Origin of the sequence: Archangium sp., assembly GCF_036277355.1 — a bacterium.
Lineage (GTDB): Bacteria > Myxococcota > Myxococcia > Myxococcales > Myxococcaceae > Archangium.
In genome coordinates, this window is sequence record NZ_DASUNC010000076.1 from 56,638 (window position 1) to 171,980 (window position 115,343).

Sequence of the window (115,343 nt, forward strand, 5' to 3'; positions counted from 1 at the left end):
GCCAGGTAGCTCAGCGCGTACAGGGACCAGCCCGTCACCACGAGCCGCGAGGCCCCCAGCCGGTCCGCGAGCCGGCCCGCCGGGAACGACACGGCCGACTTCACCGCCTGCAGCACCAGCCACGCCAGGGGCAGGAACTCGGGCTGTGCGCCCTCCTCGGTGAGCTTCAGCAGGAGGAAGGCATCGGTGGAGTTGGCCACGCCGAAGAGGGTGATGGGGACGAGGTAGTACGCGAGGCGCCGGGGCACCGGGGCGAGCGCGCGCCCTGCCCCCGAGGCGGAAGCAGGCTCCGGACGCGGGGGGTCGCGCACGAGCAGGAGGGCCAGCACCGCGAGCAGGCCGGGCACGGCGGCGACGAAGAACACCTGCTCCACGCGCAGGCCCACGGCCACCAACGCCATCGCGGCGAGCGAGCCCACGGCGGCGCCCGCATGGTCCATGCCCCGGTGGAAGCCGAAGGCCCGGCCGCGGGATTCCGGGGCGACGGAGTGGGCGATGAGCGCGTCACGCGGACTGGAGCGCAGCCCCTTGCCCACCCGGTCCAGCGCGCGGATGGCGACGGGGTGCCACGGCAGGGTGACGAAGGCCATCAGCGGACGCATCAGGCTGGACAGCCCGTAGCCCAGCAGCACCATCGGCTTGAGGCGGCGCGCCCGGTCCGCCCACACGCCGGACTGGTACTTGATGAGGGCGGAGACCAGGTCCGCCACGCCCTCCATGAGGCCCAGCAGCACGGGCGCCTGCGCCGGCAGCCTCGCGGCGAGGAAGACCGGCAGCAGCGGGAAGATCATGTCGCTGCTGATGTCCGTCAGCAGGCTCACCACGCCGAGCACCACCACGGTGCGCGGCAGGCGGCCCGTCCCCTCGCGGGGCGTGGCCACGTCCACGGTCCAGCCTCCTCGCGCGCGCTACATGGACTTGCTGAGGACGAGCGGAATCTCGACCTCGACGTCATCGCCCTCGAAGGCGGGGAACACCATGCGGCGGGCGCGGGCCTTGATGCAGTTGCCCATGGGCGAGCCGTTGATGTCGTCGCGGTCGAAGGACACCTTCTTCACCGTGCCGGAGCTGCCCACGGTGGCGGTGAGCAGCAGCTTGCCGTCGCGCAGCTTCGGGTTCTTGCGCAGCGCCTGGTCGATGCAGGACTTGAAGGCCGTCTGCGACTGCTTCACCACGCGGTCGAGCGCCTCCTGCGGCGGGCCGGACTGCGTGGCCGAGTCGGTGGGAGCCACCTCGGTGTTCTCGCGCACCTCGGGGCCCACGTCCTTCTTCTCGCCCTCGCCATAGAGGGCGGCCACGGCCTTCTGCTCCTCTCCCTGGGGCGGCTGGGCGGCCGGGTCCTGCGCCGTCTCCGCCGGCTTCGCGGCCTCGTCCGTGGGAGGCGGGGGCGGCTTCGCCTCGGCCTTCTTCTCGGCCTTGGGGGCGGGCTTGGGCGCGGGCGGCGGCGGCTTCGTGCGGCCGAGCATCAGGTCCCTCAGCTCGCCAATGCCCTCGGGCGAGAAGACGGACACGGGCTGCTGCACCACCTGGCCCTTGGCGTCCACGCGGGTGACGCGCAGCGGCACCACCTGCATCTCCGTGAGCGCGTACAGCACGACCACCGGCAGCCCCAGCAGCAGCACGACGAAGAGGGCGATCTTCCAGGCCGGGTTGCGCCGGTGCATCCCCGCCTTCTTCACGAAGTACTGGGTGTTCTCCGCCGGTGCGCGCTGCTTCTCCGGCTCCTTGCCCAGCGCGGCGAGGGGGTCCTCCTGCGAGGAGCCCGCCAGCATGTCCATGCCCAGCTCGCCCCCACCGCCCTGCTCGGACTGCGGGAGGTCCAGGTCGGAGAACAGCTCACCCAGAGGGGCGCCGTTGATGTCAGAGGGGGAGGAGCCCGTATCGGGGTCCGCGGCGACGGCGGCGTCCGGGTCCTGCTCCCAGGGGGTGGAGTCCTGCCGGGCGGAGGGCTGGCGGCGCGGCGCGGGCTCGGTCTGCCAGGTCGTCTGCGAGGGCGCGGGCGGGTCCGGCTGCCACGAGGTGGCGGACTGTTCCACCGACGGGGAGGTGTCGGGCTCGGGCGCCATGATGGGGGGCGGCGGCGCGACGCGCGCGGGGGGCGGAGGAGGGGCGGGGGGCGGCTCCGCGGGCGCGAAGAAGCCGGCCAGCTCGGGGATGTCCTGCCCCCGCTTCCAGTCCGGCATGCCCTGCTGCCAGAAGTAGCTGCGCGCCGTGACGGCGCCCGAGGCCACGAGCTCGCTCAGGGCGCCCTCGTCCAGGGGGCCCTCCTGCTTGCTCTTCACCATCACGAACCAGGGCGAGCGCGCATCGCGCAGCGGCATGGTGCGGGTGGGCTCGTCCTCCCAGGACATGCCCGCCGCCGCCGCGGGGGCCGGCTGGGCCACGGTCGCGGCCGACTCCTCCTCGGCGAGCGAACGGTCCTGCTCCCGCAGGCGCTCCACGTCCGCCAGGGACACGACGCGCGTGCTCTCCTCGGCCTCGGCGGGCGGGCCCTCCACGGAGATGACGTTCTGGCAGTTCTTACAGCGGACCTTGACGGTCTTGCCGCGGACCTTGTCGTCCGCGATGGAGTACCGCCGCTGACACTTGTTGCAGGAGAAGTTCAAGGGGGCTGTCCGGCGCGCGCACACAAGGGCGAGCATCTGCGATGCTAGCGCCTGTGCCGGGGAGTGCAAACCATCGGGTTGACTCTGCCTGCCGGCCCAACTAAGAGCCGCCTCCCCCTACCCTCTTGACACAGAAGGTGGCGCATGCCCGCGAAGGACCTCGGGAACAAGTACGTCTGCTTCAAATGCAGCACGAAGTTCTACGACATGAAGAAGCCGGACCCCCTGTGCCCGAAGTGTGGCGCGGATCAGCGGGAGAGTCCCGCCCTCAAGCCCGCCTCGGAGGGCCGTCGAGGCCGTCTGTCCTCCATCCCCAAGGTGATCGAGCCCATCGAGCCCGAGGAGCCGGCGGCGGAGAGCGAGGAGGAGGAACTGGCCGAGTTCGACGACGAGGACGCCGAGGCGGCTCCCGGCGAAGAGGAGGAGGACATCTGAGCCCGTACGAGGGGGGCTCCGCCACCCGGCGGTGCCCCCTTCGGCCTTCAGGGCTCAGCGCGACCGCGCCGGGCCGCTCGAAGGGGTGGACAGCTGGTGGAGCACCTGGCGCAGCTGCTCGTAGCGCACGGGTCCCAGCGCCTGCACGCCCACCGGCCGCCGGGGCGCCTGTCCCTGGTTCAACAGGGAGAGGGCTGCTCCTGGCTTCGAGCTCGGTCGCTTCTTCGGCTGCATGGGTCGTCCCCCGGATGGCATCCACCAGACATGTAGCAGCTTTCCACCGGAACGGAAACTTTTCGCCACATTCCCTCCAAGGGGGAGGAAGCGGGTCAGCCTGCCTGGCTGTTCGAGACGACGGGCGCGAGCAGGCCCCGGGTGAACAGCGTCTCCTGGACACGGCGGCCCAGCGCGAGGTGCTCCGGGTTGGAGCTGGTCAGTCGCTCGGGGGTAAGAATCACGAGGGAGCCCTGGTCCTCCACGGCGTCGGTGCGCACCGGAGCGGGTAGAGCGGGGATTTCGCCTCGGGCACGTGAGAAGTACGTCATCCAACCCAGGAACGTGCCGGCATGTCCTCTCTGGGACAAGCTGTCTCGAAGACCCGCCGAGGACACGACGCCCCACTCTGGCGCCCAGGCCAACACCATGGCGCGCATGATTCCGGTCAACACGGGCACGGTGAGCACGCGCTCGGTACCTGGCTCCTCACGAGGCAGTTGGAGGAAGCAGCTATTGGAGGCTCCCAGCGCATCGGAACCACAGAGAAGCCGGACCATACCGCCCCGTTCCTTCTCCGGATGTCCCGTCCAGGCACTGAAGATGAAACCGACCTTCCCCAGCCTGTGACTCCTCTTCTGGAAGAAGTGGGCAAAGGTTTCGGCCGTGGGCTCGAACTGCAGCTGCAATGCCCTCTTGAGGGAGTCCGCCTGCTCGAACCAGCGGCTGTAATCGGAGTCGCACCGGGAGAGGAGGTGGAAGAAGGTCTCCGCGCGACTCGCGCACGATTCCGCTGTCTCCACGCGGCAGCCCCAATAAACAGCGGCGTAATAGGCTTCCCTCACCTGTGTCATCCTCCAGCGGGCTACGGTGGCGTGTGGATCACCTCAATGCCCTGGACATCCGCATCCAGAAACAACTTCTTGAGGATGTCCACCATCCGGGGCTCCGCCACGTGCCAACGGATGGGGAGGCCATTGGCCACCCGGCGCTGCCGCTCCGCTTGCCTGAGGAGACGAGTGGCCCCCTCGAAATACTTCTTGGGCTCGAGGTCCGCGTCGAAGTGCTTGTCGTAGCCCAGGCCCTTGGTCTCCTTCAGGACTCGCTGGTCGAGGTCGAAGCCGTCGAAGTCGGCCTTCTCGCCGTTGTGCCACACGCGGTACACCCAGCCCGCGGGCGCTTTCGTCACCTTGTGCTGGAAGGCACGCGAGCGCGGCGACATCCGCTCGTTCTTGGGCACCCACTGCCCCGGTCCGCCCACCGGCGGAACCCAGCCGCCACCTCCCCCCGTGCCCACCTTGGCCAGGTGCAGGCCCCAGGCGACGCTCAGGCCCTGGCCCGCCACCGTCACGGTCCGCCCGGGCACCGCCACCAACCGCAGCACCAGCTCGCCTCGCTTCGTCAGCGTCAGCAGCGGCACCGACAGCCGGCCGAGCTTCTCGCCCCACGTCACCGCCTTCACCGCACCCGCTCCCGAGGTACCCACCGTCAGCAGCGCGTTCGCCAGCAGCCGCGACACCTCTCGCACCTGCTCGCCCCGTGGCCTCTGGCGGAAGGCCTCCCAATACTCGGGGGCATTCTGGAAGAGCACGCGCACCGCTCCCGGTAGCTGGGTCAGGCTCTCCAGGCTCTCGCCTGGGTGGAAGACGAGCCGGCTCACGCCCTCCAGGGTGTCCCCCAGCGCCAGCCCCGCTCCCTCCAGTGCTGGCAGCACCACGCCGTCATCCGGCACGTAGGGGCCCAGGGGCTTCGCGCCCCGGGGTATCTCCAGCCCCGTGTCCACCGGCCACAGCTGCTCCTGCTCCACCGCGTAGAAGGAGCCCACCTCATAGCGGCCCGCCCGCAGTGTGCCGTCCGGCGCCCACCGCACCTCGCCGGCCCGCTGCACCGCCTCGCCCGTCACCGCCCGCACCAGGTAGCCGTCCGGCCGCACCACCCGCAGCCGGTGGAAGCGGTCCATGCGCGCGTGCAATTCCTCGCGCGTCACCGGCCCCTCGCCCGTGGCCACCTCCAGCAGCAGGTGCGCCGCCATGCGCTGGCGGGGAAACTCCAAAAGCCCCGCCTCCGCCTCCAGCAGGTGGGCCAACAGCTGCACCGCCTGTTGGGGCGACAGGGTGCTCCCGTCTTCCGGTAGCACTTCAGGGGCCACGCCCACCTGCACCAGCAGGCCCTGGAAGTGGTCCACGCTGAAGGGTACCGGCCAGGGGCGCCCCTCCCCCACGCCATCCCTCCAGCCCACAGCGCCCTCCACTCCGTCCTCCAGCGGCGCGTCCTCCTCTCGCCCCGGGCGGCGTCCCCGCGAGCCGGGTTCGTCCCGGGGTGCATCCGCCGTCATGGCCGGGGCACCATGCCCCTCATCGACGTCGTCCTCCGGGTCATCCTCCTCGTCGAGCGCAGGGACGTCCCCGGGCGGCAGGGCCGTCCCCGCGGAGTCCACGGACCCGGGAGGGCGCGCCTGGGTGAAGAAGGCCGACATCAGGTGGTGGGGGCGGGGGCTGGCGAACAGCCCGGGCAGCGGCGCACCCGTGGCGCACCCGCCCAGCATCAGCAAAGCCAGTGTCAGCACCACGCAGTGGGCGAGCCTCTGCCCGTCAGGGGACGCGGGGGGTATAGGGGACGCGGGGGGTGAAGGCGGGCGCATGGAAGGCCTCCCGGCAAGAACCTCTTCCCAGGTGTACGCACCCAGGCTGACCTTCCCGGCGGAGACCCTGCCCGCACTGGTAGACGTCTACCACCGGGGCAATGGTAGACACCACCACCAAAACACACATCAACACACAAAAAACCACCTCACTGATAGACGTCTACCAGTCAAGCCCCCAACGGGGGACGGCGGGCATCGGTCGCTTCATTGGGGCGGGCATGACCTGTTACGTCCGGGCGATACTCCCCCTGCATGGTGGCCATCCGGGCCGGCGCCGGGCCCCCGGGAACGCGCGGCGGCTCCAACCCGGGCTGCTTGCTCGCAACACGAGGGATGACACTGGATCGATTTGTGCGTTGGACCGTGCAGATCCTTGTTGGTAGAAGAGCGCGGGCCCCGCGGTAGGGCCCCCCATGGAGGCAGCGATTTTGCGGGAGAAACTGAAGGCGCTGGCGGAGCTGCAGAAGGTGGACCTCGAGGTCGCCTCGCTCCGGAAGGCCGCGGACGTGCATCCCCGGCAGTTGGCGGAGCTGGAGCGCGAGCTGGGCGCCGCGCGCAGCGCCATCGAGGCGGAGCGCACCCGGGTGGCCGACATCGAGCGGCAGAAGACGACGCTCGAGCAGAACATCTCGGACGAGAAGGACAAGGTGAAGAAGTGGGAGGCGCGGCTCGCCGAGCAGCGCTCCACCCGCGAATACTCCGCCCTCGCCCGGGAGATCGACATCGCCAAGAAGGCGAACCAGACGATGTCCGAGGAGCTGGTGGAGATCACCAAGACCCTCGGCGCGGCGCGCGAGGCGGTGAAGGCCAAGGAGATCGAGTTCTCCGCCCGCCAGGAGCAGCTGTCCGCCCGGATGACCGACCTGCGCGGCAAGCAGAGCCAGGCCGAGGGCCAGGTGAAGACGCTCGAGGGCAAGCGCTCCACGGTGGCCGCGGGCGTGGACGCCACGCTGCTGCGCCGCTACGAGACCATCCGCAAGAAGAAGCTGCCGGCGATGGTGGGCGTGGTGGCCGGGACCTGCCAGGGCTGCAACATGAACGTGCCCCCGCAGCTCTACAACACCCTGCGCGTGACGCTCGGCACGGACATCTGCCCGTCCTGCAACCGCATCATCTACGCCGTCGAGGCGCTCGAGACGCCGGCGGCGAAGTAGCGCCCGCGCGATGGCCGCACCGGATCTCGCCGACATCCTCCGCCACATCGGGCGCGAGGAGCCGCTCTCGGGGACGGTGCGCGCCTTTCCGGGCCTCACCCGCGAGGACCTGGGCCGCCTCCTGGAAGCCGCTGCCAGCCAGCTCGCTCCCCGTGCGCCCGCACCTCCGGCCGCCGAGCCGCGACGCCCGGCCCGGACGCCCCCTCCCCTGCCCACCGAGTCGACGGGCCCGGCCGGGGTGCCCTCGAGCCTGAAGCTCTTCTCGGACGGGGCCGCCCGCGGCAATCCGGGTCCCGCCGGGGCCGGCGCGGTGCTCGTGGACGCCGAGGGACGGGTGGTGGCCCGGCTCGGCAGGTTCCTGGGCGTGCAGACGAACAACTACGCCGAGTACATGGGCCTGCTGCTCGGCCTGAAGCACGCCCGGAGCCTGGGCGTGAAGGAGCTGGAGGTGCTCGCCGACAGCGAGCTGCTCATCCGCCAGCTCCAGGGGCGCTACCAGGTGAAGAGCCCCACGCTCCGCCCCCTCTACGAGGAGGCCTCGGCCCTGCTCAAGGAGTTCTCCCGGGTGAAGCTCGCCCACGTGCCGCGCGAGAAGAACAAGGCGGCCGACGAGATGAGCAACCGGGCCATCGACGAGCGGATGTGAACGGCGGGTCCCCTGCCGGAGTGACCTCGGCCCCTCCTCTGTTGTATGAGGCGAGTGCCGGAGTGGTCCGGGTGAACGCTGGTCACCGCTGGAACGGGTGACGGGAGGAAAGTCCGAGCTCCAGAGGGCAGGGTGCTGGCTAACGGCCAGTCGAGGCGACTCGCAGGACAGTGCCACAGAAAACAAACCGCCGGTTCCGCGAGGGGCCGGTAAGGGTGAAACGGTGCGGTAAGAGCGCACCGCGCTCGGGGTGACTCGAGCGGCACGGAAAACCCCACCTGGAGCAAGAGCCAATAGGAGCGCGTCCTCGAAAGGGGACAGGGGTTGCCCGCCCCATGCGTTCGGGTTGCTCGCTGATGAGGCCCCTGGGCAACCAGGGCCCTAGATGAATGTTCACCGCCCATCCCGAAAGGGGTGGGGACAAGACTCGGCTTACAGGGCCACTCCGGTTTTTTTCCCTGTACCTACGGCTGCGCCACCGGCACCTGCGCGAGCAGGATGCGGCTGCGCCCGTCGTTGCGCACGGCCTCGGGATTCTTGAGCTGCAGGCGCGCGTCCGTCTTCGGGTCCCAGAAGCCCACCCAGATGTTGAGGGCGCGGGCGGCGGAGCCGGGCGGGAGCGAGATGTTGAACTCGTCCTTCACCGTCTCGCCGGGCTTCCACTGGGTGGTGGGGTAGAGGCCTCCGGCCGGCTTGTGGTCCACGTTGACGCGCTCCCCGCGGCCCTCGGCGTCCTCCACGTGGACGAAGACCATGTAGTCCTCCTCCAGGGGCTTGAGGACCTTGAAGTAGGCGGTGACGCGAGCCCCCTCGTTGGGAGCGATGCGGCCGGGCTGGATGGTGGCGGCCACCAGCTCCACCCGGTCCTCGAAGTTGGCGCCGTTGCGCACCGAGAGCGGCGGCACCTGGGACACCACGGCCTGGCGCCGCTCGTTGGGGCTGGCCCCTCCGGGGGCCTCGACGATGCAGGCGCTGAGAAGGGACGCGGAACCGAGGAGGACGAGGAGCGTGGGACGGCGCATGGCCCCCTGGTTCTAGCGGCTTCCCGGCACGGCATCCACCAGCCCGTGGACCGTCCATCGCCCGTCTGTCTCCCGTCCGTGGCCCCGAGGGGCCGGGGACGTGTTGGCCGTGTGGCGGGGGCTGAAGGATGGGTGGGACTCGCGGAGGCATCTTGAGGTATGCGGTGCGCGCCATGAAGACGCCCACTGCCCTCCCCTTCCTCCTCGCGCAGGCGCCGTCGCCGCAGCCCGCTCCGCTGCCCCAGGAGCCCCCTCGGACGCAGCCCGGGGTACCGGAGACGGGCACGCCCCCGCCGCCCCAGGGCGGCACCGGGGACACGGTGGTGGGCGTGGGCCTCACGGTGCTCGTCGTCGCCCTGATGGTGGCCGCGGCGCGCAAGCTCTTCTTCAAGAAGCGCCCCGAGGAGCCCGGCCGCAAGCCGGTGCCGCCGCCCGCGAAGGAGAAGCCCGAGCTGCCCGCGGAGACTCCGCAACTGCGCGTGGAGCTGCCGCCCAGTGAGGCGGAGCTCGCGAGGCTGCGCGAGGCGGAGGAGATCCACGCCCGCGCGGAGACGCTCGCCCGTCAGCGCGAGGAGGCCACGCGCGCCGCGAAGGCGGCCACGGACGCCACCGAGCGGGCCCGCCTGGAGGCCGAGGTCCGGGCCCTCAAGGAGCGCGAGGAGGAGGAGAAGCGCGCCGAGTACCGCGCGAAGAAGGCGGCGGAGGACGAGGCGAAGGAGCGCCGCAAGCGCGAGCGCGAGGAAGCCGAGCGCCTGGTGGCCGAGCAGAAGGCCCGGGAGGCGGCGGCGGCCGAGGAGGCGCGGCGCGCGGAGGAGGCGGCGGCGCGGGCGAAGATTGAGGCCGAGGCGGGCCGGACGCTGGCGCAGGGCCTGGACAAGACGCGCAGCCAGGGCTTCATGGCGCGGCTCAACGGGCTGTTCGGCTCCAACCGCAAGGTGGACGAGTCGGTGCTGGCGGAGATGGAGGAGATCCTCTTCACGGCGGACATCGGCGTGCGCACCGCGTCCACCCTGGTGGAGGTGGCGCGCGACAAGCTCAAGCGCAACGAGCTGAGCGACGCCAACCGCATCAAGGACCTCATCCGCGAGGAGGTGACGCGCATCGTGGACCTGCCGGTGCCGCGCACGCTGGAGGGAGGAGGCCCGCCGCACGTGGTGATGGTGGTGGGCGTCAACGGCGCGGGGAAGACGACGACGATCGGCAAGCTGGCGGCGAAGCTGACGGGCCAGGGCAAGAAGGTGATGCTGGCCGCGGGCGACACGTTCCGCGCGGCGGCCACCGAACAGCTGGACGTGTGGGCGGACCGGGCGAAGGCGGAGCTGGTGAAGGGAGCGGAGGGCGCGGACCCGAGCTCGGTCATCTTCGAGGCCATCAAGAAGGCGAAGGACTCGGGCGCCGACGTGGTCATCGCTGACACGGCGGGCCGGCTCCACACCAAGGTGAACCTGATGGACGAGCTGAAGAAGGTGAAGCGCGTCATCGACAAGGCGCTTCCCGGGGCTCCCCACGAGGTGCTGCTGGTGCTGGACTCGACCAACGGACAGAACGCCATCCAGCAGGCCAGGCAGTTCCACGAGGCGGTGGGCGTGACGGCCATCGCGCTGACGAAGCTGGACGGCACGGCCAAGGGCGGCGTCATCATCGGCATCGCCGACGAGCTGAAGCTGCCCGTGGTGTGGGTGGGCGTCGGCGAGAAGGTCGCCGACCTGCGCCGCTTCGAGCCCAAGGAGTTCGTGCAGGCGCTGTTCGACTAGCGCCTACTCCTGCCCCTTCATCAGGCCCGGAAGCAGCTCCTCCATGAGCTTGAGCGTCTCCGGGTCCAGGTCCTGCCCATTCATGCCGGCGCCGAGCATGGCGCCCATGTTGGGCTTGCCGAGGTCCTCGTCCCCGTGGGCCTCCTGCCACCAGCGCACGCGCAGCTGCTCGAGCTCCCGGGCCTTCGAGGGACTGGCCTTGGCCAGCTCGCGGGTGAAGCAGTCCCGGCACGTCCACTTGAAGCGGTACGCGTCCACGTAGGAGCGCAGGGCCTTGAAGAAGGCCTCGTCGCCCACGAGCTTGCGCGAGGCGTGGTGCAGCAGGGGCGCCTTGCCGTACACCAGCGCGCCGTACTGCATGGAGTCGTCGAACTCGGAGGTGGGCCGGTCCGCCGGGGCATCCTTGCCGCCCGAGAGCCGGTACAGGTGGAAGGAGCCCACGAGCGTCTCCTCGCGCATCCGGTCCGCCACCGCGCGCCCGTGCTTCCACTCCATGTAGAGCAGCGCCGCGTACTGGGCGAGCGTCTCGTCCACCACCGGCATGTGGATGGGGTCCGAGCCCACCAGCCCCGCGAAGTACTGGTGCGCCACCTCGTGGGCCACGGTGAACTCGAGCGTGCGCTCCAGCGACTGGCCCAGTTGCGCGAGCGGTGCCGCGTCCCCGCCCATGGACTCCAGGAGCTGCTGCATCTGCCCCATGCCCGGCACGCCCTGGAGCACGCTGTTCGGGTCCGCCGCCGCCCGGTAGAGCGACGTGCCCACGGTGACGAGGCCGGGGAACTCCATGCCGCCCGCGCCACCGGACAGCGGGGCCTCCACCACGCGGAAGTACTTGAACGGCAGGGGCCCGAGGCGGCGCTCGAACTCGGTGAGCACGTCGCTGGCGTACTTCAGCACGCGCTTGCCCACCGCGGTGTCCCTGGCGGCGAAGTGGCTCTCCACGGTGACGCCATTCACCGTGGTGGTGGCGCTCTGGTAGCCGCGCGAGGCGAACACGGGGAAGTCCCGCACCGCGCCCGCGGCGAAGGTGTAGCGGATGCGGCCGTCCTTCTGGGGCAGCTCGCCCATGGGGACGCCCGTGGCGAACACCTTCCAGCCCGGGGGAACGGTGACGTTGGCGAGCACGTTCGAGGGCTCGTACAGCGCCAGGTCGCCCACGCCCGAGGGGCCGGCCCAGGGGTTGCCGCTCGTGTCGAGGGGAGGCACCAGGGGCACCACGCCCACCAGGCTCATGAAGTCGTCCATGGCGGCGAAGGCACCGTAATCCCCTCCCCCACCCGACGCGCCGAGCGAGCCCAGCAGCGACGTGGAGCCGGGCTGCGCACGCGGCACCCGCGCCTCCAGGTCCAGGTCCACCACCACCGAGCCCCCTGGAGCCACGGGGCTGGCCAGCGGCAGACGGTAGAGGCCGTCCTCGGGACGCTCCGGCTTCACCGGCTTCCCGTCCACCTTCACCTCGGAGAGCTCCACCCGTGGGTCGAAGGCATTGGGAGTGACGCGCAGGTGGACGGCGTCCAGCGGACGGGTGCGCACGGACAGTTCCACGCGCAGATGGCCCTTCACCTTGCGCGTCTTCGGATCCACCTCGAGCTGGACCTGATAGCGGGGCAGATCCTCCAGGGGACCGAGCGCCTGCGCGGCACGGGCCTTCTCCTCGGACTTGAGGTGCTGGAGGGAGAACTGCACCTCGGGAGGGACGAAGTCCCCGGCGGGAGCAACCCCGGGCACGAGCAGCAGTGCCAGCAGCGGCCAGCGGCGCAGGTAGGCGAGCATGAAGCGGATGTTACACCGCCCCGGCCTGCCCCGGAGCCAACACCGGGGCAGGCCCACCGTCAGACCTGGACGCTCCCGCTCAGAACAAGCGGGGGAACAGCGCGGAGACGGACTGGCCGCCGGTGCCGGTCAGGCCCTCCAACTGCCCGGAGATCGGCCAATGGCTCTTCATGCCCAGGTAGTTGTACGTATGCTTGCCGGGGCCCACGTACAGGTAGCCGGGGCCCACCCCGAACATCTCGCCACCCAGGAAGCCCGCGGCGTCGTGCAGCACGCCGTGCGCCCTCACTCCCGGAATCCACCCGACGGCCACGTCCAGCACCTGCGTGGAGAGCCCTCCGCCCGGCCCCACGAGCCCACCGGTGGAGTTGAGCGCGATGGCCTCGCCCGCCGTCAGCGCGCCACCCGTGACGATCTCCATGGCCTCACCGTACTGCCGCTGCCACGGCTTCCACCTGGAGGGATCGTTCATCAGGGCCTTCTTGTCCGCCGACAGGCCGTTGATGGCGGCATCCTTCTTGGCGCGGATGGCGTCGGGATCGAACTTCTCCCGCAGCTTCTCCGCCCCCTTCTTGATGTTCTCGTCCAACTGCTTGAACTCGTAGAAGAGGCTCTGCGCGGTATAGGCCCAGCCGATGGCCTGCTTGAGATCGGAGTCCAGCGGGCTGACGGGTGAGGTGAGCGCCGAGACGGAGCCTCCCGCCCAGGCCGCCTGGGCCGTGAGCTTGTCTCCGAGGAAGCCCGCCCCGAAGGTGTACGCCGAGGCCGCGCCCAGCAGCACGCCGCCGATGCTCATCAGCATCGGGTCCTTGAGCACATAGCCCACCGTCATCGTCGCCGCGCCCACCACGGAGATGACGAAGGCCGTGCCGGCGAAGCCCGTGGCCACGCCCACGCTCACCGCCGTGGCGATGGCCGCCACCACCGGCACGTGGCCCGTGGGGTCCGTGTTGGAGATGGGGTTGTTGTAGACGTACGTATACCGGTTGAGCGCCTGCGGGTTGTCCGGGGACGGCACCACCGTGTCCGGGGAGATGAAGCGGCCCAGCTGCGGATCGTAGTAGCGGGCATTCATGTAGACGAGCCCGCTCTCGTCCGTCTCGTGCCCGCCGTAGCCGCGAGTGCTGGCCACGCTCCCGCTGGAGGCCACCTTCGCTCCGAAGGCCGAGTAGTCGAGGGTGGCCACCCGCTGTCCCGACGCGTTCGTCAGCGCGCGCACCGAGCCGAGGTGATCCTGGTGGTACCAGGTGGCGCCCGAGCCGTCGCGCCGGGCCACCAGCACCGGGCCCGCGTAGTAGGACTTCGTCAGGCCCGAGGGGCCCAGCTCCAGCAGCGCGCCGAAGTAGCGCGTGGTGCCCGAGGCGCTCGTCTTCATCACCCGCTGGCCGTTGGCGTCATAGGCGAAGGAGCTCGTGCCGCTGGCCGCCGTCACCCGTGCCAGCCGGTTGTCCGCGTCCCACTCCAGCGTCCTGCCGCCGCCCGAGACCAGGTTGCCATTCACGTCATAGCCGTACCCGGTGGCGCCGGCCCCGGTGACGGCGTGCCGGTGGGCTCCGTCCCCGTACTGGTAGGTGCCCACCTGCGAGTTCCACGTCATGTTGCCCAGCGCGTCGTAGACGAAGCCCTGCGACTGGTTGCCCGAGACGCCGGTGAGCCGGTTGAGCGAGTCATAGGAGTAGGACAGGTTGGCGAGGGAATGCGTGGACGAGGACATGCTCGTCACGCGGCCCCCCGCGTCGTAGGCGTAGCTGGCCTGGAACACCGCGCCGCCGGGTCCGCTCACGGAGGCCGCCGTCATCCACTGCCGGGTGTCGGCGTAGCTGTAGCTGGCCGTGGTCCCGTTGGCGTAGGCCGCCGACACGAGCTGGTCCCGGGCGTTGTAGCCCAGCGCGTTGACGTAGCCGCCCACGCTGCTCAGCCGCCCCGCCGCGTCATACCCGTACGGCACCACCTCGCCATCCGGGTACGTCAGCCGGGACAGCCGCCCCGCCGCGTCATACGCATACCCCAGCGTGTAGCAGGTGCCGCTCACGCACTTCGTCAGCGACGTCACCCGCCCCGCCACGTCGTAGACGCGCGACTCGCCGCCAATCGGCTCCACCACGCTCGTCAGCGTCCCCTTGCTCGCGCCCCGCCCCGCTTCGTCATACACCCACCGCGTCTGCTTCCCGTCCGCCAGCGTCTTCGTCAGCCGCCGGCCCAGGGCATCATACGAGTAGGACGTCACCTGCCCCTTGGCATCCCGGTGCGTCAACACCCGTCCCGCGGCGTCATACGTGAAGCTGCTGCACCCCGTGTCCGGATCGCACCCCGCCAGCTTGCGCCCCAGCGAGTCCCAGCTCACCGACGTGACGTTGCCCGCCGCGTCCGTCACCCGCGTCAGGTTGCCCAGCAAGTCATACACATACGCCGTGTACTGGTACGTGGAGCCATTCTTCTCCCGCACCTGCGACATCCGCCCGTAGGCGTCCGTCCACACCACCTTCTCCTGGCCCAGCTCGTCATAGCTGACGACGTACCCATTGCCATACACACGCTGGCCCACCGTGTTGTCCGGGTTCGTCACCGTGCGCAGCCGGCCCAGCCCGTCGAACGAGAACACCTGGTAGCGCGGCGTCTCACCCGGGGCGTACCACGCCGACTTCTTCCACACCCGCGACGAGCCATCGCTGTAGAGCGACTCCTGGGTGGCCCCGCCCTCCTTCACCGTCTTGTAGCGCCGGCCCAGCCCGTCCTCGTACACCTCGGACCACAGCCCGTCCGCCGTCCCGTCGGACACCGTCCGCCGCACCCGCTGCAACCAGGGGTTGCCCCAGTCCAGGTACGCGAAGCTCTCCGTGCTCCCGTCCGGCAGCAGCGTCTGCACGGGCCGCCCCAGCGCGTCGTGCACGTACGTGGTGACGTTGCCGTTGATGTCCGTCTCGGATTGGATCAAATCCAGCACGCCGTTCCACGTCTTGGTGGAGCACTGGCCCAGCGCGTTGCACCGCCGCGTCTCGTGCACGTGGTAGGTGGCGTCGTACTCCGAGCGGGACACCGCCCCCAGCTCGTTCGTCTCCGAGGTGCGGTTGCCCCAGGCGTCGTAGCCGAAGCCGCGGGTGACGTAGCCTCCTGTCTGGTTGTTCCACGCGAGCTGCCGCGTCACCAGGCCCCGGGCCGGCGCCGCCGCGTAGGTGCCGTTGCCGTCGTACTCGTGCAGCGTCTGCTTCAGCAGCGTGCCGCCCGTGCCAATGCCCGCGTAGATGTTCTCGTACGCGGGCATCCCGACGATGTACGCGCCCGTGTTCGGGTACAGGCCGCGCAGCGACGTCCGCTCGTCCCCGGCCACGTCATAGTCGCCGTACTCGTAGGTGAGGTTGCCGTTGCCGTACTGGTCATAGCCGATCTGCAACAGCGTCCGCCGGCACGAGGACGTCTGGTTGCACTCGTACTCCCAGCGCTGCGTCATCAGCGAGGTGTACGGGGCCACCGCGTTCTCCGAGTAACCGAACGTCGAGTACTTGAAGAGGTTGCCGCTCGCGTCCCGGTAGTACGTCACCTCCGGCTTGGAGATGCAGCCCACGTGTTGGTGGTAGTACGTCTCCGTGTAGTTGCCGGCCGCGTCCAGCACGGACGTCACCTTGCGGAAGCCGAGGAAGCGCCGCTCGCTGGAGGACCACAGGCCGCCCTGGTAGCTGTAGCGGGTGGTCGAGCAGCTGCCCCGTCCATCACACCCCTGCACCGAGGACACCGTCTGGAGGACGAACCCGACGGGCAGCGAGGTGTTGCTCCAGGCCGTGGACGGCGTGTAGCCGATGGCCGTGGTGCCCCCCAGCCCGTTGGACATGGAGGACATGAGCAGGTGGCCGGGGTTCGTCAGATAGACATAGGTGTCGTAGCTGTACTGCTGGAGCAGGTCCAGCTTGCCATCCCCGTTGTGGTCCCCGAAGCGCGTCCAGGCGGAGGTGGTGCCCTGGTAGGGATTGTAGCCCCAGTTGCTCACGGGCGCGAAGCCGCTGCCCGTGGAGAGGTACACGTAGTTGTAATACGAGTTCTGCTGGAGCATGTCGGTGCGGCCATCGCCGTTGAAGTCACCGAAGTGCGTCCACTCGGCCTCTCCCCGGTAGGGGTTGTTGGCCCAGTTCACCGGCGCCGCGAAGCCATTGCCCGTGGACAGGTACACGTAGTTGTCGTTGTAGTACTGCTGGAGCAGGTCCAGCTTGCCATCCCCGTTGAAGTCACCGAAGCGCGTCCAGACGGCGATCCCCGCCTGATAGGGATTGTAGCCCCAGTTGACCACCGGCGCGAAGCCGCTCCCCGTGGAGAGGTACACGTAGTTGTAATACGAGTTCTGCTGGAGCATGTCGGTGCGGCCATCGCCGTTGAAGTCACCGAAGTGCGTCCACTGCGCATCCCCCGCCCGGTAGGGGTTGTTGCCCCAGTTCACCGGCGCCGCGAAGCCATTGCCCGTGGACAGGAACACGTAGTTGTCGTTGCCATACTGCTGGAGCAGGTCCAGCTTGCCATCGCCGTTGAAGTCGCCGAAGCGCGTCCAGGCGGAGGTGGTGCCCTGGTAGGGATTGTAGCCCCAGTTGCTCACGGGCGCGAAGCCGCTCCCCGTGGAGAGGTACACGTAGTTGTAATACGAGTACTGCTGGAGCATGTCGGTGCGGCCATCGCCGTTGAAGTCACCGAAGTGCGTCCACTCGGCCTCTCCCCGGTAGGGGTTGTTGGCCCAGTTCACCGGCGCCGCGTAGCCGCTGCCCGTCGACAGGAACACGTAGTTGTCGTTGTAGTACTGCTGGAGCATGTCGGTGCGGCCATCCCCGTTGAAGTCGCCGAAGCGCGTCCACTCCGGGCTGCTCCGGTAGGGATTGTTGGCCCAGTTGGACACCGCGCCGAAGCGCTGCCCCTCCTGCGGCCAGGAGAGGCTGACGGCCGGCAGGGCCGTGCCCGCGGTGACGGTGCCGCTCCCATCCACCGTGGCGTCCCGGCCGAACTGCTGCACGGAGGCCAGCAACGAGCGCGTGGGGCTGGTGCTCGCCGTATAGGAGAGCCGGTAGGCGCGCACCCGGCTGCCGCTCGTCGTCACGTCCACCGTCTTGAGCCGGTAGCGCGACAACCCCAGCGTGCTCGAGCCGTTTCCATAGGAGACCGGATCCGGCCGCGGCTCGTAGTACAGCTTCACCAGCGTGCCGTTGTAGCTGGCATTGTCCGGGTAGCACTCCTGGGCCGGGCTCCCGTCACACCACCAGCCATAGCTGACGGTGTTGCCCGAGGTGTCCACCGCGCTGTTCAACCCCCAGCGGAAGGTGCCCACGAAGGTGCCGCCCCTGTAGGCCTGGAAGAGCGCGCCATAGGTCAGGCGGGTGCCGTCCTTGCGCCACACCGTCCAGGTGTTGGCCGCGGCGTCGTACTTGATGCGCTGATAGTTCTCGATGCGCGCCGAGTGGGTGCCTCCCGTCGTGCAGCTCGGGCTGGTGCTCCCTCCGGCGCAGGGGACCAGCTCCTGCCCATCCAACAGGAAGAGATCCGCTCCGTCATAGCGGGGAGACCCCTTGCCGGGGCTGGCCCGGCCCACGGCGGAGAAGCCCTCCAGGCCCCAGCCGATGCCCGCGGCTCCACCTCCACCCGCCGAGCTGTAGGCGAGCCGCAGCGTCGGCTCCAACCCCCGGAAGGAGGGCACCGCGATGGGCTCCTCGGCGGAGAAGGCTCCGTAATAGGTATCCACCGTGGATGCGGAGCCCGCGAAGGCCTGTGACACCGACAGGCCTCCCATGAGCCACACGCCCAGCGCGAATGCGCCCTGGCTCCATACTCTTGGAAAACGATTCTTCATGACTTCTCCCACTATGAGTGAAGAGAAGCCTAGAATACTTTTCCCGGAGTGAACCAGGGGGGAGGACCCTGGAGGTGAGCCCCCCTCCAGGCTCGAGTGCGCCACCGGGCGGAGCCGGTCTACCGCCTCAGTAGTGCTCGAACCACCGGGCCTGGAACCGCTCCACCGCTTCACCTTCCGTGGGAATGGGCACCTGCAGGCTCCACAAGAAGCGGGCGAGCAGGGCGCGGACGGGTAAGCCCTCCACCGTTCCCCACAACTCCCGCACCGCACCGGAGAGGCCCGCGAGCCGCATCCCCGCTCCCCTTGGTGGTGGAGCCTCGGCGGAGTGAGCGTCCAGGTGGTCGCGGAGGGCGAGGAGCGCTTCCGGCAGGGTGCTCCGGGCATCGAAGCGGCGCGCATGCTCCAGCCCCCGCCGGGCCTTGTCCTCGCGCGGGGCCTCGTCACCGAGCGCCTCAAGCACCGCACGGGTGAAGCCCTCGACGTCCGGTGCCTTCTGGTGCCCCTGGCGAAGTGTCGGGACGAGGAAGCCACACGCGGAGGTGACGGCCTCCCGGAAGCCGTCGTAATCGGCGACGACGGGGGGCGTGCCGCAAGCCATGGCCTCGATGGGAGAGCGGCCGAAGGTCTCGAAGGTGCTCACCGCGGCCGTCACGAAGAGATCCGCGGCGTTGTAGTAGCGGCAGAGGATGCCGGGCGGAGGGTTGTGCACGAGCCGCACGTTGCCCATCCGCCGTGCACGTTCCTCGCACCGCCGGGCATACGCGGAATCATCATTCGCATGGCAGAGGACGAGCTCGACACGCCGGACCTGGCTCACGGCCTCGACGACGTCCAGGAGCTCCCAGACGCTCTTGTCGCGCGCGAGCCGCCCCGTGAAGAGCAGCGTCGCCGCTTCCGCCTCCAACCCGAGGGACGCCTTGAGCCGGGCCCGCGTCCCCGGCAGCTTCCGGAAGAGGCGCAGGTCCACGCCCATGGGGTAGGTGGGGAGGCACGTGTCCCCGAACCAGGAGCAGGGCCCGGCCGCCACCTGGGAGCCCGCGAAGAGCAGGTCTCCCGGAAGGCGGAACTGGGAGGACAACAGCATCGCGAAGGACGTCCCCACCCGGAAGTGATTGAAGTGGGGAATGAGCGCGAAGGGCTCCTCCCGCCCGGCCAGGCGGAAGACGGCGCGCCAGAGGAATCCACCCGTGGACTGCGCCAGGACGACGTCGTGGCCCTTCGGAGCGGCCTCCGCCATCCGCAGACAGTCCTCCAGCACCACGCCCGGCGACTCCGCGAGCAACAGGTGCTTCGCATCGGGAATGGGAAGGACGTCGACCGAGGCGTGCAGCCGCAAGCGCTGGAGCTCGCTGGACGTCTCCGCCCCGAGTTGGTGCGGGAGGAGGAGGATGCGCAACCGCTCCGTGGCGCCCGCCCTCCGCTTCCGAGTGCCCGCGACTTCCCCGGTGGCCGGAGGCGCGGAGGGCGCATACCTCTCACGAAGGAGCCCGCGCTGGCCGGGGGGCAGCCGCTCCAGATGCTGACGAAGGTGCTGGAGCAGCGAGGGACATGTCCCGCCAGCGGCCAACGGCTCGTGCAGCGACTGCTCGAAGCGAGGACCCACGCCGTGCACCTCGACGAAGAGGACGGACGGCGAGGGCCACGGCTCGAGCCCCAGCACCTCCCGCATCGCCGCGAGCAGGGGGTGCACGGCCACGCTCTCCCGACCCTCCAGCCAGAGGTCCGCCAGCTCACGCAAGGCGGCGGCGGTCTCCTCCTCCGAGAGCGCATGCTCCGAGGACTGTCCCTCCCCTGCCCCGGCCGTGAGCGGCTCGAGGTGCCAGCCGAGCCCCGCGCGCTCGAAGAACCGGTACAGCTTGCGCAGGTGGGGCCGCGTCTGGCGCGTCAGCCCGGCCACGCACTCGAAGGCGATGCCCTCGCGCGACAGGCGATCCATGTTCGCCAGGGTGATCTTCTGGGACTGTGCGCCCGAGCCGTCCACGCCCGGCCCGCCGAAGAGCTCGACGGAGACCCGGACCTCATCGAAGCCATGACGCAGCACCTCCAGCCGGGGCTCGTCGAGGACGGTGAGCGGAGTCCGGAGGATGTTGTGGCGCTCGCCCGCGCCGCCCAGCAGCGTGTGCTGATCCTCCAGCGTCCTCCAGTAGAACTCCGGCTCCAGCAGGAGCGGCTCCGCGCCGTCCCAGACGAGCTCGAGCCGCACGGGCTCTGGGGAGCGGGCGCACCACCCGGCCAGGGCGGCATAGACGCGCCGCAGCTCCTCCCGGGACATCGTTCGGCACCGCAGGTGACAGCGCAGCGAGCGCGGGGCTGGGCTCATGGAGGTGGACGAGGACTCAGTAGACCTCGCTCTGCTGCCGGCCCTCGCGCATGCCCAACCGCCGGGCCTGTTCCGCGCCGACGGCCAGACGCCCGGACTCGTCGACCAGACCCGCCTCGCGGATGCGCCGCTCGATGTGCCCGAAGAGCGACTTCTCCAACACACACACGCGGATGCCCTCCGGGGACACCTCGCGGCAATTCGAGTGGTCCTCGGCGATGGGGTAGCCGTCGCAGCTCCCGAAATACTTGCAGCGTGTGCAGTTGTAGGCCAGGCGTGCTTCCAGGGCGCGAATGGACTTCTCCGCGTTCTCACTGGTGAGGATGTCCCCCAGCGGGGTGGTGAAGATGTTCCCGAGACACCACGCGGGCTGTCCGTACGGGTCCCCGTAGTTGTAGCAGTCCCCGTTGGTGTTCACGAGCAGGGTGGGGGTCCACTCCCGCTTGTTGAAATACCTGGGCGGCGTGTTCTGGGCGAGGTAACCGAGGACGACCTGGATGTGATCCGAGATGGGGTTGGCGCCGACGAAGCCGTCGCTCTGCATCCACAGGTCCACGGCCGTCTGATAGGCCTCCAGGATTTCCTGGGTGGAGACATCATAGGCCTCGTGCTGGTCATCGAAGGCGCCGTCGAAGAGGGGCAGCAGCCGGAAGCCGAGGCCGGACTTCTCGTAGAAGCGGAAGATCTCCTTCACGCGGGACAGGTTCTTCTTCGTCAGCACGGTGATGCAGGCGAAGCGGACCCCGGCCTGGCGCAGCACCTCCATGTTCTCGAGAACCTTGGGCTGTGATTCCCTGCCACCGATGTTGACGCGCAGCCCACCGAAGAGGTCCACGGACACGCCCACCTGGCTGAATCCCTCCTTCAACAGGCGGATCCGCTCCTCGTCGAGCACCGTGAGGTTGGTCTGGACGATGTTGGCCAGACCCAGGCGATCTCCGAAGAGCTCCCGCTGGTCCTGGAAGGTCTGCCAATAGAAGGCGGGCTCGAGGAGCAGGGGCTCGCCGCCGTGCCAGATGAAACGGATTTCCGTGCGCTGCCCCTGCTCGCGATCCTTCTCCACGTAATAGTCGTGGATGTGCTGATACATCCGCAGGAGCTGTTCCCGAGACATGGCCTCCCGTCTGCCCAGCTCCTCGAATTCGTAACAATATTTGCAGCGGAGGTTGCAGAACTTGGAAACCTTGACGACGAATTGCACGAAGCGCGTCACGGCTCGGGTCATGACCAATCCAGGGCGGGAGGTTCCAGGAGGAAGACCCCGGCTCCAGGCAAGGCCACGAGGAGCGGGGTCCGTTACCACAGAGGGTTCACGCGGGACGCTCAGTCCTCGCGCGCGACCTCGTCGAGGAGATCCGCGAAGGAGCCCTCGGCCTGCTGCGCCACGAAGGTGCCCTTGGGCGGGAGGATGATCTGCGTCCAGGTGCTCTCCGGCCAGGCCTGGTAGGCCCAGGCCACGCCCTGGATACCGCCCGAGGTGTCACGGGAAGCGACCATGTCCGCGGCCGAGACGAGCTTCTCGGAAGCGGCGGACGAGAGCGCCAGGGTGTCCTCCTGGGTGCTCGCCACGGCCGTCGCCGGCATCGCCAGCGGAGAGAGGGAAACCGACAGCGCGGTCAGGTACTGGAGATACTGCTTCGCATCCTTTTTCATGTCTGCCTCCGGTGTGCTGCAAATGAATTGAAACATTGACAGTGAATGATTGTCAACGCCCGGTATGGTTGTCTTCAAGGCATCACCGATGACTGTCTTTGTTGCTTCCGAGGCAACAGCCGCGCGCACATGCCGGGCCCTCACGGCTTCACGCGCTTCGACTTGCCCCGGCGCTTGCGGCGCTCCAGCCGGCTCGAACCTTCGCTCGAGCAGCGAATACGCCTCCCCGATGGAGAGGGGGATTCAGAACTGGAACAACCCGCCACCGGCGGGGCGGTTGATGACGCCATCGCAGGTGCCACCGCAGACCTTGTTGGGGTCCAGGGGCTGCTGCGAGGTGGCCATCACCGTACCGACGGCGGCGGCGGTGACCACGGCGCCCACGCCGGCCCAGAAGTACCAGCGGCTGGTGAGCGGGCTCGCCGAGGCCACGGCCGGGGCCGGCTGCGGCGTGAGCGGCGAGGGCTCGGTGAGGGACGGCGTGAGGTTCGGCGCCTTCGGCTTGTCGGTCTGCGCGAGGGCATCCGGACGCAGGTTCACGTCGACCGTGTACTCCTTGCCGGCGCGGACGGCGATGCGCTGCGACTCGGACCGGAAACCCTCGCGCTGGACGACGATCTCGTAGGAGCCGGCCGGGAGCATGAGGTTCTCCAGCGGGGCCATGCCCTTGTCATCGCCGTTGATGAGCACGCGCGCGCCCTCGACATCGGCCTTCACGGAGACGAAGCCCGAGGTGGGCTCGAGCAGCACGCTCAGCTCGGTGAGCTCGCCCTCCTTGGCGGTGATGCGGCGGGAGAAGTCGCGGTAGCCGGACTTGCGCACGGCGACGACGTGGTCACCGGGGGCCACCTCGATGGGGCCCTTGGGCATCGCGCCCATCTCCTGCTCGTCCAGATAGAAGCGTGCCCCGCGCGAGGAGGTGCCCCCCAGCTTCACGAGCAGCTCGGTCTTCTTGACGAGGGGCGCGAGGAGATCAGCGCCCTCGGCCTGCTCCGGCTCCTGCTCCTCGGGCTCCGCGGCCTTGGCGCCCTTGCCCTTCTTGCCCTTGGCCCCCTTGCCGGCCTTGGTGGCCTTCGTGGGCTTCTTCTTGGCCTCCTTGGGCGGGCGGCGCTGGGTCGTCTTCCCCTTGCCCTTCTTCCCGGAGGAGGGCGCCAGGGGCGCGAGCAGATCATCCATCCCCTGCGCGTAGGAGGACGGCGCGGCGAGGCACAGGAGCAACGCGATCAGGAAGGCGCAGCGCAGGAGCATGGCGGGGACAAAGGTTAGAGAGTCACGACAAAGGGGTCAAACAGGAGTCCACCCCGGGGGCGGGTTGGGGGAAGATCCGCCCCCATGTCCCGAAAGATTCAATGGATCGCAGCGGGTGGCCTCGCGGCCGCCCTCACGGCCTGCCCGGCCCGGACCCCCGCCCCGCCCCCGGCGGCGCCCCCCATCCAGGTGCCCCCCGGGTGCGAGAAGAACCAGGCAGGCGAGTACCACCACGCGGAGAACCCCGCGTTCCGCTACCTGGGCGAGGATGACGGGAGCAAGTTGACGCTGACACTGGCGCGCACCCGGCCGGGCGCGGAGACCCACACGGATGGGGGCACCACGGTGAGCATCGTGCTGAACCGCACGCCGGACGGCTTCGTGGGCGAGACGCGCTCCACCACGTTCACCACCGGGGGCGTGGCCTGCCCGGTGCGCTTCCCGACGCGAGCCGTGGTGTGTGACGAGAAGGGCCTGACGCTGCGCTCCATCGCGTCCACGGCCATCGACGAGGACTGCCGCCCGGCGCCCAGCGGTCCGCAGCCGGTGTGGAAGGAGCAGCGGCTGCTGAGGAGCACACCCGATGCGGGAGTCCCCGACGCGGGCGGGGTGGACGCGGGCGTCCCGGACGCGGGGACCACGGCCGGAGACGGAGGAACGTCCGGGCGCTGAAACTCCCTCTCCCCCTGGGAGAGGGTCGGGGTGAGGGTCTTCCCCACCCCGGTTCCCACTACGCGGCGCGGCGCGTCTGCTCCTCGGACACCGCGACGGGCGCGGGAGCGGACTCGGAGACCTTCAGGCGGCCCTCCAGGAGGCTGGAGAGGCCGACGTACAGGAAGCCGGCGAGGAACAGGAAGATGAAGGGCACCGAGCCCCAGATGCGCTTGTCGATGGCGAACCAGAGCGCACCCATGAAGTAGGTGGCGAAGCCGAGCTCGATGAGCGGCAGCAGGGTCTTGCTGCCGCGGTAGCTCTTCTTGATGGCGGTGACCTTCTTGCCCTCGGCGCCGGTCTTCGGGGTACGAGCGAAGGCGGACTGCTGGCCCAGGAGCGCCTCGATCACGGCCTTGGCGTTGCTGATGGCCATGCCGATGCCCAGGCTCATGATGAAGGGCAGGTACTTGAAGCGGTCCCAGCCCTTGGCGCCCTGCTCGCGCTGGGCGGCCACGTAGAAGACGCAGACGCTGGCGGTGGCGCTGATGAAGAAGGGCAGGTCCAGGAAGAGCGTGCCGTACAGGCCGTGCTGGAAGCGCACCACCATGGACAGCGGCATGAGCGCGCTGAGCAGCACCATCAACAGGTAGGCCATGTTGTTGGTGAGGTGGAAGAAGGCCTCGCGCTTCACGGCGAAGGGCAGGTCGCTCTTGAGGATCATCGGCAGCAGCTTGCGCGCCGTCTGGATGGAGCCCTTGGCCCAGCGGTGCTGCTGGCTCTTGAAGGCGTTCATGTCCACCGGCAGCTCGGCCGGGGAGATGACCTCGGGCAGGAAGACGAACTGCCAGCCCTTCACCTGGGCGCGGTAGCTCAGGTCCAGGTCCTCGGTGAGCGTGTCGTGCTGCCAGCCGCCCGCGTCGGAGATGGTCACGCGCCGCCAGATGCCGGCCGTGCCGTTGAAGTTGAAGAAGCAGCCGGCGCGGTTGCGCGCGGTGTGCTCGATGATGAAGTGGCCGTCCAGGAAGATGCTCTGGGCCTGCGTGAGGATGGAGAACTCACGGTTGAGGTGGCCCCAGCGCACCTGCACCATGCCCACCTTGGCGTCGGCGAAGAAGGGCACCGTGCGCAGCAGGAAGTCCGGGCTGGGCACGAAGTCCGCGTCGAACACCGCGATGTACTCGCCCGTGGCCGTCTTCAGGCCGTTCTCCAGCGCGCCCGCCTTGAAGCCCGAGCGGTTCTCGCGGTGGATGTAGACGATGTCGTGGCCCTTCTGCCGGTGGCGCTCCACGCACGCGCGGGCGATGCCGCACGTCTCGTCCGTGGAGTCGTCCAGCACCTGGATCTCCAGCAGCTCGCGCGGGTAGTCGATGCGGCACACCGACTCCACCAGGCGCTCCACCACGTACATCTCGTTGAAGATGGGCAGCTGGATGGTGACCCGCGGCATGGCCGGCAACACGCCCTTGGGCGTGGGCAGGCGGAACTTGTGGCGGTAGTACAGATACGCCATCCGGTAGCGGTGCGATCCGTAGACCGCCAGCACGCACAGGACGCTGAAGTACACGCCCAAGAAGATGATCTCGACGGTGGTCATCTGACCTGGCCCCTCCCGCGGGTGAAGTCGCCGCGGTCCTTACCCTGCTCGGCGGAGTTTGAAAGACCGACCCTCGCAGACCGCCGCACTCGGTCCCTCGGGGCCCCCCGCCACGTATGTGCCCGGAAAGACAAGGGTTTGTCTTTACCGGGTCATAACGAGCGCCGGACAATAGGGACGCGTCAGGTGACTGTCAAATGGTTGTCCGAAGCAGCCCCCGCGGAGAGGCCTCAACTGGCGGCGCGCTGGGCCACCGCGACGGGCGCCGCGGAGGGCGGTTCCGGGGCCAGCGGCGCCTCGGACACGTCCACCTCGTCGCGCGTGGCGAGCGACAGGATGTGCTCCACCAGCGCGGGGAAGTCGAGCCCCTTTTGGGCCGCAATCTTCGGCAGCAGGCTGACGGGCGTCATGCCGGGCAGCGTGTTCACCTCGAGGATGACGTCATTCTCATCCTCCGAGCAGATGAGATCCACCCGGCCGTAGCCGCGGCAGCCCAGGGCGCGGTAGGCGGCGAGCGCGAGCGCCTCCACGTTGGCCACGCGCGTGGGGGACAGGCGCGCGGGGAGGAAGTAGCGCGAGCCGCCCTTGTACTTGGCGTCGTAGTCGAAGCCCTCGCGCGGGGTGGCGATCTCACAAGTGCCGAGCACCTCCTCGCCGAGGATGCCCACCGTCACCTCGCGGCCGCGCGCCATGCGCTCCACGAGGGCCTCGCCGCCGAAGCGGCAGGCCTGGGCCACGGCGGCGGCGAGCGCCTCGGGCTCGCGCACCACGGAGAGGCCCACCGAGGAGCCACCACACGCGGGCTTCACCACGCAGGGGAAGCCGAGGTCGCCGTGAATCTCCAGGGCGCGCGAAATGTCGGCGCGGCCGAGGCGGTAGCCCATGGGCGTGGGGAGGTTGTGCAGGCGGAAGAGCTTCTTGGCCATGGGCTTGTTCATGGCGAGCGCGGAGGCCAGCACGCCCGAGCCCGTGTACGGCAGCCCCATCAGCTCCAGGAGGCCCTGCACCTTGCCGTCCTCGCCCATGCGGCCGTGGAGCGCGAGGAAGGCCACGTCGAGCTCGGCCGAGCGCAGCGCGCGGTCCAGCCCGGGGCCGGCGAAGATGCGGCTCACCGTGTGGCCGCGGGACTCGAGGGCCGCCACCACCGCCTCACCCGTCTTCAACGAAATCTCCCGCTCCTCGCCCCAACCCCCCATCAGAACACCGACGCGCTTGCCCATGACCTTGGATTCCTCCTTGTCCAGGGACTAGAGCACACGGGATGCCAGCGGCCCGTGCGTGCCCGCGTGCTCGCCCGGCTGCTCGAAAGTGCCGTCTTCCCGGGCACTTCGAGACACGGAGAGCGGGAACACACACGGAGCGAGCGTGTCCGGAAGACCACGCCGTGGCCCTCGGACCACGCTCCTCTCCGCTGTTCACCCGAACCAGCGTCCCGACGTGGGGGCGAAGACGCGCAGCTTGTCGCGCAGGCTCTCGGGAGCACGCGCCTGAATCACGGCGTGCACCTCGTCGGGGCTGTAGGCCTGGCTGAAGTGCATCAGCACCAGGGCCTCGTTCTTGAAATCCTCCGCCCGCGCGAGAATCTCATCCAGGTGGATGTGCAGCCGCTCCTGCGCGTCCTGCACCGTGCGCTTCGCGTCGATGAACGTGCACTCCAGGATGAGCACCCGGCAGTCGAGCAGCGAGGGCGCGGTCTCCAGCACGTGCGAGAGCGTGTCGGTGGCATAGGCCAGCTCGAGACGGTCCACCTCGTCGAAGAGGGGCTCACCCGCCTGGCGCCGCCGGCCGATCTCCGCCGGGGGCAGGCCCTGGTACTCGGGCTTGAGCTTCGAGACGCGGCGGTAGAACTGGTAGCAGAGCGAGGGCACCATGTGATGCGTGCGGAAGGCGCGCACCCACAGCCCGTGCCCCAGGTGATGCGTGTCCCCCGGGTGCATCGGCACGGTCTCGATGTCGGTCTCGGTCCGGTGCAGCCGGCCCTGCACCGCGAGCGCCTCGCGCACGGGCGCTTCGATCTCCGCGGGCAGGAACACCTGCGGCGGCCCCTTGCCGATGAGCGTGCGGATGCCGAGCAGCGAGCCGAGCGCGCTCGCATGGTCCGAGTGGCCGTGGCTCAGGAAGATGCGGTCCGTGCCCGCGAAGGAACGGATGGGCACTCCGGCGTCGAGCACCACGCCAAGCTCCGGCACCTGCAGCGACGTGTACACGCCGCCGACCGAAATGCCTCGAACCGTATAGGGCCCCGCGCTGACCTCGGTGAGCATCCCGCGAGGCTAACCGGTGGCCCGCGCGGGCTCCAGCAACATGGGCAGCCCGCCCTTGGGCCGGAGCGCCACCAGTGGCTCCAGCTCGACAATCCGCCCGGGCACCAGCCTCGGCCGGAAGCGCCGCAACACCCCCGCGAGCACCAGCACCATCTCCATCATCGCGAAGTGGCTGCCGATGCAGTGGCGCTGGCCCGCGCCGAATGGCAGGTACACGAGCTTCGGCCGCTCCGCCACGCGCTCGGGGGAGAAGCGCTCCGGATCGAACCGCTCCGGCTCCGGCCAGAACCGGGGCTGGCGGTGAATCACATACGGTGACACGGCCACCATGAGGCGCGGATCCGCCGGGATGCGGATGCCATCCAGCACGTCGTCCTCCCGCGCCTGCCGCACGATGACCCAGGCCGGTGGATACAGGCGCATGCTCTCCTCGAGCACCTGCGCGAGGTAGCGCAGCTTCGGAATGTCCTCGGGCTCCGCCTCGCGCTCTCCGAGCACCCGGGCCACCTCGTCGCGCGCCCGCTCCTCCACCTCGGGATGCTGGGACAGCAGGTACCACGTCCACGTCAGCGTGTTGGCCGTCGTCTCGTAGCCCGCGATGAAGAGCGTCATCAGCTCGTCGCGCAGCTGCGCGTCCGTCATCCGCTCGCCCGTCTCCGCGTCCTGCGCCTCCATCAGCATCGCCAGCAAGTCCTGCCCCTCCGTCTCCCCCCGGCGGCGCCGCGCGATGATGCCGAAGATGACCGAGTCGAGCGTCTGGCGCGCCCGGAGGAACGCCCGGTTGGCCGGCGTGGGCAGGGAGAGCGGCAGCGGCAGCAGCGAGAGCACCCGCGCGTTCACCACCTGCTGCCCCACCGTCAGCGAGGGCAGGACACGGTCCGCCTCGCCCAGCACCTGCGTGGAGAAGAGCGCCCGGCTCGCGATGGAGAGCGTCGTCCTCGCCATCTCGTCCGCCATCTCCACCGGCGCGGAGGTGTCGGGCCGCGCGGTCCACCGCTCCACCATGCGCTCCACCTCCTCCGCCATCATCCCCACCATCCGCATCAACCGCTCGCGGTGGAAGGCGGGCTGCGCGAGCCGCCGCTGCCTCATCCAGAAGGGGCCCTCGCTCGTCAGCAGGCCGTTGCCCAGCATGGTGCTCAGCCGCTGCCCCCCGAAGCCCTTCCAGTACCGGCCCACGTTCTCCACGAGCACGTGCTTCACGTGCTCCGGGTTCACCAGCGACACCACCCGGTTCACCGGCCCCATCCTCCACTGCACCACGTCGCCGTACTCGCGGTGCATCCGCACGAGGAACCCGAGGGACTCGCCGCGCCGCTCACGCAGACTCCCCCAGAACCAGTGCCCCTTCGGCCCCGGGGCCTCTCGCGTTCCCGTCATCACGTGCGTCTCCCTCCGCGCGTACGCGCCGCGCGGCTTAACACGCCGCGCCATTCAAAGTTGAAGGTGATGTCATGTTCATTTCCACGGGATTTACCCGATAAGCGGATGCTACAAGAAGCGGCATGAGCACCGAGCAGCAGCCCCTGGAAGTCGAAGGAATCGCCATCGTCGGCATGGCCTGCCGTTTCCCCGGCGCCCCCACGGTGGAGCAGTTCTGGCACAACCTCCAGGAAGGCATCGAATCCATCTCCTTCTTCTCCGACGCGGAGCTGGAGCGCGCCGCCATCGACCCGGCGGAGCTGGGCGATTCACGCTACGTGAAGGCGCGGGGCGTGCTGGAGGGCATCGAGCGCTTCGACGCGCGCTTCTTCGGCTTCTCCCCGCGCGAGGCCGAGCTCACCGACCCGCAGCAGCGCGTGTTCCTGGAGTGCGCCTGGGAAGCCTTCGAGCGCGCCGGGTATGACCCCGCGGCCTACGCGGGCCCCATCGGCGTCTTCGCTGGCGCCGGAGCCAACAGCTACCTGCTCCACCACCTCGCCCCCGCCGGACGGCTGGTGGGCACGGCGAACGCGTTCCAGGCCATCCTCCACAACAAGAACGACCACCTGGCCACGCGCACCGCGTACAAGCTCGACCTCAAGGGCCCGAGCATCTCCGTGCAGACCGCGTGCTCCACGTCGCTCGTCTCCGTGGTGCTCGCCTGCCAGTCGCTGCTCAGCCACCAGTGCGACATGGCGCTGGCCGGTGGCGTCTCGCTCCCCCTCCCCCAGCGCACCGGCTACCTCTACAACGAGCGAGGCATCGGCTCTCCGGACGGACACTGCCGCGCCTTCGATGCCAGGGCGCAAGGCACCGTCCCCAGCAGCGGCGCGGGCGTGGTGCTGCTCAAGCGGCTCGCGGACGCGCTCGCCGATGGCGACACCATCCACGCCGTCATCCGCGGCGGCGCCCTCAACAACGATGGCGCCTCCAAGGTCGGCTACACCGCCCCGAGCGTCGAGGGCCAGGCCGAGGTCATCTCCATGGCCCAGGCCCTCGCGGGCGTGTCTCCCGACTCCATCTCCTATGTCGAGGCCCATGGCACGGGCACGCCGATTGGCGATCCCATCGAGGTCCAGGCGCTCACCCAGGCCTTCCGCCACCACACCCAGCGCCAGGGCTTCTGCGCGCTCGGCTCGGTGAAGACCAACCTCGGCCACCTGGACACCGCCGCTGGTGTCGCCGGGCTCATCAAGACCACCCTCGCGCTCCAGCACCGGCGCCTCCCGCCCAGCCTCCACTTCGAGGCTCCCAACCCGGAGCTCGGCCTCGACTCCAGCCCCTTCTACGTCAACGCGCGCCTGCGTGACTGGGATGCGCCCTCCCCCCGGCGCGCCGGTGTGAGCGCCTTCGGCCTCGGCGGCACCAACGCACACGTGGTCCTCGAGGAGGCTCCGGCGCATGCGGCTCCCGCGCCCTCGCGTCCCTTCCAGCTCCTCCAGTTGTCGGCCCGCTCGGACGTGGCCCTGGAGGCCATGACCGCCCGGCTCGCCTGGCACCTGAAGCAGAACCCCGGCCTGTCGCTCGCGGACGTGGCGTACACGCTCGCCGTGGGCCGGCGGACCTTCGACCACCGCCGGTTCGTGGTGTGCCGTGACGCCTCGGATGCCATCGCGGCGCTCGAGAGCCTCCATCCTGGACAGGTCCTCTCCCGCGTGCAGGAGCCCGTCCGCCGCTCGCTGGTGTTCATGTTCCCCGGCCAGGGCTCCCAGCATCTGGGGATGGCCGCGGACCTCCACGTCTCCGAGCCCGTCTTCCGCGAGACGCTGGACCGCTGCCTCGACTCCCTGCGCCGGCGCCATGACCTGGACCTGCGCCCGGTGCTCTTCCCCGCGGACCGGAACGACGCCCACGCGGCGAAGCGGCTGGAGCAGACCGCCCTCGCCCAACCGGCCCTCTTCGCCGTCGAGTACGCGCTGGCGAAGCTGCTCGAGTCGTGGGGCCTGCGGCCGGACGCGATGATCGGGCACAGCGTGGGCGAGCTCGTCGCCGCGTGCCTCGCTGGTGTGTTCTCGCTGGAGGACGCGCTGGACCTCGTCGCGCTCCGGGGCCGCCTGCTGCAGGCGTGTCCTCCGGGCGCCATGCTCTCCGTCCAGCTCCCCGAGCACGAGCTGTTGCCGCTGCTCGGCGCCGGGTTGGAGATCGCCGCGGTGAATGGCCCGTCCTCGTGCGTCGCCGCGGGCGCCATTGAGGCCATCGACGCGCTGGAGCGGCGGCTCTCGGAGCGCGCGGTGACGTGCCGGCGGCTGCATACGTCCCATGCCTTCCACTGCGCCCGGGTGGACTCCGCCGTGGCCCCCTTCCGCGAGGCCGTGGCACGGGTGAAGCGGAATGCGCCCACGCTCCGCTTCCTGTCCGGCACCACGGGCACGTGGCTCTCCGCCGAGCAGGCCATGGACCCGGGCTACTGGGCCGAGCACCTGCGCCGTCCCGTGCGCTTCGCCGATGGACTGGATGAGCTGCTGAAGGAGGACAAGGCCCTCCTGCTCGAGGTGGGTCCGGGGCGTGCGCTGCGCACGCTCGCTCGGTGGCACCCGCGCAAGAAGCCGGACACGGCGGTGCTCAGCTGCCTGCCGGCTCCCGATGAGCAGCGCACCTCGGACGTGGAGCACCTGCTGCGCACCGTGGGCCAGCTCTGGCTGCACGGCGTGGCCGCTCCGGGTCTCTTCTCCGCGGAGAAGCGCCAGCGCGTGCCGCTGCCCACCTACCCCTTCGAGCGCCAGCGCCACTGGGTCGAGCTCCGCGCCTCTCACTCCGCTCCGGTGGGTTCGCTCGAGAAGCGCACGGACCTGTCGAGCTGGTTCTACCTCCCGGTCTGGAAGGAGTCGGTGCCCCCGGCCACTCCGAAGCCCACGGCGGGCGCGAAGCCCACGGCCTGGCTGCTGCTCAAGGATGGAGCCGGGCTCGGTGCGCGCATCGCCGAACACCTGCGGAAACAGGGCGCGGAGGTCGTCGAGGCCCAGCTGGGACGTGCCTTCCGGCGCACGGGCGCGGACACCTTCGAGCTGGCCCCCACTCGCGAGGCCCATGCCGCCCTGCTCTCGGAGCTGCGCACCGAGGGTCGCGCCCCCGAGCGCATCCTCCACCTCTTCGGCCTCACGCCCGAGGCCACCGGCGTCTCCTCCGAGGACGTGCTCTCCCGCTCCTTCCACGGCCTGTTGATGCTGGCCCAGGCGCTCGGGAGCCAGGGCCTGGAGCGCCCGGTGCACCTGATGACCGTGACCAACGGCATGCAGGAGGTCACCGGGGGAGATCTCGTGTGGCCCGAGCAGGCCACGGTGCTCGGCCCCGTCCGCGTCATCCCCCGCGAATACCCCAGCCTCCGCTGCCGGAGCGTGGACGTCTCGCTGCCTCCCGCGGACAGCCTCCACTTCGCTCGGCTCGCCGGGTTGCTGGCGGCGGAGGCCTCCTCCGATTCCGAGGCGCCGGTGGTCGCCTGGCGCAACAACCGCCGGTGGGTGCAGGACTTCGAGCCGCTCCGCATCGACGCGGGAACACCGCCCCTGCGCGAGCGTGGCGTCTACCTCATCACCGGTGGCTTCGGCGGCATGGGGCTCTCGCTCGCCGAGGCGCTCGCCTCCAAGGTGAAGGCCCGGCTCGTGCTCACCAGCCGCACCGGGCTCCCTCCGCGCGAGGAGTGGCCCCGGCTCCTGGACGCTCCCGGCCAGGAGGAGACGCGCCGGAGGATCCGCGCCGTCCAGCGGCTCGAGGAGCTGGGCGCGGAGGTGCTCGTGTGCCGCGCGGACGTCACCGCTCTGGAGGCGATGCGCGGCGCCGTCGCGGCGGCCCGGGAGCGTTTCGGTGCGCTCCATGGCGTCATCCACGCGGCGGGCGTTCCGGGCGGAGGCCTCATCCAGCTCAAGACGCCCGAGGCCGCCGCCGCCGTGCTGGCCCCCAAGGTGAAGGGCACGCAGGTGCTCGCGGCCGCCATCGAGGGCCTCCAGCCCGACTTCCTCGTGGCCTGCTCCTCGCTGTCCTCCGTCGTCGGCCGGCTCGGGCAGGTGGACTACACGGCGGCCAACACCTTCCTGGATGCCTTCCTGCGCTCCTGGCACGCGCGCACCGGCATCCACGCGGTGGCGGTGAACTGGGGCGCCTGGGACGAGGTGGGCATGGCCGCGCGCAAGGGCTCCCGCGAGGACGAGCCGGTCCGCGTGCTCGACCATCCCCTCCTCCACCGCTGCCTCGTGGACACGCCGGAGCGCCTCGTCTTCGCCAGCGACATCGGCAATGGCCCCTCGCGCTGGGTCGTGGACGAGCACCGCATCGTCGGCGTCCCCACCGTCCCCGGCGTCGCCTGGTTCGAGCTGGTCCGCGCCGCGCTCGCGGAGAGGGCCCAAGGCAGGACGCTCGAGCTGGTGGACACCTTCTTCCTCTTCCCGCTGCGCGTACCGGACGGCGAGACGCGCGAGGTCCGGCTCGTCATCGACAAGGAGGGCGAGGACTACCGCTGGGTCGCGCGCTCGCAGCCGAAGGACGGCTCCGGCAAGGCCACCGCGCATGCCACCGGTCACGCCCGGTTCATCCAGGCTCCGGAGCCGCGGGTGCTCGACGTGGACGCCATCCGCCGCCGGTGCGGCCACACGCCCGCCTCCTTCGAGGCCGAGTACGAGGAGGACCTCGGGCCCCGGTGGCGCAGCGTCCGCCAGCTCCACGTGGGCCAGGGCGAGCTGCTCGTCACCCTGGAGCTCCAGCCGGAGTTCTCCGCCGACTTCGAGCGGATGCACTTCCACCCCTCGCTCATGGACCGGACCTCCGGCATGGCGAAGAGCTTCCTCGCCGAGCACGGCTTCTACCTGCCGTTCGGCTACGGACGCCTGCGCTTCCTCGGGCCCATTCCGCGGCGCATCCACGCCCACGCGCGCTTCCTGGAGCAGGCGGGCTCCGATGGCGAGACGCTCGTCTTCGAGGCCGTGCTCATGGACGAGCAAGGCCACGTGGTCGCCGAGGTGGAGCGGCTGACGCAGAAGCGGGTGAACGACCCCGCCGCGGAACTGCGGGCACTGGCCACCTCGGAGCAGGAGCCCGTGTCCGGCACGGGGCGGCCCGAGGGCGAGCGGCAGGAAATCCTCCCGCACGAAGGCGTGGCCGCGCTCGAGCGGCTGCTGGCGGCGCGGGTGATGCCGCAGGTGGTGGTCTCGGTGAGGGATCTGCGGGCCACCCAGGAGCGCACCGACGAGGTCGTCCGCGAGCGCATCGCCGAGGCCGTGGGCGGTTCACGCACGGAGAGCAGCGGGCTCCAGCCCCGGCCGGGCCTCAAGACGGCTTACGAGGCGCCTCGCAACGAGCTGGAGCAGAAGCTCGCCGCGGCGTGGCAGGAGGTGCTGGGCATCGAGGGCATCGGCGTCCACGATGACTTCTTCGAGCTCGGCGGCGACTCCGTCATGGCCATCCAGATCATGGCCCGGGGCAGCCGGCAGGGGCTCCAGCTCAACCCGGAGCAGTTCTTCCAGAGCTCGACCATCGCGCAGCTCGCCCGGGTGCTGGAGGGAATGCTGACGCTCCAGGGTCCCGTGGTGGGCCCCGTGCCCCTCACTCCCGCGCAGCACCGCCTCCTCGGAGAGGACCCGCCGCCGCCCGCCGGAGCGAGCCGGGTGCTGGGGCTCGACCTTCCGGGGAGCATCGAGATTCCCCGCCTGGAGAAGGCGCTCGCGGAGGTGCTCACGCAGCACGATGCGCTCCGCCACCGCTTCGTCCGCGAGGACTCGGGCTGGAAGCAGGAGGGCATGCCCCCGGGCACGGCCGTGCCGCTCCTGATGGGGGGTGACGAGACGAACCTCCAGACGCGGCTCGACCCGAATCAGGGAACGCTGCTGGTGGCGTCGCTCGCCCACCGCCCGGGGCGAGAGGACCGCCTCCTGCTGGCGGGCCACGCGCTCGTGCTCGACACGGCCTCGTGGCGCATCCTGTCCGAGGACCTGAAGGAAGCCCTGCGGCGCAAGGACGGCGAGAGCCCACGCCCGAAGACGGCCTCCTTCAAGCGCTGGGCGGAGCGTCTGGCCGAGACCGCCGCTTCCCGGAGCACCGAGGCCCCGTCCCGGGACAACCTCACGCGCCTCCCCGTGGAGCGCACCGCGCGAGGACCCCTGCGCGAGCACACGGTGTCCCTGTCCGTGGAGGAGACGCGAGCGCTCCGGGAGAAGCTCACGAGCGCCTGGCGCGCCGACCTCGGCGAGGCCCTGCTCATGGGACTGGCCCGGGCGCTCCCCGCATGGACGAAGGGACGCACGCACCTCGTCGACTTCACCCGTGACGGGCGCGGCGCGTTCGAGGGCATCGACTGCTCGCGCACCGTGGGCTGCTTCGACGTGAGCTGGCCGCTGCGGCTCGAGACGCCCGAGGGCGCTGACGAGGTCTCGCTCCTCAAGGCCATCAAGGAGCAGGTCCGCCAGCTCCCCGCGGGCGGGGCTCGCCCCCAGGCCGACGTGGAGCTCCGGCTGTCGGACGAGGAGCTTCCGGAAGGGCTCTCCAGCCAGCGACCACCGGATGACCACGCGCTGGTGCTCGAGGGCTCGCTGTCCGGTGGCCGGCTCCACCTGCACTGCACCTACGCGCAAGGCGCCTGCCGGGACGCGGACGTGGAGCGGCTCGCCACGGACGTGCTCGGTGCGCTGCGCGCGCTGTGCGCCGAGGACCCGAACACCCGCGCCGCCCTCACCGCCTCCGACTTCCCCCTGGCCCGGTTGGACGAGGCCCAGATGGACACCCTCGCCCTGCTGCTCGAGCAGGCCGACCAGTCCGGCGAGTGACCGCACCGCATCCCCGAGGACGCCATGAAGAACGTCGATGATGTCTACCGGCTCTCGCCGATGCAGCAGGGCATGCTGTTCCACAGTCTCTACTCGCCCCGGGGAGGCACCTACGTGGAGCAGGTGTACTGGCTGTGGCGCGGGCCGCTCGATGCCGCGCTGTTGCGCCAGTCCCTGCAACGGATGGTGGAGCGCCATGCCGTGCTGCGCACCGCCTTCTTCTGGGAGGGCCTCGCCGAACCCATCCAGGCCGTGCGCCGCGAGGTGAAGGTGCCCTGGGAGCAACAGGACTGGCAGGACCTGCCGGAGCGCGAGCAGGAGGCGAAGTGGAACGCCCTGCTCGCCACCGATCGCCAGAAGGGCTTCACCCTCACCGCGGCGCCGCTCATGCGCTTCGCCGTGCTGCGGCTCGGGCCGGAGCTGTACCGGTGCCTGTGGAGCTACCACCACCTGCTGCTCGACGGGTGGTCGCTGCCGCTGTGCCTGCGCGAGCTCGCCCAGCACTACGACGCGCTCTCACAGGGCCGCGAGCCGGAGCTGGAGCCGGTGCGCCCCTTCCGGGACTTCATTGCCTGGCAATCCAAGCGCGACCGCGCCGAGTCCGAGCAGTACTGGCGGCAGGCGCTCCAGGGCTTCACCGCGCCCACGCCCTTCTGGGTGGACCGGGGCGCCGAGCTGCCGAGCCAGGCGGACGCGACGTATGCCGCCCGCACCATCCGCCTGCCCGTGACCACGATGGAGCGGGTCGCGGCGCTCGCCCGCCAGCATCAGCTCACGCCGGGCACGCTCGTGCAGGGGGCCTGGGCCCTGCTGCTCTCCCGCTACAGCGGCGAGCGCGACGTGGCCTTCGGCAACGTGACGTCCAGCCGCTCTCCGTCCCTCCCCGGCTCCGAGACGATGCTGGGGCTCGTCATCAACACGCTGGTGCTGCGCACGGCGGTGCCCCCCGAGGCCCGGCTCGTCCCGTGGCTCAAGCAGCTCCAGGCGGAGCAGCTCGCCGCGCGCCGGCATGATCAGCTCTCGCTGGTGGAGGTGCAGGGGCTCGGGCAGGTGCCGCGAGGACAGCCGCTGTTCCAGAGCGTCATCGCCATCCACAGCGGGCCGATGCCGAAGCTTCCCCCCTTCGCCGGAGGCAAGGTAACGCTGGATGGCATCGGCTACGCGGACCCCCGGACGGGCCATCCCCTCACGCTCATGGCGGACCTGGCCGAGACGCTGGAGTTGCAGCTCGTCCACGACACGGGCCGCTTCGACACCGCCACCGTCGACCGGATGCTCGGGCACCTGCGCGTGCTCCTGGAGGGCATGGTCGCCCATCCGGAGCGGCGGCTGTGCGAACTGCCCCTGGTGACGGAGGAGGAGCGGCGCCATCTACTGGTGGAGTGGAACGACACCACGCGGCCCTTCCCGCGCGACGCCTGCCTGCACGAGGTCTTCGAGGCCCAGGTGGCGCGGACGCCCGAGGCCGTGGCGGTGGAAGCCGAAGACGCACGCCTGACGTACCGGGAGCTGGACCGGCGCGCCAACCAGCTCGCGTGGCACCTGCGCTCGCTCGGCGTGGGGCGGGGCGCCATCGTCGGACTGTGCCTGGAGCGCTCGGCGGAGACGGTGGTGGGCGTGCTCGGCATCCTCAAGGCGGGCGGAGCCTGGCTGCCCCTGGACCCGGCCTACCCGCGCGAGCGACTGGCCTTCATGCTGGACCAGGCCCGCGTCTCCGTGCTCGTCACCCAGCGCTCCCTGGCGGAGCTGCTGCCCTCGGGGAGCGAGCGGCGGGTGCTCATGGACGAGGACCGCGAGACGCTCGCCGCACTGCACGCGGAGCCACCGCCGTCCGTGGGCACCGGCCCCATGGACCTCGCGTACGTCATGTACACCTCGGGCTCGACGGGACGGCCCAAGGGCGTGTGCGTGCCCCACCGGGGAGTGATGCGCATGGCCATGGACACCGGCTACTTCGAGACCGGGCCCCAGGAGACCTTCCTCCTGCTGTCGCCCATCTCCTTCGACACCTCGGCCTTCGAGCTCTTCGGCGGCCTGCTGCACGGCGCGAAGCTCGCGGTGTGCCCTCCGCACATGCACTCGCTCGAGGAGCTGGGCGGAGTGCTGAAGCGCTACGCGGTGACGACGCTGTGGCTGACGGCGCCCCTCTTCGACCAGATGGTGGCGTACCACCCCGAGGCCCTGGACTCCGTGCGACAGGTGCTCGCCGGGGGTGACGTGATTCCTCCGGGCCGGGTGAGGGAGCGGCTCTCGCGCGGGGGCCTGGTCATCAACGGCTACGGGCCCACGGAGAGCGCCACCTTCACCACCTGCTACGTGATGAAGGAGCCGGGACAGGTGGAGCGCACCGTCTCCATCGGCCGGCCCATCGCCAACACCCAGGTGTACCTGCTGGACGGGCAGCTCCAGCCCGTGCCCATGGGCGTGCCCGGTGAGCTGTACATCGGCGGAGACGGGCTCGCGGTGGGCTACCTCCACCGGCCGGAGCTCACCGCGGAGCGCTTCCTCCCCAATCCCTTCGGCCGCGAGCCGGGCGAGCGCATGTACCGCACGGGCGACATCGCCCGCTACCTGCCGGATGGCCGCATCGAGTTCCTCGGCCGCGCCGACCACCAGGTGAAGATCCGCGGCTTCCGCATCGAGACGGGGGAGATCGAATCCCATCTCCTGGAGCACCCCACCGTGAAGGAGGCGGTGGTGGTGGCGCGCGAGGACGTCCCGGGAGACCGGCGGCTGGTGGCCTACGTGGTGCCGGGCGCGGGCCACTCGCCGGAGCCCGAGGTGCTGCGCGGCTTCCTCTCGGAGCGGCTGCCCACGCACATGGTGCCCTCGGCGGTGGTGGTGCTGGATGTCCTGCCGCTGTCTCCCAATGGCAAGGTGGACCGCAAGGCCCTGCCCGCGCCCGCGGGTACCGGCGCTCCCGAGACGCCTCCCATGGCCCCGCGTGACGCCGTGGAGCTGCGGCTCGTCGAGCTCTGGGAGGAGCTGTTGAACGTGCGGCCGGTGGGCATCGACCAGAGCTTCTTCGCGCTGGGCGGGCACTCGATCCTCGCGATGAGCCTGCTGTCCCAGGTGTCCAAGCGGCTGGGCCGCACGCTGCCCCTCTCCGTGCTCTTCACGCACCCCACCGTCGAGCGGCTCGCCGAGCTGCTGCGCCAGGAGCCCTCGGCCAGCACGGACTGGACGCCGCTCGTGCCCATCCAGACGAAGGGCAAGCGGCGGCCCCTCTTCTGTGTGCACCCCATTGGCGGCAGCGCGCTCTGTTACGTGCCGCTCTCCCGGCGGCTGGGGACGGAGCAGCCCCTCTACGGGCTCGAGGCCCCGGGGCTCGATGGCCACCGCGAGCCCTTCACCTCGCTCCAGGCCATGGCATCGGCCTACCTCGAGGTCCTGCGCAAGGTGCAACCCGAGGGCCCCTACTCCCTCGCGGGCTGGTCCATGGGCGGCCTCGTCGTCTTCGAGATGGCGCGTGAGCTGCTACGTCAGGGGCAGCGCGTGGAGCAGGTGGTGCTCATCGACAGCTGGGTGCCCAGGCTCCAGCCCGGAGCCGGACCCGCGCGACTCGATGACACGACGCTGCTGCCAGGCTTCGCGATGGAGCTGGGCCGCATCGCGGGACACGAGCTCACGCTGTCCGCCGAGGAGCTCGCGCCGCTCGATGCCGAGGCACGGCTCGCCCTGCTGGGAGAGCGGGCCCGGAGCGTGGGTGCGCTGCCTCCCGGCGTGGGCCCGGAGGTGCTGCGTGCGCGCTTCGGCGTCTACCGGGCCCATGCCCGCGCCTTCCAGGAGTACGTGCCCACCAGGGGCCACCCCGCGCCCATTCTCCTCATCCGCCCGGAGGACGGCGCGCTCGCGGCGGCCTCGGGACCGATGGGAGGCTGGGACACCTTGACGCAACAGCCGCCCCAGCTCGTCCAGATGCCGGGGGACCACTACTCCATCATGACCGAGCCCCTCGTGGCCGAGCTCGCCCGCCACCTGCAGGCCGCCCTCCCATGAAGAACGTCCAGGATGTCTACCGGCTCTCGCCCGTGCAGCGGGAGCTCCTCTCCCGGGCCTCGGCGTCCGAGGCCCGTCCCGCCCAGCTTCACTGGAGCTTCCGCCACGGGCTGGACGAGACGGCCCTCGCGTCCGCCCTGCGCCAGTTGCTCGTCCGCCACACCGCCCTGCGCACCGCCTTCTTCGCCCAGGGCATGAACGAGCCCGTGCAGGTGGTGCGCGAGAAGGTCGAGCCCCGCCTGGAGCAGCGGACGGGCCCGCTCGCGGCGTTCCTCGAGGAGGACCGGCGGCGGGACATGAATCCCGCGAACGCTCCCCTGCTCCGCGTCACGGTGCTGCGGGACACGCCCGGCATGGGCACGGTCGTCCTCACGTACCACCCGCTCGTGCTCGATGAGGACTCGGCGCGGGTGTGCCTCCACGAGCTGTTCCTGCTCTACCGCGCCGCCCGTGAGGGGAGTGAGCCGGTGCTCGGCAAGAGCCGGCCCCACCGCGACTTCATGGCGTGGTTCGAGCAACAGGACGCACAGGCAGCGGAACGGCGGGCCCGGGAGCCGCTCCAGGGTGCTCGGTGCTCGCGGATTCCCGAGGCCTGGCGGGTGACACGGCGGGAAGACCCTCACCCCGGCCCTCTCCCAGAGGGAGAGGGGTTGATGCAGAGGTTCCTCCTGAGTCCCACGGCCACCGCCCACGTGCAGGCGTTCCTGCGGCAGCACACGTTGGAGCTCTCCACGCTCCTCCAGGCCGCCTGGGCGGTGCTCCTTCAGCAGCAGGGCCAGAGGGATGATCTGCTCTTCGGCACCTTCACACACGGGCTCCCGGCCGCACTGACCGGCGGCGGTCCACTGGTGGGGCGCTTCTCCACGCTCGTTCCTCGGCGGATTCAGGTGCCCTCACGCGGCACGCTGCTGCGCTGGCTCCGGGGCCTCCAGGCCGAGCACGCCGAGCGGCACGCCTCCGATTACTTCGCGCCCTCCCAGTTCCAGAGCTGGCTCGAGGTCCCCCCGGAGGACCTGCCGCTCTTCGACAGCATCCTCACCACCGGCACCGAGGACGAAGCCCTGGGGCCCCTCGCCCGGAGCCTCGGCTTCCACGGCCTCACCCGGGAGATGACGGCCCTCCCCGCTCCGCTCGTCGTCCACGCCGAGCAGGGACCCCGGCTGGAGCTGCGGTTCCACTACGACCCCGGACAGCTCGCCTCCACGGCGGTGGCGCATGCCGCCGCGCACCTCGGGACGCTCCTGGAAGAGCTGGCGCTCCGGGCCGAGCAGGAGCCTTCCGCGCTCTCTCCGCCCCCGAAGATGCCGGAGAACCGCGTGGCGGGCGCCATCACGGGGGGCACCCGCTTCGGAGCGGCCGAGGTCCAGGCCGTACTCGCGAGGCACCCGGCGGTGGCGAGGGTGTCCGTGGTTCCCGATGCGAGCACGCCCGGCTCTGGCGCACTGGTGGCCCGCGTGGAGCCCGTGCGTCCGGCCACCGGAGCCCGGAAGAAACCCGGCTTCGGCCTCTTCTTCTTCGCCAACGAGGGCGCTGGCACGAGCGACAAGTACCGCCTCTACCTCGACGGAGCGCGGTTCGCGGACCGCAACGGCTTCACGGCCATCTGGACGCCCGAGCGCCACTTCGACGAGCACGGCGGGCTCTACCCGAACCCCTCGGTGCTGAGCGCCGCGCTGAGCACCCTCACCGAGCGCATCGGCCTGCGCTCGGGCAGCGTCGTGCTGCCGCTGCACAGTCCCTTCCGGGTGGCGGAGGAGTGGTCGGTCATCGACAACCTGTCGAAGGGCCGGGTGGGTCTGGCGGTGACGTCCGGCTGGATGCCCAACGACTTCGCGCTGGCCCCGGACCACTTCGAGGGCAAGCGCGAAGTGCTGTTCCGCTCGCTGGAACAGGTGCGGGAGCTCTGGCGCGGAGGCGCCGTGGCCACGCGGGACGGAGCGGGCAACGAGGTCCAGCTGCGCACCTTCCCCCGGCCGGTCCAGCCCGAGCTGCCCATCTGGCTCACCTGCCCCGGCAACCCGGAGCTCTTCGAGAAGGCGGGCGAGCTGGGCGTGAACGTGCTGACGTCACTGGCCTCGCAGCCGGTGGACGAGGTTCGGGAGAAGATCGCCCTCTACCGGGCGGCGCGGGCGAAAGCGGGACATGACCCGGCGGCGGGCACGGTGTCGGTGATGCTGCACACGTTCGTGGGGCGGGAGTCCGGCGAGGTGCTCGACCGGGTCCGAGGGCCGCTCACGCACTACCTGCGCACGCACCTGCGGCTCCAGCAGATGCGCGTGCGGAGCCTGGACATCCAGATGGACATCGATGATCCGAAGTGGCTGGACTCGCTGGCCACGTTCGCCTTCGAGCAGCACTACCGGATGAGCGCGCTGATTGGCACGCCCACCTCGTGCCTGCCAATGGTGGACCGGCTGATGGAGGCGGGAGCGGACGAGCTGGCGTGCTTCATCGACTTCGGCGTCGCCGAGGCCCATGCCATCGAGGGCCTGACGTACCTGGCGGAGCTGAAGGAGCTCGCCAACGACGAAGCCCTGCGCACCCGCCGCGTCCTGGCCGAGCACCTGGACGAACGGCTCCCCGGGAAGCCCCCGGTCACTTTCGAGATCCACTGAGAGGTTGAACACCATGGAAGCAAAGAACGCCGTGACGGCGATGCAGCTCCCCCTGAGCATGCGGCTGCTCAACCAGCTCGGCAGCGGTGTGGGCCGGAGGGCCTTCGAGCTGAACGCGGACCAGCTCATGGCGGAGGCACGCAAGCAGACGGGGCTGAACGACTTCGGTGGCGAGGCGTTCATCGAGCCCCTGCGCAGGCTGACGCGCGCCCTGGAGGAAGAGGGGAACCTGTCGCTGGTGGGACGGCTCTCCATCCGGAGGGGACTGCTGCGGTTGCTGGTGCAGCGGCTGCACATCGCCGCGGATCTCGCGCGCCACCCGGAGATCCGCCAGGTGCCCATCGAGCGGCCCGTGTTCATCCTCGGCTTCATGCGGACGGGCACGACGCTGCTCTTCAACCTGCTCGCGAAGATGCCGGGGGCCCGGGCGCCGAAGATGTGGGAGCTGCTGTGGCCCTCGCCGCCGCCGGACCCGGCGACGGAGGCCACGGATCCGCGCATCGAGCGGGCCCGCCTCTTCGCCGAGCAGGCGCACAAGGCACTTCCGGCGATGAAGGCCATCCACCCCTTCGAGCCCACCGCGCCCGAGGAGTGCCTCTTCCTGCTCGGGCTGAGCTTCACCGACTTCGCCGCGGAGAGCCGCGCGCACCTGCCGAGCTACATGAACTGGCTGATGAGCACGGACATGGTGCCGGCCTACCGCTACTACCGCGAGGTGCTCCAGTTGCTCACGTGGAAGTCCCGGGCCCACCACCTGGTGCTCAAGAGCCCCATCCACCTCTACAACCTGGACGCGCTGCTGAGCGTCTTCCCGGATGCGCGCATCATCCAGACGCACCGCGACCCGCGCGAGGTGGTGGCCTCGGGGTGCAGCATGTACGAGGCCTCGCGCATCCTGTCGATCCGCGGCCATGACCCGGTGGCGCTGGGGCAGCAGTGGCTCGACACGTGGGGCCAGGCGATGGACCGGGCAATGGCGGTGCGCGCGAAGGCCGCCCCCGAGCAATTCCTCGACGTGCACTATGACGAGCTGATGGCGGACCCCGCGGGCCAGGTGCGGCGCATCCACCGCTGGGCCGGACTGGGCAACGAGGAGGCAGCGGCCGGAGTCGTGCAGTCGTGGCTCGCGGAGAACCCGCGCCACAAGCACGGCGTGCACCAGTACACGCTGGAGCACTACGGGCTCGATGCCCGGCGGGTGGCGGAGCGCTTCCGGGACTACACCGGGCACTTCAACGTCCGCATGGCATAGCCCCCTCAGCCCTCCCGTCCCGGTTTTCTGATCGGGTACTCACCTGACGTCTTACCGTACCAGGCAGTTCGGCTTTGCCAGGAGGACGTGGACGCGGCCCCAGTTGGGGTCGTACTTGTAGAACAGGGCAATGTCGTCACGGCCATCGCCGTCATAGTCACCACTGACCATCCGGTCCGTGAAGGCATCCGCACTGTAGCCACCGCCGCTGTCCCACCAGCCGGCGTCTCCCTGGTACTGGAACGAGGAACCCGTCGAGAGCAGGACGTGGACGCGGCCCCAGTTGGGGTCGTACTTGTAGAACAGGGCAATGTCGTCACGGCCGTCGCCGTCATAGTCACCGCTGACCATCCGGCCCGTGAAAGCATCCGCGCTGTAGCCACCGCCGCTGTCCCACCAGCCGAGGTCTCCCTGGTACTGGAACGAGGAACCCGTCGAGAGCAGGACGTGGAAGCGGCCCCAGTTGGAGGCGTACTTGTAGAACAAGGCGATGTCGTCACGGCCATCGCCGTCATAGTCACCGCTGACCATCCGGCCCGTGAAGGCATCCGCACTGTAACCGCCGCCGCTGTCCCACCAGCCGAGGTCTCCCTGGTACTGCAGCCGAGTGCCTGCCAGGCCCCAGGGTGCATTCGTCTGGAGGGCATCCAAATAGACCCAGCCTTCTTCCTCCATTGTCTCGGAGCGAACCTCGTTAGTGCTCACTGCCAGCGAACGCGCTCGACTGTCTTCGGACGAACCTCCATTACAAGCTGCGAGCGATAGAGCCGCTACGGTCCACAAGTGTATTGCGTTGCGCATGAAGTGACTCCCGCCGGAATGAGCCATCCTGATATTGAGGTTGGTCATTCTTCATGGAAGGTCACATGAAGCCAGAGTGAATCCGCGCGCCGGAGTTGCATGCGTTCACTCCGATGAATGGGTTGAAAGGCTGCTCGGATTCCAGGCATTTGGAATGCCTTATGGTTAGCCCACATGAGCGGCAGTGAGGTACCGGCCTGGCACTCCCGGCTGTCGTGCTGAGTACAGCGGGACAGGAAGGGGGCCGATTTGGTAGAGGAGGAGCCATGTCCAACGTCTACCCTCTGTCGCTGCGCTGGGAAGGCACCACCACCGATCACGCCGCGGGCGAGCACAGCCGCGCCGCGGTCGCCTCCGTACCGGGCAAGCCGGACATCGCGGTGAGCGCCGCGGGGCCCTACGGCGGAGACGACACGCGGTGGAACCCGGAGGACATGCTCGGCGCCTCGCTCGCGACCTGCCACATGCTCACCTTCCTGTCGCTCGCCAGGAAGGTGCGCCTGGACGTCCGTGGCTACGTGGACGACGTGCAGGTGGTGCTCGGCACCGAGGGCAAGGTGACGCGCATCACCGAAATCCGCCTCGCGCCCACCATCCGCGTGGCCCCCGGGACGGACGTGGCCAAGGTGCGCGAGATGTTCGAGAAGGCCCACAAGTACTGCTTCATTGGCCTGTCCCTCAACTCCACCGTGCGCATGGAGCCGCGCGTCGAGGAAGTGCTCCCATAGAGCGGGAGTGGACATCGAACCGGCTCTCACATGTGACTGGCGAGGCTCGCTGCCACCGGCCCGCGAGCCCTCTCCGGCCGTGCGAAGTGCAGCTCCTCTCCGTCTCCGGGAATGAGCACCTTCTCGAGCAGTCCCTCGGCCTTCATCCGTTCGCGCAGCCCTTCGCGCGTGGTCGGGCAGTGGTCGAGCGCTTCCAGGTGATTCAGCACCACCCGTCCGGGTGCCCGCCTGACGAGCGTCACGAGCTCATCGACGGAGAACAGGATGTCGCCGCCCACCCCGAAGTTCGCCGAGCCCGCCGGAGCGATGATGACATCGGGCTGGAGGCGCTCCACGGCCTCCAGGAGATCCTCGGTGAGCACCGCGTCCGACGTGATGTACACGCTCGGCTCGTCCGGGTGCGCCAGGTAGTAGCTCGAGACGCGGCCCAGCAGCCATGCGAGCAGCCCGCGGCCGTGCCGGACCGGGATGCGCTCCACCCCCATCCCGAGCGCACCGTCGGCGAGCTCCCGGACATCGAGTCCCCTCTTCTTGAGGCCCGGCGCGTCCAACCGGCTCGTCCATACGGGTAGCTGGCGCTTCTGGATCCATCGGACGCCCGCCGTATCCAGATGATCCGGGTGGGGGTGGGTGACGAGCACGCCCGTCGCCTCCTCCAGCCACGAGAACGTGTCGGGCGGCAGGGGGACCAGGGGATTGGGGCGGCGGCCGCCTCCAAAGAACTTGAAGCCCGGAATCGAGCCCGGTCTGGCGAGCATCGGATCAATCAGCAGACGGTGCTCTCCCAGCGTCAGCAGGGTGGTGGCATTGCGCAGGTGGTGGATCTTCATGCCCCACAAACTAGGGGCCGCACGAATGGATGGAAACCGCTAGATTCGGAAGCCAGGCATCCATTTTCGCATGGGGGTCCGGATGGAGTGGGAGCTGTTGCGCACGTTCGAGACGGTCGCGCGCCTCGGGAGTCTGACGGCCGCGTCGAAAGCCCTGGGCGTGAGCCAGTCGACCGTCAGCAGACACCTGGCGCGGCTGGAGGAGAGCGCCGGTTCCCCGTTGCTGCTGCGCGAGGCGCCGCTGCGGCTGACGGAGCGCGGGTCCTCGTTGCTGGCGGCGGTGCAGCCCATGGTGGTGGCCGCGCTGGCGGCGCGGTCCGCGCTGGAAGACACACTGGAGCTTCGCGGCGAGCTCACGCTGACCACCGTCGGCGAGATGGTGCGCTGGAAGCTGACGCCCCGCCTGCCCGAGTTCTACCGGGCCTTTCCCCACCTGCGCCTGCGCATCCTGGCGGACAACCGGATCAACAGCCTCGCCGCCGGAGAAGCCGACGTGGCGCTCCGGATGATACGCCCCGAGCGGGGCGAGCTCGTCGCGAAGAAGGTGGGCACGGCCTCCTATGCCTTCTTCGCGGCCTCCTCATTGGAGCTCCACGCCGAGCTCCCCTGGATGGGTCTGACGGGCTCGGTCGCCGGCATCCCCGAACAGCGCCACGCCGAGCGGGCCTTCGCCACCCGCCCCCCACGGCTGCTCGTCGAGGACCTGGAGTCCCTGGGGCTCGCGGTGGAAGCAGGGCTCGGCGTGGCCTTGCTGCCCCGGGTTCTCGCCGCGAGGCTCCACGGTGTCGTGGAGGTGGCGCCGCGGCGGATTGGAGCCCGGAGCAGCGAGCGGCTGCCCTCGCGCGACATCTGGATGGTCGTCCACCGCTCGAAGCAGCACGTGCCCAAGGTGCGGGCATTGATGGGATGGCTCGGAAGCGTCATGAGCGACGAGCGCCCATGAGTGACAACGTCTGAGCATCCAGGGGCCCGGCCCTTCATGTCCATTGTATCCGAGGCCGGCAAGGTCTCCGGCCCTGGTGGTGACGGACACGGCGCGGGGGTTGGACGGGCTGTCAGCGCCCGCGAGCCACCACTGACAGGTTGTCGCACCCGGGGTGTGCGGCACACGGGGAAGAGCCCCGCTCTTCCCTCTGGAGAGGCGCGTGGCGGGGCCGTTGGTCCCGGCCTTGCTCTGGGGGAGTGCATCCACGCTCCCGTCAGGAGGCCACCGATGTCCACGCTCATCCGCCCCGCGTTTCATGCACTCACCCTGCTCTGCATCACGTGCACATGCCTGGTGGCCGCGTACTCCGTGAACTCGGTGGTGGATGCCTCGCTCCAGCCCCTCCCCTCCCTCGAGGATCCACCCAGGAAGGCACGCGCCCAGGAGGAATTGGCGCTCCCCCTCGCCCTGGGACCGCTCGCCCGCCTCCTGGGCCTTCCGGACAAGGTGCGTGAGGAGGTCATCGCCGCACCGGGAGACGAAAGCGACGAGGCGGTGCCGAACACGCTGGGCCTGAAGCTGCTGGGCACGATGGTGGGGGCGAATCCCTCCAACACCTTCGCCTCCGTGTACGAGGGCACCACGCGCCGCACGCGCTCGGTGTGGATGGGAGGTGACATCCTGGGCGCACAGGTGGTGGCCATCGAGCGCACGCGGGTGCTGCTGATGAACTCGGGGCGGCTGGAGTACGTCAGCCCCACGGCGACGGACGCGCTTCCTCCGCCCGTGGAGCCGCGTGCCGCCGCGGCGCCAGCGGCGACGGAGGCGAAGTCTTCCGTCGATGTCCGGCAAGTGGGTCCGCAGAGCTACGAGGTCTCGCGCAAGGACCTGGACGTGGTGCTCGCCAATCCCAGCGAACTGCTGATGCAGGCGCGCGTCATCCCCGCCATGCGCAACGGGGAGTCACAGGGCTTCAAGCTGTTCTCCATCCGGTCCGGCTCGCTCTACAGCCGCATCGGTCTGCAGAACGGGGACATCCTGCAGCGCATCAACGGGCTCTCCATCGCCAGCGCGGATCGTGGGCTCGAGGCCTTCCAGAAGCTGCGCGAGTCCTCGCACATCGAGGTGGAGGTGGAGCGCAACGGCCAGCCGATGCGCCTGACGTACTCGATGCGCTGAGCCCGCCGAAGCAGTCCAGCAGGTCCGCGAAGCCATTCCCCCTCCGCGACCATTTCCCCTCTGCGACCATTTCCCCTCTCCCGGGGGGAGAGGGAGTCTCAGCGCTTCGCGGCGGTCTTGTTCCCGGGCCACACGGAGCGGAGCGTGCCCGCGAGCGCCCGGAGCGCATCGGCGCGGGGAAAACCCGGGCGCCACACCAGGGCGAGCGTACGGCTCGGCGACGGGTCCGCGAAGGGCCGCACCACGAGCTGGCCCAGCCGGTTCTCGATGGGCACCGAGAGCGCGGGCAGCAGCGTGACGCCCCCCGCGCCCGACATCACCATCTGCGCCAGTGTCGTCAGGCTCGTGGCCCGGAAGTCCACCTCGCGCGCCCCGATGCGCGTGCACAGCGCGAGCGCCTGTCCCCGGAAGCAGTGGCCGTCCTCCAACAGCAGCACGTTCTCCTCGTCCAGATCCCGGAACTGCACCTGCTTCTTCTTCTCCAGCGGGTGCCCCGGTGGCGCCGCGACGACGAACGGATCCTCCGAGATGATCGCGTGCTCCACGTCCCCCACCTCGGGCACGAGCGCCAGCAGGGCCGTGTCCAGGCGTCCCTCCTCCAGGTCGCGCACGAGCACCTCCGTCTTGTCCTCGCGCAGGCGAATCTGGAGCCGGGGGTACTGCTTCACCAGCGCGGGGATGACCTCGGGCAGCACGTAGGGCGCGATGGTGGGGATGACGCCCAGGTTCAGCGGCCCCGCGAACGGATCCGACAACCGTGACGCGGCGGACAGGATGTCCCCGGCCTCGGTGAGCACCTTGCGAGCCCGCGCCACCAGCTCCTCCCTGGCGGGGGTCAGCATCACCCGGCGCTTGTCCCGCTCGAAGAGCTTCACCCCCAACACGTCCTCGAGCTGCTGAATCTGCGCGCTCAAGGCGGGCTGGGAGACGTGGCACCGCTCGGCCGCTCGCCGGAAGCCGAGCAGGTCCGCGACGGCGACGAGATACTCCAACTGCCTCAGGGAGATGTCGTTCAGGGAGGGCATGGGCTCTGGAACAACTGATAGCCTCACCCTATCAATCCCATCGGAACGATGTCTTGGGCAACTCAGCGCGAACTCTCTACTTTCCTCCACGTCACGAACGCACTGACGCCACTCGCAGGAGAAATCGCGTGTCCCATCGTCCCCGCTTGACCACCGAGGCCGGAGCTCCGGTCGCCGACAACCAGCACTCCCAGACCGCCGGCGCCACGGGCCCGGTGCTCCTGCAGGACCACCACCTGCTGGAGAAGCTCGCCCGCTTCAACCGCGAGCGCATCCCCGAGCGCGTGGTGCACGCGGTGGGTTCGGGCGCCTACGGCTACTTCGAGGTCACCCACCCCAACATCTCCCATTACACCCTGATGAAGCTCTTCGACACGAAGGGCAAGCGCACCGAGGTCTTCCTGCGCTTCTCCACCGTGGCCGGCTCCAAGGGCGCCCCCGACACCGCTCGCGACCCGCGTGGCTTCGCGGTCCGCTTCTACACCGAGGACGGCAACTGGGACGTGGTGGGCAACAACACGCCCGTCTTCTTCCTGCGCGACGGCATCAAGTTCCCGGACTTCATCCACTCGCAGAAGTACGACCCCTTCACCAACTGCCAGGAGCCCGACAACCAGTGGGACTTCTTCTCCCACTCGCCCGAGGCCACGCACCAGTTCACCTGGCTCTTCGGTGACCGGGGCATCCCCGCCACGCTGCGGCACATGGACGGCTTTGGCTCGCACACCTTCCAGTGGGTGAACGCCAAGGGCGAGCGCTTCTGGGTGAAGTTCCACTTCAAGACCGACCAGGGCATCCGCACGCTCTCCAGCGAGGAGGCGGCGGCCATCGGCGGGAAGGATCCGCAGTACCACCAGCGCGACCTCTACGCGGCCCTGGAGCGCGGCGAGTTCCCCTCGTGGACGCTCAAGGTGCAGGTGATGCCCGAGGCGGACGCATCCACCTACCGCTTCAACCCGTTCGACCTCACCAAGGTGTGGCCGTACAAGGACTACCCGCTCATCGAGGTGGGCAAGCTGGTGCTCGACCGGGCGCCGGACAACTACTTCGCGGACGTGGAGCAGGCCGCGCTCGACCCGAGCAACTTCGTGCCCGGCATCGGCCCCTCGCCGGACCGCATGCTCCAGGCACGCCTCTTCGCGTACGGCGATGCGCACCGCTACCGGCTGGGCATCAACCACACCCGGCTGCCGGTGAACTCGCCCAAGGGCGTGCAGGGCGGCGCGCGCAACTACGGCCGTGACGGCGCCATGGCCTTCGACGGCAACGGCGGCCGGAGCAAGAACTACGAGCCGAACAGCTACGACGGCCCCGCGCAGACGGGCGAGGCCACCGGGCTCGGCGTCTCCGTCACCGGCCTCACGGGCACCTACGTCCCGGTGCGGCACGCCGAGGACAACGACTTCGTCCAGGCCGGCAACCTCTACCGGGTGATGACCGAGCCGGAGCGCCAGCGCCTCGTGGAGAACATCGCGGGCAGCCTGTCTCAGGTGAGCCGCGAGGACGTCATCACGCGCGCCATCTCCCACTTCCGCAACGCCGACGAGGAGTACGGCGCGCGCGTGGCCAAGGCCGTCCACGACAAGCGCCGCTCGCGCTGAGCCCTCCTCTTCCCCTTCCTCCTGCTCGAGGCACTCCCCATGAAGAACCAGACTCCTGATTCGCAGTCGACGGTGACGGACAACGACGTGATGGCCCTGGCGCGGACGGCGTTCCAGCACGCGAGGGCCGGGGAGACGGCCAACCTGGCGTGGCTCGTCGACTCGGGGCTGCCCGTCAACCTCAGCAACGAGAAGGGGGACACCCTGCTGATGCTCGCGAGCTACCTCGGCCAGGAGGGCGCTGCCCGGGCCCTCCTGGAGCGGGGCGCCGACCCCGAGCGCGCCAACGACCGTGGCCAGACGCCCCTGGCCGGGGTCGCCTTCAAGGGGAACACCGCCATGGCCCGGCTGCTGCTGGACCACGGCGCCAGGGTGGATGGCTCGGGACCGGACGGCAAGACGCCGCTCATGTTCGCGGCGATGTTCGACCAGGTGGAGGTGCTCGAGCTGTTGCTCGCGCGCGGCGCCTCGCCGGAGCACAAGGACGCCGAGGGCCGCACGGCGCTCGACTACGCCCGCGCCATGGGAGCCCGCCGCACGCCGGAGCGGCTCACGGAGTGGCTCGCGGCTCGCGTGTGACGCGCGAAGAGCACGGCGGCCGGACAGTCTCTGCTCTACCGGCTCATCGAGAGCCGCGTCCGGCAGCAGATGCAACGCGAGGGCTACAGCGAGGTGAGAACCCCCCAAATCCTCGCGCAACCCATCTGGGAGCGCAGCGGCCACTGGGGCAAACTTCCGCGAGAACATGTTCCAGTTCGCCGGCGAGGGCGAGCGGCACCTCGCGGTGAAGCCGGTGAACAGCCCCGGCCACATCCAGCTGGTGCACCGCATGGCGCCCAGCTACCGCGACCTGCCCAGAGGGAGAGGGAGCATGCGCAACCCGGGCGGATGTGCTTGGCTGCGCCGACTATGGCCGAGCACGTGAACAAGATCGCAATCATCGGAGCCGGCGCCGTGGGCGCCACCATCGCCTATGCCACCATGATCCGGGGAGTGGCCAAGCAGCTCGCCCTCTATGACATCAACCGGGCCAAGGTGGACGCGGAGGTGCTGGACCTCAACCACGGGTTGCAGTTCGTCCCCATGGCCACGCTGGTGGGCTCGGACGACATCGGCGTGTGCGCGGGCGCGGACGTGGTGGTCATCACCGCGGGCGCCAAGCAGAAGCAGGGGCAGACGCGCATGGAGCTGGCGGGCGCGAACGTGGAGATGTGCCGCTCGCTCGTGCCCCGGTTGCTGAAGGTGGCCCCGGACGCGCTGCTGCTGGTGGTGACCAACCCGGTGGACGTGCTCACGTACGTGGTGCAGAAGCTGAGCGGCCTGCCGTCGCGGCGGGTGTTCGGCAGCGGAACGGTGCTGGACTCCTCGCGCTTCCGCTTCCTCATCGCCCGCCACCTGAACGTCGCCGTGCAGAACGTGCATGCCTTCATCGCGGGCGAGCACGGGGACTCGGAGCTTCCCCTGTGGAGCTCGGCGACGGTGGGCGCCGTCCCGCTGAAGCAGTGGTCCGCGCCGGGACACTCGCGGCTGACGGACGAGGACCGCACCCGCATCTTCGACGACGTGCGCAACGCCGCCTATCAGATCATCCGCGGCAAGGGCGCCACCAACTACGCCATCGGCCTGGCCACGGCGCAGATCCTCGAGGCCGTGCTGTACGACGAGAACCGGGTGCTGCCCGTGAGCTCGCGGCTGGACGGCTACCTGGGCATCGGTGACGTGTGCATGAGCGTGCCGAGCATCGTCAACCGCTCGGGCGTGGAGACGGTGCTGGAAGTCCCCCTCGACGACACCGAGCGCGAGGGCCTGCGCCGCAGCGCGGATACGATCCGCCAGGCCATCCGCACGCTCGGCTTCTGAAGAAGCCCGTCCGCCTCCTCCCTCCAGGAGCCCTTCATCGTGACTTCCCGACGTTCCTCCCTCGCGTGGCTCTCCCCCCTCGTGCTGCTCACCGCGCTGGCCTGCCGCAATGAGCGCTCCCCCGCGCCCCCCCCCACGCCCACGGCGAGCACGCCCGTGTTCGGGTTCGATGTCGTCCAGAGCTGGCCGCATGACCCCAACGCCTTTACCCAGGGGCTCGTCTACCGCGACGGCAAGCTGTACGAGGGCACGGGCCTCAATGGTCTGTCGAGCCTGCGCGAGGTGGAGCTCGAGACGGGCGCCGTGCTGCGCCGGCGCGAGCTGGAGCGCCAGTACTTCGGCGAGGGCATCGCGCTCTTCAAGGGCCGCATCTACCAGCTCACCTGGCGCTCGCACGTGGGCTTCATCTACGACGCCGCCACGTTCCAGCAGGTGGGCCGCTTCGAGTACCCCACCGAGGGCTGGGGGCTCACCGACGATGGCACCTCGCTCATCATGAGTGATGGCTCCAGCACCGTGCGCTTCCTCGACCCCGCCACGCTCGCGGTGCAGCGCTCCATCCGGGTGACCGACAACGGCCGGGAGATCTCCCAGCTCAACGAGCTGGAGTTCATCAAGGGCGAGCTCTACGCGAACGTGTACCTGACGAACGACATCGTCCGCATCGACCCGGCCACGGGAAAGGTGACGGGGTGGCTCAACCTCACCGGGCTCCTCCCGCCCCAGGACCGGACCGGGACCGAGGACGTGCTCAACGGCATCGCCTACGACGCGGCCCGGGACCGGCTGCTCGTCACCGGCAAGCGCTGGCCCCGGCTCTTCCACATCCGCCTCGTGCCCAGGTAGTCCACTCCCTCACGATTTCCCACTTTTTCCTTCACAGTTTTATTGAAAAATTCTGCATTGACAGGAGAACTGATTTTATTGGAAAGTGAGGAAGTGCTCGACACAACCGTCGAGCCGGAGGAACCGTCATGCGCACTCGCCGTCTGGTTTCCATCCTCCCCCTCATGCTCCTCGGGAGCGCCTGCAGCGTCGACAGCACCGGGGTCGACACCCAGGCCACCCAGGGGACCCAGAGCAGCAACCTGTCCACCAAGGCCGAGGGCCGGGGTCTGGAGCAGCTGAAGGCGCAGCGTCCGGAGTTCTTCCAGGGCGCCGGTGACGTGTCCCTCAAGCGCAGCCTGCGTGACGAGAAGGGCCTGACCCACGAGCGCGTGTCCCAGAGCTTCCGGGGCGTGCCCGTCTTCGGCGCCGAGGCCATCCTCCACCTCGACGCGAACGGCTCCGTCGCCTCCATCACGGACCGTCTCAAGCGCGACCTCAAGGTGGACACTACCCCCGGCCTCCGCGCCGAGGAGGCCATCCAGATCGCCGTGGCCCAGGTGGGCGGCTCCCGCGCGCTGACGGCCGACCCCAAGGCGGACCTGCAGATCCTCACCGACGACATCGGCAACGGCGCCCGCCTCACCTACCGGGTGCAGCTGCAGAGCGTCACGGACAAGGGCGCGCCCGCGATGCCCAACCTCTTCATCGACGCGAAGACGGGTGAGCTCGTCATGCAGTTCGACAACCTGAAGACGAGCCGCAACCGCAACACCTACGACGCCGGCACCCGCACCACGCTCCCCGGCACGCTGGTGCGCAACGAGACCTCGGGCCCCTCGAGCGACGCGGTGCTCAACCAGGCGCACGACAACGCGGGCTTCACCTACGACTTCTACTTCACCAAGTTCGGCCGTGACAGCTACAACGGCACCGGTGGCACGCTCACCTCGTCCGTCCACTACAGCCGCAACTACGTGAACGCGTACTGGGACGGCACGCAGATGGTGTACGGCGATGGCGATGGCAGCCAGTCCGGCCCGCTGACCGTGCTGGACGTGGTGGGCCACGAGCTCACCCACGCCGTGACCGACACCTCCTCCGACCTCATCTACGCCAACGAGTCGGGCGCCCTCAACGAGGCCATGTCCGACGTCTTCGGCGCCTCCATCGAGGCCTACCGGGATGGTGCCGTCAGCGGCAACACCTGGAAGATCGGCGAGGAGTGCTGGACCCCGGCCACCGCGGGTGACGCGCTTCGCTACATGAATGACCCGGCCCTGGCGGGTGACTACGACTACTACCCCACGCGTTACACCGGCACCTCCGACAACGGCGGCGTGCACTGGAACTCGGGTATCGCCAACCTGGCCTTCAAGCTCATGGTCACCGGAGGAACCCACCCGCGCGGCAAGACGAGCAACGTGGTGCCGGCGCTCGACGCCAACGCGTACACCAGCATCCAGAAGGGCGCGGCCATCTTCTACCGCGCCAACACGGTGTACCTGACGCCGGGCAGCACCTTCTCCGAGGCGCGTGGCGCCACGGCGCAGGCCGCCACCGACCTGTACGGCGCGACCGCCGCCGCCGCGGTGAACGAGGCGTGGGCCGCGGTGGGCGTGGCCGCTCCCCCAGCCTGGACGGTCATCCAGACGGTGAGCAACCTGTCCGGCGCCCGCAACAGCAACACGAACTACACCTACGTCACGCCGGCCAGCGCGACGGCGATGAAGTTCGAGACGATCGGCGGCACCGGTGACGCGGACCTGTACGTGAAGTTCGGCAGCGCGCCCACCACCACCACCTACGACTGCCGCTCCGCGGGTTCGACCGCCGCCGAGTCCTGCACCATCAACGGCGCGAAGCAGGGCACGTACTACGTCCTCATCAAGGGCTACACGGCCTACTCCGGCGTCACCTACAAGGCGAGCTCCGGCCAGTAATCCCTGGCAGCACTGAAGTCCTCACGCCGGCGCGGCTCCTCCTCCTGGGGGCCGCGCCGGTTGTCTTTCGTGGGGCCGGTGCGCGCTACCGGGCGGCCTCGCAGCCGCAGCCGCACTCGTCGAAGAAAGGCTGGAAGCCCTCGATGCAGAGGAAGGTGATGGCGGCGCACGCGTCCGGGTCCCGCGAGACGTAGGAGCGATTCGGGTCGTTGTAGTCGCAGGCCTTCTGCTGTTTCTGGCAGCCGCAACCGCACTCGTTGAAGAACGGGGCGAAGCCCTCCTTGCAGGTGAAGCGGATGGCGGCGCACTGGGCGGGGTCTCGGGAGACGTATTTCATGCCCCGTTCATGGCCCGTGCAGGCAACGGGGTTCATCCTCCGGCAGATACCGCCACAATCCGCGCCGCCCCGGTCCGGGTCACAGTCGTCGCGGGGGTCGTCGACGCAGGCGTACCCCTCGGCGCAGGGGATGCCGGCGATGCCGCCGCAGAAGTCGCCCTGGACCTCCCCGGCCTGGAGCCCGGCCTCCTGCCCGGCATCGGCGGTGGAAGTGCAGGCCGCGCCACCGAGCGCCGCGCCGATGATGAGTACGCCGCACCACATCAAACGAATCGACATCCGGGACCCCCTCCGTTGGGTTGCAGGAGAGGAATGAGGTGGAGGGCGCCGGAAGCAGAGCAGGAAGCAGGCAAGGGCTCCCGCTCCCGGGTCTGACCGAGGGGCCGCCTCTGTGTTCACCCGGATGACGCAGGGCGCCAGCACGAGAGGCGCGACAGCCCACGCCCGCGGCTGGCACTCTCGCGCCCCCATGAGGAAGCCCGTCCATGTCGAGGAGTCCCCGGTGAGCAAGCCGCTCGAGCTGGTGACGATCCCCGCCCCTCCGTCCGAGTTCCACGTCCGCCGCGATGCACGCTTCGCCGCGCCCGGCGAGAAGCGCACGCGCTATCACCTGCCCGAGTCGCTCGACTCGTCCTCGCCCGTCGGCTACCGCACGCGCGTCTCGCTCTCGCGGGAGGAGGCCGGCACGCTGCTGTCGCTGCTCTCGCTGCCGAGGCCCTCGCGCTTCGTCCCGGGCCCCGCCCCCACCGAGCGCGAGCTCTTCGAGGAGTGCTCGCTCGGCGTGCTCTCCGCGAGGCAGTCCACCAACTTCCGCGGGCAGCGCGAGGTGTTGCTGGGCCCCCAGGACTCCGGGCAGGCTGCCGCGCTGTTGCGGCGCATGGGCCGCAAGGAGGCGCCCGTGCTGGATGGTGCCGCCTGCACCCATGTGGTGCTCGCGCGCCCGTACCGGACGCCCTTCACCTTCCTGCTCACCTTCGTGGGCCACAAGCCGGTGACCAGCCTGCTCACCGTGCCGCTGCGCGCCTGGGCCAAGCGCTTCCGCCACGCGGATGACATCCCCACCATCGGCTACCTGAAGGAGCTGCACCTCGGCGTCCTCGCGGATGCCATGGAGCGCGCGACGGTGATTGCCTCGGCGGGCACGCGGCGGGCCCAGGTGTTCCTGGAGCCCTTCGAGCAGCCCGCGGACGCGGCGGCCCTGCGCGAGCTGGAGGCACTGGTGGGCCTCACCCCGGCCGAGCGCGCGGCGGGCTGGCGCATCTCGCTGGTGGCCCAGGTGGGGTACGTGCCCGAGGAGGAGCGCATCCCCATGGAGCGCACCACGGCCCGGCGCCTGGGCGCGGCGCTGCTCGCCCTGCGCAGCGAGCGCATCCAGCCCGGCGTCAACGCCGAGCCGAGCGCCCCTCCGGCCTACCAGACGCGCCAGCCCATGGATGTGCCCGAGGAGCTGACGGTGCAGGCGGGCCGCGCGGCCTACAACGCCTTCGCCCGGTTCACCGGTGTGTCCCGCGAGCGCGCCAAGGAGCTGGTGCTGCTCGAGCGCATCGACGTGCTCACGCCCCATGGCAAGGAGCGGCTGCGCGCGGTCCGCGAGGAGCTGGAGCAGGTCACCGACAAGATCATCGCCCGGCTGCCGCTGTGGGCGGACCTGGCGCTCGGGCGGGCGCTCTCGCGCAACAGTGCACGGGGGCGCAAGGCCTTCGCGCTCGCGGGGCAGCGCATCTATGTGGGCGGATTGTCCCGCCGCGAGGTGGAGCAGTCCGGGTTGTCCTTCGCCCACGCGGTGCGGGCCTTCGGCGCGGCGGCGGCTCGCGGCGCGCTCGTCGCCGAGGTGGCGGGGACCACCGAGATTCCCGAGGGGTGTGACCTCCGCGGCGGCGTGTGCCTGATGGCCGGGCCGGTGAACCAGAACGACATCGGCAAGCAGTTCTTCGGCGGCAAGGACCTGCTCGAGCAGGCCTTCTCCGGGCGGGAGCCCACGAGCCTGCTGGTGTGGACGTTCAAGGCCAAGACGGTGGCCGATCCCATCGGCAACGAGCAGCAGTTGCTGGATGCCGCTCGCAAGGGCGCGCTCGTGGATTTGAGGCCAGGGCCGCACGAGGTCGTCGCCGTGCGGCAGGGCACGGCGATCGGGCCCATGCGTCTGAGTGGCGGCCGGGTGAATGCCGAGCGGGCCTTCGGCGACGTGGGGAACTTCGTCACGGACCCCGAGGGCAAGGAGATTCCGGGCAACCGGGGCACGGCGTGGCCCTCGGCTCAGGCGGATTCGCCCTTGTGGCCTGGGTGAAGCACCCGGGTGACGCACCCGGATGACCCACACATGGAGTGACAGTCCGGCCGGGCACGTTTAACCTGAAAGGCCTGCCCCCCAGTCCTCGGAGGACGGCCCATGTCCCGTGCCCCATCCGCACTCGTCACACTCATCCTCGTCAGCCTCGTCTCCGCCAGCCCACGCACCGCGGAGGCGGGCAACGTCGAACCTTTCTACGGCGCCTTCAGCACCCAGGTCCCCATCGAGCTCCCCGCGTTCCACGCCCTGGAGCCGAACCTGACGCTGACGTACAGCTCGGGCGGGCAGAATGGCTGGCTCGGCGTGGGCTGGTCGGTCTCGGGCGTCTCCTTCATCGAGCGCGCCTCGCGCGGCAAGGGCGCTCCCCGCTACGACGCCAGTGACATGTTCCTGCTCGACGGGCAGGAGCTGGTCGCGGACGCCTCGCTCGGGGGGACGCACTCGACGCGCATCCAGGGCTACATGCGCATCGTGCAGGACAGCGCCAACAACCGCTGGACCGTGTACCGCAAGGATGGAACCCGGCTCAGCTACGAGCCTGTCTTCGCGGTCTCCCGGGGCACGTTCCGGTGGGCGCTCAAGACGGCGCAGGACACGCACGGCAACACGGTGAGCTACGGCTACTGGTGCGACTCCGGCGCGGACTGCTACCTGGACGCGATCGCCTACAACGGGACGACGATCAAGTTCTACTCCGAGGCCCGTCCGGATCCCATCTCCTATGCGACGGGCGCGGGCCTGGCGCGCACGAACTACCGGCTCAAGAGCATCCTGGTCTCGGCCCCTGGTCCGGCCCCCATCCGGGCCTACAAGCTGGCCTATGCCTCGAGCGGCGGCTCCGGGCGCTCCCTGCTGGTGAGCGTCCAGCAGTATGGCCGGGACGTGCTCATCGACGCGGCCGGCACCATCACGGGCGGCACGGCGCTGCCCCCCATGACGCTGGGGTGGTCCGGTGCTTCCGCCAACAAGCAGCTCCAGTACTCCGGCAGCTCCTCCACCTCCACCGAGACGTACTGGACCAGCGTCGTGGACCACCCCAGCTATCACGGGAAGACCGTCTCCCTGGACATCAACGGGGATGGGCGGGACGACCTGGCGATGGTCTACCAGGACGTCAACAACCGCGTCACCCTGGCCCAGCACTGGATCTCCGATGGCGGCAAGCTCCAGTACGCGGGCAGCTCCTCCACCTCCACCGAGACGTACTGGACCAGCGTGGTGGACAGCTCCACCTATCGCGGCAAGGTCTTCCCCATGGACGTGAACGGGGATGGGCGGGGGGACCTGGTGATGATCTACCAGGACGTCAACAACCGCGTGACCCTGGCCCAGCACTGGATCTCCGACGGCAACAAGCTGCAGTACGCGGGCAGTTCCTCCACCTCCACCGAGACGTACTGGACCAGCGTCGTGGACAGCGGCACCTACCACGGCAAGGTCTTCCCCATGGACGTCAACGGGGATGGGCGCGGCGACCTGGTGATGATCTACCAGGACGTCAACAACCGCGTGACCCTCACCCAGCACTGGATCTCCGACGGCAGCAAGCTGCAGTACGCGGGCAGCTCCTCCACCTCCAATGAGACGTACTGGACCAGCGTGGTGGACAGCTCCACCTACCGCGGCAAGGTCCTCGCCATGGACGTGAACGGGGATGGGCGCGGAGACCTGGTGATGATCTACCAGGACGTCAACAACCGCGTCACCCTGGCCCAGCACTGGCTGTCCGACGGCAACAAGCTCCAGTACGAGGGCAGCTCGTCCACCTCCAACGAGACGTACTGGACCAGCGTCGTGGACAGCGGCACCTACCACGGCAAGGTCTTCACCTCGGACATCAACGGAGATGGGCGGAGCGACCTGGCGATGGTCTACCAGGACGTCAACAACCGCGTCACCCTGTCCCAGCATTGGATCTCCGACGGCGGCAGGCTCCAGTACGCGGGCAGCTCGTCCACCTCCAACGAGACGTACTGGACCAGCGTCGTGGACAGCGGCACCTACCGCGGGCGGGTCCTCCCCATGGACGTGAACGGAGATGGGCGGGGGGACCTGGTGATGATCTACCAGGACGTCAACAACCGCGTCACCCTGGCCCAGCACTGGCTGGCGGCGGGGACTTCACCGGATCTGCTGACCTCGGTGTCCAATGGCCTGGGCGGCACGACGACGGTGCAGTACACGCCCTCCTCCGCCTGGCAGAACACCTCGCTGCCCGCCGGCATGGTCTTCCAGACGGTCTCGTCGGTGACGACCACCGACGGGCGGGGCAGCAGCTCCACCACGAACTACTCCTACCAGGGCGGCCTCTGGTCCCACTCCGAGCGCCGCTTCCTCGGCTTCCGCAAGGTGACCGGTGTGCTGGATGCCGCCGGCAACTACACCGAGACCTACTACCACCAGCACGTCGGCTGCGTCTCCAAGCCCGAGGCCACCTACTTCCGCGATGCGGCCGGGAGGATCTACAGCTACTCGAAGTACACGTACCAGGAGAACAGCGCCCCGCCGTACACCTCGCTGCTCACGGAGCGCTGGGACTACGAATGCAACCAGGGCGCCACCTGCCAGCGGGTCGTCAACCAGCTCGGCTATGACGTCTACGGCAACGTGGTGCGCACCCTCGAGTACGGCAACTACGACGCCTCCGGCGACGAGCGCACCACGGTCCGCGGGTTCTACCCGAACACCACCCGGTACATCGTCGCCAAGGCGGCCTACGAGAACGTCTACGCGGGAATCGGCACGGCGGGGCGGCTGATGCGCCAGACGCTCCACGCCTACGACGGCGCCACCACGTACGCCTCGGCGCCCGTGTATGGCGACCTCACCTCGCGCAAGCGCTGGAACGACCAGAGCGGCGGCTATGTGACGGAGGCATTCACCTACGACGCCTCCGGAAACCTGGCCTCACGCACGGACGAGCGAGGCCATACCCGGACGACGGCCTACGACACCACCTTCCGCCTCTACCCGGTGCGGGAGTGCGATGCGCTCGGCCACTGCAAGGGCACCACGTATGACCTGACCCTCGGCAAGGTCACCTCCGAGACCGATGCCAACGGACTGACGCACACGCGCGGCTACGACGCCCTCGGGCGGCTGGTGCGCGAGACCCGGCCCGATGGCGGCTGGGTGGAGCGGCAATACCTCTCGTGGGGGAGCGCGAGCGGCCAGCGGGTGCGCCTCGTCCAATCGGATGGCACGGCGGACGGGCTCTGGGTGGACGAGTACTTCGATGGCATGCGGCGCGTCTACAAGCGCGTGCGCGAGAACGGTGCCACGCATCTCGTCCTGTACTCCGATGGCTCCGAGCGCGTGTGGAAGGAGTCGCTCTGGTACGACCCGGCCACGGAGACGCCCCGCTACCAGGTCTTCGCCTATGACGGCGCGGGGCGCGTGCGTACCGTCACCAGCCCGGACGGCAGCTTCGCGGAGAATGTCTATCAAATCTGCCACAACCCGTCCGACCCCGACTTCGCCGCGCCGCGCTCGTGCATCACGCACTACGACGAGCTCCGGCACGCCACGCGCAAGGCCGCCGACGGCCTGGGCAACGTGGTGGCCGTCTCGGAGTGGAGCGGCGGCGTGGAGAGCCGGACCCGCTACCAGCGGGACGTCCTGGGGCGGCTCGCGCGGGTGACGGACGCCGCGGGCAACGTGTCCACCAAGACGTGGGACTCGCTCGGCAACAAGCTCGCGGAGTGCGACCCGGATCTGGGCTGCTGGAGCTACGGGTACGATGCGGCGGGCAACCGCACCTCGGAGACCGATGCCAGGGGACAGACGACCCGGGTGACGTATGACGCCCTGGGGCGCCGGGTGTCCAAGGCGCTGCCCGGCGGCGGACTCGCGGCGTGGCGCTACGACGAGGCCGGACACGGGGCGGCGGTGGGGGACAGGCCCACGAGCCTCACCTGGGACGAGGGCTCCGAGAACCTCTCGTACGACTTCGCGGGACGGGTGACGAGCTCCACGCGGTGCATCCTCGGGGTGTGCGCCACGACGCGCTGGGCGTATGACCAGCTCGGACGGCTGGCGAGCGTGACGTACGGCGATGGGGAGTCCGTCAGCCACGCGTATGACAGCGCGGGGCGGCTGGCGAGCGTGGGCGGCTACGTCAACGCGCTCGCGTACAACGCCCGGGGGCAGATCACCCGGGTGTCGCTCGCCAACGGCGTCACCCAGTCCTACACCTACGACGCGGGCCGTCAGTGGCTCTCTTCCTCCCAGGTGCTGCGCGGCACGACGACGCTCTACTCGGCCAACTACGCGTATGACGCCGCCGCCCGCGTCACCTCCCAGTCCTCCTCCACGGATCCACTGCTCAACGTGAACTACGGCTACGACGAGCGCAACCGGCTCGTCTCCGTCTCCGGCGCCCAGTCCCAGTTCTTCACCTACGACGCGCTCGGCAACCTCACCTACAACTCCGCGGTCGGCGCCTACGGCTACGGCAGCGCCACCCCAAGGCACGCCTCGACGGTGGCCGGCGCGAGCAGCTACACCTACGACGCCAATGGCAACATGACCGGTGGCGCCGGGCGCGAGCTGCGCTGGGATGACGAGAACCGGCTCGCCTCGGTGACCCGGAGCGGCCAGACGACGACGTTCTTCCATGATCCGGACGGCGGGCGGATCTCCAAGACGACGGCGGGCAACACCACCCGCTACTTCGGCAAGCTCTTCGAGATCGGCCCCGGCGGCGCCTACCTCAAGCACGTGTACGCGGGGGCGCTGCTGGTGGCCAGCAAGGGCCCGGCGGGAACGAGCTTCATGCACCAGGACCACCTGGGCTCGGTGCAACTGATGACCAACGCCACGGGGGCGGTGGTCCACAGCTACGACTACGCCGCCTATGGCAAGACGCTCGCCGACTCCGGCGGCGTGGCCAATACCCGCGGCTTCGGCGGACACGAGACGGACGGGGAGACGGGCCTCGTCTACATGAACGCCCGCTACTTCGATCCGGAGCTCGGACGCTTCATCTCCCCGGACTCCATGGTGCCGGATCTGGAGAACCCCCAGGCGCTCAACCGCTACGCCTTCGGCTACAACAACCCCATCTCCAACGTCGATCCCACGGGCCATGCGCCGGTGGTGGCGGCCGTGGTGGCGGTGGTCTCGGTGGCCGCCTCGACTGCCCCGGTCTGGGTGACGGCCGTGGCGGCGGTGGGAGCGGCGGCCACGGTGGCCGGCTATGTGCTCAAGGATCCCTTCCTGATGACCCTCGGCGGCATCGCCCTGGGCTTCGCCACCGGGTACATGGGGCCGCTGCTGGGAGGCGGCCTCGCGGGAGGACTCATGGGCGCGTCGGTGGCGGCGCTCACCTCACCGCTGAGCCCACTGGAACCCGGGCTGAAACAGGCCATCGGCTGGGCGTACACCGCCGCGAGCTTCGTCGCCGGGCAGATGAAGTCCAGTGAGACGCTGGAGCAGCTCGAGCAGCAGGCGCAGCAGCAGGCGGCCCGGGAGGGAGTGGACATGGCCAGGGTGAGGGCGAACTTCGAGGATCCCCAGCGCGCCCTGAGCTCGGCGTACGTCGCCGCCCAGGAGACACACACCTCGCTGCAGCATGTGCTGGAGACCGCCATGCGCGCGGGGGAGAAAGGCTTCGGAATGGTGGGGCCCGGCAGCGGGATGACCACCACGGTGCTCGAGAAGCTCGTCGGGTGGATTCCCTCCGTCCGGCTCCACGGCGTCGTCCATGACGCCTACGGCTTCGCCTTCAACACCTGGCAGATCGGCCCCGGCTATACCTATGCGGGCCAGCTCCTGCTCTCGCAGGACATGCCGGTCGCCGGCCAGGTCACCGGGGTCTTCCGCAACAGCTTCCTCACCCCCTACGGCCTGAGCGACATCCAGAACTCCGCCATGCGGAGCGGGCGCCAGCTCGAGTTGATGGTCATCTCCTCGACCCGGGGATGAGCCGGTCTCACGGTGCGTTGCCCGGCGCGAGCCCGGTGACGCACCGTGGGCCCTCACGGTTCGACCCGAGGCCCTCGAGGGGAAGTGGGGTCAGGGGGCCTCCGTGCTCGCCTTCGGGGCCGGGCGAGGGGGGCCGTTGGCCACGCTGTTCAGGTAGTTCAGCGACATCTTCAGCTGGTAGTCCGTCAGCTTCGCCGGCACGTCCCAGTCCCGCACGCTCTCGGGCAGGTTCTTCGGCTTCGCCACCGCGTCGGACTCGCTCGACACCACCGGCTCCGCCTTGAAGTGCCGGTCCAGGTCCTTCTCCCGCGGCTGGTCCCTCGCGCCCTTCCCTCCCGGCGCCTCCGGCACCTGGTAGTCCGGCGTGATGCCCTTCTCCTGGATGCTCCGTCCCTTCGGCGTGTAGTAGCGGGCAATCGTCAGCTTCAGCCCCGAGCCATCCTCCAGCTCGATGACCGTCTGCACGCTGCCCTTGCCGAAGGTCTGCGTGCCCAGGATGGTCGCGCGTCCGTGGTCCTGCAGCGCTCCCGCGACGATCTCCGACGCCGAGGCGCTCCCCGCGTTCACCAGCACCACCAGCGGGTAGTCCGGCTCCGTGTCCCGGTCCTTGCTCAGCTCCTCGGTCACGCGGCCGCCCTTGCGCCCCCGCGTGCTCACGATGGGCAGGTTCCCCGGCAGCCACAGGTCGCTCACCGCCACCGCCTGGTCCAACAGCCCTCCCGGGTTGTTGCGCAGATCCAACACCACCCCGCGCAGCGGCTTGCCCCCGTTCTTCTCCCGCAGCCGGTCCAGCTCCTTGCGCAGGTACAGCGCCGTGCGGTCCTGGAAGTTCTTCACCTTCAGGTGCGCGATGCCCCCGTACAGCTCGCCCTCCACCGAGATGATGCGGATGTGGTCCCGGATGATGGCCAGCTCGCGCGGCGCGTTGAAGCCCTCGCGCATGATGGTCAGCAGCACCCGCTTGCCCGCGGGGCCCCGCATGCGCTGCAGCACCTCCGGCACGGGCATGCCCTGGATGGTCTCCCCGTCGATGGCGAGCAGCTCGTCACCGGCCCGGATGCCCGCTCGCGCCGCCGGGGTGTCGTCGATGGGCGCCACCACCACGATGCCCTCGCCCTTGCGCGCCACCTCGATGCCCAGCCCTCCGAACTCGCCGGAGGTGTCGATCTTCATCTCCTTGAAGACCTCGGGCGGCATGAAGATCGTGTGCGGATCCAACGTCTCCAGCATTCCCTGGATGGCGCCGTACATGAGCTTCTTGTCATCCACCGGCTCCACGTAGTTGTTCTCCACGTAGGAGAGCACCCGGGCGAACACCTCGAGCTGCTCGTACGTGGAGGTGTTGGGAGGGGGCGGGGGAGCCTGGAGCAACAGGCCCGCGGCGAGTGCCGCGCGCCAGGAGTGCAGGGAGCGCATGAGCCCCGAGTCTAGCACCCGGCCCGCGCCCCGGCCCTCCTACAGCCCCGCGGTGTCCGCGAACTGCACCAACTCCGACACCAGCTCGTTCGGCCGCTCTACCTGCGGGATATGGCCGAACTCCTCCACCACCCTCACCCGCGAGTGCGGCGGCAGGTGCGAGCGGAAGAAGTCCAGGCTCTGCCGGGGCAGCAATTTCTCACTCCCACCCCACACGCACAGCACCGGCATGGCGAGCGACTGGAGCAGCTCGGGCTTGAGGTACTCGCGCGTGGCCAGCGCATCCGCGCTCAGCTCCCTCACCGCGGGCGTCGAGTAGATGCCCCGCACCATGTCGGCCATCAGCATCATCAGCATGGGCGGACGGTGGAAGAGGCGCCGGGTGAGCGCGCGGGACTGCTCGGCCGTGCGCACGTCCATGGACTGGAGCACCTCCACGAAGAGCTCGTGCCCCACGTCCGCGCCCGCGGGCGCCACCAGCCCCAGGGCCTTCACCAGCTCGGGGTGCTCGGCCGCCAGCTGCACGGACAGGGCGCCACCCAGCGAGTTGCCCACCACGAAGGCCGGGCCCCCCACCACCTTCCGGTGGTACTCCACCAGCATGTTGTACTGGCCCCGCACGCACGTGGGCCCGAGGCAGTACTCCGGCGAGAAGCCGTGCCCCGGCAGGTCCACCGCCAGCACCCGCTCGAAGCGCCGGGCCAGCCCGAAGAAGATGCGCGCGAAGCCGTTGGCCGTCCCGCCCAGCCCGTGCACCAGCAGCACCGGCGGCCCCTTGCCCTTCCCCTTCAGCTCGTAGTGGTGCAGCCGCTGCCCGGCCACGTCCACCATGCTCGACCGCACCCCGCGCGCCACCAACATGCGCCGGGTGACTTCCTGGAGTCCTGAGATGAGATCCACGGCCGGAAGCTAATCCCCTCCATGCCGCACCGCATCATTTCCGTGCCGCATCCTTCCACGAGTGGACGCCCGGTGCCCGGCCCGGGGCGAGCGGTCAACGCGCCAGCCAGGGAGCGGGATCCACCGCCTGCCCGGCGCGGCGGATCTCGAAATACAGGTAGGCGCCCTTGAGCGAGCCGGTGTCACCGACCTCGCCCACGACGTCACCGGCGGCCACCTGGGCGCCCACCTCCTGGGCCACGGAGGCCAGGTGCGCCACCAGCGTGTGGTAGCCGCCCCCATGGTCGAGGATGAGCAGGTTGCCGTAGCCGCGCATCCATCCCGCGTAGGCCACGGTGCCCTCGGCCACGGCCTTCACCGGCGAGCCCGCGGGCGCGCGGATGTCCACGCCCTTCTGCACGGTGACGGTGTTGAAGCGCGGGTTCACCACCTTGCCGAAGCCCACCTCGATGAGGCCCGGCGCGGGGAAGGGCAGCTTGCCCTTGAGCGCGCCGAAGCCGGACGTGGCCGGGCCCTCGTTGAGGTCCTGGATGACGCGGGTGAGGTCCGCGTCCGCCTGCTCCAGCTCGCGCACCATGCGCCGCGCCAGCTCCGCCTCGCCCTTGATGGCGCCCACGATCTCCTCGAGCGCCGCCTGCTGGGCCCGAGCCAGCGCCGCCTGCTCGCGCAGGAAACCCAGGCGCACGTCCAGCGAACCCTGCAACCGGCGCAGCTCGGCGGCCGACTGGCGCCGCAACCGGGCCACGCGCTGCACCGTGCGCAGCAGCCGCAGGTCCTCCTCGAGCGTGGCCCGCAGCGCGCGCGAGCGCCACACCATGGCGGAGAAGTCCCTCGCGCTCAGCAGCACCTCGAGGGGCCGGCGGCGCATCAGCCGGTACATGCCCCAGAGCCGGGGGGAGAGCCGGCGCATCTGCCCGCGCAACATCTCCTGCGTCAGGGAGTCCTCCTGCTCGGCCACGGCGAGCCGCTTGCGGAAGACGGACAGGTCGCGCTCCAGCGCCTTCACGCGCTGCGAGCTGGTGGCCGCCCGCTGCTCCACCATCTCCAGCACCTCGAGCGCGGACACCTTGCGAGACTCGATGAGCGCGAGCGCCGCCCGCTGCGTGGCGAGCTTCTCGCGCACGGCCTCCCGCTCGGCCGCCTCGTCCAGCACGGGAGCGGACGCGGGGGGAGCCGCGTCCTCCTGGGCGAGGGCGGCACCACCCCACAGCAGCAGCGAGAGGAGGACGAGCCGGCTCATACCCTCAGGAAGCGCCCCACCGCGATGAAGCTGCCCCCGAGCCCCAGCCCGCAACCCGCCGCGAGCAGCTCGAGGGCGATGCCGGGCTCCAGCAGCGGCACCATGCCGCTGGGGCCCACGAGGAAGGAGAAGAGCGAGGCCAGGCCGGGCCCCGCGAGCCGCTCGAAGGCGAACAGTCCGGCCAGCGCCACGCCAGCGCCGAGCAGCCCTTGCAGGAAGCCCTCGATGAGGAAGGGCGCCTTGACGAAGCGGTCCGTCGCGCCGACCAGCTTCTGGATTTCGATCTCGCCGCGGCGCGCGTAGATGGCGAGCTGCAGCGTCGCGGACACGATGACGACGGTGGCGAGCAGCACCACGGCGAAGGCCACCCACCCGCCATAGCGCAGCGCCTTGGAGATGGCCGAGAGCCGCTCCACGGCCTCCTCGCCGTAGTCCACGCCGGTGACGCCGGGCAGGGCGCGCAGCTGCTGCGCGAGCGCCTTGAGCGCGCCCGGGGTACGCCGCTCCTGGGGGACCTCCAGTTCCAGCGAGGGCGGCAGGGGATTCTCCGGCAGCTGGGCGAGCGCCTCGCCGAGGTCACCCAGCTCGGTCGCGAGACGCTCGAGCGCGGCCCGAGGGGGAACCAGATAGGCGCGGCCCCCACTGAGGGCCACCATGCGATCTCGCAGGACGGTGGCGCCCTCTTCGTCGAGCTCGGGGGAGAGGTACACCGTCACCTGGACCTCGCCGCCGAGGGAGCCGATGAGGGCCTCGACCATGCGGCCGGTGGCCTGGGCGAGGCCGGCGGAGAAGATGGCGATGGCGATGGTGGTGACGGCGACGAAGTGGATGAAGGGCGCATGGCGGAGGCCCGAGGCCGCCGAGCGCCAGAAGTAGGCCGCCTTCGCGAGGACGCTCATCCCGCCGCCATCCGCCGGGCGGCCTTGACGCCGTCCTCGTCCGACACGATGAAGCCGTTCTCCAGACGCAGGGTGCGCTTCTGGTAGCGGGTGATGAGGCTGTGGTCGTGGGTGGCCACCATCACCGTGGTGCCCCGGGCGTTGACGTCCATCAGGAGGTCCATGATCTCCAGGGTGAGCGCGGGGTCGAGGTTGCCGGTGGGCTCGTCGGCCAGGAGGATGGTGGGGTCATTGACGAGCGCCCGGGCGATGACGACGCGCTGCTGCTCACCACCGGAGAGCTTGAGGGGCATGGAGCTGGCCTTGTGCTGCAGGCCCACGAGCTTGAGCATGCGCAGGACGCGCTCGCGAGCCACGGCGCGAGGGACGCCGAGGACATCGAGGGCGAAGGCGACGTTGTCCTCGACGGTGCGGTGGGGGAGGAGCTTGAAGTCCTGGAAGACGACGCCGATGTTGCGCCGCAGGTAGGGGACGGCCGACTCGCGGATGCGGGCGATGTTGCGGCCGCCCACGAGGATCTGCCCCTTGGTGGCCTTCTCGCCGCAGAAGATGAGCTTCATGAGGGTCGTCTTCCCGGCGCCCGAGGGCCCGGTGAGGAAGACGAACTCGCCCTTCTGCACGTGAAGGTTGATGTCCGAGAGGACGGGCGGATCGCCAGGATACGCCTTGTAGACGTGGAACATCTGGATCATCGGCGGGACCGATTATGGCCTCGTGGAGGCCACCTCGCCACGTTGCGGACGTGGCTTCCCGCTGGACCCGGAGTGCGACCCACATCCCGGCTCCAGGTGAGCCTCGGTTGCCTGCTCGCCAAGCGACCTGCTGCCCTGCTCATCATGCGCGCCATTGGCCCCCCTTCAGTGGAGTTCCAACACCGCCACCGCAGTGATGACGGCCCCTATCGGTATGGCCCTCATCGCCCAACGTGAGGCCAGTGAACGCCGACGGTTGGAGCACTTCGGAACCGCGCTCATGCTGGGCGTGGCCTACGCCGCCAACGTGGAGGCACCGACACGAAGCACATGTTTTCTTCGGAACAAACTCCTTGGATTGCTGACTTCCTCCCGTCCGCCGTCCGTATCATGGAGATTGTTGAGCGTGAGTGTCAGGAAGAACGGATGAGCAGGAGACGAACAAAGAGATGAGATTGATTCCGGCGCACTGATTCTGGCTCCTCTTGCCCTCTAACCTGGTGCACTCATGACCTATCATTCAAACTTCGATGTCGACGCCGTCATGAAGACGCTCGGAACGGTGGGCGCGAAGTACCCGGAGGGCACGCCGGAAGACGAGGCGCTCCGAATCGCCTCGGTAGCGTTGCTTTATCTCCGCGACACCCAGACGCTGGATGAATACCGCGATTATTTTCGGAGATTCTTCACCTATAAGCCGGTGACCCTTGCTCAAACGTTCGCGACGAAAGAGGAAGCGGACAAATGGCTCGCCAGTGGAAATGCCAAGGATGGCGATCTCGTCAAAATCGTTGAACAGGGTTTTGTCGTGTATGACATGCCGAAGGGATTGAAGTTCGTCCCGAGGCCCCTGCCGGATGAACTGGGACCTCCAGATTCGAAGTAGGCCCGCCAACAGGAACCAACCCCGGCCCATGGCCACATTCGTTCCACCTGTGGCAGGGTGGAAACGTGGCTTCCCGCTCGACCCGGAGTGCGACCTCCACCTCGCTGTCCCGTGTGCGCCTGATTGGCCTGCTCGCCGGGCCGCTCGCCGCCGGGGCCCTCCTGCTCATTCCTTCGGGCCTCCACGCTGTCCCCGGCATGGGCCACCGCCCGGCCGCCGCCGCCGCCGTGGCCGCCTGGATGGCCCTCTGGTGGTTCACCGAGGCCGTCCCCATGGCCTGGACCGCCCTCCTCCCCCTCGTCCTCTTCCCCGCGTTGGGCGTCTTCGGCACCAGCGGCCTCCCCGCCTCCCTGGGCCGCTCCGCCCTGCCCTACATGGACCCCTACATCTTCCTCTTCCTCGGGGGCATGGCCCTGGGCGCCGCGCTCGAGCAGTGGCACCTGCACCGGCGCATCGCCCTGCTCATCATGCGCGCCATCGGCACCGCTCCCCAGCGCCTGCTGCTCGGCATGCTCGTGGCCACCGCCTCCGTCTCCCTGTGGATCTCCAACACCGCCACCGCCGTGATGATGGTGCCCATCGGCATGGCCCTCATCGCCCAGCTCGAGGCCGGCGAGGGCCGCCGGCTGGAGCACTTCGGCGCCGCGCTCATGCTCGGCGTGGCCTACGCCGCCAACGTCGGCGGCATCGGCACCAAGATCGGCAGCCCCACCAACTCCGTCTTCGCGGGCGTGGCCTCGCGACGGCTCGGCACCGACGTGGGATTCCTCGAGTACATGGCCGCCGCCCTGCCCTTCGTCCTCCTCTTCGTGCCGCTCATCTGGTGGGTGCTGTGGCGCAAGGGCCGCCGGGACGCGCTCGGCCCCGGCAAGGGCGTGGACGTCATCCAGCGGGAGCTGTCCGCGCTCGGGCCCCCCTCCGCGGGCGAGAAGGTGGTGGGCACCGTCTTCCTCATCGCCGCGCTGCTGTGGATGGGCGGGGACTTCCTGCGGCCCATGCTCGCGCCCTGGGTGGCCTCGGCCTTCGGGGGCTTCAAGCTGCTCGGCAAGCACTACGAGGCGGGCGTGGCGCTGCTCTCCGCCGGGACGCTCGTGCTGCTGGGCCGGCTGTCTCTCCGGGCCCTCGCCCGCGTCCCCTGGGACACGCTGCTTCTCCTGGGAGGCGGCTTCGCGCTCGCCGCGGGCATCGAGGGCGGCGGGCTGTCCACGTACATGGCCGCGCGCCTGACCCACCTCGAGTCCCTGGGCCCCACCGCCCAGTACGGCGCCGTGGCCCTCACCACCGTGCTCCTGTCCGCCGTGGCCTCCAACACCGCCACCGTGAACGTGCTCCTCAACGTGCTCCCCGGCTCGCTGCCCCTGCTCGCGGTGAGCACCTTCGCCGCCTCGTGCGACTTCGCCCTGCCCGCGGGCACTCCGCCCAACGCCATCGTCTTCGGCAGCGGCTACGTCCGCCTGCCCACGATGATGAAGGTGGGGCTGCCGCTGGACCTGCTGTCCGCCGCGCTCCTCACCCTCTACGGGCTCGTCTGGGTGCGCTTCGTGCTCGGCTGAGCACGGCGCCGGGGGCCTACTGGTTGTTGTCCTCGCCCGCCAGGTAGCTGAGGATCACCTCGTCCAGGCTCTTCTCCGAGATGAGGTCCTCTCCGAAGAGCGTCTCCACCCCCACCTCGTTGATCTTCGGCGCCACCTTCAGGGCTCGCGCCGCGGCGATCTCCGGAGGCACGAACGCCGCCACGGGCACCGCCGGCTGCGGGGCCTTGGCCGCCGGGGCCACCTGCCGGGCCTGCGCGGCGTCCTCCGCCGTGCCCAGCTGCCCCGGCTGGTAGTGCCGCACGCCCGACGTGTCGAAGCCGTCGTACACCCCGTTGATGAGGTTGCGCAGCATCTCCTTGTGCTGCTCCTCCATCAACTCGCGGACCACCTCGCCCAGGTTCTCGGCGTTGAGGATGTCCGCGTACGACGTCTTCTTGGACGCGAGGATGTTACCGCCCACGAACAGGTGGGTGATGATGTGGGGGTTGTTGACGCCCGAGTCCTCGGTCTGGACGTGGTAGACCTTCCCCTTGTACTTGATGTTGTGGTTGAAGCCGGTGACGGCTTTTTCGAAGGTTTTCGCCATGCCCGAGGCCGCGGAACGTACCAGCGCCTACCAGGGGACACAAGGAACGCGTCGGCTCTTCCTCCTCGGATGCTCGCTGGCCTCCCGGCTGGAAGACCGGACGCCTGCATCGTTCACCCCATGACTTCGTCCAGGATCCGACTCCTTGTAGAGTCTCCCCTGGACGTGGTCGGCGGACCCCGCTCGACCCCCCTGAGCACCCCGGGACTCATGACGAAGAAGAACGAGCTCAAGAACCACCTGCGCCAGCAGGACGCCACGGCTCTGGCCCAGGGCTACTCGCCCGCCATCCGCGCCATGGAGATCGCCAGCATCGTCTCCTTCGTCGCCCTCGAGTCCGCCCTCGTCTGGCGCCTGGCCGGCAACCCCCACACCGGCCCCTGGCTCCTGCTCAGCGCCGTCCTGCTGGGCTACCTGGCCGCCGACTTCGTCTCCGGCTTCGTCCACTGGATGGGCGACACCTGGGGCTCCACCGACATGCCCGTGCTCGGCAAGGCCTTCATCCGCCCCTTCCGCGAGCACCACGTCGACGAGAAGGCCATCACCCGCCATGACTTCGTGGAGACCAACGGCAACAACTGCCTCGTCTCCCTCCCCGTCGCCCTCCTCGCCGTCCTCCTCCCCCACTCCAGCTCCGGCCAGGTCTTCGTCTCCGCCTTCCTCGGCGCGATGATCTTCTGGGTGATGGCCACCAACCAGTTCCACAAGTGGTCCCACATGGACCACCCCCCCGCGCTCATCGGCTTCCTCCAGCGCGTCCACCTCATCCTCCCCCCCGAACACCACCGCATCCACCACACCGCCCCCTTCAACAAGTACTACTGCATCACCGTCGGCTGGATGAACAAGCCGCTCCTGATGATCGGCTTCTTCCCCACCCTCGAGCGGCTCATCACCCGCGTCACCGGGCTGATTCCGCGCAAGGACGACATCGGCACCGAGGCCGCCCTCGAGCTCTTCGCGGTCACCTCCACCGCCACGCCTCCCGTCGTCCAGGCCGCCAAGGAGCTCCTCGAGGCCGCTCCGGAGGAGACTCCCTCCGTGTCCTCGGCCCGGCCTTCCTGATTCGCGGGTCCGTGCTGTGGTCTGGGGCTCTGGGGGGAACCCGGGGCCCGGATACCCTCACCCCGTCCCTCTCCCGGGGGGAGAGGGGAAATTGGACTCAGAAGGACAGGTCCACCTGCTCCGCGGACTGGATGGGCCTCCCGAGGAACCTCGCCCCCACCTCCACGAAACGCTCCGGTACGTCCGTCACGAAGTAGTGGTGCGCCGGCGTTCCTCCCCCGGTCGCCAGCAGTCGCTGCTCCTCCAGCAGCGACGCCACCACCTCCGCCGTCGCCTCCGCCGAGTCCACCAGTTCCACCCGCGGCCCCACCGCCTCGGCGATGACGTCCTTCAGCAGCGGATAGTGCGTGCACCCCAACACCAGCGTGTCCACCCCGCTCCGCGCGAAGTCCGCCAGGTACTCGCGGGCCACCAGCCGCGGTACGTCTCCTCCCAGCCACCCCTCCTCCGCCAACGGCACGAAGAGCGGGCACGCCCTCGCCTTCACCTTCACCCCCTCCGCCCCCGCCGCCGCCTCCAACTCCCGCTGGTACGCCCCTGAACGGATGGTCCCCGGTGTCCCGATGACGCCCACCCCTCCGCCCCGCGTCCTCCTCAGCGCCGCCCTCGCCCCAGGCGCAATCACCCCCACCACCGGCACCGGCAGCGCCGCCGACAGCGCCGGCAACGCCACCGCCGAGGCCGTGTTGCACGCCACCACCAGCAGCTTGATGCCCCGCTCCAGCAGGAACTCCGCGTTCTTCAGCGAATAGCGCGTCACCACCTCGCCCGACTTCGTGCCGTAGGGCACCCGCGCCGTGTCTCCCAGGTAGAGCGTGCTCTCGTGGGGAAGGTGGGACATCAGTGCCTTGAGGACCGTCAGTCCTCCGACACCCGAATCGAAAACCCCGATGGGACCGTGGCTGCCTTGCCGCATACCCGGCTTCCCTATCACGTTTGATGCCAACCCCAGGCGCCCGCCCGCGAAGCAAGGAGGGCCGAGGCGGTTGCCCCGGCCCTCCGGACTCCAGTCAGGCGGCCTGCTGGTTAGAACTCGCGGACCAGAGCCACCGTGTACGCCGTATCCGAGACCGTCTTCTGCTCGAAGGCCCTCACCGTCAGCACGTCCGGCAGGTCCTCGTTGCTGTAGGCGATGACCGAGCCCTTCATGCCGCGGATGTACACCTCGTACCGGCCCGGCTTCAGGTACTGGTAGAGGATGGGCGCGCCCGTGCAGGACTGGGGATCACCCGCCGAGCCGTAGACCATCTCCCCGGTCTCCAGGTTCTTCATGTTGATGAGCATCCCCGTCAGGCCCGCCTCGGCGCAGGTCCGGCGCGTGGTGCTGCTGTCCCACAGCTCCCAGCGCAGCGACATGCCACCCACCGCGAAGAACCGGAAGGACTCGGACCGGGGGCTGCCCGCGCTCGTCGTGAACGTGCCGGAGGTGTTGTACAGCGGCATCCCATCCCGGCCCGCCAGATCCCGTCCATAGGCCACCATCTGGATGGTGTGCACCCCGTCCGCCAGCCACGGCGTCTCCACGCCCCCGTTGCTCATGCCGTCCGCGCAGTTCAGGCTCACCCACTCGCCCCCGTCGATCTGCGCCTTGATGGAGGTCACGCCGGCCTGCGAGCAGGACGGGTTGTTGCTGTACGTGTTGGGCGGGAAGTACCAGGACACCAGCGCGTAGGACATCCCGTTGGGCGTCAGGTCGATGTTCACCCGCACATCCCCGTTCACGAGGAAGGTGCCCCGGCCCTCGAAGAGCGTGGCCCCGTCATAGCCGATGGCCCGGATGGTGTAGGGGTAGCTGCCGGGCGCGAAGTCGTGCAGGACGATTCCATCCACTCCCGCGGTGTTGCAGGCGTAGACGCCGCCGTTGTGCAGCGCCTCGCCGGGGATGGAGATCTGGATGTTCTTCACGTCCGGCACATCCGAGCACCGGCCATTGGGCGCGAACGTCCACAGGAAGGTGACGTCGCCCGCGCGGCCCTGCTGGGAGCCACCACCATCGCCGTCGATGATGATGCAGCCCGTGCTGGCGGCCGTGAGACAGAGGAATGCGGCGAGGATTCTGGCGTTCATGGGACGTCCTCGATTCTTGGATCGATGGAGGGGAGGGGGCGGGCATGCGGCCCGTCACACACCCCCTCGGACGCCCCCTCGGGGAATTTATTCAAAGCCCAGCAACTATCTCCCGCCAGCCCCTCCCCCCCGCCGGGTTTGTTTGACCACCCCGGACACGGATGTTACGGCCTGCCCCCCATGATGCTGCCCCATCTCCCCCCGGCGCTCGGCGCCATGAACTACCTGCAGATCCTCCGTGACGCCTCCCTCCTGGAGCTGGGCGTGCTGGGCCTGCTGATGGCCGTCTCGGTGGCCTCCTGGGCACTCATCGCACTCAAGCACACCCAGTTGTCGCGCGCCCGGAGCCAGTCCCTCAGCTTCCTGGACTCCTTCTGGAAGGCCTCCCGGCTGGAGACCATCTACCAGGACGCCCAGAAGCTGGACGGCTCGCCGCTGTCCAAGGTGTTCTGCGCTGGATACGAGGAGCTGAGCAAGCTGGCCCAGCACAAGGAGGGCGCGGAAGGTGCCATGGCCGAGCGGCTGGGCGGCATCGAGAACGTGGAGCGGGCACTCAACCGGGCCTCCACCAACCAGCTCACCGAGTTGGAGCACCGGGTGTCCTTCCTGGGCACGGTGGGCGCGGCCTCGCCCTTCGTGGGGCTGTTCGGCACGGTCATCGGCATCCTGAATGCCTTCAACTCGATCGCCGAGCAGGGCAACGCGACGCTGGCCACGGTGGCGGCGCCGGTGGGCAACGCGCTGTTCGCCACGGCGGCCGGCCTGTTCGCGGCCATCCCCGCGGTGGTGGCGTACAACTCGTTCGTCAGCCGCATCAAGGTGTTCGACACGGAGATGGCCAACTTCTCCGCGGACTTCCTCAACATCATCAAGCGGCACTTCTTCCGCTAGGAGACACGCGCCATGGGCATGGGCTCCAATCGCGGAAGCGGCGGCCGGGTCACCATGAGCGAGATCAACGTCACGCCCATGGTGGACGTGATGTTGGTGCTGCTCATCATCTTCATGGTGACGGCGCCCCTCATCCAGCAGGGCGTCAAGGTGAACCTCCCGGAGGCGAAGGCCGCCCCGGTGGAGGCCGCCGAGAAGAAGCTGGTGCTGTCCATCGACGCGCAGCGGCGCATCTACATCGGCGAGGCCGAGGTGGCGGTGGACGAGCTGGAGAAGAAGCTGGCCACCAACGCCAAGGCGCAGGCGGACAAGGAGCTGTACCTGCACGCGGACCGGGACGTGCCGTACGGCGTGGTGGTGGACGTCATGGCCGCCGCCCAGCGCGCCGGCATCACCAACGTGGGGATGATCACGGACCCCACGGCCGGGGGCCGGGCGTCCAACAAGGGCAAGAAGGAAGCGAAGGAAGCAAGGCGCTAGCCCATGCACCCGGCCGTCAACCACAGTCTGCTCGCCCCGAGGAGCTCCCGCCTGGGGCGCTTCCTCACGGTGTCCCTGGTGGGGCACGCGCTCATCCTGCTCGCCGTGGGGCTGTACAACGCCTTCGTCGAGAGCCCCCAGGTGAACCTGGACCAGAAGCCCATCCGCGCCACGCTGGTGCGCCTGGGCAAGCCCCGGGACGAGAAGCTGCTGCCGCGCAAGGAGCAGCCGCCCCCGCCTCCGCCCAAGAAGGTGGAGGCCCCGCCCACTCCCACGCCCCCCGCGCCCGAGCCGGCCAAGGTGGCCGTGCCCATCCCCGGCGTGAAGCCGGAGCCCGCCCCCGCCCCCACGCCCCAGAAGGGCGAGGCCAAGGGCGAGGACCGGCGCAACAAGCTCTTCGGCGCCTTCGACAAGCTGTCCAAGAACTCGAAGCCCGACGAGGAGCTGGACGGCGCCGAGGACGGCGACCCCAATGGCGACTCCGCCACCGCCGAGGGCGAGCGTTACTTCGGCCTGCTCTCCTCGCAGGTGCGCCGCCACTACAACGTCGCGGACACCATCCCCGACACCGAGCGGATGTACCTGAAGGCCCAGGTGGCCATGCGCCTCAACCGCACCGGTGAGGTCATCGAGGCGCGACTGGCCAAGGCCAGTGGCAATGGCCTCTTCGACTCGGCCGTGCTGGCCGCGGTGAAGAAGGCCTCTCCCTTCTCCCCTCCCCCCGACCATCTGCGGGACACGCTGCAGAAGAGCGGCATCGTCCTGGAGTTCAGCCCGTGAACGCGAAAGCCCTTCTCCTCTCGCTCCTCCTGTTGCCCGTGGCGGCGCTCGCCCAGGCGCCCGTCATTCAAATCTCCGGTGCCAACTTCCGGCCCCTGCCCCTGGCCGCCACCGCCCCCCTGCTCCAGGGCGAGGAGGCCAAGGCGTCCGCCCAGGAGGTGGACGAGGCCTTCATGTATGACCTGACCGCCTCCGGCATCTTCCAGGTGCTGGACCGGAAGAGCTTCCTGGCGGACCCCAAGGAGGGCATGGCCGCGGGCAGCATCAACTTCTCGCGCTGGGCGGACGTGGGCGCCGAGTCGCTGGTGAAGTACTCGCTGGCCCAGGAGGGCGGAGAGCTGAAGGCCGAGGCGCGCGTGTTCAACGTGGGCACCGGCCGCGAGGACTTCAAGACGACGCAGAGCGCCCCCGCCGCCGAGCCGCGCCAGGTGGCCCACAAGCTCGCCGACGCCATCTACCGCCACTTCACCCGCGAGCCGAGCCCCTTCCTCTCGCGCATCACCTACGTGCGCAAGACGGGCAACAACCGCGACGTGTGGACGGCGGACTGGGACGGCCGCAACGCGAAGCAGGTGACCCGCGGCGGCATCAACCTGCTGCCCTCGCTCGGGCCGGATGGCGCGGTGGGCTACACCTCGTACCAGCAGGGCGAGCCGGAGCTCTACGTCCGCAAGCCGGACGGCGGCACGGCGCGCCTCAAGACGGCCGAGGGGCAGATGGCCACCGGCATCGCCTTCTCGCCGGATGGCAAGCGCATCGCGTACTCGCTCGCCTCGGGCGAGAGCACGCAGATCTGGGTGGCCGAGGCGGATGGCGACAAGCCCAAGCAGCTCACGGATACGCGCTTCGGCATCAACACGAGCCCCTCGTGGTCGCCGGATGGCAAGCGCATCGCGTTCGTGTCCAACCGGGGCGGCTCGCCGCAGGTGTACGTGATGAACGCGGATGGCTCGGGCGTGCGCCGGCTCACCTTCCAGGGCAACTACAACCAGACGCCCGACTGGTCTCCCCGGGGAGACCTCATCGCCTTCACCGCTCGCGACGAGCGCAACGCGTTCGATCTCTTCACCATCAACGTGGACAACGGCAAGGTGACGCGCCTCACGCAGGACCAGGCGAACAACGAGGAGCCCTCCTTCTCGCCCAACGGCCGCCTGATTCTCTTCACCTCCACGCGCAACGGCGGGTCTCAGCTCTTCGTGATGACGGCGGATGGCAACAACCAGGTCGCGCTGCCGGGTCAGGAGAAGGCCACGCTGCTGACGCCCGACTGGGGCCGTTGAGCCCCTTCTGGAATGCCCGCGATAGGGTCCATGGGTTGAAGAACAGGGACAGATACCCTCACCCTGACCCTCTCCCGAGGGGAGAGGGGATATCCGCGGGCCCTCGGGACAGCGTCGCCAGACTCTGGTCCCTCTGCGACGTCCTCCGGGACGACGGCACCTCGTTCCACCACTACGTCACCGAGCTCACCCAGCTCCTCTTCCTCAAGATGGCCAAGGAGGCCGGCCAGGAAGACGCCCTCCCCAAGGGCCAACGCTGGGATGACCTCAAGGCCCGGAGCGGCGCCGCCCGGTATGACTTCTACCAGCAGCTGCTCCTCGAGCTCGGACGCGCTCCCCACCGGCGCGTGAGCGCCATCTACGCGAGCGCGCGCACCGCGCTGCGCCAGCCCCGGCACCTCGAGCAGCTCGTGGACGGCATCGACGCGCTCGACTGGTTCAGCGCGCGCGAGGACGGCCTGGGCAACCTCTACGAGGGTCTGCTCGAGAAGAACGCGACCGACATCAAGAGCGGCGCGGGCCAGTACTTCACGCCTCGCGCGCTCATCAACACCCTGGTGGCGCTCGTGCAGCCCCAGCCCGGAGAGCGCATCCAGGATCCGGCGGCTGGAACGGGCGGTTTCCTCGTCGCGGCGCACGAGCACATCAAGGCCAGGACGCGGAACCTCCAGGACCTCGGGGAGAAGGAGGCCACCTGGCAGGTGGAGCAGGCGTACACCGGCGTGGAGCTGGTGCCCGAGACGCAGCGGCTCGCGCTGATGAACTGCCTGCTGCACGGCATCGAGGGTCCACGCGGCGGTGAGGGCGCCATCCAGCTCGGGGACTCGCTGTCGGGCCTCGGCGCGAGCCTGCCCCGGGCCCACGTCATCCTCACCAATCCCCCGTTCGGAACGAAGAAGGGCGGCGGGCGGCCCACCCGGGAGGACCTGACGTACTCCACGAGCAACAAGCAGCTCGTCTTCCTGCAACACATCTACCGGGGCCTGGCGCCGGGGGGCCGCGCGGCGGTCGTGCTGCCCGACAACGTCCTCTTCGAGGATGGCGTGGGACAGAAGGTGCGCACCGAGCTGATGGACCTGTGCGAGCTGCACACGCTCCTGCGGCTGCCCACGGGCCTCTTCTATGCCCAGGGCGTGAAGACGAACGTCCTCTTCTTCACCCGGGGCCAGAAGGACACGGGCAACACGAAGGCGGTGTGGGTCTACGACCTGCGCGCGAACATGCCGAACTTCGGCAAGCGCACCCCCTTCACGTCCGACACGCTGAAACCCTTCGTGCACGCCTACGGCACGGACCCGCACGGCAGGAGCCCTCGCACGGACGAGGGGGAGACCGGACGGTTCCGCAAGTTCACGCGCGAGGAGCTCGCCAGGCGCCACGACAACCTCGACATCGCGTGGCTCAAGGACGACAGCCAGCATGCCCCCGAGGACCTGCCCGACCCGGAGCTGCTCTCCGCGGAGATCGAGGCCGAGCTCCAGAGCGCGCTGCGGGACATCCAGGCGCTCACGAAGCTCCTCACGGGTGCACCGGCGGAGGACGACGAGGAGGCGGCATGAGCCCGCTCCCGAAAGGATGGGCAACGGCCCGCCTCGGTGACGTCGTCGAGGTGGTTCGCGGGGCCTCGCCGCGCCCCAAGGGCGACCCCCGGTATTTCGGCGGTCCCATCCCGTGGATCTCCATCGGAGACCTCGGCCGCGAGCCGGCCCGGACCCTGTCGAAGACGGCGGAAGGAGTGACCACCGCAGGAGCCCAGAAGAGCCGCCTGCTCCCCGCGGGCACCCTCATCCTGTCCAACAGCGCCACGGTCGGCATCCCGAAGATCCTCTCCGTGGAGGGCTGCATCCATGACGGCTTCGTGGCCTTTCCGAACCTCGACCCGCGCCTGTTCGTGGCGGAGTTCCTCTACGAGTTCTTCCGCCACATCCGCACCCGGCTGCTCGACGCGAACCGCCGGGGCATGACGCAGGTCAATCTCAACACCGCAATCGTCCGGAACATCGAGGTCGTCATCCCCCCGCTCGCCGAGCAACGGCGCATCGTGGCCCGGCTCGACATGCTCCTCGCCCACAGCGGCGCGGCCAGAGCGTCGCTCGAGCGCGTGCACGAGATGCTCGGGCAGCTGAGACAGGCCACCCTGGCGTCGGCGTTCCGGGGAGACCTGACGGCGGACTGGCGCGCGAAGCGTGGGCAGGACTCCCTCTGGGATGCCGCTCAAGCCGCCGCGCTCGCGAGTCCGGGGAGCCGCTCACCCCAGCTCGAGAAGCCCGCGGAGGACGGCGTCGAGCAGGCCCGGTGGCCACACCGGCGGCTCCCGGATCGCTGGTGTTGGGTGCCCTTCGAGCTCGTGTTCTCGGACGAGACGAGCGGCGACAAGAAGCTCAAGCGGGAGGACTACCTGGAGCACGGCGAGTTCCCCGTGGTCGATCAGGGCGTCGCCGAGGTGGGCGGCTACTCGAACGATCCAACGCTCGTCTACGACGGAGAGCTGCCGGTCGTGCTCTTCGGCGACCACACCCGGTGCGTGAAGCTCCTCTCGCGCCCGTTCATCCAGGGCGCGGAGGGCGTGAAGGTGCTCCGGCCCTCACCCCTCGTCGAGCCGGGTTACGCCTTCTTCCTGCTGCGAGCCCTCTCCATCCCGGAACGGAGCTACGGCCGCCACTTCAAGTTCGTGAAACCCGCGTGGTTTCCCCTGGCCCCCAGAGCCGAGCAGCTCGAAATCGTGTCCCGGCTCCAAGCGGCCCGGGCCCACGAGGACACGCTCGTGGCCCGAGCAGGGAGACAGCGGGACAACCTCTCCCTGCTCGAACGAGCGCTCCTCGCGCGGGCCTTCCGCGGCGAGCTCGTTCCCCAGGACCCGAACGACCCGCCCGTCTCCGAGCTGCTGGAGCGCCTTCGCGCGGAGCGCTCCCCATGACCCGGAGATTTCCGCTGCCATCACCCGGGATGGAAGCCCGCCGCGCCGCGCGTTGACTTGGCCAGGGGGCCGGGCATTGTCCCCCTCCGCCATGGACGCGTCCCCCTTCCGCTCGAACTGGTCGCTCGATCCCGAGGTGACCTTCCTCAACCACGGCTCCTTCGGAGCCTGCCCCACGCGCGTGCTCGAGGAGCAGTCCCGGCTGCGCGCCCGCCTGGAGGCCGAGCCCGTCCGCTTCCTCCACCGCGAGCTCGAGCCCCTCGCCGATGCGGCCCGCGCCGCGCTCGGGGACTTCCTGGACGTCAACCCGGACGACCTCGCCTTCGTCAACAACGCCACCACCGGCGTCAACACCGTGCTGCGCTCGCTGCGCTTCTCCCCCGGTGACGAGCTGCTCACCACCGACCACGAGTACAACGCCTCCCGCAACGCGCTCGACTTCGTGGCCAGCCAGTGGGGCGTGAAGGTGGTGGTGGCCAAGCTGCCCTGGCCCGCGCCCTCGCCCCAGGCCATGGTGGACGCGGTGCTCTCCCACGTCACCCTCGACACCAAGCTGCTGCTCATCGACCACATCTCCAGCCAGACGGCGCTGGTGATGCCGGTGGCCAGCCTCATCCGCGCCCTGCGCGAGCGGGGGATCGAAACGCTCGTGGACGGCGCCCACGGGCCCGGGCAGGTGCCCCTGTCCCTGCACCGGCTCGGCGCCGGGTACTACACCGGCAACTGCCACAAGTGGCTGTGCGCCCCCAAGGGTGCCGCCTTCCTCTACGTGCGCAGGGACCTCCAGCCCGGCATCCGCCCCCTCGTCATCAGCCACGGGTACAACTCGCGGCGCACGGACCGCTCGCGCTTCCGCCTGGAGTTCGACTGGCTCGGGACGAACGACCCCACCCCCTTCCTCTGCATCCCCAAGGCGCTGGAGGTCATGGGCGGCATGCTCCCCGGCGGCTGGCCCGAGGTGATGGCCAGCAACCGCGCCAAGGCGCTGGCGGCGCGCACCTTCCTGTGCCAGCGGCTCAAGGTGGCCCCCCGCTGCCCCGAGGACATGGTGGGCTCCATGGCCACCGTGCCCCTCCCGGACGGCTTCCCGGCGGAGCCCTCGGTGCTGGGGTTGGACCCGCTCCAGGACCGGCTCCTCTCCGAGTACCGCATCGAGGTGCCCATCGTCCCCTGGCCCAAGGCCCCCCACCGCCACGTCCGCCTGTCCGCCCAGCTCTACAACACGCACGCGGAGTACCAGCGGCTCGCCGAGGCTTTGGAGGCGCTGGTGCGCTGAGTAAGCTCCGCGCCCATGCCTCGTTACGCCACCATCGATGTGGGGACCAACTCGGTCCTCCTGCTCGTCGCCGACCGCCTGCCGGATGGCCGCTTCCAGGCCGTGCAGGAGCGCGCGGAAATCACCCGCCTGGGCCGGGGCGTGGACAAGAGCCGCCGCCTCTCGCCCGAGGGCCTGGAGGCCACCCTCCAGGTGCTCTCCGACTTCGCCAGCGAGGCCCGCCGGCTGGGCGCCGAGGCCATCGCCGTGTCCGCCACCAGCGCCGCCCGCGACGCGGAGAACGGCGCCGAGTTCCTCGCCAAGGCCCGCGAGCGCGCCGGAGTGACGGTGGACATCATCTCCGGCGAGCTGGAGGCGCAGCTCTCCTTCACCTCGGCCCACGCGGACTTCGGGCGCGAGTCCCCGGCCCCTCTGGTGGTCATCGACATCGGCGGCGGCTCCACCGAGTTCATCTACGGCGACGCGCAGGGCCGCATGGCCTTCCGGCACAGCTTCGACGTGGGCTCGGTGCGCATGACGGAGCGCTACGTGCACTCGGACCCGATGTCCGCCGCGGACCGGGCCCGTGTGGAGTCGCACCTGCGCGAGACGTTCTCCCAGCTGCCCCCCTGCCCCCGGAACGCGGTGCTGGTAGGCATCGCCGGCACGGTGACGACGCTCTTCACCGTGCGGCACGCCATCGAGCCGTATGACGCCGCGCGCGTCCAGGGCGGCACCCTCACGCTCGCCGAGCTGGAGGCGCTGGCGGACCAGATGTGCCGGCTGCCGCTCGCCGAGCGCCAGAAGCTGCCGGGCCTGCAGCCCAAGCGCGCGGATGTGATTCCCGCCGGAGCCCTCATCCTGCTCGAGAGCCTGCGGGCGCTCGGGCTCGAGCGCTGCCGGGTGAGCGACCGGGGCCTGCGTTGGGGCCTGCTCGCGTACCGTTTCGGAGCCCCCCAGTCATGAGTACCACCACCGCCGTGGCCACCCCCACCGCTCCCGCCGTCTCCTCCACGCGCACCAGCTACTACGCGCTGCTCATCCTCTCCCTCATCAACCTGGTCAACTACCTCGACCGGTACATCGTCACGGTCGCCCTGCCCTACATCAAGCAGGACTTCCAGCTCACCAACACCCAGGCGGGCTACCTGGGCAGCTTCTTCATGCTGGTGTTCATGCTGGCCTCTCCCGTGAGTGGCTTCCTCGGGGACCGGCTGCCGCGGCGCTACCTGGTGGCCACGGGCGTGCTGCTGTGGAGCCTGGCGACGGGGGCCTCGGGGCTGGCGAAGACCTTCGCGGTGCTGATGGTGGCGCGGGCCTGCGTGGGCATCGGCGAGGCGGGGTATGGCGCGGTGGCCCCGTCCATCATCTCCGACCTCTTCCCGCGCGAGCAGCGCACGCGCGTGCTGTCCTTCTTCTACATCGCCATCCCCGTGGGAGCGGCGGCCGGCTACGGGCTGGGCGGGTGGCTGAGCGAAGCGTACTCGTGGCACATGGCCTTCTTCGTGGGCGGCGCCCCGGGCCTGGTGCTGGGCGTCATGGCCTTCTTCATGCCCGAGCCCCAGCGCGGAGCCATGGACGGGCCCGAGGCCCAGACGAAGCTGCCCTTCCTCGTGGGCCTCAAGGGACTGGCGAACAACCCGTCCTTCTGGTGGACCACGGCGGGCTACACGCTGATGACGTTCTCCATTGGAGGCCTCGGGTACTGGCTGCCCACCTTCCTCGTCAGCGAGCGCGGCATGTCGCCGGGGACCGCGGGCTTCAGTTCCGGCGCCGTCACCGCCGTCGCGGGTCTGGTGGGCACGCTGGCCGGAGGCCTGCTGGGCGACAAGATGGACCGGCGCATGGAGGGCGGTGGCCTGCGCATGTCCGGCGTGGGACTGCTGATCGCCGCCCCCCTCATGTTCCTCGCGATGAAGGTGGACTCGCACGCGCCGATGTTCGCCATCATCTTCCTGGCGCAGTTCTTCATCTTCCTCAACAGCGGCCCCATCAACGCGGCCATCGTCAACGGCGTGCCTCCGGCGTTCCGCGCCTTCGCCATGGGGTTGAACGTGCTGTTCATCCACATGCTGGGCGATGCCATCTCGCCCACCGCCATCGGCAAGGTGGCGGACCTGAGCAGCCTGAGCTTCGCCATCGAGCTCAATGCCCTGCCGGTGCTGCTGGGCGGACTCTCGCTGTTGATGGCGGGCAAGCTCTTCAGGCACGTCTCGGCCTGAGGTCCAGCATCCTGGAGGCTCCATGGGCAGTGTGTTGTTCACCCCGCTGACGCTGCGCGGGCTCACCCTCGAGAATCGCATCGTCGTCTCGCCCATGTGCCAGTACTCGAGCGAGGACGGCTTCGCGAACGACTGGCACCTCGTCCACCTGGGCTCCCGGGCCGTGGGGGGCGCGGGGTTGATCATCCTCGAGGCCACCGCCGTCGAGGCCATCGGGCGCATCTCGCCGCAGGACCTGGGCATCTGGAAGGACGAGCACGTCGCGCCCCTGGCGCGCATCACGCGCTTCCTCCACGAGCAGGGCTCGGTGGCGGGCATCCAGCTGGCGCACGCGGGGCGCAAGGCGTCCACGGCGCAGCCCTGGAAGGGCGGCGGCCCCATTCCTCTCAGCGACAAGCAGGGCTGGAAGCCCGTGGGGCCGAGCGCCGTGCCCTTCGACGCGGACCACACGGTGCCGGAGGCGCTCGATGAGGCGGGCATCCAACGCGTGGTGAGGGCCTTCGTCGAGGCCACCGAGCGCGCGAAGGCCGCGGGGTTCCAACTCGTGGAGCTCCACGCCGCGCACGGCTACCTGCTCCACGAGTTCCTCTCACCGCTGTCCAATCAGCGTACGGACCGGTATGGCGGCTCGTTCGAGAACCGCGTGCGGCTCACCCGCGAGGTGGTGCAGGCGGTGCGCAAGCGCTGGCCCGAGGAGCTGCCCCTCTTCGTGCGCATCTCCGCCTCGGACTGGACCGAGGGCGGATGGAACCTCGACGAGTCGGTGGCGCTCGCGAAGCTGCTGAAGCAGGACGGGGCGGACCTCATCGATTGCTCCTCCGGAGGCGCGGTGCCGGGGGTGAAGATTCCCGCCGGGCCCGGCTACCAGACGCACTTCGCCGAGCGCATCCGCAGGGAGGCAGGCATCGCCACGGGCGCGGTGGGCTTCATCCGCTCCGCCTTCCAGGCCGACCACATCGTGCGCACGGAGCAGGCGGACGTGGTCATCCTCGCCCGCGAGCTGCTGCGCAACCCCTACTGGCCCCTGCACGCGGCGCGCGAGCTCCACGCCACGGTGCCCTGGCCGCCCCAGTACGAGCGCGCCCAGGATTGAGCCACGCTCCGTTCCTCACGGAGCCCCGACGAGGGCTCCGCGAGGGATTCCGAAGTGCTCCAGCAGGGCCCGCTCGAGCTCCTCCGCCGTGGTGAGCGGCTGTTCCACGCGCCGGCCCTGCTCCGTGACGATGAGCCGGTTCCCACTGAGCGTCACCCGCCCCGTGGGCGTCTTGCGGGAGCAGAGCGTGTTCTTGAGGAAGAACGAGTCGGGCGAGGTCTGGTGATACCGGCACATCTCCGAGAACTCCTCCAGCCGCCTCGGCACGCGCGAGAACACATAGAGGAGCCGCCTCGCACCGCCCGGCATCTCCACGAAGAGCGACCAGTCCTCCCCGAGCCGCTCCAGGGGGAAGCGCTGCCCTCCCGATTCCCACGTTCCCGCGGCGAGCGGGAGCGGCTCGGAGAAGCTCTCCCCGAAGCCCACGTCCACGAGCCAGCAGGCGCCCTCCAGGGACACCTCCAGCACGAGGTGATCGAACTCGGGGCCGGAGGGATGAACGCCATCCGGTGACACCCGCCCGGACAGGTACGTCACCTGGAAGCCCAGGGCGCGCAGGAGCACGGCGAACAGGCCGTTCAGCTCGTAGCAGAACCCACCGCGGTTTCGCCGGACGACCTTGTCGAAGAAGGCCGCCTCGTCGAGGACGATGGGGCGCCGGCTGTGGATGTCGAGGTTCTCGAAGGGGATGGTCTCGAGGTGCCGCCGGTGCAACGCACGCAGGGTCTCCAGCGTGGGCTCCCGCGGCCCCTCGTATCCCAGCCTCCGCAAGTACTGACCGATGTCCATGGCTCCCCCGTCCGCGGCCCGAAAGCGCGCCTCGCGCACTATAGGTCAGCCGGAGGAGGGGGTGAGGCCCGCCAGGCCAGGGCGAGCCTCGGACCGGACATCAGTAGTAGGCCACGCAGGAGTAGGACTTGCTGCTGACGTTCGACCAGTTCCCGTTGCTGTCCTGCACCTTGAAGCTGAAGGTGACCGTCTGCAGGGGCCAGTACTTGTTTTCATAGGTTCGCGCCTCGCAGCCGAAGCTCTGGGTGAGCGTGCCCTGGAACCAGGGGTTCGCCTCGCCCAGCACGGAGTCCTGCCAGTAGGCGGTGTGCGTCCCGGTGCCCAGGCTGACGCTGCCCGTGCACCTGACCTCGTAGTTCGAGGGCCGCGTGCAGGAGAGGGAGGTGGTGGGGGCGCAGTACTGGCTGAAGGACGCGGTGACCGACCGGGGACTGTCGTAGCAGGTGGTGCGCGTGCCAGCGCTGTCCACGACCATGGGGAAGGCCTTCACCGTCAGGGTGTGCCCGCCGCACGTCGTCCCCCCGGCGCTGAAGTTCCAGCCACCGGAGGTGCCGAGGTACTCGGTGGCGCTCTTCAGCACGCCATCCACGTAGTACTCCGTCCGCACCCCGTTGGCGCCGCTGGATACCGCCCAGCTTCCAGCGCCGGCCGCCACCCCCTCGTACGAGCTGACGCCGTCGATGTTCAGCCCGGAGACCGTCAGGCCGACGCACAGCGCCGACTCCCGCGTGCCCAGCTGCTCCTCGGCCGGAGCCAGCGCGTCTTCCGCGGCCCCACCGCAAGCGGCCAACAGCAGCCCGGACATCAGCGAACAGGTGAGGGAACGAATCGTTTTTTGCGGTTTCAAGGGATTCCTCCGTTACGACGGAATACCATGAATTTCTAACATAACGGAATAATCCACTCAAGCTGATAGTTCCCTCCAGATGACAAGGCCCGGGACAGGTCGAGACGCCCCGGTGCCCCTCCGCCACCACTCGACCCGCACGAGCGGCGCATGTCCGCCAACGACGGGTGACTCCGGACTCCGCTCCGTCCCGGGTGGCTTCCGGGAGAACATGGCGCCCCGCCCTCTCTCCCGGGAGCCACCATGAACCCCGCAGATCCCCGCATCACCCTCGAAGTCCGTGGACCGCTCGCGCTGATCGGCATCAACCGCCCCGACAAGCGCAACGCCTTCGACGTCACGATGCTCCGGGCCTTCGGCGCGGCGATGACCGAGGCGGACCGGCATCCCGACGTGCGCTGCATGGTCGTCCTCGCGGAGGGAGATCACTTCTCGGCGGGGTTGGACCTGGCCAGCGTGGGGCCCGCCCTCGCCAGCGGGGAGCGGCTCTTTCCAGAGGGCATCATCGACCCGTGGGCCATCCAGGGAGAGGTGCGGACGAAGCCGCTCATCGTCGCGGTGCAGGGCCTGTGCTTCACGCTGGGCATCGAGCTCATCCTGGCGGCGGACATCGCCGTGGCCGCGGAGAGCACGCGCTTCGCGCAGATTGAAATCAAGCGCGGCATCTTCCCGTTCGGCGGAGCCACGCTGCGCTTCCCGCAGGTGGCCGGCTGGGGCAACGCCATGCGCTGGCTGCTCACGGGTGACGAGTTCGACGCGAAGGAGGCCCACCGCATCGGGCTCGTGCAGGAGGTGGTCGAGCACGGCCGGCAGCGCGAGCGTGCCCTGGCGCTCGCGGAGACGGTGGCGAAGCAGGCCCCGCTGGGCGTGAGGGCCACGCTCGCCTCGGCGCGGCAGACCCTGGCCGAGGGGCCCGACGCCGCCCGGCGCGCCCTGCTGCCGAAGCTGCTCGAGCTGTCCGCCAGCGAGGATGCACGCGAGGGCGTCCAATCCTTCATCGAGCGCCGCGAGGCCCGCTTCACGGGGCGCTGAGCTGTTTCATGCGCGGGCGGCTTCGGGGGCGGTGCGCTCCCGCCCGGGCAGCCCAGGGCCCGCCGACGTATTCACCCGCGCACATCTCGACAAGCCCCGAGGGTCCCTGGCGCGAGCCCGCCCCCATCCCCACTCCTCCAACGCCATGTGTCCGAAGCGGGCCAGCGGGTGGTGGGCGGGGGTGGCACTGCTCTCGGTGCTGGGGGCTTGTACCCGGGTACACGAGACTCCACCGGACGCCCGGAGGCCGGAGCACATCCAAGGTGCGGCCGCGCCATTTCCGCACCGTGAGCTTCCGCACGACTGGCACGCCTTCGACACCCGCTTCCTCCACTACGTCTCCATCCAGGTGGCTCCCGAGCACCTCGACGCCCTGGAGCACGACCACGAGCAGCGCATCCCCTGTGACATCACCCTCAACGGGGTTTCACTCCACAACGTGGGCATCCGCCAGAAGGGAAGCCTGGGCTCGGGCTCCACCCTGGCGGACAAGCCCGGCTGGAGCTTGAAGTTCGACGAGTTCGTCAAGGGCCAGCGCTACCAGGGGCTGGACAAGCTGCTGCTGAACAACGCCCACCAGGACCGCAGCCTGCTCAACGAACACCTCGCCTACGAGCTGTATCGCCGGGCGGGGCTCGCCGCGCCACGCACCGCGCATGCGCTGGTGGTGCTCAACGGCAGGATCTACGGCTTCTACGTGGTGCGCGAGGCCTACGACAAACGCGCCTTGCGCGGCATGTTCGGCAACGGCAACGGCAACCTCTACGAGGGTTCCTGCTGCGTGGACTTCGCCGCTCCGCTGGGGAGCCCCGCCCTGCTGGACCTCAAGGACGAGCAGGAGGAAGGACGCACGCGCGAGGACCTCCAGGTGCTGGCCGACATCGTCGAGACGGCTCCGGATGACACGCTGGAGCAGCAACTGGAAGCGGTGCTCGACGTGGACGCCTGGCTCACCAGCTACGCGCTGGAGGTGGCGCTCGCGCACTGGGATGGCTACGCGCTCAACCTCAACAACTATTACCTCTACCACCGGCCGGGCGATGGCCGTTTCGTCTTCCTGCCGCAGGGGATGGACCAGCTGGTGGATCAGCCGGAGCTCGACCCGTTCCAGGTGCCCCAGTCCCGTCTGGCCCAGCGGGTGCTGGAGCACCCCTCCTTGAAGGCACGATTCCTCGCGCGCCTGCACACGGTGGTCCGCGAGGTCTGGAGCGATGAAGCGATGCAGGCCCGCGCCGAGGCGGTGCACACCGTCATCGAGTCCGTGCCGTATGACGACGCACGGGTCCGTGAGGAGCTGGAGGACTTCCAGGCGCGCTTCCCCCTCCAGCTCGAGCTGTTCCGCGGCCGCCGCATCCTCCTCGAAGGGCTCCTGCCCCCCTCCGGGCCGTGACGTGACGCGAGCCCCTCACTGCCCGCGCTTGCGCACGGAGATCTCCACGATGAAGTCCGGGCTCCGCTCCGCGCCGGGCTCGGTCCGCGCCAGCACCGCGGGCCGGTCGTCGCCCGTCCACAGGCCCAGCAAGTCGTAGGTCATCCACTGCGCCAGCGAGCGCGCCACCCGCTGCGCTCCCTCGCGGGACACCGTCGAGAGCGAGCCCTGTGCATCCATCAGCCCTCGCACCAGCCGCGCCGGCACCATCCAGCACTCGGCGCGCAACGAGGGCGGCACCAGGAACAGGCAGAACGAAGCCTCCGTCTGTCCCAACAGCCCGTCCACCTGCTCGCGCCCGAGCCGCAGGTTCGGCGCCCACTCGCCCCGGTGCTCCAGCTTCCTCGCCAGCACCAGCACCGCCCGCTTCGTCGTCAGGAAGGAGTCCACCTCCACCTTCAGCACGAACGCCAGCTCCACTCCCGCCGGCCGCGCGTTCTCCGGCGCCGGCTCGCCCTCCACCGGCTCCCGCGTCCTGCGGTACTGGAGCTCCAACTCCAGCGGCACCGGCTGCCCCTGCGAGAGCAGAATCGAGAGGTCCGAGCGGATGCTCTCGAACTCGTGCCGCAGGTCCTCGAGCAGCCGCGTCACCAGCCGCGCCTCGTCCTCGCGGAAGTGCTCCGGGTAGCGCGCCGAGAAATCCCGCTCCACGCGGCTGAACGCGCCCAGCAGCAACTCCTCCAGGTCCCGGTCCTTCAGCCACGTCCTGCCCCCGCCGAGCGTCATCGCCCCAGAGGCCCTCAGGTGGCGCAGCGCCCCCGTCAACGTCGCGGGCGTCGCCGGCTCGGGCGCGGACTCGGCCCCGTGCGCCAGCCACGCGTTGATGGCCCGCACGCGGAAGCGCACGCGCGTGGACGGGTGCTCGCCCAGCTTGCGCAGCAGCCGCCGGTCCGTCCCCGTCTTCACCAGCGACAGCGTCACCAGCTCGGCCTCCGAGGCCGCCGCGTCCGGCGCGCACCACAGGAAGAACTCGATGGCCGCCTTGCGCAGCACCGGCTTCTTCACGAACCGCCGCGTCACCTCCTGCCTCCACGCCGCCAGCTCGTCCGCTCCGGGCCGCCGCTCCGACTCCACCCGCGGCCACAGGTCCGCGCACTCCTCCGCCAGCCAGTACAGCGCCTCCGCCACCGGCAGCTCGCGCACCCGCTCCCGCGCCTGGTTCCGCCGCTCGAAGGCGTCCTCCGCGCCCTGCCGCAGCGCCACCCGGAAGATGCGCTCCTCCAGCCACAGCAGCACCAGCGCCAGCCCCGGCTCGGCCTTGGGCTTCAGGTGCTCCCAGCACTTGTCCGCCACCACCCGGTGCCGCTCGAGCTCCTTGTCCTCGTGGATGCTGGCCACCAGCGCCTGCAGGGCGCCTCTCAGGCCCTCCACCGGCGCCTCGAAGTACACCAGCAACTCACTCAGGTTCTCGATGACCGCCAACGCGCCTCCCTCTTCGAGGTTCCTGGTCAGCAGCAGGCTCGCCCGGGTGCACCAGCGCGCCTCGCCCTTCCCGCTCGCGTAGCTCCCCAGGAAGCCGCGCAGCTCGCTCCGGCCCTCGGGCGACGCCACCATCTGGAAGAGCTTCTCCTCCAGCACGTCCCGGCACTCGCGCCACGGAATCCGCGCCGCCCGCTCCCGGATGAAGGCCACCAGCTTGTCCCGGCCCTCGCGCAGGTGCGGCAGCAGCGCCCGGAGCTGATCCAACCGCCCGATGACCCGCTTCTCCGAGCCCAGCAGGAACTTCAGGTCCAGTTCCACCGTGTCGTGGAAGCGCAGCACCCGGCCGTCGAAGGTGCAGCGCACGCCGCTCACCAACTCCGTCAGCGCCTCGGGGTGGCGCTTGAGGTAGCGCGTCAGCACCTTGGAGACCTCGGCCCCCACCTGCTCCATGAGCGGCCCCACGGCCTCGGCCTGGCCCTGCACGTTCAGCGCCAGCAGGAGCTGCTCCCGGCGGGAGATGAGCCGCTGCAGCAGCTCCCTCGGGGGCGCCGTGTAGGGCCACAGCAGCTCGCCGCCGTGGGCCAGCAGGAACAACAGCTCGCCCGGAGAGCGCTCGCCGGAGTCCAGCCGGGACCAGGCGGCCGTCTGCGCCATCTCGCGCTCGTCCAGGGTGGCGTTGCGCACCCACTCGGTGAGCTGCTCCGACCACTGAGGACGCGACGACAGCACGGCGTCGGGACTGGCCCCCGTCACCTGCTCATAGAGCGCCTGGATGGACTCAGGCCACTTGTCGTCACCCGGTTGCATGGTCGAGCACGGAAGCTCACCGCCCTGCTACCACAGCTAATGGCGCTCCGCCCGGGTCCAGTCGCGGCTGGTACTCCCCGGCCAGTTGCTCCACCTCGGCCGCCAGGCGCTCGCCCTCGGTGAGCAGCCGCGCCTTGAGCCGTCCCCGGCTGCCCAGCGTGAAGAACACGGCCACGTCATGGAGCAACACCTGCCAGCGCTCGGAGAAGTACAGCGTGAAGAGCGCCAGCGGCGGCACGCCCAGCAGCACCGGCAGCCCCAGCGGCGCCCCGCGCCACAGCCACGCCCCCACCGTCAGCGCCCCCCACCACGCCAGCGACACCACCAGCGCCACGAGGAACTTCACCGTCGCCTGGACGTCCAGCTCGGCCTTGCGGCTGGCCCACCTCGGCACCAGGTACGGCACGTAGAAGAGCCCCAGCCCCAGGGCGAACAGCGGCAGGCCGAACGCCAGCAGCAGCAGGTTCTTCACCACGAAGCGCGCCACCGGGCCCGTCCGGTACTCCAGCGCCAGGTCCGTGGGGTCCGCCCGCACCAGCTCCAGCCGGCGCAGGAAGGACACCATCTCTCCCCGCACCCGCTCGAAGCGCTCGGGCTGCTCGGAGCGGAAGAGCTGCAGGCCCCGCGCCCAGTTGCGCAGCCGCTCGGGATCCTGCGCCTCCTTCTTCCGGAAGGCGAAGAGCTGCTCGGAGAGCTGGATGAGCGGCAGCTCCTCCCACTGGTCCAGGTTGAGCGTGACGGCGCGGAGCCCCTCGGCGATGCGCTCGGTGAGCCGGCGCACGGACTCGCCCTCGGCCGCCGCGTCCGCCGGCAGGAAGTCCGTCACCTCGATGGGGGTGCCCATCTCGATGAGCACCTCGCTGTGGAACAGGTGCTTGTCCGCGTACGTGAGGCCCACCGGGACGATGCGCACCGGCGCGCCCTGCTTCGCCGCCCCGAGCGCGATGCGCGCCGCGCCCGTCTTCAGCTCCGCCAGCGAGGGCTCCGAGTGACTCTTGCCCTCGGGGAAGAGGGTGATGGCCCGGCCCGCCACCAGCGCCCCGCGCGCCGCGTCCAGCGTCCCCTCGTTCTTGCCCATCTGCGAGGGGTCATCCTGCTTGCGGTACACCGGCAATGCCCCGAGCCCCTTGAGCAGCCAGCCGATGATGGGAAGGCGGAAGAGCGGCTCCTTGGCCAGGAACGTCACGTGCCGGCGCGTGAGGATGAAGACGAGGGCCGGGTCGATGAGCCCATTGGGGTGGTTGCCCACGAACATGACCGGGCCCTCGGGCTCGGCCGGGGGCGCATTCACCTTCACCCGGTAGAAGAGCCGCAGCGCCAGGGCCACCACCGCACGCACGATGCCGTAGAACACGGCGCGCAGTGTACACCGGACGCTCGCGTCCCGGGCACGGCCCAGGACCCGCCCGGCCCGGCGCCTCCGCACGCTGCGTGCGTGGACACCAACACGCGCATGAACTGGAGCGCCCCCCTCCTCTATTGCCATTGGATGGATTGCTCGTCCACTGGGACGCAATCCCAGGGTACGTGGCTCATCGTCGGCGCGGCCTCAATCGAGGGTCTTGAATCGAATCTTCGAGATGAACTCGGAGAAGGTCAGCGCGATGAACCCAAGGTTGTGGAAGAACTCCTCCCCCAGTTTGCCGGCGTCGAACCAGTCGTGGGCCCAGAACCAGACGGAGCCAGGCCGTTTTCCGCTCACGTCGAGCAGAAACAGGTGGCCTCCGGGGTCGGACCCCATGGGAATGAACCCAGGTGCAATGCGTGGCTCCTCCTGGACGAACTCCCGATAGGCACCCGATAGCGTCAGGCTTTCACTCCTTTGATCTTCGTAGATGCCCGCCCAGTCCTCGGCGTTGAAGAGGTAGTCCACGATCACTTCATCCAGGACGCCCTTGGGCGGACGGCCCTGCCATTCCACCGTGACTACGGGGTACTCGTCCGGATGGGGTGCTTGAGGGTGAACGGGCCTGCCGCCATTCACGTCCAGGAGGAACTGGTGATGATCGGCCGGCAGGCGAATTCCGATGAGCTGCTCGAACTGCTGGATTCGCGATAGCTGACCGGGCCGTGTGGCCAGGGACTCGAACTTCATCTGCTCCCAGGGATTCATCAGAACTCCAGAACCTCCTCCAGTGCCAGAGCACGGGAGCGGAAGGGAAGCAAAGCCGCAGGAAGCGCACGCGCGGACTGAGCCCCGCTTCCACCCGGCTCCTCCAGTTCCGGGATGCTATACCCGGAGCGCTCATGGCCTCTCCCGCCCTCCGGCCGTTGAACCGCCTCGCCGCGCCTGGACTGCTGCTGCTCGCGTCTCTCGCCCTCTACGGTGGGGGGCTGCTGCCCGGCCGCGCGTTCTTCTACCGCGACGTGATGCACTACTACTGGCCCACCCAGGCCACGCGCTTCGCACTCGGCGGCCTGCCGCACTGGAATCCCTTCCACCAGGGTGGGCTCCCCTTCCTCGCGGACATCCACGCCGGCGTCTTCTACCCGCCCAACCTCCTCTTCGCCGTCTTCTCCTTCCCCACCGCCTACGCGCTCCTCCTGGTCCTCCACCACTTCCTGGGCCAGCTCGGGCTCTTCGTCTTCCTGCGGCGCCAGGCGTTCGAGGTGCTTCCCGCCCTCACCGGCACGCTCGCCCTCGGGCTCACCGGCTACATGGCCGGACTGGGCAACTTCGGACCGCTCGTCTCCGGCTGGACCTGGACGCCCTGGCTGCTCGTCGTCCTCCAATCCCAGCTCCTCCCCCTGCGCAGGCTGGCCGTCCTCTCGCTCCTCATCGCCGCGCAGCTCGTCTCGGGAGATCCCCAATCCGCGCTCTACTCGGCGCTGGTGGCCGCGACGTACGTGGCGTGGTTCCCCGGCCGCAAGGAGCGGCTGGTGGCGCTCGCGGGCGCCGGTGCGCTCGGGCTGCTGCTCGCCGGGGTGCAGGTGTTCCCCGCCCTCGAGCTGCTGGCGGAGTCCACCCGCGGCGGCTCCGGGGTCGGCTACCTCGCGAGCTGGAACCTGCACCCGGTGCGGATGCTGGAGTTCCTCTTCCCCTACCCCTTCGGCGAGTACCTCGGCGTGCCGCAGTTCTGGGCCTGGTTCATGGTGAAGGGACCGGGCGCGATTCCCTTCGCCCTCAGCATCTACCTGGGGGCCACGGTGCTCGTGCTCGCCGTGCTGGGCGCGAGGAAGGACCGGCTCACCGGCTTCGCGCTCAGCCTGTGCGCGCTGGGCCTCCTGCTGGCCCTGGGTGAACGCTCCCCGGTGTCCTTCCTGCTCGAGCAGCCCCCGTTCCGGTTCTTCCGCTACCCGGAGAAGTACGTCGTCCTGCTCGTGCTCGGGTGCGCGGTGCTGGCCGCGTCCGGCGCGAGGGCGCTCGTCACCGGCCCCTCGCGCGGGCGGTTGATTCCCCTGGGCGTGGCCGCGGGCCTCATGGGGGTGGCCCTCCTGTTCACCGGAGTCGCGACGGAGACGGCCCGCGAGCTCTTCGCCTCCCTCCTCCAGGCGGCCAGCACCCGGGCGGATCCGAGCGGCCCCCTGGAGAACGCGGCGCGCTCGGTGGGCACCGCGCTGTGCTTCACGGCGCTGATGCTGGGACTCGCGGCGCTGGCGCTCCGGAAGCCCGGCAGCCGCGCGGTGGCCGTGGGCGTGCTCGCGCTGGTGGCGGTGGATCTGCTGTGGACGGCGCGCAAGACGGTGTGGCTCGGGCCGGCCTCCCTCTACCAGGAGCCCGCGCTGGCGGCCCGGCTCCGGGAACTGGCGGGCTCACCGCCGACGCGCTTGTTCCGCATGGACAGGGCGCTCAAGGCCTCGGCGCCTCCGAGCAGGGACCTCGAGGGGCTCATCCGTCTGCGCGAGTGGGAGCACGAGACGCTCAAGAGCAACCTCTCCGGCGTCTTCGGGCTCGAGGAGGTCACCAGCTACAGCGCGGTGGACCTGCGGCGCTGGACGGGCCTGATGGGGGTGTTCGCACGGCGGCCGCAGGGGGTGGCGGAGCTCTACGCGGGCTGTCTGCTGTTGACGTCGGCCCAGGCGGCGCAGGCCGTGGGCCCGGGCGAGCAGGTGCTCCTGACCGAGCCCGCCCTGGGGCTCGCGGTGACGAAGCTCCCCGACTGCCCCCAGCGCCTGCGGACGGTGACGCGGACCACCGCGGTGGCCAGCCTGGAGGACGCCCTCGCGCGCCTGGGCTCCGGGAAGGTCGACCCGCGCCAGGAAGCGCTCGTGGAGGAAGGCACGACGAGGACCTACGGGCCCGCCGAGGTGACGGGCGTGGAGCTCGGTCCCCGGAGCGCCCGGGCGCGGGTGGTGGCGTCGGCGGGAGGCACCTTCCTCGTCTTCGCCACCAGCGCCTACCCGGGCTGGACGGCGGCCGTGGATGGCAACGAGGTGCCCGTGCGCATCGTCAACGGCGCGCTCATGGGCCTCGAGGTGCCGGAGGGCTCGCACCAGGTGGAGCTCTCCTTCACGGATCCGGGCTTCCACTCGGGACTCCAGGCGACGCTCGCGGGCGTGCTGGTGCTCGTGCTCCTGGCGCTCGTCTCGAGGCGCGGCCAGGACGCCCGCCCGGAGGCGCCCGCTCCGGCCTGACCGGGCACGTCACCGGTGCGGCGTCGCGGAGGCGGACAGCGGACCGCCGGGGGTCCCAGCCGCGCCGCTCCAGCTCGTCCACCCCTCCGAGATCATGCGTTCACGCTTCCGCTCGCATTGCTCGTGCCGCGTCCGGGCCACACCCCTGCGCTCCTTGAGATAGGCCCGCCGCTGGAAGACGGTGAGACAGTCCTGGTTGTCCTTCTCGAGCGCCTCCGCGAGCTGGGCGGTCGCGAGCCGGGTCGAAGGCAGGAACCAGACCCTCGCCGTCTTGTCCCAGGAGCCCGTGACGACGGACTGGCCATCCGGGCTGAACAGGGCGGACTGGACCGGTCCCTGGTGCCCCTTCAGCACGAGGAGCATCTTGCCGTCCGCCGCCCGCCACACCCGCGCCGTCCCATCCGCGGAGGCCGTGGCGATGAGCACTCCGTCAGGGCTGAACGTGGCGGATTGGACCGCGCCCAGGTGCTCCTTCAATACGAAGAGCTCCTTGCCATCCGCCACCCGCCACACCCGCGCCGTCCCATCCGCGGAGGCCGTGACGAGGTACCGGCCATTCCGGCTGAACGCGGCGGAGAGGACGGCGCTCTCGTGTCCCTTCAACTCGCGGACCAGCGTGCCGTCCCCGCTCCGCCACAGCCGTGCCGTCTTGTCTCTCGAGGCCGTGACGAGGAGCTGCCCATCCGGGCTGAACGCGACGGATTGAACCGCCCCCAGGTGTCCCTCGAGCAGGGCGATCCGCGCGCCATCCGCCACCCGCCACACCCGCGCCGTCTTGTCCCTCGAGGCCGTGGCGATGAGCTGGCCGTCCGGGCTGAACGCGATGGCGGTGACCGGCCGCTTGTGCTCCAGCTCCCTCACGAGGACCCCACCCGAGCCATCGGACCTTCCCACCCGGAGGAGGCCATCCCAGGAGGTCGTGGCGACGCGCTCACCATCCGCGCTCACCGCGACGGAGGAGGGCCGATCTCCGAGCCCCGTCAGCAGCAGGGGCTCCACCTGGCCGCTGGACCGCCACACGCGCACGGGCTCGTCCCGGGTGAACGTGACGAGGTGCTCATGGCTGAAGCCGGCGAGCTGCACCGGTCCCCCGTGTCCCCGCAGGACCAGGGGCTGCTTCGCATCGAGGCCCTGGGCCCTCCACACCCGCGCGGTTCCGTCCCAGGACGCCGTGACGATGAGCGTCCCATCCTGACTGAACCTGGCGGACTGGACCGGGCCCTCATGCCCCTTCAGCACGAGGAGCTCCTTGCCATCCTCGATGCGCCAGACCCGTGCCGTCCCATCCATGGAGGCCGTGACGAGGAGCGCTCCATCCGGGCTGAACGCGGCGGACTGGACGGGCCCCTCGTGCCCCTCCAGCAGCAGCACCTGGGTGCCATCCCCGGCCCGCCACAGGCGCACCGTCCCGTCCGAGGAGGCCGTGACGAGGAACCGGCCATCCCGGCTGAACCTGGCGGACTGGACCGTCCCCGTGTGCCCATGCAGGGTGAACAGGGGCATGCCGTCCCTGGCCCGCCACACCCGCGGGGTCTTGTCCCAGGCCGTGGTGACGAGGAGCTCCCCATCCGGGCTGAGCGCGGCGGACGACAACGTCTTGCCGTTTCCCCGGGGTACGCGGAGGGCGCCCGCGCCATCGGGGTACCTCACCGTCATGTCCCCATCGCGGGAGAGCTTCCACACGCGCAGCGGCGCACCGTCCGCGGCCCGCCACTCCCGGATCGTCCCATCCGAGGAGACCGTGAGGATGCGCTCCCCATCCGGGCTGAACGCGGCGCTCCGGACATCATCCTCGTGCGCAAGGGGCGCGAGGAGCTCCCGCCCATCCGAGACCCGCCACACCCGCGCCGTCCCATCCGCGGAGGCCGTGACGAGGCGCTCGCCCTCCGGGCTGAAGGCGGCCGTGCGGACCTCGTCCTTGTGTCCCTCCAACACGACGGGCTCGCCCAGGCCGGTGACCCGCCACAACCGCGCCTTCCCGTCCGAGGAGGCCGTGACGATGAGCGTCCCATCCGGGCTGAAGGCGGCCGCGTTGAGCGGCAACCCGCTGCCCGGGAGCGTCACCCTCAGGTGGTTGGCGTCCAGCGCCTCCAGGGCGAGTGGATCCCACTCCGGCACCTTCTCCGGCTCGCGCACCTCGAGCAGCAGCTTCCCGGCCATGGCGGGCTGGCCGCGCTCCAACAACTCCCGCGCTCCCGTCAGCAGGGATTGATTGAGGGCCTCGTGCCGGGCGTTCACGGCCAGGAACAGCAGGAGGAGCAGCACCGCCACCACCACGCCGGCCACCGACGCGGTGACGAGCAGCCTGCGCCGCATGGCCCTCACGCGCCGCGCCTCGTGGTGCGCCTCCTCGAGCCGCAGCCGCTCCTGCTTGAGCTCGAGCACCTTGCGCGCCAGCCAGTCGTGCCCCAGCTCGAAGTACCGGCTGCCCTGGTGCTGCTCCGCATGCAGCACCGCCGCCCCTTCCAGGCTGGCCAGCACCTTCCCCCCTTCCCCCGGTGGGAGCGCGGCCAGCGCCTGGTGCTCCATCAGCAGCGTCCGGCTCCCATCCGCCGCCACCAGGTGCTCCTCCAGCAGCGTCATGGCCGCGCCGTGCAGGGGCCCCAACGCGTCCAGCGTCGCGTCCAGGTACCGGTGAAGGATGGGCTCGGCCTCCACCTTCCCGGCCGGGCCGCTTCCCGCCACGCGCTCCTCCCAGAGCGCCCGGCAGACGATCTGCGCGAAGGCCGCCTGGACCTCGGCCTCGTCCGACTCGCTCTGCCCGGGCGTGCGCACCTGGAGCATCAGCGCGCGCATCTCCTCCTCGCGCCAGTGCTGGGCCGGCGTCCCCGTGGCGGCCACCCGGCAGGCCACCCGCGCCATCTCGCCCACCGTGAGCGGCCCCAGCCGGAAGCCCTGGTCCAGCACGAAGCGCAGCGCACGGGCCCGGTCCCGGAAACGGCCCAGGTAGTCCTCCCGCAGCGACAGCACCACCTGCAGCCCCCGGATGGGCATGGACGCGAGCGCCTCCAGGCCCTCGAGCAGTCCGCCCGTCTCCACCGGAGAACGCCCCGGGAGCAGGAGCTGCTCGAGCTGATCCAGGTAGATGAGGATCGGCCGCTCCGAGCGCTGCTCCGCCATCCGGAGCGCCTCCTCGAGGGCCTCGCGCGCGCCCAGTCCACCGGGCCGTTCGCCCAGGTCGAGCTCCGAGAACATCGCCTGTGCCAGCCGCTCCAGGGGCGGCTCCTCTCGCAGCCAGGCATCGACGCGGACGATGCGGAAGCCCTGCTCCTCCACCAGCACGGGGATGACGCCCGCCTGCATCAGCGAGGACTTGCCCGCGCCCGAGGGACCGAAGAGCGTGACGCACGGGTGGGCGAGGATGCGGTTCACCAGCTTGCGGATGTGCGGCTCCCGGCCGAGGAAGCGCTCCCGGTCCGCGCACCGGTAGGGCTGGGGACCGGGGAACGGATTGACATGCACGCCACCGCTCATCGGGCGCCCTCCTGGGCAGGCGGCTCCTGGAAGTAGGCCATCAGCTCGGCCGTGCTCATCTCGAGCACCTGGACGCCTTCCCTCCCCGGCAGGCTCTGCCCGCGCAGCCACATCGCGCGCTCGGCATCATCCGGCTCGAGCATCACCAGGCTGCCGAGGGGCAGCGGCCGCTTGCCGAAGAGCCGGTAGAGCAACATCCGGTGGTGCCAGGTCCAGATGGACAGGCCCAGCAGGAAGGCGGGCCGGGTGTTCAACACGCTCAGCAGCTCGTCGGCGAGATCCGGCGAGGAGAGGATGTCCTTCAGCCCGCCGATGCCCAGCAGGTAGTCGTCCTCGGTGAGCATGGGCTTGTTGAAGAGGTTGGGCGGCAGGTAGCCCCGGTAGAGCCGGAGCACGAAGATCTCCCGCTGCGCATCGAACGACTCGGGGACCTCCATGACCTGGGTCCACCGCTGCTCACCGGGCTCATGCCGCATCACGGTGGGCACGTCTCCGCCCCCCGGCCCCGAGGGCTGGATGACGTGGATGCGCCGCTGCGGCTGACTGTCGGCGAGGGCGATCTCCAACAGGGGGAAGCGCAGCAGCGTGATGTGGACGCCGGGGGGAACCTCGCGCGCCATGGCCCGGACGAAGGACAGCGATTCGGCGGCATGGCCGAACATCTTCTGGAACTCGAAGAAGAGGTTCTCCTCGCCGAAGCACAGCGCGTAACGCTGGGCGAGGGCGCTCATGGAGAGGCCGGGGGGCACGGCGCCCACGTTCTGCTCGAGCTTCTCGCGGAGCAGCGTGCGGAAGTCCTCCAGCAGGGAGCTCTGCTCGCGCAGGCGGTCGCCCAGCAACAGGGTGAAGGGCCGCTCCAGCAGACGGGACAGGGCGGGAGGCGCGGGCTCGTGCGGCCGGACGGGCGGGGGCGTGGTACGCGGAGGCACCACCCTGCGGCGCTGGAAGTCGAACAAGGTGGTGTCCTGGCCTCGCAGGTAGAGCACCGGGGAGAAGGCCTCGGCGCTGCCATGGAAGGCGCCGAGCACCGTGTGCCGCGCGTGCTGGAGGCTGCTGGCCACATCGCCTCGCGAGGAGGAGGCGCTCGTGAGGGCCCGGTAGAAGGACCTCGAGCACAGCCGGGCGAGGTCCGCCTTGACCGGCCACAGGTGGGCGACGACGGCGTCGGCACCCGAGTGCGCGAAACACTCCGCCGCGCTGGCCAGGGCCCCGGGTCTGGCCCCCCTCACAGGCGTCGAGCACGATCAACCGCAGGTCCCTGCGGAAGTCCGTCCGCAGCTGCTGGGCCAGCCATTCCACCTCCACCCCGCGCTCCTGGCCCTCGTCATCCTCGAACAGGAGGCGGGGGACGCCCTTCTCGTCGACACTCCCGTGCCCGATGAAGTGGAGGATGTGGGGCGTGCGCCCGCGCTTCAGCCAGTCGGAGAGGTAGGGCAGCCGGGCCCGGGCGCCCACGAGCGGATCCAACCATTCGATCTCCCCGGACTCGATGCTGTCGTGGAGCGCGGCCCGGAGCCCCGTGAGGGCCGACTCGTCCGAGGGGGCGATCGCCAGGACCCGCACCGCGCCCTCCACCTCGCGGGGTTGCCAGGGATCCGTCGAGCTCACGCCGCGGGCCAGGAGCAGCTCCGGCGAGTTGCCCAGGAAGGACAGGGTCGTCTCCGGCTCGCAGAGCGCCTCCCAGGGGAAGGCCTGGAGCGCGGCATCGTGAATCATCAACCGCACGAGGACCTGCTCGTCGCCCGAGGCCTCACGCAATCGCACCAGCACCTCCTCGAGGCCCTTCTGGAAGAGGGCCTGGTAGAAGGTCTGCGCCTGCTTCAGGTTCTCCCCCAGGGGCTCGGCGCGAGCGGCGGCCTTCTCGGTGTTCCGGGCGAAAAGGCTCAATTGCTCCAGGGTGACGGCCGGGAGCGTATGGGGAACGGGGTGCTCACCCCGGCAGCCCATCGCGGCGGCGCGGATGCCCCCCTCGACACGCTCGAGATCGATCTCCAGCCATTTCCTGGACAACACCGCCCACCCTCCCGAGTCAGGATGCTCCCCGGAGTAGAGTGTCCACCGGCGCCCTGTGAGCCATGGGACCCTCCGGGAGGAGCCAGGGAGGCGGCCCCCGACGCCCCTGCCAGGCCCTGTGGCCTGAAGAGCTCAGAAGCAGGCTCAGAAGGTGCCGATGCTGAAGTGGAACTGCATGAGCGGCTCGTTGAGCGTCTCGTCGGGGTCCAGGTTGACGCCCACGTCGAAGGACAGCGGGCCCACCGGCGTCTGGTAGCGGGCGCCGATGCCCGTCGAGTAGCGCAACGCGGCGAACTGGTACTGCTCCAGGTCTTCCCAGAGGTTGCCCGCCTCGAGGAACAGGCCCACGTCGAAGGAGGAGCCCACGGGAATGCGCAGCTCGCCCTTGGCGAGGGTGAACAGCTGCCCGCCTTCGCTGGTGGGCGGCTGGCCGGCGAGGATGGTCAGCAGTTCCGTGGAGCATCCCGCCGGGTGCACCAGGGAGCGGCAGTCGGCCAGCTGCCGCCGCAGCGACGTACGCCGGTCCTCGCCAAGGATGCCGTCCTCGCGGAAGCCTCGCAGGCTGGAGGAGCCGCCCAGGTAGAAGCGTTTGGAGCCGATGACCCAGGAGTCCTGCTCCAGGGGCACGATGGTGCCGCCGCGCACGGACAGGGCCAGCACCGTACGGGACGGCAGGGGCACGTAGCCGCTCACGTTCCCCATCAGCTTCACGCCGTTGATGGGCTGGGCCTCCGTGGGCTCGCCGCTGGCGTTCGTCGGCAGCGAGCGGATGTCGCGCATCAGCTCGGCGCTGGTGGACACCACCAGGCCCCTGCGCGGGTTGGCCGGGTCATCCCGCAGGTCCACCGCGCCCGAGGCGCGCAGCGAGTTCAGGATGAAGAAGCCGGTGGGGAAGCGCAGACGCTCCTGGTCCGCGCGGCTCGGCGCGGTGAGCTGGCGCTCTCCCCGCTCCAGCAGGTTGCCTTCCAACTCGTACTGCAACCCGAAGCTCAGCCAACGCGTCGCGGACCAGTCCAGGCCCGCCACCGCGGCGGCTCGGGTGGACAGGTACGAGGGCCGGTGCACGCGCTCGCCGATGAGATCGAAGCGGGCGCCCACTTCCAGGGGCAGCAGGCCGTAGAGCCGCGGCTGGGCGGCGGACAGCACGACGCGGCCACCGAAGTCACTCACCCAGGCATACGGCTCGGGCGCCTTGCACTCCTCGGGCACCGCGGTGCAGCGGGCGCGGGCGATGGCGGCCTTCTCCCAGCCCTGCGCGCTCCAGCCGATGTAGTTGAGCTTCAACCGGCCGGACAGGTTGAGCCCGCGCCCATCCACGTTGGAGCGAGACACGTCCAGGCCCAGACGGGGACCTTCCGCCAGGAAGTAGCCACCGGCGACCTCGCCCTCCCAGCGCGGACGCTCGCGCACCTCCACCACCACGTCCTTGCTGGCCTCGGGCACGTCCGGCTTCTCCAGCCGCACCGTGGCCTGCCGGAAGATGTTGAGGAGCGTGAGCCGGCGCTGGCTCTCGAAGAGCTTGTCCGGGCTGAGCACCTCGTCCTCCTTGAGGCGCACCGTGGCGCGGACCACCTCCTCGTTGGTGCGCGAGGTGCCGCGCACGAGGATGCGGCCCACCGTCACCTGGGGACCCGGCTCCAGGCGGTAGAGGACGCTCACGCCGCCGGCCGCGAGGTTCGGCGCCGCATCCGCGCGGGCGAAGAGGTAGCCCTTGCGCGCCAGCTCGGTGACGAGCGCCTGCTGCCCGCGCTCCACCGCGTCGTTGCTCATGGGCTCGCCCACCTCGAGGGGCACCAGCTTGCGTCCGTCGAAGCCCGGGGGCCCGCCCTCGATGCGCATCTCGGACACGCGCATCTGCGGCCCCTCGACCACGTCGAACCAGCCCACCGCCGAGCGCCGGCCCACCGCCAGCTCCATCTTGGTGAAGCGCACCCGGGCCTGGAGGAAGCCGCGCTCGCGGTAGGCCTCCGTCATCACCTCCGCCGCGTCCCGCCACGCCTCCTCGACGAAGACGGTGGCCGGGTTGTGCACCCACTCGGGAGGCCCCAGGTGGCGCTTGCCGGGCCCCATCTCCACCGCGTCCGACAGCAGCGGCCCCGAGGCCGGCTGGGGCTCGTTGGAGCGCACGTGCTCGGTGAGCATCTCGCGCAGGGTCTCGTTGGAGAGGACCTTGTTGCCGCGGAAGATGACGCGCCGCACGCGCAGCGGGTGGCCCTCCTCGATGTCGAAGGCGAGCACCGCCGCCTCGCCATCCGGGCGGTGCACCTCGCGCGTCTCCACGTGCACGTCGTTGAAGCCGCGGTAGCGGTAGAAGGACTCCAACCGCCGCGCCAGCCGCGCCACCGTCTGCGAGTCCAGCGGCTCCGAGCCGTCGTAGGAGAGCATCCGCGCCAGCACGGTGTCCGGGAAGCGGTGGTTGCCGTGGAAGTGGAAGGTGAAGCGGGGCCCGGCGGAGATGGGCACCACCACCGTCGCCGCGTCGCCCGCGCCCTGCTGTTTGGGCTGGCCCACCGTGGCGCGCCAGTAGCCGCGCGAGCGCAGCAGCGTCCGCAGCCGCTCCAGTCCGGACTCCAGGCCACCGCGGTCCAGCACGCCGCCCACGCGCAGGCCCAGCGTGGCGAGCAGCTCGGACAAGGGAAGGCCGGGGCTGCCCGTCACCGAGACGGCCGCCACCCGCGTGGGGCTGCCCTCGAAGACGGTGAAGACGAGCGCCACGCCTCCGGCCACGGTCTCGCGCGTGAGCTGGACGCGCGCGTCGTTGTAGCCCTGGCGCTCGTACGCGCGGGACAGGCCCTTCAAGGCCGTCCTCAGCACGTCCTCGTCGAGCAGCTTGTCCTGCTCGATGCCGTCCACCTTCAGCGCCGCCCGGAGCGCCGCGTCGGAGAGGACGACGTTGCCCTCCACGTCGATGCGGCGGATGCGCGCCATGGAGGTGAGCTCGAAGACGACGCGCACGCCCTCGGGCACGTCCACGGTGCGCACGACGACGTCGGAGAAGCGCCCGCTGGACCACAGCCGCTCCACCGAGCGGCGCACCGCGCGGGCCGACAGCGCCTGTCCCTTGCGCACCGCCACCAGCTCCGCCAGCCCCGCCGAGTCCTCCTCCGCGGGCAGGTGCAGCTCCACCGCCACCACCGTGGGACCGGCCGGCAGCACCGGCTCCGGGCGCACGGGGAGCGGCGCCGTCTCCGAGGCCTGTGCCCCGGCGGCCTTCGCTGGCTCCACCTCCTTCGCCGGCTGCGCCATCGCGGCGCTGGCCAGCAGCAGGCAGAGCACGAGCGTTACTGGGACTCCCAGCTCAACTTGAGCTCGATCCCAGGGTTGCCGAAGGCAGTCTCGCTGTTCTCGTTGTCCCACTGGCCCCGGAGGGAGAAGCGATTGTCGAAAAGGTACTCGGCGCGAGCGCGAGTTCCACGCCCACTGACGGGCTGCGTCAAGCCAATCTTAAGCTGCTCCGTGAGGAACTTCGACTCCAAGCGGGCGGTTGGCTCGGCCTGCTGGGTGGCGTCGTTGTAGGTGGTGGAGATCTGCAGGGACAGGCCGCGCAGGACGGGGTTGGAGGGCAGGAAGCGCTGCACCTGCCGGTCCAGGCCGGAGATGTTGAAGAAGGCCTCGGCGGCGAGGCCCGCGCTGGCCGAGGCGGCCGTCTCCTTGTCGGTGCTGGTGAGACCCAGGGTGAGGAGCGACAGCACATCGCCCTCGGTGAGGCTCGGCTCCGAGGTGAGGAGCAGCTGGGGAGCGGCCGGGCGGCCGAAGGCATGGAGTTTCACCTGGTACTCGCGCACCTGGGCCTGGGCGCGCAGGTCGAACATGGGGTCGATGCTGTAGCGGTCCTGGAACTCGATCTGCCCGCGGTCGATGGTGAACTGGTTGTTGCGGAAGAAGGCCTGGCTGCCCTCGGCGGTCTCCACCACGCCGAGGACACCCGGGCGCACGTTGGTGCCGGTGAGCTTGAGCGAGCCGAGCAGCCGTGCGCGGGCGAGGTTGTTGTCCACCCACACGTCGGTGAGGAGCAGGCCCACGTCGAAGGTGAGGTACTCGCGGGGCTTCTCCGCGGGGGAGGCCAGCACGCTGCGCCGGGAGAAGCGCTTGAGGATGTCATCCAGCTCCAGGCCGCGGCGGTAGCGCAGGTTGCGGATGTCCATGACGCCGCCCAGGCGCATGGCGTCCAGGGTGCCGGTGAGCCACAACCGGCCGCTGGTGGTGAAGGGCAGGTCCTCGTGGAAGCGCGTGGCCACGTCGGTGAGGGCCACGTTCATCATCAGCTCCGAGGGGCGGAAGTCGGCCAGGGAGACCTCGCCGCTGCCCTGCATGCGGCCCTCGTTGAGGAAGCCCTCGAGGGACTCCAGGAGGATGCGCTGGCCGGTGAAGGCGACGCGGCCCTTCACGTCGCGCACGGACAGCGGCTGGTCGCGCAGGGACAGCTTGGCGTCGGAGATGAGGGCCGAGCCCGCCACCTTGGGCGTGCGCGGGCTGCCCGTGGCCACGGCGCTGAGCTCCACACGGCCGCCGGTGCGCACCAGCATGGGTGAGACGGACTCGAGCAGGCCCAGGTTCATGCCGCCGCGCAGGTAGAAGTCCATTTGCTCGGAGCTGATCCACCCGGCCGCGGACAGCTCGGTGTCTGGCCCGCGGAAGGAGAAGGAGGGCACGTCCAGGCGCCCGTTGGCGAAGCGCAGGGAGATGGGGCCCTCGTTGGCGCCGGAGAACGCGCCGCGGGCCAGGGTGAGCCGCTCCACGGTGGCGTCCATCTGGATGGCCTGGGCGTTCTTCAACGCGCCCTGCGCCCGCACCACCGCCTTGACGGAGCCGGACAGGCCGTGGGTGAAGTCGTTGACGGGCAACAGCGGCCGGATTTCGGGCAGCTCCAGCGTCACCGCGGCCTCGAAGGGATAGGGCTCCTTCACGCGCATCCACAGGATGCCGGAGGTGTCGCGGGAGGGACGGCCGGCGAGCTGCAGCTCCCGCCCTTCCATGCGGGCCTCGAAGCCCATGTTGCCGAGGTTGCGGCCGCCGAAGATGACCTGCGGGCCGGACACGTGGGCCGTGGTCACCGGCACGTCCGTGTTGCCGGAGACGGTGCCTTCCAGGGCCAGCGTGGCGCTCAGGCCCATGCGCTCGGCGGTCTCCTGGCCGGCGAGCTCCGCGAGGGACAGGTTGTCGCCGCCGAAGCGGTAGTCCAGCACGCCCTTCTGGGGCCCGGAGAAGAAGAAGCTCCCATCCACCCAGGTGCGGCCCAGCCGGCCCTCCAGCACCGTGCGCTCGAGCACCATGGCCTCGCCATTGTCGAAGCGCAGCCGGGCCGAGCCTTTGCCCATGTGCCGCCCGTAGTAGGTGGTGTCCTTGAAGTCCAGGGCCACCAGACCGGAGAACTGGTCCATCGGGCTGTCGATCTCCACCCGGCCCGAGACCTCGCCCTGCATGGGCCCCTGCATGACGGAGATGGTGGAGTGCAGCGGGGCGATGATGTCGATCAGATCCTCGGTGCGGCCGCGCGGCACCTGCACCTCGGCGCGCGTGTGCAGCGAGCGCCCGAAGGTGAGCTCCGCCTTGCCGAAGTACTGGGTGCGCCCCTTCTGGCCGGAGAGGGTCGGGAAGCCCAGCACCTTGTCCGCGTAGGTGATCTTCCCCTGCACCACGCCCAGGTCGAAGTCCCAGAACATGAAGTCGCGCAGGGACAGGGTGGCGCCGATCTTCACCTGCGAGTACGGGCCCTCGACGGTGGTGCTCACCGCGCCATGTCCGGCCCACGGCAGCTGGGCGATGTGGCCGAAGTCGGAGAGGTCCGCGTCGCCGTGCGCGTTGACGAGGAGGCCCTTCTGCGAGTCGTAGAAGAGCGTCACGTCGCCGCCGATGCGCGAGCGGCCCGAGTCGATCTCGATACCGGAGAAGGTGACGCGGTCGGGCAGGAGCGACACCTGCGTGCGCACGTGGCCGCCCGCGTAGGTGAGGAGGGTGCGCCCGGAGTCCACGGGCGCATCGAAGGCGCGCGAGGCGAGGATGAAGCGGCCGTGGCGCAGATCCAGGTCGCCCGACAGGTTGGGCCTGGGCAGCAGCGTGCCGGACAGGTGGGCCCTGGCGTTGGCCGGGAAGTCCACCCAGGAGCCCGTCAGGCCGGCCTTCTCGAGGATGCGGCCGAACTGCGCCTCATGCGTCTCCAGGTCCACCTCGACGGGCAGCCCCGGACGGAGCGCGAGCGTGCCGGTGATGCGCGCGTTGCCGCCCGAGCCGATGGGGACGAGCAGCTCCTCCACCGTCACCAGCTCACCGGCGTACGCCAGCCGCGCGGTGAAGGAGCCCGGGGAGTACTGCGCATAGGAGATGCCGCTGCCCGACACCTCCACGGACACGCTGGGCGCCGTGGGGCGGCCGTTGGCCGTGAGCCGCGTCCAGAGGTGGCCCTCCGCGGGCTTCTTCAGCACTCCCAAGCGCGACAGCGTGCGCAGCGGGAGGAACACCTGGGCATCCAGCGCGAGCATGGGCTCGCACAGCTGCTCCACGCGGCCGGAGATGTTCACCGTCAGCTCGTCCAGCGACGCCTCGGCGCGGTCCAGCTCCAGCAGCTCCTCGTCCACGTCCAGCGCGCCCGAGAGCGCGAGCCGTCCGAGGGTGAGCTCCTGTCCCGGAGCCAGGTGGACCAGGCCGCGCCGGGCCTCCACCTCGAACTCCTCCTCGCCCCAGCGCTCGCGCAGGCTGACGTCCAGCTCGGACAGCTCCACGTGCCGATCGCCGGGCAGCGCCAGCCGCACCTCCGCGCCGGTGATGGCCACGCGCGCCAGCCGCAAGCGCCGCAGTGGCTTGAGCAGACACTCGCCGGGCTCACCCGCGGGAGCCCTGGGACGGGTCAGGTCCAGCGACACGCGCGGCCGGTGCACCTTCACCAGGTCGATGGCGAGCTGACCGGAGAACGGGTTGGGCAGGCCGAGCTGCACCTCGGCCGAGTCCGCGGCGAACAGGGGCGTGTCCGCGCCCTTCTCGAAGACGGACAGGCCGCGGAGGATGAGGCGCTGGCCGAGTGGATCCACCTCGCACTCGCCGACGCCCACTTCCATCCCCAGCAACGTGGGCAGCTGGCGCCGGGCCTGCGTGCACAGTTGGTCCCAGGCGGTGCGCGTACGAAGGACCAGCACCGTCCCCAGCACGAGCGTGAGGACGATGAGCCACAGCGGCGGCCTGCGCGCGCCCTGCTGCCTGTTCCGGGGAGCCAAAACGGCTACAGCTTACCCAACCCCTCAAGGTAACGGTCGATCTCCGCGAGATCGATCTTCGAGTTGCCGCTTGCCCGACTGCTCGGGCCAGCGGCGGGGGCGGACTTCTGTTGCCCTTCCGGCAGAGCCGAACCCTGGAGTCCCAGGTTGTCGGCGATGCGGTGGATGAGCTTGTCGGTGATGGTCTGCTCGCGGGCGAGGAAGGCCTCGAAGAGGGCGTTGTCGCAGATGCTGTTGATGACGCGCGGGGTGCCGCCCGAGCGCTGGTGCACGGCGACCAGGGCCTCGTTGGTGAACGGCATGCGCGGGCAGCTGGCCAACCGGAGGCGGTGCTTGATGTAGGCCTCGGTGGACTCGGCGGTGAAGGGCTCCAGCTTGTAGCGGAGCGACACGCGCTGGGCGAGCGGCGGGTCCAGCTTGAGGTTCTTCTCGATCTCCGGCAGCCCGAAGAAGACGAAGGAGATGAGCTTGCGCTCGGGGACCTCCAGGTTGAGCAGCCCCCGGAACTCCTCCATGAGCTCGCGCGTCTCCAGCATCTGGGCCTCGTCGATGAGGACGACGGCCTTCTTGCCGGACTCGTAGATTTGCAGCAGGCGCTGGTAGAGCTGGGACAGGAGGGCCAGCTTCTCCTGGGCGGGGTTCTCCACGCCCAGCTGCAGGGCGATGCGGCGCAGCAGCCAGTTGGCGGTGATGCCCGAGTGGATGATGACGAGCAGCGCGGCCTCGTACTCGGACTCGGGGAGCGAGTCGAGCATGCGGCGCGCGAGCGTCGTCTTGCCGGCCCCGATGTCGCCGATGAGGATCGACAGACCCTTCATGTAGCTGACCGAGTGCATGAGCCGGGTCAGCGCCTGGGAGTGCTGGGCCGAGTTGTAATAGAAGCGGCTCACCGGAGCGTTGGAGAAGGGCTCCTGGGTGAGCTCGAAATAGTCGAGGTAGGTGGACATGGGCTCGGCGAACCTCGGACTGCGCTAGACGTAGCCTACCTTACGCGGCCGGGCGGCTCCGGCGGCCGCGGGCATGGCACCGGGGGGAGGAGCGGTGGGCGCCTTCGGTGGCAGGGGATCCGGCACCGGAGACGTGGTGGCGGCCAGCCGCTGCACGTGGCCGGAGACCTCCCGGAAATTCGGGTCGAGCGCCGCCACGCGCTGGTAGTGGTAGAGGGCCTTGCCCTCCTCGCCGATGGCCTGGTAGGCCAGACCCAGCTCGAAGCCGATGGCCTTGGCGACCTCGCCGGTGGCGTGCTCGCTGGCGAGCGCCTGCTTGAAGGTGCCCACGGACGCGCCGGCATCGCCCTTCTGGGCCTGCAGCAGGCCGATCATCGTGAGGCAATCCACCTCACGCTTCTTGCCCATGCAGCCCTCGCGGGCCACGGCGAACTCGTTGAGGGCGTCGTCGATGAGGCCCATCTCGCGGTAGGCGATGCCCAGGTCGTAGTGGGTGTCCACGTCCTCGGGCTTGACGACCTTGGCGAGGCCCTTCTTGAACTCGGCGAAGACCTCCTCCACCGAGTACTGGAAGTCCTCCTCGACGGCGGACGCCGCGGGCTGCTCTCCGCCCAGGTCGCCGAACTCGCCGGCCAGCTCCGCCGCCAGGTCGAACGCATCGCGCTCGGCGGGGGACTCGCCCAGGGCGGGCACGGCGGGCACCGAGAGGGCCTCGGCCGTCTCCTCGGGCTCCTCGGCGGCCGGAGCGCCACCGGACTCAAGCGCCTCGAGCCGGGCCATGAGCTCTTCCGCGCGCGCGTGGCCCGGGAAGGCGATCTGCACCGTCTCGAGGATCTCCCGAGCCTCCTCGTAGAGGCCCTGGTCCAGGAAGAAGCTGGCCTCGTCGCACTCCTCGCCAGCGGGCTCCTCGGCGGGCTCCTCGACCTGGGCGACGACGGGCTGCGGCTTGGGCGCGGGCTGGGCCTTGGCGGGCGGAGCGGCGGCCACGGCGGGCTTCGCGGCGGGCGCGGGCTGGGCCTTGGCGGGCGGAGCGGCGGCCGCGGCAGGCTTCGCGGCGGGCGCGGGCTGGGCCTTGGCGGGCGGAGCGGCGGCCGCGGCCGGAGCCTTGGGCGCGGGAACCGGGGCCCTGGGCGCGGGAGGCTTGGGCGCGGCCACCACGGGGGCGGGCTCGGGCTCGAGCTCGGGCTCCTCGAGCTCGTAGGAGCCGACGAGGGCCGGCGTGTCCACCGGAGTGCCCTCGTCCTCGAAGGTCAGCGCGGGAGCGCCAGAAGAGGTCGGCTCGTCCAGCTCCGCCGGGCGCATGGCCACGCGCGTGGGCTCCGCCTCGGAGAAGCCGTCGTCCTCGAAGGAGTTCTGGAGCAGATCGGCCGAGGGCGCGGCCACCTGCGTGGGCTGCGGCTCGTCGTCGCCGAGCGCCAGGGGCTCCCCATCCGCCACCAGCGGCTCGTCCTCGAAGGGGGCGGCCAGGGCGTCGTCCTCACCGGCCGGCTCCATGAAGACGGTCGTCGCCTCCTCGGGCTCGTCACCGGCGCCGAAGAGGGGCTCGTCGCCCGACACCTCCGCGCCGGGCTCGTCCGCGAGCACCACGCCCTCCTCGGCGTCCACGGGGATGCCGAACTCGCCGGAGAGGATCTGCCCTTCCTCCTCCTCGGAGCTGCTCGCGGAGACCAGGGCCAGCTCATCGCCCGGCGGATGCTCCAGGGCATCCGGGGGCGCGTCGGCGACGACGATCTCCTCGTCGCTGGAGTCCACGAGGATGGCGTCCTCGCCCACGGACTCCACGTGCGCGGCCTCGACGGGCGCCGTCTCATCCGACTGCAGCACGGACAGGAAGGCGGGCACCTCGGGGTGGCCGGGGTTCTGCTCGAGGATGATGGCCAGGTACGGCTGGGCGCGCTGCACGTCCGCGCGGCGCGTGCACAGGCGCAGCACGTTGAGCAGCTGCTCCCCGGCCTGGGCCGTGTTGCCGGAGGCGACGTAGATGTGGAAGGCCTTCTCGTGCGCGTCGAGGTTCTCCGGATCCACCGCGAAGATCTTCCGCAGGTGCTCGAGCGCTTTGTCGTGCAGGCCGTATTTGACGTAGACGTCCGTCTCCGTCAGCAGCTTGGAGAACTGCTCCTTGCCGGGCTGGGCCGGAGCGGCGGGCGTGGGCGCCGGAGCAGTGGCCTGGGCGGGCGCGGGCGCCGGAGTTGGCTGGGGCGCGGGCGCCGGAGTCGGCTGGGGCGCGGGCGCCGGAGCCGCCTGGGCCTTGGCGGGAGCAGGCTGCGGAACCGGAGCGGGTGCGGGGGCGGGCGCGGGGGCCGGAGCCGAACTGGCGCTCTCGGCCTTGTACGCCTCGTAGTCGGGATCAGCCGGATCCAGCTCGGCGACCTGGTTCCAGATGTTCTTGGCGTCCTGGTGGCGGCCGCGCTCCTGGTAGACCTTGGCGAGCTCCTTGTAGACGGAGATCGTCTTGGCCGTCTGGCCGAGCCCGTGGAAGGCCTGGGCCAGCATGTTGAGCGTCTCGACGTCGCGCCCGTCCGCCTTGAAGCACACCTGGAGCCGGGCCAGCGCGCGCTTCTGATCTCCGCGCGACAGGTACTGCTGGGCCAGATCCTTGGCCAGCGCCACGTTGTCCGGATCCAGGGTGGACAGGCGCTCCGCGACGCGGAACCAGTCATCCATCCGGTTGTTGCGCTTGAGGTACTCGGCGGCCTTCTTGAACTCCTGGGTGGCCTCGCGCGGCATGTTCTCGCGCGCGTACAGCTCGGCCAGCTTGATCTTCGACGCCACGTTCTCGGGGTCGAGATCCACCATCTTCTTGAGCGTATCCAGGGAGTTCTTGACGTCGCCGGCCTTGTCGTAGTGGTTGGCGACGATCTGGAAATACGCCATGGCCTCGGACATCAGTCCGAGCTGCTGGTGGAGCTCCGCCAGCTTGAGATTGACGTCCAGCAGGTTGGGGTTGAGCTTGAGGACCTGCTTGTAGAGCGCAACGGCCTTGAGGAAGAAGCCGTCGGTCGAGTAGCCCTCGGCGACCTTGGTGAAGTAGTGGGCCGCCTGAACGTTGTCGTTCTTCTTCTGGTACAGCTCCCCCATCTTCTGGAGGACGCGGCCGTCCTTGGGGTCTACTTCCAGGACCTTCTGGTACTCCTTGATGGCCTTGTCGTAGGCGCCCTTCGCGACGAGCTTGGCGGCGGCTTCGATGATCTTGTTCTTGTCCATCGAGCGTGGGCTTCCGGCCGAGCGAAACCCGAGGAAAATCCGGGGTTTCTGCTTCCTTCAAGGAGACAGCGAGGGAGGCCCGAGGCTAACGGAATCCTCCCTCGCGGGTCAAGGAATCCACCCACCCCAACCCCCAGGAGGATCAGGGGGTTGCGCGATGAGCAGGCGAGCAGGCGAGCAGGCCCGGCCTAGGGGGTCTCCTCGATGGCCTTGCGCAGCCGGTGGGTGCCCGTCTCGGACGCCAGCAGCCGCTCCACGAAGCGCGTGTCGTAGTTGCCCTCGACGAAGGCGTCCTCCGCCATGGCCGCCCGGTGGAACGGGATGTTGGTGCGGATGCCCTGCACCACGTACTCGCCCAGCGCCCGCTGCATGCGCCGGATCGCCGTGGGCCGGTCCTCCGCGTACACGATCAGCTTGGCCAGCAGGCTGTCGTAGTACGGCAGCACCGTGTAGTTCTCGTACGCACTGGAGTCCACACGCACGCCATAGCCGCCGGGCGCGCTGTAGGCGGTGATCTTCCCCGGCCAGGGGACGAAGGTGACGGGGTCCTCGGCGTTGACGCGGCATTCGATCGCGTGGCCGCGCATCTGGATGTCCTCCTGCTTGCGCTGGAGGGGCTCGCCGGAGGAGAGCTTGATCTGCTCGCGCACCAGGTCGATGCCGGTGACGAGCTCGGTCACCGGGTGCTCCACCTGGATACGGGTGTTCATCTCCATGAAGTAGAAGCGCCCGTTCTCGTCGAGCAGGTACTCGATGGTGCCCACGTTGTTGTAGCCGAGCTTCTCCATGGCGCGGATGGAGACCTCGCCCATCTGCTGGCGCAGCTCGGGGGTGAGGGCCGGGGACGGGCTCTCTTCGATCAACTTCTGGTGGCGGCGCTGCACGGAGCACTCGCGCTCACCCAGGTGGATGATGCGGCCGTGCTCGTCGGCCACGACTTGGATTTCGATGTGGCGGGGCTTCTCCACGTACCGCTCGATGTAGAGGTCGCCGTTGCCGAAGGAGGCCACGGCCTCGGCCGCCGCCGTGGCGAAGGCCTGGGCCAGCGCGTGCGGCTCGCGGACGATCTTCATGCCCTTGCCGCCACCGCCGGCCGCCGCCTTGAGGATGACCGGGAAGCCGATCTCCCGGGCGAAGGCCTCGGCCTCCTTGGGATCCTTCACCGTGCCGATGCTGCCGGGCAGCAGGGGCAGGCCGGCCTCGCGCGCGGCGTTGCGGGCGCGGACCTTGTTGCCCATCAGCGAGATCATCTCCGGCCGGGGGCCGATGAAGTGGATCTTGC

The 115,343-nt window shown here is 69.9% G+C and carries 76 protein-coding genes, 1 other RNA gene and 1 pseudogene (2 of these 78 only partly in view); 37 read left to right on the forward strand and 41 right to left on the reverse strand.

Going from position 1 to position 115,343, the window contains the following annotated elements; genetic code table 11:
* Positions 1-887, reverse strand: the 5' portion of a protein-coding gene (locus VFZ09_RS20400) for an MFS transporter (RefSeq protein WP_329729291.1). 313 nt of this gene lie to the left of the window's left edge; only the first 887 of its 1,200 coding nucleotides appear in the window; it begins with the start codon at positions 885-887; the stop codon falls past the left edge of the window.
* Positions 888-908: 21 nt separating this feature from the next.
* Positions 909-2,606 carry an AgmX/PglI C-terminal domain-containing protein gene (locus VFZ09_RS20405; protein WP_329729292.1) on the reverse strand — a complete coding sequence of 566 codons (1,698 nt, stop codon included), beginning with the start codon at positions 2,604-2,606 and terminating at the stop codon, positions 909-911.
* A gap of 144 nt (positions 2,607-2,750) precedes the next feature.
* Between VFZ09_RS20405 and VFZ09_RS20410 the strand changes: the two genes are divergently transcribed.
* Positions 2,751-3,041: an FYDLN acid domain-containing protein gene (locus tag VFZ09_RS20410; protein ID WP_329729293.1), complete on the forward strand. Its 291-nt coding sequence runs from the start codon at positions 2,751-2,753 to the stop codon at positions 3,039-3,041.
* Between the two features lie 54 nt (positions 3,042-3,095).
* Here VFZ09_RS20410 and VFZ09_RS20415 read toward each other — a convergent pair whose 3' ends face one another.
* The 3 genes from VFZ09_RS20415 to VFZ09_RS20425 all read right to left on the reverse strand — a co-directional run bounded on the left by VFZ09_RS20415 (position 3,096) and on the right by VFZ09_RS20425 (position 5,823).
* Positions 3,096-3,275, reverse strand: a complete 180-nt coding sequence (locus tag VFZ09_RS20415) for a hypothetical protein (RefSeq protein WP_329729294.1) — start codon at positions 3,273-3,275, stop codon at positions 3,096-3,098.
* A 95-nt stretch (positions 3,276-3,370) separates the two neighbouring features.
* On the reverse strand, positions 3,371-4,099 hold the full coding sequence (locus VFZ09_RS20420; protein ID WP_329729295.1) for an immunity 52 family protein: 729 nt from the start codon (positions 4,097-4,099) through the stop codon (positions 3,371-3,373).
* 20 nt (positions 4,100-4,119) lie between these two features.
* Positions 4,120-5,823 (reverse strand): Tox-REase-5 domain-containing protein, encoded by a 1,704-nt coding sequence (locus VFZ09_RS20425; protein WP_329729296.1) that lies wholly within the window; start codon positions 5,821-5,823, stop codon positions 4,120-4,122.
* 503 nt (positions 5,824-6,326) lie between these two features.
* On the opposite strand from VFZ09_RS20425, the gene VFZ09_RS20430 reads away from it, so the two are divergent.
* The 3 genes from VFZ09_RS20430 (at position 6,327) to rnpB (ending at position 8,149) form a co-directional block, all read left to right on the forward strand.
* Positions 6,327-7,052, forward strand: a complete 726-nt coding sequence (locus VFZ09_RS20430; RefSeq protein ID WP_329729297.1) for a zinc ribbon domain-containing protein — start codon at positions 6,327-6,329, stop codon at positions 7,050-7,052.
* Positions 7,053-7,062: 10 nt separating this feature from the next.
* Positions 7,063-7,698, forward strand: a complete 636-nt coding sequence (locus VFZ09_RS20435; protein WP_329729298.1) for a ribonuclease HI family protein — start codon at positions 7,063-7,065, stop codon at positions 7,696-7,698.
* 59 nt (positions 7,699-7,757) lie between these two features.
* An RNA gene (gene rnpB / locus VFZ09_RS20440) (RNase P RNA component class A) lies at positions 7,758-8,149 on the forward strand.
* A gap of 13 nt (positions 8,150-8,162) precedes the next feature.
* Here rnpB and VFZ09_RS20445 read toward each other — a convergent pair.
* Positions 8,163-8,720 carry a hypothetical protein gene (locus tag VFZ09_RS20445; protein WP_329729299.1) on the reverse strand — a complete coding sequence of 186 codons (558 nt, stop codon included), beginning with the start codon at positions 8,718-8,720 and terminating at the stop codon, positions 8,163-8,165.
* A 173-nt stretch (positions 8,721-8,893) separates the two neighbouring features.
* Between VFZ09_RS20445 and ftsY the strand changes: the two genes are divergently transcribed.
* Positions 8,894-10,474 (forward strand): signal recognition particle-docking protein FtsY, encoded by a 1,581-nt coding sequence (gene ftsY / locus VFZ09_RS20450; RefSeq protein ID WP_329729300.1) that lies wholly within the window; start codon positions 8,894-8,896, stop codon positions 10,472-10,474.
* Between the two features lie 3 nt (positions 10,475-10,477).
* Here ftsY and VFZ09_RS20455 read toward each other — a convergent pair whose 3' ends face one another.
* From VFZ09_RS20455 to VFZ09_RS20480, 6 genes are all read right to left on the reverse strand, one after another.
* Entirely contained in the window at positions 10,478-12,247 is a 1,770-nt protein-coding gene (locus VFZ09_RS20455) for a M1 family aminopeptidase (protein ID WP_329729301.1), read from the reverse strand.
* A 79-nt stretch (positions 12,248-12,326) separates the two neighbouring features.
* Positions 12,327-18,065 (reverse strand): FG-GAP-like repeat-containing protein, encoded by a 5,739-nt coding sequence (locus VFZ09_RS20460; protein WP_329729302.1) that lies wholly within the window; start codon positions 18,063-18,065, stop codon positions 12,327-12,329.
* A gap of 127 nt (positions 18,066-18,192) precedes the next feature.
* Positions 18,193-20,340, reverse strand: a complete 2,148-nt coding sequence (locus VFZ09_RS20465; RefSeq protein WP_329729303.1) for a glycosyltransferase — start codon at positions 20,338-20,340, stop codon at positions 18,193-18,195.
* Positions 20,341-20,404: 64 nt separating this feature from the next.
* Positions 20,405-21,613, reverse strand: a complete 1,209-nt coding sequence (locus tag VFZ09_RS20470) for a radical SAM protein (protein WP_329729304.1) — start codon at positions 21,611-21,613, stop codon at positions 20,405-20,407.
* 98 nt (positions 21,614-21,711) lie between these two features.
* Positions 21,712-22,041 carry a hypothetical protein gene (locus VFZ09_RS20475; protein ID WP_329729305.1) on the reverse strand — a complete coding sequence of 110 codons (330 nt, stop codon included), beginning with the start codon at positions 22,039-22,041 and terminating at the stop codon, positions 21,712-21,714.
* A 243-nt stretch (positions 22,042-22,284) separates the two neighbouring features.
* Positions 22,285-23,289: a PEGA domain-containing protein gene (locus tag VFZ09_RS20480; RefSeq protein ID WP_329729306.1), complete on the reverse strand. Its 1,005-nt coding sequence runs from the start codon at positions 23,287-23,289 to the stop codon at positions 22,285-22,287.
* 84 nt (positions 23,290-23,373) lie between these two features.
* Between VFZ09_RS20480 and VFZ09_RS20485 the strand changes: the two genes are divergently transcribed.
* Positions 23,374-23,961, forward strand: a complete 588-nt coding sequence (locus tag VFZ09_RS20485) for a hypothetical protein (protein ID WP_329729307.1) — start codon at positions 23,374-23,376, stop codon at positions 23,959-23,961.
* Positions 23,962-24,019: 58 nt separating this feature from the next.
* On the opposite strand, the gene VFZ09_RS20490 is transcribed toward VFZ09_RS20485, so the two are convergent.
* The 4 genes from VFZ09_RS20490 to VFZ09_RS20505 form a co-directional block, all read right to left on the reverse strand.
* Entirely contained in the window at positions 24,020-25,537 is a 1,518-nt protein-coding gene (locus VFZ09_RS20490) for a cellulose synthase family protein (protein WP_329729308.1), read from the reverse strand.
* Between the two features lie 230 nt (positions 25,538-25,767).
* Positions 25,768-26,757 carry a D-alanine--D-alanine ligase gene (locus VFZ09_RS20495; protein WP_329729309.1) on the reverse strand — a complete coding sequence of 330 codons (990 nt, stop codon included), beginning with the start codon at positions 26,755-26,757 and terminating at the stop codon, positions 25,768-25,770.
* A 195-nt stretch (positions 26,758-26,952) separates the two neighbouring features.
* On the reverse strand, positions 26,953-27,801 hold the full coding sequence (locus VFZ09_RS20500) for an MBL fold metallo-hydrolase (protein ID WP_329729310.1): 849 nt from the start codon (positions 27,799-27,801) through the stop codon (positions 26,953-26,955).
* A 9-nt stretch (positions 27,802-27,810) separates the two neighbouring features.
* Positions 27,811-29,181, reverse strand: a complete 1,371-nt coding sequence (locus tag VFZ09_RS20505; RefSeq protein ID WP_329729311.1) for a cytochrome P450 — start codon at positions 29,179-29,181, stop codon at positions 27,811-27,813.
* Positions 29,182-29,306: 125 nt separating this feature from the next.
* Here VFZ09_RS20505 and VFZ09_RS20510 point away from each other — a divergent pair, with 125 nt between their 5' ends.
* Genes VFZ09_RS20510 through VFZ09_RS20525 form a run of 4 tightly spaced genes read left to right on the forward strand, consistent with a single transcriptional unit; the run spans position 29,307 to position 43,838 of the window.
* Positions 29,307-35,972, forward strand: coding sequence for a type I polyketide synthase (locus VFZ09_RS20510; RefSeq protein ID WP_329729312.1), 6,666 nt, complete (start codon positions 29,307-29,309; stop codon positions 35,970-35,972).
* 24 nt (positions 35,973-35,996) lie between these two features.
* On the forward strand, positions 35,997-39,971 hold the full coding sequence (locus VFZ09_RS20515) for an amino acid adenylation domain-containing protein (RefSeq protein ID WP_329729313.1): 3,975 nt from the start codon (positions 35,997-35,999) through the stop codon (positions 39,969-39,971).
* The gene (locus tag VFZ09_RS20520) at positions 39,968-42,586 is read left to right on the forward strand and encodes a MupA/Atu3671 family FMN-dependent luciferase-like monooxygenase (RefSeq protein ID WP_329729314.1); all 2,619 of its coding nucleotides are present in this window, start codon (positions 39,968-39,970) and stop codon (positions 42,584-42,586) included. Before VFZ09_RS20515 ends, VFZ09_RS20520 begins: the two co-directional genes overlap by 4 nt.
* A 13-nt stretch (positions 42,587-42,599) precedes the next feature.
* Complete coding sequence (locus VFZ09_RS20525) at positions 42,600-43,838, forward strand: sulfotransferase (protein WP_329729315.1); 1,239 nt, start codon at positions 42,600-42,602, stop codon at positions 43,836-43,838.
* A 51-nt stretch (positions 43,839-43,889) separates the two neighbouring features.
* Here the strand turns inward: VFZ09_RS20525 and VFZ09_RS20530 are convergent, their stop codons facing one another.
* Positions 43,890-44,513: a hypothetical protein gene (locus tag VFZ09_RS20530; protein ID WP_329729316.1), complete on the reverse strand. Its 624-nt coding sequence runs from the start codon at positions 44,511-44,513 to the stop codon at positions 43,890-43,892.
* A 392-nt stretch (positions 44,514-44,905) separates the two neighbouring features.
* On the opposite strand from VFZ09_RS20530, the gene VFZ09_RS20535 reads away from it, so the two are divergent.
* Positions 44,906-45,367, forward strand: a complete 462-nt coding sequence (locus VFZ09_RS20535) for an OsmC family protein (RefSeq protein ID WP_329729317.1) — start codon at positions 44,906-44,908, stop codon at positions 45,365-45,367.
* 26 nt (positions 45,368-45,393) lie between these two features.
* Here the strand turns inward: VFZ09_RS20535 and VFZ09_RS20540 are convergent, their stop codons facing one another.
* Positions 45,394-46,197 carry an MBL fold metallo-hydrolase gene (locus VFZ09_RS20540; RefSeq protein WP_329729318.1) on the reverse strand — a complete coding sequence of 268 codons (804 nt, stop codon included), beginning with the start codon at positions 46,195-46,197 and terminating at the stop codon, positions 45,394-45,396.
* Between the two features lie 97 nt (positions 46,198-46,294).
* Here VFZ09_RS20540 and VFZ09_RS20545 point away from each other — a divergent pair, with 97 nt between their 5' ends.
* Complete coding sequence (locus tag VFZ09_RS20545) at positions 46,295-47,140, forward strand: LysR family transcriptional regulator (protein WP_329729319.1); 846 nt, start codon at positions 46,295-46,297, stop codon at positions 47,138-47,140.
* A gap of 270 nt (positions 47,141-47,410) precedes the next feature.
* Positions 47,411-48,301, forward strand: coding sequence for a type II secretion system protein GspC (gene gspC / locus VFZ09_RS20550; protein ID WP_329729320.1), 891 nt, complete (start codon positions 47,411-47,413; stop codon positions 48,299-48,301).
* A 98-nt stretch (positions 48,302-48,399) separates the two neighbouring features.
* Here gspC and VFZ09_RS20555 read toward each other — a convergent pair whose 3' ends face one another.
* On the reverse strand, positions 48,400-49,326 hold the full coding sequence (locus VFZ09_RS20555) for a LysR substrate-binding domain-containing protein (RefSeq protein ID WP_329729321.1): 927 nt from the start codon (positions 49,324-49,326) through the stop codon (positions 48,400-48,402).
* A 128-nt stretch (positions 49,327-49,454) separates the two neighbouring features.
* On the opposite strand from VFZ09_RS20555, the gene VFZ09_RS20560 reads away from it, so the two are divergent.
* From VFZ09_RS20560 to VFZ09_RS20585, 6 genes are all read left to right on the forward strand, one after another.
* On the forward strand, positions 49,455-50,927 hold the full coding sequence (locus tag VFZ09_RS20560; protein WP_329729322.1) for a catalase: 1,473 nt from the start codon (positions 49,455-49,457) through the stop codon (positions 50,925-50,927).
* A 39-nt stretch (positions 50,928-50,966) separates the two neighbouring features.
* Positions 50,967-51,506 carry an ankyrin repeat domain-containing protein gene (locus VFZ09_RS20565; RefSeq protein WP_329729323.1) on the forward strand — a complete coding sequence of 180 codons (540 nt, stop codon included), beginning with the start codon at positions 50,967-50,969 and terminating at the stop codon, positions 51,504-51,506.
* Positions 51,507-51,672: 166 nt separating this feature from the next.
* On the forward strand, positions 51,673-51,852 hold the full coding sequence (locus VFZ09_RS20570; RefSeq protein ID WP_329729324.1) for a hypothetical protein: 180 nt from the start codon (positions 51,673-51,675) through the stop codon (positions 51,850-51,852).
* On the forward strand, positions 51,849-52,787 hold the full coding sequence (locus VFZ09_RS20575) for an L-lactate dehydrogenase (RefSeq protein WP_329729325.1): 939 nt from the start codon (positions 51,849-51,851) through the stop codon (positions 52,785-52,787). The genes VFZ09_RS20570 and VFZ09_RS20575 overlap by 4 nt, the downstream gene beginning before the upstream one ends.
* Before the next feature lie 39 nt (positions 52,788-52,826).
* A complete protein-coding gene (locus VFZ09_RS20580) occupies positions 52,827-53,633 on the forward strand; it encodes a glutaminyl-peptide cyclotransferase (protein WP_329729326.1) in 807 nt (268 codons plus the stop codon).
* 128 nt (positions 53,634-53,761) lie between these two features.
* Positions 53,762-55,555, forward strand: coding sequence for a M4 family metallopeptidase (locus VFZ09_RS20585; protein WP_329729327.1), 1,794 nt, complete (start codon positions 53,762-53,764; stop codon positions 55,553-55,555).
* Positions 55,556-55,640: 85 nt separating this feature from the next.
* Here VFZ09_RS20585 and VFZ09_RS20590 read toward each other — a convergent pair whose 3' ends face one another.
* Entirely contained in the window at positions 55,641-56,171 is a 531-nt protein-coding gene (locus VFZ09_RS20590) for a hypothetical protein (protein WP_329729328.1), read from the reverse strand.
* A gap of 223 nt (positions 56,172-56,394) precedes the next feature.
* On the opposite strand from VFZ09_RS20590, the gene VFZ09_RS20595 reads away from it, so the two are divergent.
* A complete protein-coding gene (locus tag VFZ09_RS20595; protein WP_329729329.1) occupies positions 56,395-58,179 on the forward strand; it encodes a hypothetical protein in 1,785 nt (594 codons plus the stop codon).
* 102 nt (positions 58,180-58,281) lie between these two features.
* The gene (locus VFZ09_RS20600; protein ID WP_329729330.1) at positions 58,282-64,107 is read left to right on the forward strand and encodes an RHS repeat-associated core domain-containing protein; all 5,826 of its coding nucleotides are present in this window, start codon (positions 58,282-58,284) and stop codon (positions 64,105-64,107) included.
* A 90-nt stretch (positions 64,108-64,197) separates the two neighbouring features.
* Here the strand turns inward: VFZ09_RS20600 and VFZ09_RS20605 are convergent, their stop codons facing one another.
* The 5 genes from VFZ09_RS20605 to ftsE all read right to left on the reverse strand — a co-directional run bounded on the left by VFZ09_RS20605 (position 64,198) and on the right by ftsE (position 69,254).
* A complete protein-coding gene (locus tag VFZ09_RS20605) occupies positions 64,198-65,523 on the reverse strand; it encodes a S41 family peptidase (protein WP_329729331.1) in 1,326 nt (441 codons plus the stop codon).
* 39 nt (positions 65,524-65,562) lie between these two features.
* A complete protein-coding gene (locus VFZ09_RS20610; RefSeq protein WP_329729332.1) occupies positions 65,563-66,423 on the reverse strand; it encodes an alpha/beta fold hydrolase in 861 nt (286 codons plus the stop codon).
* 94 nt (positions 66,424-66,517) lie between these two features.
* Entirely contained in the window at positions 66,518-67,663 is a 1,146-nt protein-coding gene (locus VFZ09_RS20615; RefSeq protein ID WP_329729333.1) for a murein hydrolase activator EnvC family protein, read from the reverse strand.
* Positions 67,660-68,562, reverse strand: coding sequence for an ABC transporter permease (locus tag VFZ09_RS20620; RefSeq protein ID WP_329729334.1), 903 nt, complete (start codon positions 68,560-68,562; stop codon positions 67,660-67,662). Before VFZ09_RS20620 ends, VFZ09_RS20615 begins: the two co-directional genes overlap by 4 nt.
* Positions 68,559-69,254, reverse strand: a complete 696-nt coding sequence (gene ftsE / locus VFZ09_RS20625; protein ID WP_329729335.1) for a cell division ATP-binding protein FtsE — start codon at positions 69,252-69,254, stop codon at positions 68,559-68,561. Before ftsE ends, VFZ09_RS20620 begins: the two co-directional genes overlap by 4 nt.
* Positions 69,255-69,762: 508 nt before the next feature.
* Between ftsE and VFZ09_RS20630 the strand changes: the two genes are divergently transcribed.
* Together VFZ09_RS20630 and VFZ09_RS20635 are read left to right on the forward strand one after the other, a co-directional pair.
* Complete coding sequence (locus VFZ09_RS20630; protein ID WP_329729336.1) at positions 69,763-70,140, forward strand: hypothetical protein; 378 nt, start codon at positions 69,763-69,765, stop codon at positions 70,138-70,140.
* 65 nt (positions 70,141-70,205) lie between these two features.
* Positions 70,206-71,693 (forward strand): DASS family sodium-coupled anion symporter, encoded by a 1,488-nt coding sequence (locus tag VFZ09_RS20635; protein WP_329729337.1) that lies wholly within the window; start codon positions 70,206-70,208, stop codon positions 71,691-71,693.
* 16 nt (positions 71,694-71,709) lie between these two features.
* Here the strand turns inward: VFZ09_RS20635 and VFZ09_RS20640 are convergent, their stop codons facing one another.
* On the reverse strand, positions 71,710-72,261 hold the full coding sequence (locus VFZ09_RS20640) for a hypothetical protein (RefSeq protein ID WP_329729338.1): 552 nt from the start codon (positions 72,259-72,261) through the stop codon (positions 71,710-71,712).
* Between the two features lie 210 nt (positions 72,262-72,471).
* Here VFZ09_RS20640 and carF point away from each other — a divergent pair, with 210 nt between their 5' ends.
* Positions 72,472-73,326, forward strand: a complete 855-nt coding sequence (carF, locus tag VFZ09_RS20645; RefSeq protein ID WP_329729339.1) for a plasmanylethanolamine desaturase — start codon at positions 72,472-72,474, stop codon at positions 73,324-73,326.
* A 97-nt stretch (positions 73,327-73,423) separates the two neighbouring features.
* On the opposite strand, the gene murI is transcribed toward carF, so the two are convergent.
* Together murI and VFZ09_RS20655 are read right to left on the reverse strand one after the other, a co-directional pair.
* Positions 73,424-74,242, reverse strand: coding sequence for a glutamate racemase (gene murI / locus VFZ09_RS20650; RefSeq protein ID WP_329729340.1), 819 nt, complete (start codon positions 74,240-74,242; stop codon positions 73,424-73,426).
* A gap of 110 nt (positions 74,243-74,352) precedes the next feature.
* Entirely contained in the window at positions 74,353-75,393 is a 1,041-nt protein-coding gene (locus VFZ09_RS20655; RefSeq protein ID WP_329729341.1) for a hypothetical protein, read from the reverse strand.
* 183 nt (positions 75,394-75,576) lie between these two features.
* Here VFZ09_RS20655 and VFZ09_RS20660 point away from each other — a divergent pair, with 183 nt between their 5' ends.
* The 10 genes from VFZ09_RS20660 (at position 75,577) to VFZ09_RS20705 (ending at position 86,314) form a co-directional block, all read left to right on the forward strand.
* Entirely contained in the window at positions 75,577-76,284 is a 708-nt protein-coding gene (locus VFZ09_RS20660) for a MotA/TolQ/ExbB proton channel family protein (RefSeq protein WP_329729403.1), read from the forward strand.
* Between the two features lie 12 nt (positions 76,285-76,296).
* Entirely contained in the window at positions 76,297-76,764 is a 468-nt protein-coding gene (gene tolR, locus VFZ09_RS20665) for a protein TolR (protein ID WP_329729342.1), read from the forward strand.
* 3 nt (positions 76,765-76,767) lie between these two features.
* On the forward strand, positions 76,768-77,544 hold the full coding sequence (locus VFZ09_RS20670; protein WP_329729343.1) for an energy transducer TonB: 777 nt from the start codon (positions 76,768-76,770) through the stop codon (positions 77,542-77,544).
* Entirely contained in the window at positions 77,541-78,827 is a 1,287-nt protein-coding gene (tolB, locus tag VFZ09_RS20675; RefSeq protein WP_329729344.1) for a Tol-Pal system beta propeller repeat protein TolB, read from the forward strand. The genes VFZ09_RS20670 and tolB overlap by 4 nt, the downstream gene beginning before the upstream one ends.
* A gap of 35 nt (positions 78,828-78,862) precedes the next feature.
* A complete protein-coding gene (locus VFZ09_RS20680; protein WP_329729345.1) occupies positions 78,863-80,386 on the forward strand; it encodes an HsdM family class I SAM-dependent methyltransferase in 1,524 nt (507 codons plus the stop codon).
* Positions 80,383-81,744 carry a restriction endonuclease subunit S gene (locus VFZ09_RS20685; RefSeq protein ID WP_329729346.1) on the forward strand — a complete coding sequence of 454 codons (1,362 nt, stop codon included), beginning with the start codon at positions 80,383-80,385 and terminating at the stop codon, positions 81,742-81,744. Before VFZ09_RS20680 ends, VFZ09_RS20685 begins: the two co-directional genes overlap by 4 nt.
* Positions 81,745-81,835: 91 nt before the next feature.
* A complete protein-coding gene (locus VFZ09_RS20690) occupies positions 81,836-83,020 on the forward strand; it encodes an aminotransferase class V-fold PLP-dependent enzyme (RefSeq protein WP_329729347.1) in 1,185 nt (394 codons plus the stop codon).
* 15 nt (positions 83,021-83,035) lie between these two features.
* A complete protein-coding gene (locus VFZ09_RS20695) occupies positions 83,036-83,965 on the forward strand; it encodes a Ppx/GppA phosphatase family protein (RefSeq protein ID WP_329729348.1) in 930 nt (309 codons plus the stop codon).
* Positions 83,962-85,221: an MFS transporter gene (locus tag VFZ09_RS20700; protein ID WP_329729349.1), complete on the forward strand. Its 1,260-nt coding sequence runs from the start codon at positions 83,962-83,964 to the stop codon at positions 85,219-85,221. The genes VFZ09_RS20695 and VFZ09_RS20700 overlap by 4 nt, the downstream gene beginning before the upstream one ends.
* Positions 85,222-85,243: 22 nt before the next feature.
* Positions 85,244-86,314, forward strand: coding sequence for an NADH:flavin oxidoreductase/NADH oxidase (locus VFZ09_RS20705; RefSeq protein WP_329729350.1), 1,071 nt, complete (start codon positions 85,244-85,246; stop codon positions 86,312-86,314).
* 15 nt (positions 86,315-86,329) lie between these two features.
* Here the strand turns inward: VFZ09_RS20705 and VFZ09_RS20710 are convergent, their stop codons facing one another.
* Complete coding sequence (locus VFZ09_RS20710) at positions 86,330-87,103, reverse strand: arylamine N-acetyltransferase family protein (RefSeq protein ID WP_329729351.1); 774 nt, start codon at positions 87,101-87,103, stop codon at positions 86,330-86,332.
* 100 nt (positions 87,104-87,203) lie between these two features.
* Complete coding sequence (locus tag VFZ09_RS20715; RefSeq protein WP_329729352.1) at positions 87,204-87,950, reverse strand: hypothetical protein; 747 nt, start codon at positions 87,948-87,950, stop codon at positions 87,204-87,206.
* 243 nt (positions 87,951-88,193) lie between these two features.
* On the opposite strand from VFZ09_RS20715, the gene VFZ09_RS20720 reads away from it, so the two are divergent.
* Both VFZ09_RS20720 and VFZ09_RS20725 read left to right on the forward strand, forming a co-directional pair.
* The gene (locus VFZ09_RS20720; RefSeq protein ID WP_329729353.1) at positions 88,194-88,982 is read left to right on the forward strand and encodes a crotonase/enoyl-CoA hydratase family protein; all 789 of its coding nucleotides are present in this window, start codon (positions 88,194-88,196) and stop codon (positions 88,980-88,982) included.
* Between the two features lie 181 nt (positions 88,983-89,163).
* Positions 89,164-90,372 carry a CotH kinase family protein gene (locus tag VFZ09_RS20725; RefSeq protein WP_329729354.1) on the forward strand — a complete coding sequence of 403 codons (1,209 nt, stop codon included), beginning with the start codon at positions 89,164-89,166 and terminating at the stop codon, positions 90,370-90,372.
* 15 nt (positions 90,373-90,387) lie between these two features.
* Here VFZ09_RS20725 and VFZ09_RS20730 read toward each other — a convergent pair whose 3' ends face one another.
* From VFZ09_RS20730 to VFZ09_RS20740, 3 genes are all read right to left on the reverse strand, one after another.
* Entirely contained in the window at positions 90,388-92,640 is a 2,253-nt protein-coding gene (locus VFZ09_RS20730; RefSeq protein WP_329729355.1) for a hypothetical protein, read from the reverse strand.
* Between the two features lie 16 nt (positions 92,641-92,656).
* Entirely contained in the window at positions 92,657-93,994 is a 1,338-nt protein-coding gene (locus tag VFZ09_RS20735; protein WP_329729356.1) for a lysophospholipid acyltransferase family protein, read from the reverse strand.
* Positions 93,995-94,189: 195 nt separating this feature from the next.
* The gene (locus tag VFZ09_RS20740; protein ID WP_329729357.1) at positions 94,190-94,753 is read right to left on the reverse strand and encodes an SMI1/KNR4 family protein; all 564 of its coding nucleotides are present in this window, start codon (positions 94,751-94,753) and stop codon (positions 94,190-94,192) included.
* 134 nt (positions 94,754-94,887) lie between these two features.
* Here VFZ09_RS20740 and VFZ09_RS20745 point away from each other — a divergent pair, with 134 nt between their 5' ends.
* A complete protein-coding gene (locus tag VFZ09_RS20745; RefSeq protein WP_329729358.1) occupies positions 94,888-97,215 on the forward strand; it encodes a YfhO family protein in 2,328 nt (775 codons plus the stop codon).
* Positions 97,216-97,224: 9 nt separating this feature from the next.
* On the opposite strand, the gene VFZ09_RS20750 is transcribed toward VFZ09_RS20745, so the two are convergent.
* The 8 genes and pseudogenes from VFZ09_RS20750 to accC all read right to left on the reverse strand — a co-directional run.
* Positions 97,225-100,689: a hypothetical protein gene (locus VFZ09_RS20750; RefSeq protein WP_329729359.1), complete on the reverse strand. Its 3,465-nt coding sequence runs from the start codon at positions 100,687-100,689 to the stop codon at positions 97,225-97,227.
* Positions 100,686-101,918 (reverse strand): CHAT domain-containing protein, encoded by a 1,233-nt coding sequence (locus tag VFZ09_RS20755; RefSeq protein ID WP_329729360.1) that lies wholly within the window; start codon positions 101,916-101,918, stop codon positions 100,686-100,688. The genes VFZ09_RS20750 and VFZ09_RS20755 overlap by 4 nt, the downstream gene beginning before the upstream one ends.
* Before the next feature lie 49 nt (positions 101,919-101,967).
* A pseudogene (locus VFZ09_RS51665) lies at positions 101,968-102,636 on the reverse strand (CHAT domain-containing protein); the annotation flags it as partial.
* Positions 102,637-102,846: 210 nt separating this feature from the next.
* The gene (locus tag VFZ09_RS20760; protein WP_329729361.1) at positions 102,847-105,978 is read right to left on the reverse strand and encodes a POTRA domain-containing protein; all 3,132 of its coding nucleotides are present in this window, start codon (positions 105,976-105,978) and stop codon (positions 102,847-102,849) included.
* 5 nt (positions 105,979-105,983) lie between these two features.
* Complete coding sequence (locus VFZ09_RS20765; protein ID WP_329729362.1) at positions 105,984-109,910, reverse strand: translocation/assembly module TamB domain-containing protein; 3,927 nt, start codon at positions 109,908-109,910, stop codon at positions 105,984-105,986.
* 5 nt (positions 109,911-109,915) lie between these two features.
* Positions 109,916-110,857: an ExeA family protein gene (locus VFZ09_RS20770; protein ID WP_329729363.1), complete on the reverse strand. Its 942-nt coding sequence runs from the start codon at positions 110,855-110,857 to the stop codon at positions 109,916-109,918.
* Positions 110,858-110,881: 24 nt separating this feature from the next.
* Positions 110,882-114,061, reverse strand: coding sequence for a tetratricopeptide repeat protein (locus VFZ09_RS20775; protein WP_329729364.1), 3,180 nt, complete (start codon positions 114,059-114,061; stop codon positions 110,882-110,884).
* A 188-nt stretch (positions 114,062-114,249) separates the two neighbouring features.
* Positions 114,250-115,343, reverse strand: the 3' portion of a protein-coding gene (accC, locus tag VFZ09_RS20780; RefSeq protein ID WP_329729365.1) for an acetyl-CoA carboxylase biotin carboxylase subunit. The gene runs 292 nt beyond the window's last position; 1,094 of the gene's 1,386 nt are visible here — the last part of the coding sequence; the start codon falls outside the window, past its right edge — the gene reads right to left on this strand; the stop codon is at positions 114,250-114,252.

Coding starts and splice junctions, on each gene's coding strand:
- VFZ09_RS20515 (WP_329729313.1), top strand. CDS start 35,997: ATGAAGAACGTCGATGATGTCTACCGGCTCTCGCCGATGCAGCAGGGC.
- VFZ09_RS20620 (WP_329729334.1), bottom strand. CDS start 68,562: ATGAGCGTCCTCGCGAAGGCGGCCTACTTCTGGCGCTCGGCGGCCTCG.
- VFZ09_RS20670 (WP_329729343.1), top strand. CDS start 76,768: ATGCACCCGGCCGTCAACCACAGTCTGCTCGCCCCGAGGAGCTCCCGC.
- VFZ09_RS20720 (WP_329729353.1), top strand. CDS start 88,194: ATGAACCCCGCAGATCCCCGCATCACCCTCGAAGTCCGTGGACCGCTC.
- VFZ09_RS20615 (WP_329729333.1), bottom strand. CDS start 67,663: ATGAGCCGGCTCGTCCTCCTCTCGCTGCTGCTGTGGGGTGGTGCCGCC.
- VFZ09_RS20750 (WP_329729359.1), bottom strand. CDS start 100,689: ATGAGCGGTGGCGTGCATGTCAATCCGTTCCCCGGTCCCCAGCCCTAC.
- VFZ09_RS20455 (WP_329729301.1), bottom strand. CDS start 12,247: ATGCTCGCCTACCTGCGCCGCTGGCCGCTGCTGGCACTGCTGCTCGTG.
- VFZ09_RS20570 (WP_329729324.1), top strand. CDS start 51,673: ATGTTCCAGTTCGCCGGCGAGGGCGAGCGGCACCTCGCGGTGAAGCCG.
- VFZ09_RS20435 (WP_329729298.1), top strand. CDS start 7,063: ATGGCCGCACCGGATCTCGCCGACATCCTCCGCCACATCGGGCGCGAG.
- VFZ09_RS20470 (WP_329729304.1), bottom strand. CDS start 21,613: ATGACCCGAGCCGTGACGCGCTTCGTGCAATTCGTCGTCAAGGTTTCC.
- VFZ09_RS20415 (WP_329729294.1), bottom strand. CDS start 3,275: ATGCAGCCGAAGAAGCGACCGAGCTCGAAGCCAGGAGCAGCCCTCTCC.
- VFZ09_RS20740 (WP_329729357.1), bottom strand. CDS start 94,753: ATGAATCCCTGGGAGCAGATGAAGTTCGAGTCCCTGGCCACACGGCCC.
- VFZ09_RS20410 (WP_329729293.1), top strand. CDS start 2,751: ATGCCCGCGAAGGACCTCGGGAACAAGTACGTCTGCTTCAAATGCAGC.
- VFZ09_RS20540 (WP_329729318.1), bottom strand. CDS start 46,197: ATGAAGATCCACCACCTGCGCAATGCCACCACCCTGCTGACGCTGGGA.
- VFZ09_RS20775 (WP_329729364.1), bottom strand. CDS start 114,061: ATGGACAAGAACAAGATCATCGAAGCCGCCGCCAAGCTCGTCGCGAAG.
- gspC (WP_329729320.1), top strand. CDS start 47,411: ATGTCCACGCTCATCCGCCCCGCGTTTCATGCACTCACCCTGCTCTGC.
- VFZ09_RS20710 (WP_329729351.1), bottom strand. CDS start 87,103: ATGGACATCGGTCAGTACTTGCGGAGGCTGGGATACGAGGGGCCGCGG.
- VFZ09_RS20745 (WP_329729358.1), top strand. CDS start 94,888: ATGGCCTCTCCCGCCCTCCGGCCGTTGAACCGCCTCGCCGCGCCTGGA.
- VFZ09_RS20565 (WP_329729323.1), top strand. CDS start 50,967: ATGAAGAACCAGACTCCTGATTCGCAGTCGACGGTGACGGACAACGAC.
- VFZ09_RS20445 (WP_329729299.1), bottom strand. CDS start 8,720: ATGCGCCGTCCCACGCTCCTCGTCCTCCTCGGTTCCGCGTCCCTTCTC.
- VFZ09_RS20495 (WP_329729309.1), bottom strand. CDS start 26,757: ATGGGCAAGCGCGTCGGTGTTCTGATGGGGGGTTGGGGCGAGGAGCGG.
- VFZ09_RS20510 (WP_329729312.1), top strand. CDS start 29,307: ATGAGCACCGAGCAGCAGCCCCTGGAAGTCGAAGGAATCGCCATCGTC.
- VFZ09_RS20490 (WP_329729308.1), bottom strand. CDS start 25,537: ATGACCACCGTCGAGATCATCTTCTTGGGCGTGTACTTCAGCGTCCTG.
- VFZ09_RS20530 (WP_329729316.1), bottom strand. CDS start 44,513: ATGGAGGAAGAAGGCTGGGTCTATTTGGATGCCCTCCAGACGAATGCA.
- carF (WP_329729339.1), top strand. CDS start 72,472: ATGACGAAGAAGAACGAGCTCAAGAACCACCTGCGCCAGCAGGACGCC.
- VFZ09_RS20475 (WP_329729305.1), bottom strand. CDS start 22,041: ATGAAAAAGGATGCGAAGCAGTATCTCCAGTACCTGACCGCGCTGTCG.
- tolR (WP_329729342.1), top strand. CDS start 76,297: ATGGGCATGGGCTCCAATCGCGGAAGCGGCGGCCGGGTCACCATGAGC.
- VFZ09_RS20500 (WP_329729310.1), bottom strand. CDS start 27,801: ATGCTCACCGAGGTCAGCGCGGGGCCCTATACGGTTCGAGGCATTTCG.
- VFZ09_RS20555 (WP_329729321.1), bottom strand. CDS start 49,326: ATGCCCTCCCTGAACGACATCTCCCTGAGGCAGTTGGAGTATCTCGTC.
- VFZ09_RS20460 (WP_329729302.1), bottom strand. CDS start 18,065: ATGAAGAATCGTTTTCCAAGAGTATGGAGCCAGGGCGCATTCGCGCTG.
- VFZ09_RS20585 (WP_329729327.1), top strand. CDS start 53,762: ATGCGCACTCGCCGTCTGGTTTCCATCCTCCCCCTCATGCTCCTCGGG.
- ftsE (WP_329729335.1), bottom strand. CDS start 69,254: ATGATCCAGATGTTCCACGTCTACAAGGCGTATCCTGGCGATCCGCCC.
- VFZ09_RS20590 (WP_329729328.1), bottom strand. CDS start 56,171: ATGTCGATTCGTTTGATGTGGTGCGGCGTACTCATCATCGGCGCGGCG.
- VFZ09_RS20630 (WP_329729336.1), top strand. CDS start 69,763: ATGACCTATCATTCAAACTTCGATGTCGACGCCGTCATGAAGACGCTC.
- VFZ09_RS20480 (WP_329729306.1), bottom strand. CDS start 23,289: ATGCTCCTGCGCTGCGCCTTCCTGATCGCGTTGCTCCTGTGCCTCGCC.
- ftsY (WP_329729300.1), top strand. CDS start 8,894: ATGAAGACGCCCACTGCCCTCCCCTTCCTCCTCGCGCAGGCGCCGTCG.
- VFZ09_RS20505 (WP_329729311.1), bottom strand. CDS start 29,181: ATGACGGGAACGCGAGAGGCCCCGGGGCCGAAGGGGCACTGGTTCTGG.
- VFZ09_RS20640 (WP_329729338.1), bottom strand. CDS start 72,261: ATGGCGAAAACCTTCGAAAAAGCCGTCACCGGCTTCAACCACAACATC.
- VFZ09_RS20465 (WP_329729303.1), bottom strand. CDS start 20,340: ATGTCCCGGGAGGAGCTGCGGCGCGTCTATGCCGCCCTGGCCGGGTGG.
- VFZ09_RS20700 (WP_329729349.1), top strand. CDS start 83,962: ATGAGTACCACCACCGCCGTGGCCACCCCCACCGCTCCCGCCGTCTCC.
- VFZ09_RS20605 (WP_329729331.1), bottom strand. CDS start 65,523: ATGCGCTCCCTGCACTCCTGGCGCGCGGCACTCGCCGCGGGCCTGTTG.
- VFZ09_RS20770 (WP_329729363.1), bottom strand. CDS start 110,857: ATGTCCACCTACCTCGACTATTTCGAGCTCACCCAGGAGCCCTTCTCC.
- murI (WP_329729340.1), bottom strand. CDS start 74,242: ATGCGGCAAGGCAGCCACGGTCCCATCGGGGTTTTCGATTCGGGTGTC.
- VFZ09_RS20730 (WP_329729355.1), bottom strand. CDS start 92,640: ATGCAACCGGGTGACGACAAGTGGCCTGAGTCCATCCAGGCGCTCTAT.
- VFZ09_RS20690 (WP_329729347.1), top strand. CDS start 81,836: ATGGACGCGTCCCCCTTCCGCTCGAACTGGTCGCTCGATCCCGAGGTG.
- VFZ09_RS20660 (WP_329729403.1), top strand. CDS start 75,577: ATGCTGCCCCATCTCCCCCCGGCGCTCGGCGCCATGAACTACCTGCAG.
- VFZ09_RS20655 (WP_329729341.1), bottom strand. CDS start 75,393: ATGAACGCCAGAATCCTCGCCGCATTCCTCTGTCTCACGGCCGCCAGC.
- VFZ09_RS20535 (WP_329729317.1), top strand. CDS start 44,906: ATGTCCAACGTCTACCCTCTGTCGCTGCGCTGGGAAGGCACCACCACC.
- VFZ09_RS20695 (WP_329729348.1), top strand. CDS start 83,036: ATGCCTCGTTACGCCACCATCGATGTGGGGACCAACTCGGTCCTCCTG.
- VFZ09_RS20485 (WP_329729307.1), top strand. CDS start 23,374: ATGTCCCGAAAGATTCAATGGATCGCAGCGGGTGGCCTCGCGGCCGCC.
- VFZ09_RS20600 (WP_329729330.1), top strand. CDS start 58,282: ATGTCCCGTGCCCCATCCGCACTCGTCACACTCATCCTCGTCAGCCTC.
- VFZ09_RS20520 (WP_329729314.1), top strand. CDS start 39,968: ATGAAGAACGTCCAGGATGTCTACCGGCTCTCGCCCGTGCAGCGGGAG.
- VFZ09_RS20705 (WP_329729350.1), top strand. CDS start 85,244: ATGGGCAGTGTGTTGTTCACCCCGCTGACGCTGCGCGGGCTCACCCTC.
- VFZ09_RS20525 (WP_329729315.1), top strand. CDS start 42,600: ATGGAAGCAAAGAACGCCGTGACGGCGATGCAGCTCCCCCTGAGCATG.
- VFZ09_RS20685 (WP_329729346.1), top strand. CDS start 80,383: ATGAGCCCGCTCCCGAAAGGATGGGCAACGGCCCGCCTCGGTGACGTC.